The 115,343-nt window shown below is 41.2% G+C and carries 90 protein-coding genes, 3 tRNA genes, 2 pseudogenes, 1 riboswitch and 1 other annotated feature (1 of these 97 running past the window's edge); of the genes and pseudogenes, 20 read left to right on the plus strand and 75 right to left on the minus strand.

The features are described 5' to 3' along the window. Positions 1 to 83: 83 nt before the first annotated feature. Together LKD48_RS00730 and LKD48_RS00735 are read right to left on the minus strand one after the other, a co-directional pair. A complete protein-coding gene (locus LKD48_RS00730) occupies positions 84 to 845 on the minus strand; it encodes an N-acetylmuramoyl-L-alanine amidase (RefSeq protein WP_308730860.1) in 762 nt (253 codons plus the stop codon). A 78-nt stretch (positions 846 to 923) separates the two neighbouring features. Beyond that, positions 924 to 2,798 (minus strand): glycosyl hydrolase family 18 protein, encoded by a 1,875-nt coding sequence (locus LKD48_RS00735; protein ID WP_308730861.1) that lies wholly within the window; start codon positions 2,796 to 2,798, stop codon positions 924 to 926. 765 nt (positions 2,799 to 3,563) lie between these two features. Here LKD48_RS00735 and LKD48_RS00740 point away from each other — a divergent pair. From LKD48_RS00740 to LKD48_RS00750, 3 genes are all read left to right on the plus strand, one after another. Next, entirely contained in the window at positions 3,564 to 4,301 is a 738-nt protein-coding gene (locus tag LKD48_RS00740; protein ID WP_308730862.1) for an adaptor protein MecA, read from the plus strand. Positions 4,302 to 4,438: 137 nt separating this feature from the next. Then, on the plus strand, positions 4,439 to 4,942 hold the full coding sequence (locus LKD48_RS00745; protein ID WP_118613661.1) for an SEC-C metal-binding domain-containing protein: 504 nt from the start codon (positions 4,439 to 4,441) through the stop codon (positions 4,940 to 4,942). A 142-nt stretch (positions 4,943 to 5,084) separates the two neighbouring features. After that, on the plus strand, positions 5,085 to 6,452 hold the full coding sequence (locus LKD48_RS00750; protein ID WP_118613663.1) for a citrate/2-methylcitrate synthase: 1,368 nt from the start codon (positions 5,085 to 5,087) through the stop codon (positions 6,450 to 6,452). Between the two features lie 100 nt (positions 6,453 to 6,552). On the opposite strand, the gene aroA is transcribed toward LKD48_RS00750, so the two are convergent. From aroA to LKD48_RS00820, 14 genes are all read right to left on the minus strand, one after another. Beyond that, positions 6,553 to 7,875: a 3-phosphoshikimate 1-carboxyvinyltransferase gene (aroA, locus tag LKD48_RS00755; protein WP_308730863.1), complete on the minus strand. Its 1,323-nt coding sequence runs from the start codon at positions 7,873 to 7,875 to the stop codon at positions 6,553 to 6,555. Between the two features lie 211 nt (positions 7,876 to 8,086). Next, positions 8,087 to 9,298: an LL-diaminopimelate aminotransferase gene (locus tag LKD48_RS00760; protein WP_118613665.1), complete on the minus strand. Its 1,212-nt coding sequence runs from the start codon at positions 9,296 to 9,298 to the stop codon at positions 8,087 to 8,089. 26 nt (positions 9,299 to 9,324) lie between these two features. Further along, positions 9,325 to 9,879 (minus strand): ANTAR domain-containing response regulator, encoded by a 555-nt coding sequence (locus LKD48_RS00765; RefSeq protein WP_308730864.1) that lies wholly within the window; start codon positions 9,877 to 9,879, stop codon positions 9,325 to 9,327. 66 nt (positions 9,880 to 9,945) lie between these two features. Further along, complete coding sequence (locus LKD48_RS00770) at positions 9,946 to 11,280, minus strand: glutamine synthetase family protein (protein WP_118613667.1); 1,335 nt, start codon at positions 11,278 to 11,280, stop codon at positions 9,946 to 9,948. Between the two features lie 313 nt (positions 11,281 to 11,593). Then, positions 11,594 to 13,030, minus strand: a complete 1,437-nt coding sequence (gene proS, locus LKD48_RS00775) for a proline--tRNA ligase (protein WP_118613669.1) — start codon at positions 13,028 to 13,030, stop codon at positions 11,594 to 11,596. Between the two features lie 62 nt (positions 13,031 to 13,092). Then, positions 13,093 to 13,300: a binding site (T-box leader), on the minus strand. A 58-nt stretch (positions 13,301 to 13,358) separates the two neighbouring features. Continuing rightward, entirely contained in the window at positions 13,359 to 14,678 is a 1,320-nt protein-coding gene (locus tag LKD48_RS00780; RefSeq protein WP_308730865.1) for an aspartate kinase, read from the minus strand. A gap of 44 nt (positions 14,679 to 14,722) precedes the next feature. Continuing rightward, on the minus strand, positions 14,723 to 15,466 hold the full coding sequence (locus LKD48_RS00785) for an RluA family pseudouridine synthase (protein WP_308730866.1): 744 nt from the start codon (positions 15,464 to 15,466) through the stop codon (positions 14,723 to 14,725). A 1-nt stretch (position 15,467) separates the two neighbouring features. Beyond that, positions 15,468 to 16,652 (minus strand): methionine adenosyltransferase, encoded by a 1,185-nt coding sequence (gene metK, locus LKD48_RS00790; protein ID WP_308730867.1) that lies wholly within the window; start codon positions 16,650 to 16,652, stop codon positions 15,468 to 15,470. A gap of 140 nt (positions 16,653 to 16,792) precedes the next feature. Continuing rightward, positions 16,793 to 16,905: riboswitch (SAM riboswitch) on the minus strand. 92 nt (positions 16,906 to 16,997) lie between these two features. After that, positions 16,998 to 18,302: a UDP-N-acetylglucosamine 1-carboxyvinyltransferase gene (locus tag LKD48_RS00795; RefSeq protein ID WP_066563527.1), complete on the minus strand. Its 1,305-nt coding sequence runs from the start codon at positions 18,300 to 18,302 to the stop codon at positions 16,998 to 17,000. A 408-nt stretch (positions 18,303 to 18,710) separates the two neighbouring features. Next, entirely contained in the window at positions 18,711 to 19,298 is a 588-nt protein-coding gene (locus tag LKD48_RS00800) for a flavin reductase family protein (RefSeq protein WP_118613677.1), read from the minus strand. Between the two features lie 67 nt (positions 19,299 to 19,365). Next, positions 19,366 to 21,030: a putative manganese-dependent inorganic diphosphatase gene (locus LKD48_RS00805; RefSeq protein ID WP_408628569.1), complete on the minus strand. Its 1,665-nt coding sequence runs from the start codon at positions 21,028 to 21,030 to the stop codon at positions 19,366 to 19,368. 312 nt (positions 21,031 to 21,342) lie between these two features. Beyond that, positions 21,343 to 21,771 (minus strand): hypothetical protein, encoded by a 429-nt coding sequence (locus LKD48_RS00810; RefSeq protein ID WP_118613679.1) that lies wholly within the window; start codon positions 21,769 to 21,771, stop codon positions 21,343 to 21,345. A gap of 143 nt (positions 21,772 to 21,914) precedes the next feature. Then, entirely contained in the window at positions 21,915 to 23,657 is a 1,743-nt protein-coding gene (locus LKD48_RS00815) for an ABC transporter ATP-binding protein (protein WP_118613681.1), read from the minus strand. An 84-nt stretch (positions 23,658 to 23,741) separates the two neighbouring features. Next, the gene (locus tag LKD48_RS00820; protein WP_118613683.1) at positions 23,742 to 24,683 is read right to left on the minus strand and encodes an ROK family glucokinase; all 942 of its coding nucleotides are present in this window, start codon (positions 24,681 to 24,683) and stop codon (positions 23,742 to 23,744) included. 252 nt (positions 24,684 to 24,935) lie between these two features. Between LKD48_RS00820 and LKD48_RS00825 the strand changes: the two genes are divergently transcribed. Beyond that, positions 24,936 to 25,448, plus strand: coding sequence for an HD domain-containing protein (locus tag LKD48_RS00825; RefSeq protein WP_118613685.1), 513 nt, complete (start codon positions 24,936 to 24,938; stop codon positions 25,446 to 25,448). A 26-nt stretch (positions 25,449 to 25,474) separates the two neighbouring features. On the opposite strand, the gene LKD48_RS00830 is transcribed toward LKD48_RS00825, so the two are convergent. From LKD48_RS00830 to LKD48_RS00845, 4 genes are all read right to left on the minus strand, one after another. Then, a complete protein-coding gene (locus tag LKD48_RS00830; protein ID WP_308730869.1) occupies positions 25,475 to 26,374 on the minus strand; it encodes a DegV family protein in 900 nt (299 codons plus the stop codon). 175 nt (positions 26,375 to 26,549) lie between these two features. Then, the gene (locus tag LKD48_RS00835) at positions 26,550 to 27,470 is read right to left on the minus strand and encodes a BsuBI/PstI family type II restriction endonuclease (RefSeq protein WP_308730870.1); all 921 of its coding nucleotides are present in this window, start codon (positions 27,468 to 27,470) and stop codon (positions 26,550 to 26,552) included. Then, on the minus strand, positions 27,463 to 28,950 hold the full coding sequence (locus LKD48_RS00840; RefSeq protein WP_308730871.1) for an Eco57I restriction-modification methylase domain-containing protein: 1,488 nt from the start codon (positions 28,948 to 28,950) through the stop codon (positions 27,463 to 27,465). The genes LKD48_RS00835 and LKD48_RS00840 overlap by 8 nt, the downstream gene beginning before the upstream one ends. Positions 28,951 to 29,094: 144 nt before the next feature. After that, complete coding sequence (locus LKD48_RS00845; protein ID WP_308730872.1) at positions 29,095 to 29,907, minus strand: DUF8091 domain-containing protein; 813 nt, start codon at positions 29,905 to 29,907, stop codon at positions 29,095 to 29,097. 152 nt (positions 29,908 to 30,059) lie between these two features. Here LKD48_RS00845 and trhA point away from each other — a divergent pair, with 152 nt between their 5' ends. Further along, the gene (trhA, locus tag LKD48_RS00850) at positions 30,060 to 30,791 is read left to right on the plus strand and encodes a PAQR family membrane homeostasis protein TrhA (protein WP_082868720.1); all 732 of its coding nucleotides are present in this window, start codon (positions 30,060 to 30,062) and stop codon (positions 30,789 to 30,791) included. A gap of 32 nt (positions 30,792 to 30,823) precedes the next feature. Here trhA and LKD48_RS00855 read toward each other — a convergent pair whose 3' ends face one another. The 5 genes from LKD48_RS00855 to LKD48_RS00875 form a co-directional block, all read right to left on the minus strand. Beyond that, positions 30,824 to 31,984, minus strand: coding sequence for an FprA family A-type flavoprotein (locus tag LKD48_RS00855; protein WP_308730873.1), 1,161 nt, complete (start codon positions 31,982 to 31,984; stop codon positions 30,824 to 30,826). A gap of 81 nt (positions 31,985 to 32,065) precedes the next feature. After that, positions 32,066 to 33,277, minus strand: coding sequence for an aspartate kinase (locus LKD48_RS00860; RefSeq protein ID WP_066557073.1), 1,212 nt, complete (start codon positions 33,275 to 33,277; stop codon positions 32,066 to 32,068). A 144-nt stretch (positions 33,278 to 33,421) separates the two neighbouring features. Beyond that, complete coding sequence (locus LKD48_RS00865) at positions 33,422 to 35,452, minus strand: beta-galactosidase (RefSeq protein WP_066557075.1); 2,031 nt, start codon at positions 35,450 to 35,452, stop codon at positions 33,422 to 33,424. After that, the gene (locus tag LKD48_RS00870; RefSeq protein WP_308730874.1) at positions 35,449 to 36,918 is read right to left on the minus strand and encodes a DEAD/DEAH box helicase; all 1,470 of its coding nucleotides are present in this window, start codon (positions 36,916 to 36,918) and stop codon (positions 35,449 to 35,451) included. The genes LKD48_RS00865 and LKD48_RS00870 overlap by 4 nt, the downstream gene beginning before the upstream one ends. Positions 36,919 to 36,947: 29 nt before the next feature. Then, positions 36,948 to 38,141, minus strand: coding sequence for a phosphopentomutase (locus tag LKD48_RS00875; protein WP_308730875.1), 1,194 nt, complete (start codon positions 38,139 to 38,141; stop codon positions 36,948 to 36,950). A gap of 143 nt (positions 38,142 to 38,284) precedes the next feature. Here LKD48_RS00875 and LKD48_RS00880 point away from each other — a divergent pair, with 143 nt between their 5' ends. The 3 genes from LKD48_RS00880 (at position 38,285) to LKD48_RS00890 (ending at position 41,630) form a co-directional block, all read left to right on the plus strand. Continuing rightward, on the plus strand, positions 38,285 to 38,998 hold the full coding sequence (locus LKD48_RS00880) for a response regulator transcription factor (RefSeq protein WP_227100795.1): 714 nt from the start codon (positions 38,285 to 38,287) through the stop codon (positions 38,996 to 38,998). A gap of 778 nt (positions 38,999 to 39,776) precedes the next feature. Continuing rightward, positions 39,777 to 40,499, plus strand: coding sequence for a sensor histidine kinase (locus tag LKD48_RS00885; RefSeq protein ID WP_308730876.1), 723 nt, complete (start codon positions 39,777 to 39,779; stop codon positions 40,497 to 40,499). Between the two features lie 87 nt (positions 40,500 to 40,586). After that, positions 40,587 to 41,630: an acyltransferase gene (locus LKD48_RS00890; RefSeq protein WP_308730877.1), complete on the plus strand. Its 1,044-nt coding sequence runs from the start codon at positions 40,587 to 40,589 to the stop codon at positions 41,628 to 41,630. On the opposite strand, the gene LKD48_RS00895 is transcribed toward LKD48_RS00890, so the two are convergent. From LKD48_RS00895 to LKD48_RS00950, 12 genes and pseudogenes are all read right to left on the minus strand, one after another. Then, a complete protein-coding gene (locus tag LKD48_RS00895) occupies positions 41,614 to 43,158 on the minus strand; it encodes a sensor histidine kinase (protein ID WP_308730878.1) in 1,545 nt (514 codons plus the stop codon). The genes LKD48_RS00890 and LKD48_RS00895 overlap by 17 nt on opposite strands. Positions 43,159 to 43,199: 41 nt before the next feature. After that, a pseudogene (locus LKD48_RS00900) lies at positions 43,200 to 43,877 on the minus strand (ABC transporter ATP-binding protein). A gap of 12 nt (positions 43,878 to 43,889) precedes the next feature. After that, positions 43,890 to 45,041, minus strand: coding sequence for a hypothetical protein (locus LKD48_RS00905; protein WP_308730879.1), 1,152 nt, complete (start codon positions 45,039 to 45,041; stop codon positions 43,890 to 43,892). A 54-nt stretch (positions 45,042 to 45,095) separates the two neighbouring features. Continuing rightward, complete coding sequence (locus LKD48_RS00910; RefSeq protein ID WP_308730880.1) at positions 45,096 to 45,959, minus strand: hypothetical protein; 864 nt, start codon at positions 45,957 to 45,959, stop codon at positions 45,096 to 45,098. A gap of 101 nt (positions 45,960 to 46,060) precedes the next feature. Further along, positions 46,061 to 46,750 (minus strand): response regulator transcription factor, encoded by a 690-nt coding sequence (locus tag LKD48_RS00915; RefSeq protein ID WP_066558166.1) that lies wholly within the window; start codon positions 46,748 to 46,750, stop codon positions 46,061 to 46,063. Positions 46,751 to 46,993: 243 nt separating this feature from the next. After that, a complete protein-coding gene (locus tag LKD48_RS00920) occupies positions 46,994 to 48,385 on the minus strand; it encodes an MATE family efflux transporter (protein WP_066557984.1) in 1,392 nt (463 codons plus the stop codon). Then, entirely contained in the window at positions 48,382 to 49,581 is a 1,200-nt protein-coding gene (locus tag LKD48_RS00925) for an Mbeg1-like protein (RefSeq protein ID WP_066557986.1), read from the minus strand. Before LKD48_RS00925 ends, LKD48_RS00920 begins: the two co-directional genes overlap by 4 nt. Positions 49,582 to 49,684: 103 nt before the next feature. Next, positions 49,685 to 51,781, minus strand: a pseudogene (ppk1, locus tag LKD48_RS00930) (polyphosphate kinase 1); the annotation flags it as partial. A 153-nt stretch (positions 51,782 to 51,934) separates the two neighbouring features. Next, positions 51,935 to 52,495, minus strand: coding sequence for a Gx transporter family protein (locus LKD48_RS00935; RefSeq protein ID WP_308730881.1), 561 nt, complete (start codon positions 52,493 to 52,495; stop codon positions 51,935 to 51,937). 83 nt (positions 52,496 to 52,578) lie between these two features. Continuing rightward, positions 52,579 to 52,959 carry a NusG domain II-containing protein gene (locus tag LKD48_RS00940; protein ID WP_066557991.1) on the minus strand — a complete coding sequence of 127 codons (381 nt, stop codon included), beginning with the start codon at positions 52,957 to 52,959 and terminating at the stop codon, positions 52,579 to 52,581. After that, complete coding sequence (locus LKD48_RS00945; protein ID WP_308730882.1) at positions 52,956 to 53,999, minus strand: FAD:protein FMN transferase; 1,044 nt, start codon at positions 53,997 to 53,999, stop codon at positions 52,956 to 52,958. Before LKD48_RS00945 ends, LKD48_RS00940 begins: the two co-directional genes overlap by 4 nt. 112 nt (positions 54,000 to 54,111) lie before the next feature. After that, positions 54,112 to 55,629, minus strand: coding sequence for a hemoblobin-interacting domain-containing protein (locus LKD48_RS00950; protein ID WP_308730883.1), 1,518 nt, complete (start codon positions 55,627 to 55,629; stop codon positions 54,112 to 54,114). A gap of 361 nt (positions 55,630 to 55,990) precedes the next feature. Between LKD48_RS00950 and LKD48_RS00955 the strand changes: the two genes are divergently transcribed. Further along, entirely contained in the window at positions 55,991 to 57,130 is a 1,140-nt protein-coding gene (locus LKD48_RS00955) for an FMN-binding protein (protein WP_308730884.1), read from the plus strand. Positions 57,131 to 57,145: 15 nt separating this feature from the next. Here the strand turns inward: LKD48_RS00955 and LKD48_RS00960 are convergent, their stop codons facing one another. The 5 genes from LKD48_RS00960 to LKD48_RS00980 form a co-directional block, all read right to left on the minus strand. Continuing rightward, on the minus strand, positions 57,146 to 59,155 hold the full coding sequence (locus LKD48_RS00960; RefSeq protein ID WP_308730885.1) for a glycoside hydrolase family 2 protein: 2,010 nt from the start codon (positions 59,153 to 59,155) through the stop codon (positions 57,146 to 57,148). Between the two features lie 123 nt (positions 59,156 to 59,278). After that, positions 59,279 to 60,580, minus strand: coding sequence for an O-acetylhomoserine aminocarboxypropyltransferase/cysteine synthase family protein (locus LKD48_RS00965; RefSeq protein ID WP_408628567.1), 1,302 nt, complete (start codon positions 60,578 to 60,580; stop codon positions 59,279 to 59,281). 73 nt (positions 60,581 to 60,653) lie between these two features. Continuing rightward, positions 60,654 to 61,130, minus strand: a complete 477-nt coding sequence (locus tag LKD48_RS00970; RefSeq protein ID WP_066558009.1) for a hypothetical protein — start codon at positions 61,128 to 61,130, stop codon at positions 60,654 to 60,656. Between the two features lie 33 nt (positions 61,131 to 61,163). Beyond that, positions 61,164 to 64,010 carry a DUF8487 domain-containing protein gene (locus LKD48_RS00975; protein WP_308730887.1) on the minus strand — a complete coding sequence of 949 codons (2,847 nt, stop codon included), beginning with the start codon at positions 64,008 to 64,010 and terminating at the stop codon, positions 61,164 to 61,166. A 26-nt stretch (positions 64,011 to 64,036) separates the two neighbouring features. Next, entirely contained in the window at positions 64,037 to 67,339 is a 3,303-nt protein-coding gene (locus LKD48_RS00980) for a DUF5107 domain-containing protein (RefSeq protein WP_308730888.1), read from the minus strand. Positions 67,340 to 67,617: 278 nt separating this feature from the next. On the opposite strand from LKD48_RS00980, the gene LKD48_RS00985 reads away from it, so the two are divergent. The 6 genes from LKD48_RS00985 to LKD48_RS01010 all read left to right on the plus strand — a co-directional run bounded on the left by LKD48_RS00985 (position 67,618) and on the right by LKD48_RS01010 (position 71,692). Continuing rightward, the gene (locus LKD48_RS00985) at positions 67,618 to 68,457 is read left to right on the plus strand and encodes a helix-turn-helix domain-containing protein (RefSeq protein ID WP_118613729.1); all 840 of its coding nucleotides are present in this window, start codon (positions 67,618 to 67,620) and stop codon (positions 68,455 to 68,457) included. 100 nt (positions 68,458 to 68,557) lie between these two features. Continuing rightward, positions 68,558 to 69,844 (plus strand): chloride channel protein, encoded by a 1,287-nt coding sequence (locus tag LKD48_RS00990; protein ID WP_308730889.1) that lies wholly within the window; start codon positions 68,558 to 68,560, stop codon positions 69,842 to 69,844. Between the two features lie 196 nt (positions 69,845 to 70,040). Further along, positions 70,041 to 70,113 (plus strand) — tRNA-Phe (locus LKD48_RS00995). Positions 70,114 to 70,117: 4 nt separating this feature from the next. Next, positions 70,118 to 70,188 (plus strand) — tRNA-Gly (locus LKD48_RS01000). 27 nt (positions 70,189 to 70,215) lie between these two features. After that, positions 70,216 to 70,287 (plus strand) — tRNA-Gly (locus LKD48_RS01005). 133 nt (positions 70,288 to 70,420) lie between these two features. Further along, entirely contained in the window at positions 70,421 to 71,692 is a 1,272-nt protein-coding gene (locus LKD48_RS01010; RefSeq protein ID WP_308730890.1) for a transglutaminase domain-containing protein, read from the plus strand. Between the two features lie 124 nt (positions 71,693 to 71,816). Here the strand turns inward: LKD48_RS01010 and dnaB are convergent, their stop codons facing one another. The 20 genes from dnaB to LKD48_RS01110 all read right to left on the minus strand — a co-directional run bounded on the left by dnaB (position 71,817) and on the right by LKD48_RS01110 (position 97,854). Next, positions 71,817 to 73,160 (minus strand): replicative DNA helicase, encoded by a 1,344-nt coding sequence (dnaB, locus tag LKD48_RS01015; protein ID WP_227100285.1) that lies wholly within the window; start codon positions 73,158 to 73,160, stop codon positions 71,817 to 71,819. 5 nt (positions 73,161 to 73,165) lie between these two features. Then, positions 73,166 to 73,612: a 50S ribosomal protein L9 gene (gene rplI, locus LKD48_RS01020; protein WP_308730891.1), complete on the minus strand. Its 447-nt coding sequence runs from the start codon at positions 73,610 to 73,612 to the stop codon at positions 73,166 to 73,168. A 29-nt stretch (positions 73,613 to 73,641) separates the two neighbouring features. Next, positions 73,642 to 75,654: a DHH family phosphoesterase gene (locus tag LKD48_RS01025; protein WP_227100296.1), complete on the minus strand. Its 2,013-nt coding sequence runs from the start codon at positions 75,652 to 75,654 to the stop codon at positions 73,642 to 73,644. 389 nt (positions 75,655 to 76,043) lie between these two features. Then, entirely contained in the window at positions 76,044 to 76,445 is a 402-nt protein-coding gene (locus LKD48_RS01030; RefSeq protein ID WP_308730892.1) for a hypothetical protein, read from the minus strand. A 144-nt stretch (positions 76,446 to 76,589) separates the two neighbouring features. Continuing rightward, complete coding sequence (gene pckA, locus LKD48_RS01035) at positions 76,590 to 78,197, minus strand: phosphoenolpyruvate carboxykinase (ATP) (protein ID WP_308730893.1); 1,608 nt, start codon at positions 78,195 to 78,197, stop codon at positions 76,590 to 76,592. A 185-nt stretch (positions 78,198 to 78,382) separates the two neighbouring features. Further along, positions 78,383 to 79,306, minus strand: a complete 924-nt coding sequence (locus LKD48_RS01040) for an AEC family transporter (RefSeq protein WP_308730894.1) — start codon at positions 79,304 to 79,306, stop codon at positions 78,383 to 78,385. Between the two features lie 140 nt (positions 79,307 to 79,446). Then, positions 79,447 to 80,568 (minus strand): DnaJ C-terminal domain-containing protein, encoded by a 1,122-nt coding sequence (locus LKD48_RS01045; protein WP_331466766.1) that lies wholly within the window; start codon positions 80,566 to 80,568, stop codon positions 79,447 to 79,449. Between the two features lie 233 nt (positions 80,569 to 80,801). Further along, positions 80,802 to 81,683, minus strand: coding sequence for an N-carbamoylputrescine amidase (gene aguB / locus LKD48_RS01050; RefSeq protein WP_308730895.1), 882 nt, complete (start codon positions 81,681 to 81,683; stop codon positions 80,802 to 80,804). Between the two features lie 83 nt (positions 81,684 to 81,766). Then, complete coding sequence (gene aguA / locus LKD48_RS01055; protein WP_308730896.1) at positions 81,767 to 82,963, minus strand: agmatine deiminase; 1,197 nt, start codon at positions 82,961 to 82,963, stop codon at positions 81,767 to 81,769. A 92-nt stretch (positions 82,964 to 83,055) separates the two neighbouring features. Continuing rightward, entirely contained in the window at positions 83,056 to 84,207 is a 1,152-nt protein-coding gene (gene nspC, locus LKD48_RS01060; RefSeq protein ID WP_308730897.1) for a carboxynorspermidine decarboxylase, read from the minus strand. Between the two features lie 7 nt (positions 84,208 to 84,214). Beyond that, the gene (locus LKD48_RS01065; RefSeq protein WP_308730898.1) at positions 84,215 to 85,474 is read right to left on the minus strand and encodes a saccharopine dehydrogenase family protein; all 1,260 of its coding nucleotides are present in this window, start codon (positions 85,472 to 85,474) and stop codon (positions 84,215 to 84,217) included. A 22-nt stretch (positions 85,475 to 85,496) separates the two neighbouring features. After that, on the minus strand, positions 85,497 to 86,351 hold the full coding sequence (speE, locus tag LKD48_RS01070; protein WP_227100250.1) for a polyamine aminopropyltransferase: 855 nt from the start codon (positions 86,349 to 86,351) through the stop codon (positions 85,497 to 85,499). A 38-nt stretch (positions 86,352 to 86,389) separates the two neighbouring features. Then, positions 86,390 to 87,832: an aminotransferase class I/II-fold pyridoxal phosphate-dependent enzyme gene (locus tag LKD48_RS01075; RefSeq protein ID WP_227100249.1), complete on the minus strand. Its 1,443-nt coding sequence runs from the start codon at positions 87,830 to 87,832 to the stop codon at positions 86,390 to 86,392. 405 nt (positions 87,833 to 88,237) lie between these two features. Then, on the minus strand, positions 88,238 to 88,972 hold the full coding sequence (locus LKD48_RS01080; RefSeq protein WP_308730899.1) for a hypothetical protein: 735 nt from the start codon (positions 88,970 to 88,972) through the stop codon (positions 88,238 to 88,240). A 191-nt stretch (positions 88,973 to 89,163) separates the two neighbouring features. Next, entirely contained in the window at positions 89,164 to 91,932 is a 2,769-nt protein-coding gene (locus tag LKD48_RS01085) for a family 78 glycoside hydrolase catalytic domain (protein WP_308730900.1), read from the minus strand. A gap of 17 nt (positions 91,933 to 91,949) precedes the next feature. Beyond that, on the minus strand, positions 91,950 to 92,828 hold the full coding sequence (locus LKD48_RS01090; protein WP_227100247.1) for a carbohydrate ABC transporter permease: 879 nt from the start codon (positions 92,826 to 92,828) through the stop codon (positions 91,950 to 91,952). 11 nt (positions 92,829 to 92,839) lie between these two features. Next, positions 92,840 to 93,781, minus strand: a complete 942-nt coding sequence (locus LKD48_RS01095) for an ABC transporter permease (RefSeq protein ID WP_262537744.1) — start codon at positions 93,779 to 93,781, stop codon at positions 92,840 to 92,842. 116 nt (positions 93,782 to 93,897) lie between these two features. Next, positions 93,898 to 95,511 (minus strand): extracellular solute-binding protein, encoded by a 1,614-nt coding sequence (locus LKD48_RS01100; protein WP_308730901.1) that lies wholly within the window; start codon positions 95,509 to 95,511, stop codon positions 93,898 to 93,900. Positions 95,512 to 95,689: 178 nt separating this feature from the next. Continuing rightward, positions 95,690 to 96,727, minus strand: a complete 1,038-nt coding sequence (locus tag LKD48_RS01105; protein WP_262537743.1) for an AraC family transcriptional regulator — start codon at positions 96,725 to 96,727, stop codon at positions 95,690 to 95,692. Further along, positions 96,706 to 97,854 (minus strand): AraC family transcriptional regulator, encoded by a 1,149-nt coding sequence (locus LKD48_RS01110; RefSeq protein WP_308730903.1) that lies wholly within the window; start codon positions 97,852 to 97,854, stop codon positions 96,706 to 96,708. The genes LKD48_RS01105 and LKD48_RS01110 overlap by 22 nt, the downstream gene beginning before the upstream one ends. A 120-nt stretch (positions 97,855 to 97,974) precedes the next feature. On the opposite strand from LKD48_RS01110, the gene LKD48_RS01115 reads away from it, so the two are divergent. The 4 genes from LKD48_RS01115 to LKD48_RS01130 all read left to right on the plus strand — a co-directional run bounded on the left by LKD48_RS01115 (position 97,975) and on the right by LKD48_RS01130 (position 101,447). Beyond that, positions 97,975 to 98,514 carry a TetR/AcrR family transcriptional regulator gene (locus LKD48_RS01115; RefSeq protein ID WP_066558093.1) on the plus strand — a complete coding sequence of 180 codons (540 nt, stop codon included), beginning with the start codon at positions 97,975 to 97,977 and terminating at the stop codon, positions 98,512 to 98,514. A gap of 114 nt (positions 98,515 to 98,628) precedes the next feature. After that, entirely contained in the window at positions 98,629 to 99,042 is a 414-nt protein-coding gene (locus LKD48_RS01120) for a hypothetical protein (RefSeq protein WP_066558094.1), read from the plus strand. Positions 99,043 to 99,063: 21 nt separating this feature from the next. Next, entirely contained in the window at positions 99,064 to 100,908 is a 1,845-nt protein-coding gene (gene ftsH / locus LKD48_RS01125; protein ID WP_227100239.1) for an ATP-dependent zinc metalloprotease FtsH, read from the plus strand. Beyond that, on the plus strand, positions 100,905 to 101,447 hold the full coding sequence (locus LKD48_RS01130; RefSeq protein WP_308730905.1) for an HdeD family acid-resistance protein: 543 nt from the start codon (positions 100,905 to 100,907) through the stop codon (positions 101,445 to 101,447). Before ftsH ends, LKD48_RS01130 begins: the two co-directional genes overlap by 4 nt. Here LKD48_RS01130 and LKD48_RS01135 read toward each other — a convergent pair. The 12 genes from LKD48_RS01135 to LKD48_RS01190 form a co-directional block, all read right to left on the minus strand. Next, positions 101,394 to 101,894 carry a TetR/AcrR family transcriptional regulator gene (locus LKD48_RS01135; RefSeq protein ID WP_227100237.1) on the minus strand — a complete coding sequence of 167 codons (501 nt, stop codon included), beginning with the start codon at positions 101,892 to 101,894 and terminating at the stop codon, positions 101,394 to 101,396. The genes LKD48_RS01130 and LKD48_RS01135 overlap by 54 nt on opposite strands. A gap of 154 nt (positions 101,895 to 102,048) precedes the next feature. Then, positions 102,049 to 103,122 carry an NAD(P)H-dependent flavin oxidoreductase gene (locus LKD48_RS01140; protein WP_308730906.1) on the minus strand — a complete coding sequence of 358 codons (1,074 nt, stop codon included), beginning with the start codon at positions 103,120 to 103,122 and terminating at the stop codon, positions 102,049 to 102,051. A 19-nt stretch (positions 103,123 to 103,141) separates the two neighbouring features. Next, positions 103,142 to 104,824 carry an acetyl-CoA carboxylase, carboxyltransferase subunit beta gene (accD, locus tag LKD48_RS01145; protein ID WP_308730907.1) on the minus strand — a complete coding sequence of 561 codons (1,683 nt, stop codon included), beginning with the start codon at positions 104,822 to 104,824 and terminating at the stop codon, positions 103,142 to 103,144. A 5-nt stretch (positions 104,825 to 104,829) separates the two neighbouring features. Continuing rightward, a complete protein-coding gene (locus tag LKD48_RS01150) occupies positions 104,830 to 106,176 on the minus strand; it encodes an acetyl-CoA carboxylase biotin carboxylase subunit (protein ID WP_308730908.1) in 1,347 nt (448 codons plus the stop codon). 8 nt (positions 106,177 to 106,184) lie between these two features. Beyond that, complete coding sequence (gene fabZ, locus LKD48_RS01155) at positions 106,185 to 106,613, minus strand: 3-hydroxyacyl-ACP dehydratase FabZ (RefSeq protein WP_118612705.1); 429 nt, start codon at positions 106,611 to 106,613, stop codon at positions 106,185 to 106,187. Positions 106,614 to 106,636: 23 nt separating this feature from the next. After that, positions 106,637 to 107,107, minus strand: coding sequence for an acetyl-CoA carboxylase biotin carboxyl carrier protein (gene accB, locus LKD48_RS01160; protein WP_227100233.1), 471 nt, complete (start codon positions 107,105 to 107,107; stop codon positions 106,637 to 106,639). A gap of 16 nt (positions 107,108 to 107,123) precedes the next feature. Continuing rightward, the gene (fabF, locus tag LKD48_RS01165) at positions 107,124 to 108,365 is read right to left on the minus strand and encodes a beta-ketoacyl-ACP synthase II (protein ID WP_308730909.1); all 1,242 of its coding nucleotides are present in this window, start codon (positions 108,363 to 108,365) and stop codon (positions 107,124 to 107,126) included. 35 nt (positions 108,366 to 108,400) lie between these two features. Then, positions 108,401 to 109,135: a 3-oxoacyl-[acyl-carrier-protein] reductase gene (gene fabG / locus LKD48_RS01170; RefSeq protein WP_308730910.1), complete on the minus strand. Its 735-nt coding sequence runs from the start codon at positions 109,133 to 109,135 to the stop codon at positions 108,401 to 108,403. Positions 109,136 to 109,143: 8 nt separating this feature from the next. Further along, a complete protein-coding gene (gene fabD / locus LKD48_RS01175) occupies positions 109,144 to 110,070 on the minus strand; it encodes an ACP S-malonyltransferase (protein ID WP_308730911.1) in 927 nt (308 codons plus the stop codon). Next, positions 110,063 to 111,001 (minus strand): enoyl-[acyl-carrier-protein] reductase FabK, encoded by a 939-nt coding sequence (fabK, locus tag LKD48_RS01180; protein ID WP_066563734.1) that lies wholly within the window; start codon positions 110,999 to 111,001, stop codon positions 110,063 to 110,065. Before fabK ends, fabD begins: the two co-directional genes overlap by 8 nt. A gap of 280 nt (positions 111,002 to 111,281) precedes the next feature. Further along, the gene (acpP, locus tag LKD48_RS01185) at positions 111,282 to 111,509 is read right to left on the minus strand and encodes an acyl carrier protein (RefSeq protein WP_066563736.1); all 228 of its coding nucleotides are present in this window, start codon (positions 111,507 to 111,509) and stop codon (positions 111,282 to 111,284) included. A 65-nt stretch (positions 111,510 to 111,574) separates the two neighbouring features. Beyond that, a complete protein-coding gene (locus tag LKD48_RS01190) occupies positions 111,575 to 112,561 on the minus strand; it encodes a beta-ketoacyl-ACP synthase III (RefSeq protein ID WP_308730958.1) in 987 nt (328 codons plus the stop codon). A gap of 273 nt (positions 112,562 to 112,834) precedes the next feature. On the opposite strand from LKD48_RS01190, the gene LKD48_RS01195 reads away from it, so the two are divergent. Further along, positions 112,835 to 114,133 (plus strand): glycosyltransferase family 2 protein, encoded by a 1,299-nt coding sequence (locus tag LKD48_RS01195; protein ID WP_308730912.1) that lies wholly within the window; start codon positions 112,835 to 112,837, stop codon positions 114,131 to 114,133. 60 nt (positions 114,134 to 114,193) lie between these two features. Here LKD48_RS01195 and LKD48_RS01200 read toward each other — a convergent pair whose 3' ends face one another. Beyond that, on the minus strand, positions 114,194 to 115,343 hold the 3' portion of the coding sequence (locus LKD48_RS01200; RefSeq protein WP_308730913.1) for a hypothetical protein. It continues 2,096 nt past the right edge of the window; only the last 1,150 of its 3,246 coding nucleotides appear in the window; its start codon lies off the right edge, out of view — the gene reads right to left on this strand; its stop codon occupies positions 114,194 to 114,196.

Below are 115,343 nucleotides of genomic sequence, written 5' to 3' on the forward strand. Positions count from 1 at the left end.
ATGTTTTTGCGGGTCCCAAGCTCAAAAACCTAATCGTGCAAGCACGAACGGCTTTTGGAGCTTTTGACCCTGGTATCATATTATCATAATATCTTTTCATTCGCAAGGTATTCTAATATTCCCTGCCCTATTGCTTTTGCTATTGACTTTTGATAGGCTGGCGTTGCAAGAAGCTTTGCTTCCTCCCAATTGCTTAAAAAGCCACACTCACATATCACAAGAGGCATTGGCGAATGGACAAGCAGATAATATTCTCCGTTTGGCTTTATTGTTCTTGTATTTTCATCTCCAATTACAAGATCAAAAGCTTCCTGTATACTTGCAGCAAGCTTTTTTCCTTCTGCTGAATCTTTATAATAAAACACCTGTGGTCCTTTGACTGATTCCTGTGTATAACTATTCTGGTGAATGCTCACTGCTATATCTGCATCACAGTCAACCATGATCTGAATACGCTTTTTCATATCTGCAAGTTTTTTATTGCGTTCTGATGACTGATACAGTGGACTGTCATCTTCCCTTGTCATGACTACATTAATTCCTTCATTTTCAAGAAACTCTTTTACATACTTTGCAATCTCCAAATTAATATCTTTTTCAAGCACCTGGTTTATTCCAACCTTACCTGAATCATCTGCCCCATGTCCGGCATCAAGAATCACCGTTACTGTTTTTTGTGGGACTGTAGATACCTGCTGTATCTTTTTTGTGGTGGCTGCCGGCATTACATATGCCAGCGAAAGAATCAAAAGCATCATTATAAATTTTGCTGTCTGTTTCACACTGACCTCATATTTTATCATTCTCTTTTCTAGTATATTGACATTACCCATATACTTATCCATATTTTGCAATGCTTCTTAAGACAAAAACGTTCAGGTCATATATTGCTGACCTGAACGTTTTATCTTATGGCTTATTCATCACTTATCTGTATATTTTCGAATAATGCTCCACGTTTCCTTATTTTCCATATTTAATTTAAAGAATGCAACGCCTCCCGGCTCATATGAGCATGCCGCCTGCATCTTTAAATCCATGGAATTTTCATCTTCGACCCAAAGGCGATACCACGAACCATTCTCCTCATACTCAGTGTAAAACTGACCGACATCATCAAGCCATGTCAGACTCAGATCATGCTCACGAATTATGTTATTCTCGCCCTCCATGCTGACACCTTTGCTGCTTAACAGATATTTGTTGTTCTTAGAATCATATGCACCATCGCTGTTATCAACAAAAACCTGCGAATTATCAGTCTTATCAGACTCACTCTCCGCTGGTGTCTCACACCACAGTCTGCTGTAAAATGGAAGACCTACAATCACCTTTTCCTTTGGTACCTCGGCTATAGTGCGCTCTGCCGACTGCTTTACAAATGCAAGAGAAGATGTGCTTCCTGCTTCTGGTCCTTTTACATAATGCTCATCATATGCCATGACAACAACATAATCGACAACCTGCCCCTGCTGTGTTCTGTCATAAAATGCTGTGTGCGGCATTGGTGAATAATTATCTACCGAAAGAACAAGCTTTTCCTTACGACAGGCAGCAGACAGTTCACGGATAAACTGTATGTAAGAAGGTCCCACATCAGATTTAATGGTTTCCACATCCAGATTAATGCCATCCGCTCCAAGCTCCTTCACCGCGTCAATCACAGCTGTAATCAATGTTTTCCTGTGTGAAGTTGTTCCAAAAACCTGAAGGCCATCTGTTGAAATATTAATATCATCAAGCATAACCCATACCTGAAGGCCTGCCTTATGCGCTTTTGTTACATATTTCTTTTCACCCAGATTTTGAATATTTCCATCATTATCCTTAATAGTAAACCAGGTTGGACAAATTACATTCATGCCCTTTGCTGTCGAGATTATATCATCAAGCTGACTATATCCCGATTCACTAAATACTTGATGCCATCCCATCACAACCATCTCATCCATTGCGATATTCGTATACTTTGGCAGAGGTCTTCCATCTGGAACAGCCTTTGCCTCCTCCTTAATCTCACCAAGCATCTTATTCTGCACATATCCAACCAGACCAGTCTGTGTCTGTACGCGACTCCAGGATGCTCCCTGCTCTAATACAGTAACAACATCGTCAGTAGCCAGTGAAGCCACAATATCATTCTTGATACCGGCCTGTGTACGCGCCTTTGTATCTTTCAGTAAAGATGCGCGCGGCTGCTCGCTCCAGTCATTAAATACCCAGATGGACTTCATCGTATCGTCAACTGTATAATAAGAGTAGTCCATCAGCTTAAGATAATCAAGCGCAATACATAAGCTTCCATCTTTAAAATAGCACGGCTGATATGTCAGTGTATACTTAATTCCATCTGAATCAGTATAAAAGCTTTCTCCCGGTGCTGCAGAATATGTTTGGAGCGGATCTGTATATAATAATGCCAGACCGTCATAATAAAAGGCATCGCTAATCTCATAGTAAAGCGTAGAAAACGGAAGATACCATACACCATTTTCCTCAAACGGTGCACCATTCGTAATATCAACAATCTCGGAATTTACAATAAGTCCATACTGATTGTCATCCTCAAGACCAAAATATTGATTATGGCTTACTCGATTCTTTGACGGAATCAAAAGATACACACCTGCTCCAATCACTGCCAATAAAATCAGAAGTATAAATAAAAATCCTGCTTTTCCTTTTTTCTTCCTTTTTTTCGGTTTTGGCGCCTTTTTCGTCTGTTTTTCTGGTTCCTTTTCTATTTTTTTCTTTTTTTCCTTCTCAAAATCCTTTTCAGAATTTTTTTCATCACCCATAAGTTTTTCCTTTTCTGTTTGTGGCAAAGGCAGATAAGAGGTTCGGTGCTGCAGCTGCCTGCTGTTTATTTCCTATCTGCCTTTCTCGTTTCTTTTGTTATTTTAACATGGCTTACGTTCTCTTTTGTCTGCTGAAGTGGACAACACGCCAGAAAACTGTCTCTCATCCAGCTTTTCCTGATGTGTATGATTCTTATACGAATCTGTGTGATGTAATTCATATACCGTGTTCGCCGTCATGTGCTGAGTCTTATGCGTAATTGCCTCCCTTTCAAGGGCTTTGTCACTCTGCCAGTCTGTGCGTTCCATTTTTCAGCAAACAGCAGGTACTCGCTTTCCTGCCGTTACTCTCAGCTTATACTAAAATTCGAAATAAATCAATTATCTTCACGCTTTTTTAAGAAAAAACTACATATTGTAAATATTCCTTAAAAATTACGTACAGTTCGCGCGTAATTTTACGAAAGCCCTACGGTGCAATGGTTTCGTCGGCGGACCAAACTCCGCAGGTTCCTTTTATGTTCTTTCTTATTATACATTACTTTGAAAGACCTGCTTCAAGTGTCCGCCTCGTGAAATCCATTCACCTTCGGGCTTGGCTGTAAATATTTGACTGGCGTGAACTGCAACTTGCTCCCTAGATAAAGTCTACCGTGCGATAAATTTTTCTTGAATTATGTGCAAAATAGGTGTATCATGTTAATGAGGTGTCGCAAAAAATCACGCATGACACCTTTTATTTTGAATTAGGAAGGATGTGAGTGAATGCGCATTGAAAAAATAAGTGACAAGCAGATTCGCTGCACGTTAACACAGGCTGATCTGCAAAACCATCATATAAATATTGGCGAACTTGCCTATGGCTCTGAAAAGGCACGTTCTCTATTTCAGGAAATGCTTTCTCAGGCTTCAAGAGAATTTAATTTCCATGCGGAAAACATGCCGCTTATGATTGAGGCCGTTCCTATGTCTGGCGATAACCTCGTTCTTGTCATAACGAAGGTTGAAGATCCAGATGAAATTGATACTCGTTTTTCCAAATTTTCACCAGCAATTGATGACGACGATTTCTCTGGTGACTTTGCAGACATTGAGGCAGCCTTTGGAGACACCAAGGCAGATGAAATTATTGAGGAATTTAAACGCCTATGTGAACAACAGGCTCAGCTCGATGATGAACCTACTGATCCAGCCTATATAAGTGAGCCAGATTTCTTCCGTGTTTATGCATTCTTGTCTATTGATGATGTCTGCCGCGCATCCCGTGCACTGCAGAGTGCATATGATGCTGACAATTCTTTATATAAGGATCCACAGCATAACCGCTACTATCTTGTCCTGCACAAGGGTGATCACTCTCCTCAAACATTCAATAAAGTATGCAATATTTTGTCAGAACATGCAGAAAGCATCCACTGTAATGCAGGCACTGAGAGTTACTATAAAGAGCACTTTACTCTGATTCTCGCAAAACATGCACTGCAGTCTCTCAAACAGCTTTAATAAAAGGCGTCAAAATGCTTTTGTTTGGCTTGTGAATTGTAAACAAACCCCTTGCAAAATCTACGTTTTCTGCTATACTGACTGTGTGTGCCCTTTTTGGTGCACCTGTGCAATACGGTAAAAATTGGAGGATTATTATGACATTACTTGAGCAGTGGAGAGGCAGTGCCTACAACGAGAACATGACTCAGGAACAGTACAATCAGTTCTGGAATCATTATTTTGTAATTGAGAAGGGATTTTATGAGTCTCTTCTTGCCGATAACGAAGTCGTAACCGGAACCATCCCGCAGCTGGCTGAAAAATACGGCATTGACAAGATGGTTATGGTTGGTATTTTAGATGGCATCAATGACAGTTTGAAGCAGCCAAACCCAATCGAAACAATGGATGAGACAACTGAGCTCTCTTTAGATTATGATAAAGAAAAGCTGTACTACAACATGGTTGGTGCAAAGGCTGAATGGCTTTATACCCTTCCTCAGTGGGATGCACTTCTTACTCCAGAGCGCCGCAAGGAGCTTTACAAAGAACAGAAGTCTTCTACTACCATCGTAAAGGATAAGAAGATCGGCCGTAACGATCCGTGTCCTTGTGGAAGCGGTAAAAAATATAAGTACTGCTGCGGAAGAAATAAATAAAAAAAATTAAAAAATCATTTAAATGATGTAAAATTAACATAAAAAGACACTTATCTGGGACAATTCCTTTGACAAGTGTCTTTTTTATCGTTATAATAATCGCATACGCGCCGCCGCCGCGGCAGAAAGGCAGGTCTCACCTATGAATGCATTAACAAAACAAGCAGCTTCTTTTTCTGAATCTATGATTCCACAGTGTCTGGAAAATGCCGCAATGGATCCCACTCTTTTTGATACTTATGGTGTAAAACGTGGACTTCGTGATAAGGCTGGCAACGGTGTTGTCGCTGGACTTACTAATATTTCAGACGTATCTGCTTACTGGTTTGACGAACAAGGCAACAAGCATCCTCAGGAAGGAAAACTTTCCTACCGTGGTTATAATATCAACGATCTTGTCAATGGCTTTGTACGAGAAAAACGTTTTGGCTTTGAAGAAACCACCTATCTCCTTCTATTCTCCAAACTTCCTGATGAAAAAGAACTGGCAGAATTTACTGAGCTTCTCGCTTCCTTACGCAGACTCCCAACTAATTTTGTGCGCGATGTTATTATGAAAGCTTCTGGAAAGGATATTATGAATTCCATGACGCGAAGTGTTCTTACACTTGGAAGCTATGACGATACACTTAATGACACCAGTCTCTCCAATGTACTTCGTCAGTGTTTGATGCTGATCAGTGAATTTCCAATGCTAGCTGTCTACGGCTATCGTGCGTATTCTCATTATGAAAGAAATAAGAGTCTTTACATCCACAGACCTGACATGTCCTTGTCTACGGCTGAAAATATTCTTCGCATGCTTCGTCCTGATAAGAAATTTACAAAATTGGAAGCACTTGTTCTTGATATTGCACTTGTCCTTCACATGGAGCATGGCGGCGGAAATAACTCCACCTTTACCACACGCGTTGTCACTTCTTCTGGCTCCGACACATACTCCGTTATGGCTGCTGCACTTTGTTCTCTTAAAGGTCCAAAGCATGGTGGTGCCAACATCAAGGTTCAGCAGATGATGAAAGATCTTAAAAAGCATGTAAAAGATACATCAGATGTAGATGAAATCGTATTCTATTTAAGTCAGCTTTTAAACAAAGAAGCCTTTGATAAGAAGGGTCTGATCTATGGTATGGGACATGCTGTCTACTCTGTTTCTGACCCAAGAGCACAGATTTTTAAGGGTTTTGTCAAGGATCTTGCAGAAGAAAAAGGACTCATGGATGATTATCAGCTTTATTCCAATGTAGAGCAGCTTGCTGTTGATTTAATTTCAAAGCGCCGCACAATCTACAAAGGCGTATGCGCAAATGTAGACTTCTACAGTGGCTTTGTTTATAGTATGCTCGGCATCCCAGAGGAGCTGTTTACACCGCTTTTTGCAATGGCACGTATTGTTGGTTGGAGTGCACACCGCATGGAAGAGCTGATCACTGGAGATAAGATCATACGTCCTGCTTACAAGCCACTTAGCACACAAAAGGAATATATTGATCTTCATAACAGACCATAATCTACTTTCTAAAAAAATTTACCGCCCATAGAATCAACTATGGGCGGTTTTTGTTACAGTTCGCGGATAAACTAATTAACTTTTTTCATATCAATGTGTTTCACATCTGTATTTTTTCAACAATCTCATCAAGCACATCAAAATAATGCTCGAATGTCTTTTTACAGCACATCGGATCGTTGATGACTATTCCCTCTGCGCGCAGTCCTACAAGGCTAAAGCCCATTGCCATGCGGTGATCGTCATAAGTCTGGATCAGTGCCGGCTTTGGCGTTCCTGGCCATATCGTGATACTATCTTCGCCTTCCTCGCAGCGAATATCCATGCGTGTTAGCTCTGTACATATTGCCGCTATGCGATTGCTTTCCTGTAAGCGGATATGCGCGATTCCACGTATGGTAGTCGGTGTATCAGCAAATGGTGCAATTGCCGCCAATGTAATAGCCTGATCTGAGCAGCTGTGCATATTTACATCCACACCTTTTAAGATACCGTTTGCTGGTTTGCTCACACAGATTCCCTCTGGTGTATCTTCACAGATACAGCCCATTTTTTCAAGAATATGAACAAATTCAACATCTCCCTGCAGTGATTCTTCATGCACACCAGAAACTGTAACTGATATGCCAAGAAGTGCTGCCATGGCATAAAAATAACATGCAGCAGATACATCTGGCTCTATATCATACTTCTTTGCCTGATAACCGCCCTGCTTAGCAATTTTGTACACACCATTCTCAGACTGTACCTTTATTCCAAACTGCTCCATCATACGCACCGTCATGTCGATATAAGCCATGCCATGAGTTCCCTCTACCCTAATTACAGACTCTCCTGCATATGCGCCAAGTGAGATAAGCAGTGCACTTAAAAACTGGCTGCTGTCATTAATATTAACGCTGACATCAATACGCTTTTTCTCATTGTCACTATCATCAATAAGCAGCCCTGCACCTGTCACTTCAAACGGAAAATGACCATCCTGTCCCTCAAACAAAAATGATGCTCCGATGCCAGTCAGCGTCTTTAAAAGGGGTCCCATAGGGCGCTTTCTCATCTGTGCAGATGCATCCATATAGTGAGTTCCCTCTGACAGCCCCAGAAATGCTGCTAAAAAGCGCGCTGCTGTTCCGGCGCTTCCGACATATATAGCGGCATCTTTTGCCGGTACCTGTCCTCCATGACCATTTACAGTAACATTACAGTTATCCTCTTCTACCTTTGTTTCTATTCCAAGCTTTTGCACACAGTCCAAAAAATGTCTCGAATCATCAGAAAAGAGCACGCCCGAAAGCGCACTCTCTCCTTTTGCGAGCGCTGCTAAAAGCAGCGCCCTGTTTGTAATACTTTTTGATCCGGGCACATGAACTGTAATGCTTGTCTGTTTGATTTCGTTTACTTTTTTTACACGATATTCTTCCATACAAAGCAGCCCTTCCTCTTTCTAATTTTTAACAGTCCACGGACGCCATTCACAAAACCGCACATTCTGTGCGCCGCTGCAAAGCGCGAACAAAGTACGCGCGCAGCTTTGTTTTGTTCATGAACGGGCGTCCACCTCGTCATGTTGATTCACAAAATCCTCATGCAAGCATGGGATTTCATGAATCTGCCATGACGTGTGAACTGTTAAATCACATCTTTACAATTCTCTCAATTGCCTCTTTAGTATTCTCGGCACTTCCAAATGCAGTCAGACGGAAGTATCCCTCTCCGCTTGGTCCAAAGCCTGATCCTGGTGTACCTACGATATTGACAGTCTCAAGCAGGTAATCAAAGAACTGCCAGCTTGTCATGCCGTCTGGTGTCTTTAACCAAATGTATGGTGCATTTACGCCTCCTGATACGCTGTAGCCTGCGCTCTTTAAACCTGTTAAGATCATTTTTGCGTTATTCATGTAATAATCAATCTGTGCCTTAAGCTCAGCCTGTCCCTGAGGAGTGTAAACTGCCTCTCCTGCACGCTGAATGATATACGGAGCACCGTTGTACTTAGTTCCATGACGTCTTGCCCACAATGGATTAAGTGCAACACCATCACACATCAATTCCTTCGGGATTACAGTAAAGCCAAGACGCATTCCTGTAAATCCGGCATTCTTAGAAAAGCTTCTAAGCTCAATTGCACATGTTCTTGCACCTTCACACTCATAGATGGAATGTGGAATATTTTCTTCTGAAATGTAAGCTTCATAGGCTGCGTCGTAGATGATAACTGAACCCTTCTCATTTGCATAGTCAACCCACTTCTGAAGCTCATCCTTTGTGATAACACTTCCTGTTGGGTTATTCGGATAGCAAAGATAAATCAGATCTGGTGTCTTTTCTGGCAGTGCCGGCGTGAAATTGTTTTCCTGTGTACACGGCATGTAAATAACATTGCTCCATGTCTCGGTCTTTGGATCGTAAACGCCAGTGCGTCCTGCCATAACATTACTGTCAACATATACAGGGTAAACAGGGTCACATACAGCAATAACACTGTCTGCCGCAAAGATTTCCTGAATATTTCCGCAATCACACTTCGCACCGTCAGAAACAAATACTTCGTCGATGTCTACATGGCAGCCTCTGTCCTTATATTCCTTTGCAATGGCGCTGCGAAGAAACTCATATCCAAGATCTGGTGCATAGCCGTGAAAAGTCTCTGCATGACCCATCTCCTCTACTGCCTTATGTGTAGCTTCGATAATAGATGGTGCAATTGGCTGTGTTACATCACCAATTCCTAAACGGATAATCTTCTTATCTGGATTTGCTGCACTGTAAGCAGCTACTTTCTTTCCAATTTTTGAAAACAGATAGCTTCCCGGAAGCTTCAGATAATTTTCATTTACTCTTGCCATTCTTCTCCTCTTTCCGCCGTTACGGCTTATACATTTTTCCCCAATATGGAAAGTACCATCTGGGCTGTCTCTATCATATTTACCCCGTTTGCCATACTGCTTTTTTGCAGATAACGATGTGCTTCTTCCTCTGTCATGCCCTTTTGCTTCATCAAAAGATCCTTTGCAAGCATAATCTGCTGCTTATCAAACACATTTCGCTGTTTTGGCTGCTGACGTGCTTTTTTCTTTCGCAGCTCACTTTCTTCTACAGCCGCATCAACACTTGCAAGCAGCTCATGCACCTTAAGCGGCATAGCTACGCATCTAATCCTTTTATCATCTACCTCACTTGTAAACCGCCTTGAAGCAAGAAGCAGCATATCAAATTGTTCCGACAAATCCTCCCTAAGCTGACTATAGATCATGTCGGTCAATCGGTATCCGCACACAACTACTCCATTATGCAGATCATCGGCATATTGAAGTGTCTGAGCACCCGAGGTACAGACAGCAACAACGGGGAATCCATTTTTCACTAAAATATTTCGGATACTTTTTGCATCCTCCGGCTTGGGAAATGCCACTATCACATTTGTCACTGAGATTCCCCCTTTTACACATAACATTTTCGTGCTGCAGTATCTGTTACATCAAAATATTTACACTTAATACTTGTTTAGATACTGCCGGGTTTCCCAATCAGTTACATAAGCCTGATACTGACTTACCTCACGCCTTTTTGCACGAACATATTTGCCGGAAATATACTCGCCAAGCGTCTTCATAACAAGAGGATCATTTTCCATTTCCTCCACTGCCTCTGATAAACTCTTTGGCAGACGCTTTAAATTCAGCTTCTCACACTCTTCTTCACTGAGGCGATAAATATTTAATTCTGTTGCTGCCTGTGGCATTAAGCCCTTTTTAATTCCTTCAAGACCTGCTGCAATGATACCAGCAAATGCCAGATAGGAATTTACACAAGGGTCAGGGTTTCTAAGCTCAATATGCATATCCTTTGCAGATGTTCTTGGAACGCTGATTAATGGTGAGCGATTGCCTGATGACCATACAATATAGGCCGGTGCTTCATTTCCCGGAACAATGCGCTTATAGGAATTTACAAGCGGATTTGTTACTGCTGTCAATCCTCTTACATGTGCCATGATACCTGCCATAAAATGATAGCCAAGCTCACTAAGTCCATATGAATCAGCTGGATCGGACAAAATGTTATTGCCTTCTAAATCCATAAGCGTCATCTTAAGATGCATACCGCAGCCATCTGAGTCATTCATCGGCTTTGGCATAAATGTTGCATGCAGTCCATGACGGCTGGCAATAGTTTTGCATGTCATGCGAAATGTCACTATATTATCGGCTGCTGCAAGCGCATTCACTGGCTGCAAATCAATCTCATGCTGATAAGGTGAATGCTCATGATAGGAACTTCTGACATCAATTCCCATATCCTCAAGTGCAAGAATAATATCTCTTCTGACATTCTCACCTGTATCAAGCGGTGCAACATCAAAATAAGATCCATGTCCCTGCGTCTGCAGCATCACCTCTCCGTCTGTATCATATGGAAACAGACAAAATTCACATTCTGGGGCAATATAAGGATAAATTCCCATCTTGGCTGCCTCACGTATAACCCGCTTTAATATATAACGGCTATCCCCCTCAAATGGCGTTCCATCACACTTATGGATATCACAAATCAGACGGGCAACCTTGCCTGTCTGAGGTCTCCATGGAAAGATCTCAAACGAATCCAAATCTGGATACAAGTACATGTCATCCTCTTCGATTCGCACAAATCCGTCAATGCCAGAGCCATCAAATGAACATTCATTATTAAGTGCCTGCTCTAGCTGTCCTGCTGTAACTGCAATATTCTTTACGGTTCCAAACACATCTGTAAACTGCAGACGTATAAATCCAACGTCCTCCTCATCTACCATGCGTAAAATATCTTCCTTTGAATATTTCGACATACTGATGTTTCCTTTCCAACTGATTACTCTGCTATCTGGCGGCTAACTCATGTTTTAGTTTACTAACCTACTATTTTGACAGTGGGGGCAAACTTGTTGCCCCCGTTGGCATGATACTATAGTAACACATCTTTACTGTATCTTCTATATTTTTTTTCACAATTAAAGTAACTACTCAGAACCCCATTCGCAAAATCGCATCTTCGATGCTTCTATTTTGCTCATGTGGTTACCTCGCCATATAAAATTGCTATTCTGTCTGAATGCAAGCATTCACAGAAAGCAATTTTGCATGGCTCTGAATAGTTGCAAATTAATATGCTTTGCCCCATACAACCATTTTCTTTGCTTTCTTTCCGCAGCATACACATACGTCAGAAAGCTCTTCCTGCTCAAACGGCATGCAGCGGCTTGTTGCTGACAGCTCTTCCTTTACCTTATCCTCACATGCGCGGTCACCGCACCACATAGCCTTTACAAAACCTGGCTTATTTGCAAGAATATCCTTAAACTCTTCATAATTTGTTGCTGTATAGGTGTGAGCATCTCTATGTGCTCTTGCTCTCTCAAGCATTTCCTTTTGCATAGTCTCAAGAATCTCACCTACCTTCGCTGACAGTTCCTCAAAGCTTACGGTGATCTTTTCTCTTGTGTCACGGCGAACAATTACTGCCTGTCCTGCCTCGATATCCTTCGGACCTACCTCGATACGAACCGGAATACCACGCATCTCTGCCTCTGCAAATTTAAAGCCTGGTCCCTTATCAGAATCATCGATAGTTGTTCTGAAGTTCTTTGCTAACTCTTCCTTAAGTGCATATGCCTTATCCATAACACCTTCCTTATGAGCTGCAATCGGAATAACTGTTACCTGAGTCGGAGCAATTCTTGGTGGAAGAACAAGACCGCTGTCATCTCCGTGAACCATGATTAACGCACCGATGATACGTGTTGTCATACCCCATGAAGTCTGGTAAACATGCTTAATCTTATTATCCTTATCTGCAAAGGTTACATCAAATGCCTTTGCAAAGCCGTCTCCAAAGTTGTGGCTCGTTCCAGACTGTAAAGCCTTTCCATCATGCATAAGAGCCTCGATGGTATAAGTAGATACAGCACCTGCAAACTTCTCCTTATCAGTCTTAACACCCTTAAGAACAGGAATAGCCAGTATTTCCTCACAGAAATCAGCGTAAACATTTAACATCTGGATTGTTCTTTCCTCAGCCTCCTCTGCAGTTGCATGAGCAGTATGACCCTCCTGCCATAAGAACTCTCTTGTTCTTAAAAATGGACGAGTCTCCTTCTCCCAACGAACAACTGAACACCACTGATTATATACGCGCGGCAGATCACGATAAGAATGAATGTCTCTGGAATAAAAATCACAGAATAATGTCTCAGAAGTCGGACGTACACACATACGCTCTGGCAGCTCGGTCAGTCCACCATGAGTAACCCAGGCTACCTCTGGTGCAAAGCCTTCTACATGATCCTTTTCCTTGTCAAGAAGACTCTCTGGAATAAACATTGGCATTGCCACGTTCTGTACACCAGTTGCCTTAAAACGTCTGTCAAGTTCATGCTGGATATTCTCCCAGATTGCATAACCATATGGCTTGATTGCCATAAATCCCTTTACGCTTGTATAATCACACAGCTCAGCTTTCTTTACAACGTCTGTATACCACTGTGCAAAATCTTCATTCATTGAAGTGATTGCTTCTACTAATTTCTTTTCCTTTGCCATGTTAACCTCCATTTTTGATTCGGGTGGATAATAGGAAAGTCCCCTGTCAGCAATTTTTACTGACAAGGGACCAAATCATTCTTTGCTTCGGCGGTACCACCCTTATTAAAACCATGCGGTTTTCTCTTTTTTATGCCTGTAACGCTTGGCTGCGTCCAGTTTCCTGGAATGCTCCAAAGTAGGTTCGTTCCCGCGCATTTGTATGCTCTCACCAACCGCATACTCTCTGTGAAACCGCCTGAAAGTACTATTCTTCTTCATTGCACCATGCAGATTTATAATCTGAATGGTTCTATCTTACAAAACAAAATTTGATTTGTCAACCAATTTAGAGCTGAGAAACTACAAAAATATCATAAATTGCTTTGATTGCTGTCTCAAACTCGGAATTTTTTACACCAACGATGATGTTGATCTCGCTAGAACCCTGATCAATCATCTTTACATTTACCTTTGCATGAGCTAACGCTGAGAAGATGCGTCCTGCTGTTCCTCTTGCCTCTCTCATACCACGTCCTACAATTGCAATAAGAGCGATATCCGGTTCAAGGTCAAGCACATCCGGGTGAACCAGATGCTTGATTTCTGTCAATACCTTCTGCTCTTTCTCCTCAAACTCGCTCTGATGTACAATAACAGTCATGGTATCAACACCACTTGGCATATGCTCGAAGGAAATACCATATTTTTCAAAAGCTTCCAGTACCTTTCTTCCAAAGCCGATCTCTGCATTCATCATATCTTTCTCGATATTGATTGCCACAAAGTCCTTCTTTCCTGCAATACCAGTAATTGTATACTTCGGCACATGGCAGGTCTTTTCTACAATCATAGTTCCTCTGTCTTCCGGTGAATTTGTATTTTTGATATTGATCGGAATACCTGCTTGACGTACTGGGAATATTGCATCCTCATGAAGAACGGAAGCTCCCATGTAAGAAAGCTCACGAAGCTCCTTATAAGTGATTGTTGTAATTGGCTCCGGATTTCTAATGATACGCGGATCTGCTACCATACAGCCTGAAACATCTGTCCAGTTCTCATACAGATTAGCATTTACGGCTCTTGCAACGATAGAACCAGTTATATCAGAACCGCCTCTTGAGAATGTTCTAATGGTGCCATCCTCCTCTGCACCAAAAAATCCTGGAATTACGGCACGCTCTACTTTCTCAAGACGCTTAGACATAATCTTGTTTGTGACAGCTGCATTAAAGGAACCATCATGATTAAAACGAATAACCTCTGCTGCATCTACAAACTCATATCCAAGATAGTTTGCCATAATAATACCATTTAAGTATTCACCACGGGAGGCTGCGTATTCCTTTCCAGCTTTTGCTGCAAACTTTGACGCAATCTCCTCAAACTGCGTGTCAAGTGAAAGGGTTAGTCCAAGACCGTTAATGATTTCATTGTATCTTGCCTGAATTTTAGCAAGCTTATCAGAAAAATCTTCGTCCTGCTCTGCAGCTGCATAACATGTATAGAGCATATCAGTTACTTTAGTGTCACCAGAAAAACGCTTTCCCGGTGCAGATGGAACCACATAACGTCTGTCGATGTCGCTGCAAATGATGTCTTTTACCTTTGTGAACTGTTCTGCGCTGGCCAGAGAGCTTCCGCCAAACTTTACAACCTTCTTCATAATCGTATCTCCTCAACAATTAGTCTGACCGCAGTTATGTCTGATCACCTTCCATTAACTGCTGTTATATTGGTATCATCATTCCAGGAAAATGTCAAGTATTTTCCTGTTATCGGATGCCGAAATGACAATTGTGCTGCACATAAAGCGATTGCACCGCGTGGTCCATACACCTTTGCACCGCCATAACGCACATCTGCTGCTATAGGCATCCCCGCATGAGAAAGCTGTGCACGAATCTGGTGATGACGCCCCGTCTCAAGCACAATAGACAAAAAATGCCACCCACCCTCTGGTGAGGGACTGCTTGCATATGGCAATAATATCTCACCTGATTTTACTTCTTCTCTTGCAATCTCTTTCCATGTTAAAACGGCTTTTTTTGCCAATGGATCTGCCTTACTTGATACTGATGTTGTACCTGTTCGCTTGTCTGCCGTTAAATAATCCTCCAGCCTGCCCTCACATGCTGGTACTATTCCACTTACGACAGCTTCATATTTTTTTGAAAAATTTTCTGTCTGCAGCTGTGCACTTAGATCTGCCGCAGCTTTTTTTGTCTTTGCGTAGACCATCACACCGGCTACAGGACGATCTAATCTGTGTACGACAGCCAGATATGGATTATCTGTCTTTGTTTTTGAGGACAAATAACCGCGAAGAAGACTTTCTTGATCCATTGCAAAGCTTTTTCCACGCTGTGATTCAATGCCAAAAGGCTTTTTTACTACGAGAAGGTGTTCATCCTCGTACAGAATGAACACCTTCTGATTGCTGTATCCTGCCATCTTATGCCAGATACTTCTTCAGCGCTTCTGCCTTATCAGTCTTCTCCCACGGAAGATCAATATCAGTTCTGCCGAAGTGACCATATGCTGCTGTCTGAGCGTAGATCGGACGTCTCAGATCAAGCATCTTAATGATTCCAGCCGGACGAAGATCAAAGTTTTCACGGATAATCTCAACAAGCTTTGAATCCTCTACTGCACCTGTTCCAAATGTATTTACCATGATAGATGTCGGATGTGCAACACCAATTGCATAGGAAACCTGGATCTCACAACGCTGTGCAAGACCTGCTGCTACAATATTCTTTGCAACATAACGTGCTGCGTATGATGCTGAACGGTCTACCTTTGTGCAGTCCTTTCCTGAGAAAGCACCGCCGCCGTGTCTTGCCATACCGCCATATGTATCAACGATCAGCTTTCTTCCTGTCAGACCGCTGTCACCCTGTGGTCCGCCGATAACAAAACGACCTGTTGGATTTACGAAAAACTTAGTCTTCTCATCTACCAACTCTGCTGGAATTACCTCGTCAAATACATACTTTTTGATATCCTCACGGATCTGCTCCTGTGTTACATCCGGATCATGCTGAGTAGAAAGAACAACAGCATCAAGACGTACCGGCTTATCATTCTCATCATACTCAACAGTAACCTGAGTCTTGCCGTCTGGTCTTAAATAAGACAATGTTCCATTCTTACGAACCTCTGTCAGTCTGCGTGCCAGCTTATGTGCCAGAGAAATCGGATATGGCATAAGCTCTGGTGTTTCGTTGCTTGCATAACCAAACATCATACCCTGATCACCAGCTCCTGTATCCAAATCGTCCTTATCCTCACCATTTTTTGCCTCAAGAGACTTATCAACACCCATTGCGATATCAGTAGACTGCTCGTCAAGAACTGTCATAACCGCACAGCTGTCTGCGCTAAAGCCATATTCAGCATCGGTATAACCAATCTTTCTGATAGTATCTCTTGCTACCTTCTGGATATCAACATATGCATTTGTGGTGATCTCACCCATAATCATAACAAGACCAGTTGTAGTACATGTTTCGCATGCAACACGGCTCATCGGATCCTGCTCGAGCATTGCGTCTAATACTGCATCAGAGATCTGATCGCAGACCTTGTCTGGATGTCCTTCTGTTACAGATTCAGATGTAAATAAATAATGTGCCATAAATTTTCCTCTCTTTCGTATCTTATATATGCGCAATTCACGGATGCACATTTTCAAAACTAACGTGACGTGTGAATTGCTTGCGCTAAAAAAGTCCGCCCTTAAGGGGCGGACCGACAACATTCTATTTATCCGTTCACCTCTTATTGTTCGACTGCAGGCAATGCCTGCTCGCTCAGGTTGGCACCTTCCTTTTGCAAGGGGTTGCCGTGACTTCACTGATCCTATGTATCTCCATCACTCTGAATAAGGGGGTATTCTTTTTTGCAAATGGGATTATAACCCTGTTTGCATCAAAAAGCAAGTGTTTTTTTTATTTTTTCTTTGTTGTTTATAAATCAACGATCACCAATTAGTTGTGCCATTTTTCAGGCGAAAACGCTGGATATCCTTCTCTGTCTCCACTTCCTCGATGATACCGCCAAGGCTAGTGAGCTTTTCTGCAAAATCTTCATAGCCTCTTTTAATGTATACGATGTCCTCAAGCACACTTACACCCTGTGCTGCCAAGCCTGCAATAACAAGCGCTGCACCGGCACGAAGATCTGGCACTGTAACTGATGTACCTGAAAACTGCTCGATTCCATTTATGATTGCGATGTTGCTCTCCACCTGAATGCTTGCACCCATGCGAATAAGCTCATCCACATAGCGGAAACGATTATCAAAAATACTCTCTGTCACAACGCTAGTACCGCGAGCAAGTGCCAGTACAACTGACATCTGCGGCTGCATATCTGTCGGGAAACCTGGATATGGCAGTGTATTTACTGATGTTGCATGAAGTCTCTCTTTACAGACAACACGTACAGCATCATCAAACTCAGAAACCTCACAGCCTATCTCACGAAGCTTAGAGCTTAAGCAGTCTAAATGCTTTGGAATAACGTTTTTAACAGTTATATCACCTCTTGTAGCTGCTGCAGCCATCATAAATGTTCCTGCCTCGATCTGATCAGGAATAACGCTGTACTCAGCTCCATGAAGCTTCTTCACACCTTCAATACGAATCACATCAGTACCGGCACCCTTAATATTAGCCCCCATACTGTTCAACATATTCGCAACATCTACAATATGAGGTTCCTTGGCAACATTTTCAAGAACTGTACGCCCCTCTGCCAACGTAGCAGCCAGCATAACATTAATCGTCGCACCTACTGATACCTTATCGAAATAAATACGCGCACCAACCAACTTTTTTGCGTCAACAATAATCATACCATTGCTGATCTTTCCAGTTGCGCCAAGAGCACGAAATCCCTTTAAATGCTGATCAATCGGACGGCTTCCGATATTGCATCCACCCGGAAGGGCAACCTCTGCATGGTGATACTTTCCTAAAAGCGCACCAAGAAGGTAATATGATGCTCTCATCTTCTTTACATAGCTGTTATCTACAACACAGCTTCCGATTGTTTTTCCATTTAATCTGACGGTATGGCGTTCATCGCGTACTACTGCCGCACCTGTCTCACTGATTGCCTCCAGAAGGATATTTACATCCTTTACATCCGGAAGGTTTGTAACTGTTACAAACTCATCTGCCATGATCGCTGCAGCCAGTATGCCAAGCGCTGCATTTTTGGCACCGCCAATAACAACGTCGCCCACCAACGGATTCCCGCCTTTTATTACATATTGTTCCATATATTTCTATCTCCCGTTCCAATCAATAATCGGTATGTTTGGAGTCTGACAGGCTGAAAATACCGGCATGAAGCAAAAACCTCATGACAGACATCAAACTAATATTGTCTGTTCTGCCACTTGGTTTTATTGGCAATTCAGCTTATCTTTGTCTTTGATTTTTAGTTACATTTATTTTAAGCTATAAGCGTTTCGTGCATTATGACGAATTAAACCTGATTATGACTTGCCTATTTTATCAAGTCTGTTTCATTATAACATACTTTTCGCCTTTGTAAACCTCTTCTAAATAACTTTATGACTTTTATTGCAAAAGGGACATATTCATGTAACAATTTTGTAATATTTTTCTAAAACATGCGTTTGGAATTAGTAACTGACAGCTATTGTCACTCGAACTTTTTTTCGTCAGTGCTTCTTTTTTTCCTTTTTGTCTTTCTTCTTCACGCTATAGCCAAAGGTTCCAAGGATGTTGTCAAATGTCTGATACTCTCCATGTGAATATGCGACAAGGTGTGCCTTATTTAAATCAAGCTTTCCCTTTTCGTCAAGCAGTGACTCATCAACCTGCACAGCCGTAACCTTTGCCAGAAACATATCATGGCTGCCAAGCTCAAGCACCTGCGTCACCTTGCACTCAATATTAACAGGACTTTCCTTTACAAGAGGAACATTAACTGTAGAAGCCTTTTCTCTTGTCAAACCTGTCGCCTCAAACTTGTCCAGATCACAGCCAGAGCGCACACCACAAAAATCTGCTGCCCGGCAAATTTCCTTTGACACGAGATTTATTACAAATTCCTTGTTTTCCTTTAACATATGATGTGAATAACGCTCTTTTCTAACGGAAATATAAGTCATTGCCGGATCAGAACACACTGTTCCAGTCCATGCAATCGTAATTAAATTATCATTTCCTGCACTGTCTGCAACACTTACAAGAACGGCAGGTACCGGATAAAGCATATTGCCAGGTCTCCAAATTTGTTTGCTCATTATTTTCTCACTTTCTTTTTTGTCTGTCTATTTTTCTTAATAAAGTTTATAAAAATCATGATCATATTTACTGCATCATCATCTGAATGCCTGTCATTAAAGCTGGTACAAGCTGCTTCTTTCTTGATACAACGCCCGGCAGTTCAACCTTTCCATCTGTCAGCTGTTTTGTAAATGCATATTGAACGATCTTTTCGCAATTTTTTCCATAGCACAGAAGTATTGTGCTTTCATCTATAATGCTAGTCAGCATCATAAAGATCATATCCACCTTTTGCTGTTCTGCTGCCTTCTCAAGATAGGCTGGCATGCGTGTGCACAGTTCTGACAGCTCATCTGGATTCATTGAACTAATCTGGGCAACTCCAACCTCTAATGATTCCATTGTAAAGCGCTTGTAATCCTGGAAGAAAATCTGCTCCTCTGTCTTATTCTTTAAATTGCTTCCGGCTGCAAACATTTCCTTTGCAAAACTTTCCAGATCAATTTTTGCAATCATTCCAAGCTTCTCTGCTACCATGCGATCAATCGCTGTACATGTCGGAGAACGAAACAGCAGAGTATCAGAAATGATGGCACCACAAAGAAGTCCTGCAATTTCTCTTGTAAGCTCAACCCCCTGTTCCTGATACATCTGGTAAATAATCGTTGCTGTACAGCCAAGCGGCTGATTTCTGAAATATACTGGTGTCATCGTCTCAATCGTACCAAGACGATGATGGTCAATGATCTCTAGAATCTGTGCATCCTGAATACCACGCACAGCCTGACCGCTCTCGTTATGATCTACAAGAATTACCTGCTTTTTCTTGGCACCGAGAAGATTTCTACGGGAAATGGTGCCTAGATACTGTCCCTGGCTATTAATGATTGGAAAATCACGATGACGAACAGATGCCATTGTATCGCGAATATCGTCTATAAACTCATCCTCTTCAAATGTAATAAGATGATCACGCCTCATAAAATAACTGATTGGCATACTCTGATTAATAAAACGTGCTGCAGTAAAGGTATCAAATGGTGTGCTTATAACTGTACATCCACGCTCCTGAGCAAGCTTTCTAATTGTTAAAGATACTGGTGCACCCTCGCAGACAACAATGCAGTCTGCTTCCATTTCAATTGCACAAAGCTGCGACTCGTAGCGATTTCCAAGAATAACTAAGTCGTGCTTACTGATATAACTTTCCATCAAATCTGGGTTTGCCGCCGCAACAAGAACCTTTCCCTTTGTGTAGTAAGCTTTCTCATCTCCAATAAGAAGCGTACCCTCAAGTGTATCTACGATATTACAGTAGCGCGTATGTGCCGTTGATAAAATCTCACTGTCATATGCTTCCATAAATGAGTCCGTAATATCACTTACTGTTAAAACACCCTCAAGACGCTTTCTGTTTACAACTGGAACTGTTACAACACGCTCATCCTTCATGATGCGCCATGCCGTCTTTAATGAAATATTTCTCTGAACGCCAGGTGTTCTTCTAAAATCAATGTCTCTGACCTGTGTTCTCACATCCTCAACCAGCTCTGGCTCCTGTATGCCAAAATAATTAAGCACATATTTTGTCTCCTCATTTACACGTCCTGCCCTGCAGGCAACATATTGCTTGCCGTCATCTGACGTATTTTTTAAATTAGCATACGAAATTGCTGAGCAAATTGAATCTGTATCTGGATTTCTGTGACCTACTACAAAAACCTTTGCCATTTCTTCTTTTTCTTCCATCATTTCGCCTCCATTGTTCACAATTTGTTTACATTATATTCATATTAGAGTCATATATAATTTTTATACTTTATACATAAAGAAAAAGAAATTTTCTTCTTTTCTTTATCCATTTTGCATATAGTGTTTTTCATAATCGCCCCGGTTATCTCCCTCAAGATACCGGGGCCTCCTCTTTGTCCGGTTTTCTTTTTTGTATATTTCGTCTAAATTCTATTTTGTCATCAAAGATCACATTTTTCTTTCATCTGTTCACATTTTACGTGAAAAGCAAAAAGGCTTCGCATATGCATGCAAAGCCCTTTTTTGTGATTATTTTTCTGCACTCTCGGACTCTGTCTCTTCGTTTTCTGTCTGGGTGAGTGTCTCCTTATTTGATGCTTCCTCAGAAGCTGCTGCTTCATCAGATGCACTTTCAGACTCAGAAGACTCAAAAGAGGAAGCCTCTTCGGACTCATTCTCTGTCTCGCTTTGTGTCTTGTCTTCTGTATCATCTTTCTGAATGCCTGCCATATCAGAAAGAATAAAACTTGTGGAACCGTAAGTTGGAAGTGCCGCCTGCTTTGCCTGATACTTGTTGTAGATAGAAACGCCCATCGCACCTCCTACACATGCGATAAACACTACAACTGCGCCCCACATGGCTGCCATAGTCAGACGCTCCTTGCGTTTTTCCTTTTTGATATTCTCACGGCGGTTTTTCTTATAATTCTTATACTCGTCTACTTTTTTCTGACTCATCGTATACCACCTTTCCTTTGCAGACTTATCAGCCTTGCAAGAACTATTTAAAAGTTTATCATACCTTTACAAAAAAATCCAGTTGTTTTTTCTGGTTTACGGATTCAGATTACTAAAGCCCTTCGGTGTAATGGTTTCGCAATTTACGCGGTCACACCCTGGATATGGTAGAAGTTTGCGTATACTCCGTTCTTTGCCATGAGTTCATCGTGGGTTCCCTCTTCTGCTATGCCATCTTCTGTTAATACAAGGATGCGCTTTGCATTTCTGATTGTTGAGAGACGGTGTGCAATTACAAGTGTGGTACGATTTTTTGCCAGATGTTCAAGAGAATCCTGTACGATTTTCTCGCTTTCGTTATCGAGTGCTGATGTTGCCTCATCAAAGATCAAAATTGGCGGATTTTTCAAGAATACGCGCGCCAATGACAAACGCTGTTTTTGACCGCCTGAAAGCTTCACGCCTCGCTGTCCGATATCAGTATTATAACCATCTGGAAGCTGCATAATAAATTCATGCGCATTGGCATTTTTTGCAGCTGCAATTATTTCTTCATCTGTTGCATCCGGCTTTCCATAACGTATATTGTCTTTTACTGTACCTGCAAACAAATAGACATCCTGCTGTACAATTCCTATGTTTCTTCGAAGACTCTTTTGCGTCATCTTTCGAATATCCATACCATCAATATCAATTTCTCCTGATGTTACATCATAAAAACGAGGAATAAGGCTGCACATTGTTGTCTTTCCTGCACCGGAGGAACCCACAAGTGCCACGTATTCTCCTGCCTTAATATCAAGTGTCAAGTTTGACAATACATTTGTATCAGTATCAACATAATGGAACATGACATTCTTAAAAGAGATATCTCCCTGAAGTGTTCCAACATCTACAGCGTGCTTATCATCAACTATATCTGGCTCTACATTCATAATCTCAAGGAAACGCTCATATCCTGAAGCTCCATTTTGAAACTGCTCCGTAAAGCTTACAAGACGCTTAATCGGATCGGTGAAGTTATTGATATACAGCATAAAGGTTACAAGATCAGCAACTTCTAAAGTCTTATTTGTCAAAAATACAGCGCCGGCAACTACTACCACTATGGTAACTAATGTTGTAAAAACACCCATACCAGAGTTATAAATACCCATTATTTTATACGCTGACTTTTTACTCTCCAAAAAGGCATTATTTCCACTCTGGAACTTACCCATCTCAGCGTCTTCATTTCCGAAGCTTTTGACAACACGTACACCTGAAAGGCTGTCCTCAAGCTGTGCATTAATATCAGCAATACGATCACGATTTCTCTTGAATGCTCTTTTTAATTTTCCATTATATACATAAGCAAACACAAGCATAAACGGAAGGCTCGCTGCCGCACAAAGCGCCAAACCACTATGAATATTTAATAAAATCACCATGGTTCCAATAAATTTGATAAGTGAAATCACTACATCCTCTGGTCCATGATGAAACAGTTCACTAATGTCAAACAAATCGTTTGTTACTCTTGACATCAATTGTCCAACCTTTTGATTATCAAAAAAGCTAAAAGACAATTTCTGGTAATGGTCAAAGATTTCTGTTCTCATATCTGTTTCCATCTTTGCACCCATGTTGTGGCCTACTGTTGCAATAAAATAGTTACAGACAAATTCGACTGCAACTAAAGCAATCATAACGACTGCTAGCACAGCAATATCCTTCATCGCCTTATCTGGCTCTTCATAGATAACTGTGCCCGTGATATAGCGCACTACCATCGGGATAATAAGCGTTACAGCTGCTCCCAGAATAGCAAAAAACATATCTGCTGCAAAGCTGCCCAAATATGGCTTATAGTAGCGTGCAAATTTTTTCCATTTGTTTTCTTTCATGTTTTTCTCTTTCAATTCTCCTCAAACTTTTATATAGCCATGAGGATGAAAAAACATTCGTCCCCATGGCTTTTTAATTGCTGTTTATTTTAAAACCATTCTCGCAGCACCGTAGATTCCAGCATCATTTCCAAGCTTTGCCAAAACAACCTTTGCTTTGTTGTCTCCTATAATTTTTGCAAACTTGTGATAATACTTTGTTATCACATCAATCAGTACCTGACCTGCTTTTGACACACCGCCGCCGATAACAAATACATCTGGGTCAACTGTCAGTGCCACATTTGCTACAACTAGTCCAAGATACTTTCCAAGTACCTCAACTGCCTCAACTGCCAGATGATCTCCTGCCTTTGCAGCATCAAACACATCCTTTGCCGTAACTGTTTCAAGTGTGCGAAGTGAAGATTCCTCCTTACTTGCAGCGAGAAGCTTCTTTGCGATACGTACAACGCCTGTTGCTGATGCATACTGCTCAAGACATCCGTGATTTCCACAATTACAGGTAGCTTCCTCATCTGGATTTACCGTAATATGACCAAGCTCTCCGCCAACTCCTCTGTGGCTCGGTGCGATCTCTCCATTTATGATGATACCGCCGCCAACGCCAGTTCCAAGTGTCAGCAGTACAACATCAAGATAGCCTTCGCCGCCGCCCTTCCACATCTCGCCAAGAGCTGCAACATTGGCATCGTTTCCTGCCTTTACAGGAATTGATAATAACTCTGACAACTCATTTGCCGGATTCTTATCCTTCCAACCTAAGTTTACACAGATGGATACATATCCAGTATCAAGTGTCGGTCCTGGAACACCGATTCCTGCTCCAGCAACATCTTCCTTTGCGATATTCTTTTCAGCTAACTTTGCTTCTACAGATGCTGCTACATCGTTAAGAATATAAGCGCCTCCATCTTCTTTTCTTGTTGGGATTTCCCACTTATCAAGAAGTTCTCCCTCAGTAGTAAAAAGTCCCATCTTTACGGTTGTTCCGCCTACATCAATTCCAAAACAATATTTTTTCATTTTTATCCTCCATCTCATTTCGTTGCAGAAAAATTTTTTCACTGCTTCTATTGTTTGTTAAAAGTATATCATAGTAATTTTTTCTTTTCAATGGATTATTTGATTATAGTTCGGTTTTGCGAATGGGTGTCCAGTGAACTATAACGAAACTGGTTTCAGGCTTTGCTGCAAATATTAGTTGCATTTTTCCTTGACCTTAGCTATAATAGCGACAGCTAATAAATTTTGACCTCATCAAAGAAAGGATATGACATGCACAGCAGACTTGCCAGAGACCGTTACTTCAATGATTTCTTTCGCTATATCAGCAATTCAGGACAGTTTTCTAAAACAAGACAATTTATCCAGCACGGTGATACTAGCGTTTACAGTCACTGCGTTGCCGTTGCCTATGTAAGTTTATGGTTTTCGTATCGTCTTCATATTTCTGTTTCCAAGCAAAGCCTGCTTATGGGCGCTTTTTTACATGACTATTTTCTTTATGACTGGCATGAGAATGATCCCAGCCATCGTCTGCATGGTTTTACCCATCCAAAGCGTGCTCTAATCAATGCCACTGCTGACTGGAATTTAAGTGACCGCACTCAAAATATCATTCTGCGCCACATGTTTCCGCTGACACCTGTTCCGCCAGCATGTCGTGAAGCATGGCTTGTATGCCTGGCTGATAAGGTCTGCGCACTTGCAGAGACATTTCATATGACCGAACAATTTTTTGCAAGCATTAAGTATCCATATGACATAAAAAATCCCAGACCGTGGTAAAACACGGCTGGGACTTTTTTATTTTATTAACAAAGCGTCTGCTTTCTAATAAATCCAACGCCAATCGGATACGGACCTGTATGAACTGAAATTGTTGCTCCAATCTGAAAACAAGGGCATTCTGCCTCTGTTATTATGCCGCCAAGTGCTGACAAAAGCTGCTTTTGAAATGCAGCAGCTTCTTCACGGTCATAACCAAATCCAATACATAGCTGCCACTTTTTCATGTCGATCTTTCGCTCTTCTATATACTGCTTTAAAAGCTCAATTACCTTAGCCATAGAAGCTTTTCTGCTTCTGCTAACGCCAGAGTTATAAATCTCGCCATCCTTCAAGGTAATTAACGGTTTAATTCCAAGCACTGATGCTGCCAAGCCAGAAAGCTTTCCAATACGTCCACCATGCTTTAAATAATCAATGCTTCCAATTGTAAAGAAGATTCTTCCGCTCTCACGCATATCAAGAAGCTCATTCACACAAGCTTCCATCGGCACGCCTGCTTTGCACATTTTTGCAGCTTCAAGTACAAATAATCCCTGCAAAACAGTATTAACCATCGAATCAATCACTTCAATTTTGGCATCTGGATATGTTTCAAGAAGAATATTTTTTGCATTAGTTGCTGACTGTAAAGAACCGCTGAACTTCGATGTGATACAGATACAAACGATTCCCTTTCCCTGCTTTATAATAGGCTCAAAAACTTCCATATAATCCTGCACAGATGGAAGAGATGATTTTGGAAATACACCTTTATTATCTACCATTTTCTGATAGAAATCGCGTACACCAATATCCACGCCTTCCTTCATATAATTTTTCTCATCAAATGATACATAAAACGGTACAACCGTGATATTTTCTTTGGCAGCCAGATCCTTTGGCAGATCACAGGAGCCATCACTGATAATGCAATACTCTGACATAAAACTGCACCTTTCTATTTTTTTCACAAGCTCTCGCTTAGTTTTTATCTTCCTTGAATCATGGTATCACTAATTTTTTATTGTGTCAATAATAAAACGAGAACTAGTTTTGAAAACTACTTGTCAGTAAATTATAATTGTCGTAGCCTTAGCCTAGTTTGCAAATTTTGCAAAATCACCTTGGTCCCATAAACCGATCCCCATTCAGATGTATCATATGCTCTGGCATTTCAGCGATCCAGACTTCTGTTTCCCACGCAAGATCCTCTGCAAACTTTTTATATGTCTTAAAGTCCAGAAAAGCGGTTACAAATATCTTTCCAGCTGTAACATCTTTTGTCATTTCTGTTATTTCCAATATTCGGTTCGGATCCATCGGACCGACTGATGTTACCGATTCCACAAAATAAATCCAGTCCTTATCTTTCCGGTACAGCACAATGTCTGGCATTTTATCATGCAACGTAATTTCAAATCCCAACTCTTTCAGTTTTTCTACATTTTTTACTAGATCTTTTTCTATTGTATCTCCAACATATAGGCATTCAGAATTGGGGGCAAATCTTGGTGCGAATTCCTCAATGATAGCTTTTTGCAGTTCATTATGCTTACCCGTAGAGAATTTAAAGCTTTCACCATTTATATTCACCGGCATTATTGTCATTTTCTTTTTTGAAACATACAAATCAATTAATTTCTCATGGTAGTAAAGGAAGCGTTTTACAGATGTCTTCCACGCTGGCGTTCCCATAGTTCTTAACATTTCGACTGTTTCTTCCGTCAATCTGTACCGATAATTCGGACTATTGGTTGCTTTTCCATTATCCTCTATCAAAGCGGCTGTCCGGAATCTGTGCAGAGCCTGTTTTCTAAACGTTTCTCTGCTGTTTTCCGCATAGCTCATATCATAAAATGTATTAACAAACTGAATTATATCATGAATACGAATCCATTCATTTGTTGTTTCACTCCATGACATATCTGGTTTTACTCCTGCCATTGCCAGTATCACATAGCAACATATATCCGCTTGCTGTGCCTTCGGCATACCTATCATTTGCAGAAATTCCCTTGTTTCTTCTATTTTTTTATCCATAGTATCCCTCCAATATTAAATTGCAATTTGCCTCTGAATAATCCTTACTTTTAAGTAGTTTTCTTCCCATTTCCCGAACAACTTCCACGTCTGGCACAGGCATTGCGTTGATCTCTGTTGAATTAACCTGCGTAGATCCATTCAAAATGCGGTAATATTCATCATAAAGTGTTGAATTAAACAATACATACAACCCATATACCAGACATTCCGACATTTCCGTTAATACACCATCCACAAAATTAATTTTATTCTGTGTACTTATCTTTTTGTATTGCGGAAATCTTTTTGCTAGGTATACTCCACACTGTAATCTTCGTGGTTCTTCCTTTGCTGTAAATCTCTTCACAAATAAATAATTCTTGTTATCCTGCATCAATCCTTTTTGTTCTGTCACCACATATTCATGTTCTTTCTGTATCGGGAACTCTACCTTTCCCTGTTTTATATGCTGAGAATAAAATAAAGGGATTGCTCCTTCCTCCTCCTTATCACGTAAAATTTCACGATTACGAAAGTCCACCGTTAATCCAGTTTTCATTTTTACACCAATTGCTGGTAGCGTTTTATCAAATTTGTGAAGTTTTCTCAAAACTTCTACTTCGTTTTCATCTGTCACAAGGTAAACATAATAATCCTCTCCAGCTACAACCAAATCATACGGAACAGTCAATGAAGTAATTTCTCCAAAGTCACTATTTGATTTCGAGGATGTAATGGTAACTGTTTCTGGCATTTTATCCGTTTTTCTTACCTTAATAATGATTGTTTCTTGCAATACACTCTCTTTGTCAAATACCTTACTACGACTAACAAAAAGATGAATATGTTCCAGTTTGCCTACCGTCAAGAAATACTCTCTAAACCGTTTAAAATATGCTCCGGATGTCCATGAGCGAGGAATGATATATACCATTTCTCCATTCTCACATAAATTAAACAGTCCCATGGAAGCAAAAATAAAATACAAATTTGGTGCCCCGTAGCATACCTTTGGCATTGCTGTTGCCTCTGGAGCATCTTTAGAAATTTTCATATATGGAGGATTGCCAATTACAAAATCATATTTCTTAGGATCATCATTTCCCCCTATCATATGATTAAAATCAAGATACTGACTAAGAATATAATTGTCTTCGATTATATTAATATCAATTTTTTTTCCAGATTTTTCTTTACAGTATTCCAAATTTTGTTTTAACAATGGCAATACATTATTATCATTCTCATAACAAGTAAGCTCAATTTCTTGAATAGAATCTATCATTTCTAATCTTTCAATGAAGGCACATGACAATATGCCTGAACCTGCTCCTGCATCAAGCACACTTACCCTACTCTTCTTTTCATCTATATTATATAAAGCTGCCATAAAACGAGCAGTCTCCATACTTGTAAAAAACTGTCCATACTTTTTACGCTCTTTTTTCGGCATACTCTCTATATATTCGTTTGTAAGTTCTATCATTTTTTCCAGCATATTCCACCTACCTACAAGCCTTTTATTTCTTGCTATTATACTATAACTCGGTCTAGTTTTCAATATTCTTTTTTAAACATATGTTCTTTTTATTTTTCATATTTCCTTTGTACCATTCTTTAAGAAAAAAGTTCAAATTGAAATTTAGGATGATGCACTATCTTTAGTATCTGAAGCATTGGCTGCCACTCTGTACAAATATCGATTTCCCACCTTTCCGACTCTCTCAACAAGCCCTAACTGCCAGAGAACCAATAACACCGTACCTGCCAATTGTCTTGGGATTTTCACAAGCTTTGCAAAGTCTGCGCTTGTGAATTCCTCGGCTAACTCAAGTGGAAGAAGTTGAAGATAATCTCTTGCACTGTCTAAAACAACTTCGTCCTCTAATCGAAGCGGAAGGCGGTCGAAGCGCTCTCCACCACGCTTTTTATCTTTGCTCCATCCATTTAAAATGCGATACTCTTCCATATCCATTAAAACAAGACGCACATGAAAATTAGGATCCTGTAAAAAGTCGCGAATTGTGTAAAGCTCTTTAAAGGCAAGATAGGGGGTTCCTTTTTTAGGTGATTTTCGTTTCTGCGTTATTTCACCTGTTTCTTCATTGATCCAGCAAACCCACTTATCATAAGGAATCGGATATACTACTGTTACAGGATAGAGCGGCAAAAATTTTTCAAGCTTTGGTTTCAGGCGATATAATGCGCGTGTCTGAATCTCTATCACTTCACTTCCCGTAAAAATATCGGCAACACTTTTTTCAAGAATAATTTCATGGTGTGACTGATCCTGTTCATAATAATATTTTAAAACTGCATGAACTGTCTTTTCTGAGAGTGTTCCTATTCCATCCCTCACATGATCCTTTCCCACAACCTGTTCTAATGCATACGCAAAGCGTTCCCGCTGATTCTTCGTTGTACGTATCATTTCTGGCTGTATATTATTTGCCATCTTTAGTTTCTCTTTTCTCTACATTTTATCTTGATTTTTTTAATCTTTCGTGTATAATATGTGTATACTGATATGTGGTTTCAAAAACTACATGTAGTAATATTCATATAAAACTATTAAGAACTATTTTATCAGGAAAGGCAGGTATGATTATGAATACATCTACAGCATATTACAGCGGCGCTGAATCTATTTCAAATAAAAAACTTGCAAACAATCAGGCCAGGCGCCATACCCTATATATTAAAGACCCAGCAAGTGCAATAACACATTTTATCGGTGCTATTTTTTCACTCGGTGCATCTTCACCGCTTTTAATAAAAGCTGCCCAGACTCATCAGCCTGTAAATATCATTGCAATGATCATTTACTCAATCAGTCTTGTTGCTCTTTATTCTGCAAGTACAGCTTACCACACTATTCCAGCAGGACACCCATATGAAGAAACGCTCAAAAAGCTTGACCATATGATGATTTTTGTGCTGATTGCCGGAAGCTACACTCCTGTATGCCTCTTAGCAATTCCTGGCATGACAGGATATATTCTGTTGGCAGTCGTGTGGATTATTGCACTTCTTGGCATGGGCTTTAAATATTTCTGGGTTTACTGTCCAAAGTGGATCTCTTCTGTTTTGTATATTGCACTTGGCTGGGCATGTGTCTTTGCATTTCCTCAGCTTCTAAACACACTAAGCACTGGATGCTTCTTATGGCTTCTCGCCGGCGGTCTTATTTACACTGCAGGCGGTGTCATCTATGCGCTGAAGCTGTCTGCTTTTGAAAATCGCCACATCAACTTTGGATGTCATGAGATTTTTCATCTGTTTGTAATGGTTGGCAGCTTTTGCCATTATATCGTAATGTATGTATACCTGCTCAAATAATAAAAAGCCCCTTGATGGGGGGCTTTTTTATTTTACTTTAACTCTGCTGCCAGCGCGCTCATCTGCTCCTTGACCTGTGGCTTTGCCAATTCAGTAACAGCACCGCGCACAGTCACAACGTTCTCTGCGAATGTCAGTTTCTTGCAGCCTTCCAGCATCTTTTGCATCACCTTTGCCGCCATTGGTGCCCAGCTTCCATTTTCGATAAAGCCAACAATGCGGTTTTGATAATTATGCTCAACAAGCTGATTAATAAATGTCTTCATACACGGATAACAGTCTGCATTGTAGGTAATTGATGCTAACACTAAACTGCTGCAGCAAAATGCGTCAGCTACAGCCTGTGCCATATCGCATCTTGCCAGATCATGCACTATTACTTCCTGTCCTTTTTTACGAAGCTCTTCTGCCATCATAAGCGCTACTTCTTTTGTATTTCCGTATACAGAAGCATATGCGATCACAACTGCCTTTTTCTCTGGTGTGTAAGTTGACCACAGCTGATAAAGATTTACATAGTGAGACAGATCACTTGTCAGTACCGGGCCGTGAAGCGGACAGATTACCGCAATGTCAAGTGCTGCTGCCTTCTTTAAAAGCGCCTGCACCTGAACACCATATTTTCCTACAATACCAATATAGTAGCGTCTTGCTTCATCATCCCACGGCTCATCACAGTCTAGTGCACCAAACTTTCCAAAGCCATCAGCTGAAAACAGTACTTTCTCACTGCTCTCATATGTAACCATAACCTCTGGCCAATGCACCATCGGTGCCATCACAAAGTGAAGTGTGTGTGCACCTAATGAAAGCTCACTCATCTCAGAAGCAACAATTCTTCTGTCTGCATAATCATTTCCAAAGAACTGCTTCATCATAACAAATGCCTTTGCAGTTGCTACTACTGTTGCCTGCGGATATTCCTCTAAAAAGCGGCTGATATTTGCAGAGTGATCTGGCTCCATATGCTGAACGATAAGATAATCTGGCGTACGTCCTGCAAGCACTGCCTTTACATTTGCCATCCATTCCTCTCCAAAATGAATATCTACAGTATCCATAACTGCGACTTTCTCATCAAGAATCACATAGGAATTATATGACATGCCATTCGGCACATGATACTGTCCCTCAAATAAATCAACCTGATGATCATTCACTCCTACATAGCGGATTGTTTCTGTCACTTGCATTTTTCTCCTGTCCTTTCTCATGTGATAAATCTTTTTTACTTCGCTGACCACACTATAACCTGTCAGGTTAACTAGCTCACATTACTCTGCCAGCCCAAATGCATCATGAACTGCATTCATTGCACGCAGCGCATCCTTTTCTGGGATCAATACTGTTATACGGATCTCAGATGTTGCAATCATGTTAATATTGATATTTTCATTATACAGACACTCAAACATCTTTGCTGCAACACCTGGATGAGACATCATACCTGATCCAACTACTGAAAGCTTTACAACATCACAATTGTATTCGATATGATCAAATCCAAGCTGATCTTTACAGTTGTTTAACAGCTCGACTGCTTCATCTAAGTTATTGTGCGGCACAGTAAAAGAAATATCTTTTGTTCCATCACGTCCTACAGACTGAATGATAATATCGACATTTATATTATTCTTTGCAAGCGTATGGAACAGCTTAAATGCGCTTCCTGGCACATCTGCAATTCCTATTACTGAGATACGGTCTGCCTCCCTGTCAAGTGCTACACCACTGATCAACATTCTTTCCATTTTCTTTCCAACTCCCTTCACAATTGTTCCTTCGGACTCATTTAAACTAGAGCGCACAACAAGCTGTACGCCGTATTTTTTTGCAAGCTCAACACTGCGGCTGTGCAGCACTCCTGCACCAAGCGCAGCCAAATCAAGCATCTCATCATAAGAAATAGACTCAAGCTTTCGTGCAGTCGGCACAAGTCTTGGATCTGCCGTATAAACACCATCCACATCGGTATAGATTTCACAAGCATCAGCATGAAGCACAGCTGCAAGTGCAACTGCTGTTGTATCTGAACCTCCGCGTCCAAGTGTTGTGTAATCATCATATTTATTGACACCCTGAAAACCTGTCACGATAACAATCTTTCTGTCATCTAACTCACGGCGAATACGCTCAGTGTCAATTTTTTTCAGGCGGGCATTTCCATACGCACTTGTTGTTCTCATTGGTACCTGAAATGCGTTTAATGATACAGCGCGAACACCAAGCTGTGCCATTGCCATTGCCATTAATGACACAGACATCTGTTCTCCGATTGTAAAGAGCATATCCATCTCTCTTTTTGGTGGATTTGGGTTGATATCCTTTGCTTTTGCAATAAGTTCATCTGTATATTTTCCCATCGCGGAAAGTACGACTACCACGTCATTTCCAGCCTCGTAATCGCGAATACAGCGCTTTGCTACATTAAATATTCTGTCTTTGTCGGCAACTGAAGTTCCGCCGAATTTTTTTACTATCAGCATGTTCACTCATTTCTCCGCAAAAAGCGGTCTTTCTTATATTATATAATAATGATATTGTGCACAAAAGGTCTTTTGTCCACAACTGATACATACGAAAAGCTCTAGTGCAAGCACTATTGGCTTTTGAGCTTTTGACCCTGTGTATCATAATAATACCAGTACCCCATATGGTGCTACCTCATATGTACCTTCAATCTCGTTTCCTGTCAAACGATCTGTTACTTTTTTCTTTAACGTAATCTCGCACGATTGTGCCTTATAATTTAACACAAAGTACTGATCACCGCGCTTTGCAAGCTCACATCCTTCTGGAAGCACAAGCCATGGCGCCGGTGTCTGAATACTAAGTGCCTCCAAAAAGGCATCTGCTGTCTCTTCTGCAAAACAGCCGCCAAAGTAAATGGCTAGTCCCTTGCCCGTATTCTTTGTCACAAGCGCTGGCTTTCCATCATAATAGTTGCCCTCGAAAAATCCCTCTGCCTTACCGCCAAATGCCGGCTCTAACACATCATTAAATACAGGTGCCGGAATGCGTTTTCCATTCCAATTGACATATTCCATTGGCTCCCCTGGTGCCAGGAATGTAAAATCTTCTACTGTGACACCGCAAAGCTCTGCTGCTTCGCCTGGCATTGGCTGCATCGGGCAGCGTCCGTATATATCCTTATATCCAGTGCGGCATCCCATGACAAGCTTTCCGCCATTTGCCACATACTGAGTTAAAATTTCAGCGCGCTCTTTCGTGAGGATTGTAGCATGAGGATATACAAGCAGTTCATATTTCTCCAGATCCTTAAGATTTGTTTCTTCCCTGAAATCCACAAAATCAAATGGTATATGTTTCTTCTGAAGAGAACGAAACCATCCATCTGTGCTGAAGTTTCTAAGCGGACCATGCCATACATCCTTTTGTCCATCCCACTCATTGTCGTAGTCGCATAAAATGCCTACAGCTGCCTCATATGGATGACCAGCTATGTCCTTAATTGCCTCAAAATCTGCTTTTACCAAAGACAATTCTTCAAGACGGCGATTCGGGCGATTACTGTAATCATTTAATCCATGCCAATATATTTCAGTTCCAAATGAGCAAGTTCTCCAACGGAAGAAGCTTACAAAATCTGCTCCGTGCGCAACAGACTGCATAGTCCAAAGACGCAGCTGTCCCGGCTTCGGGCTTGCCTGATGAATCCTAAAATTCCAGCCGCCAGGTCCTGCCTGTTGCTCCATAATGCCAAACAACGGTGAAATAGCTCTTGTTCTTGCCAGATTGAAAGAAAAATTTCTATCCTTCAAATCACCTTCACCACCATCAGGACGATCCATAGCATAGGCAAAGTTTGGATAGCTGTCATACATGATAAAGTCTACACCCGACTCCATCAGCTTTTGATAGTCAAGATTTTCAAAAATACCATTTGTTGTGATAAAGCGATCCCCTGCTGTCTCTCTTACAATCGATGCCTGCAGTGCCAGATAGTGGACTGCACTGTGAGAAATAAAACGAACCTGCTCAAGCTGCATATGCGGATTTGCAAGGCCTGTGCCCGCTGTACTTCTTCTTGCCAGATGAATCTGATCCCAATCTGTGTAAGTCTGACTCCAGAATATCGTCCCCATCTTCTCGTTAAGATTATCAAGAGTACCAAAACGCTCCTTTAAAAAGGCGCGAAATGCCTCATGATCACTCTTGGAATAATACTCATTTGCCTCACAGTTAACTTCATTATCAAGCTGCCATCCAATAATGCAGTCATACTTATTAAAATGCTCTGCCATATGTCTTGTAATCTTCTCGCAGAACTCTAAATATTTTGGTGAAGTTAAATTATGCTGGCCTCTCATACCATGGTACATAAGATTTCCATCACCATCTGCATTTAATGTTTCAGGATACTTCTCAGACAGCCATGCCGGCGGTGTTGCTGTAGGCGTGCAAAAAACAACCTTCATATTTTCTTCGGCAGCAAGCGCCAGAAATTCATCCCAGAATGAAAAATCATATTTTCCTTCTTCTGGCTCCATAAGTGCCCATGAAAACTCAGCTAGACGAATTACTTCAATGCCATACTGCTTCATGCGCTGCAAATCGTCTTTCCACAGCGCACGATCCCAGTGCTCCGGATAATAACATACACCAAGCGTCAATTTTTCCATCTCAATTGAATGTCTCATTTTATTATTGTACCTATCCTTTCTCTTGTCTGATGAACCTTTCTGTATTTTCCCTTCATGGTGCGCTTAGGAAGTTCCTCTAATACAAGCGCACCCTTTCCATTTAAAATCTCCACATATGTGATACTCTCGCGAATGTCAATCGCTCCAATATCAGTCTTTCCATCTACGCCATCAATACTACTTATCGCGCCAACAACATCACCGCTTCTTAGCTTCGATTTTTTTCCACCGCCGATTGTAAGATTCATAATCTGCCCGCCAAACACATCCTGCTTCTTCTTTTTGCGCGGACGCTTCTGACGCTGACGCTTTAAAAAGGCACTGCGAGCATTTTCAACATCCTCAGCTGCCGGCGGCTTTAAAATTGCCAGTCCTACTCCAGTAAAAGACTCAATCGAATTAAGCATTTTTTGCTCGTCTTCGCGGATCAGACTTACAGCACGGCCTGTCTCTCCTGCACGTCCTGTTCTGCCAATCCGATGAACATACACCTCCTTGTTAGTCGGAAGATCGTAATTAAACACATGTGTAATATTTTGAAAATCTACACCTCTTGCCGCCACATCTGTTGCGATAAGAATACGAAAGCCCTGTGCCCTAAAATCTTCAATTGTTCTTGTGCGCACCTTCTGATCAATCATACCATGAAGCATACCACATGCAATGCCTTCTTTTCTCAAACGGTAATATAGTACCTCGACCATCTCTCTTGTACCGCAAAAAACCATGGCATTGTCTGGATTTTCCATAGTAAGAATATCAAGAAAAAGAGGAAGCTTCTTCTCATCCTCGTCAACAAAATAGCCAACCTGCTCAATTGTATCTGCTGTCTCTGTATCATTTTCAATTTTAACTTCAAGCGGTTCATGCATAAACTGCGCGGCAAGCGCTTCAAGACGTTCTCCCATAGTTGCAGAAAACAGCATAAACACTGGCTTTCCCTCAAGATGCATCAAAATATTTCTGACATCTTCAATAAAGCCCATATCCAGCATCAAATCAGCCTCATCAATCACGACATAACGCACCTTCGACAGATCAAGCGTGCCTCTCTTACAATGATCAAGCACACGTCCCGGCGTACCAACTACGATATGTGTCTTTTGCTTTAGAGTTAAAATCTGCTTTTCCATTGGGAAGCCGCCGTACAGCACCGGAACCTTCAAACGCTTAAAACGGCCAATAGCGTAGAGTTCGTCCTTCACCTGAAAGGCAAGCTCTCTTGTCGGCTCTAAGACAAGTGCCTGCGCAGTATTCTGCTCCCAATCGGCAAAATTGCAGATCGGAATCGCAAATGCTGCCGTTTTTCCGCTTCCTGTCTTTGACTTTGCAATGATATCGCGTCCATTTAAAATGGACGGAATCACAGCAGCCTGAATTTCTGTCGGCTGTGTATAGCCAAGCGCATCAAGTGCGCCTAAAATATCCTCCTCTAGCGGATACTGTCGAAACTGATTTTCCATATTTTCCTATGTTTTCCTTACTTTTTTAATTAATCAAGCTGTTTTAGAATGGATGTGCCGATTGTTCCCTCTGGCATAGCTACACCAAAGTTATCTGCAATCGTAGCTCCAATCACAGCAAAACAATTCTGATCGTCGATTCTTCCACTAGTCTTCATAGATGGTGAATAAGCTAAAAATGGTACACGCTCCTTTGTGTGGTCAGTTCCCTTAAAGGTCGGATCATTTCCATGATCTGCTGTCACAATAACAAGATCTTCTTCCTTCATCTTCTCTAAAAACTGTCCTAACAGTACATCAAACTTTTCAAGCTCCTCTGCATAGCCCTGCGGATTTCTTCTGTGTCCCCAAAGCGCATCAAAATCAACAAGATTAGTAAAGCAAAGTCCTGTAAAGTCCTGATCAAGACATTCAATAGTCTGCTCCATTCCCTGCACACTGCTCTTTGAGCGAATCGCCTGCGTAATTCCCTCTCCATCAAATATATCGCGAATCTTTCCAATACTGATAACATCAAAGCCAGCTTCCTTTAATGCGTCCATTGCTGTTTTTCCATATGGCTTAAGCGCATAGTCGTGACGATTTGCTGTTCTTTTAAACTCGCCCTTTTTCTTTCCCACATAAGGTCTTGCAATGACACGTCCTACCTTCCACTCTGGCTTCATAGTCAACTCTCTGGCAATCTTACAGCAGCGATACAGCTCATCTAATCCAAATGTCTCCTCATTTCCACAAATCTGAAGAACAGAATCAGATGAGGTATACACGATCATGGCACCTGTCTTTATTTCTTCTTCTGCAAGTTCATCTAAAATCTCTGTTCCGCTAGCTGCCTTATTTCCAATCACACGATGACCAGTTTCCTTTTCTAGTGCCTCAATTAATTCTTTAGGAAATCCAGTATCGGTAAAGGTCTGAAATGGTGTCTTAATCTCAAGACCCATCATCTCCCAGTGACCAGTCATGGTGTCCTTGCCGTTGCTTTTTTCATTTAATCTCGCATATTTTCCAATGCGGTCTGACGGCTGCGGGCTTGTCAAAACAGGGGCTGGATGAAGCTGTGTCAATCCCATACGAATAAGATTCGGGATCTTAATCTCTGGCACCTTATCTGCGATATGACCAAAAGTATCACATCCAACATCTCCATAATCAGCTGCGTTATCCATGGCACCGATTCCAAATGAATCAATCACAATCGTAAAAATGCGACGATACTTCATATATAAAACCTCCTGAAACTTCTTTCTTTTTCTGGCCTTTAGTATACCAAAAAGCAATTTTTATGTAAAGTAGCTCGGTCATTGTCAAGCAATTTCTTTTGTGATACAATGCAAATCAGAAACAACTATTGGAGGAAACTTTTTTGAATCAGCTGCAAAATACAAACTCGCCTGTCATTTTAATTGCAGACGATGACCGTGATATTTTATCTATTATAGAAACAATTCTTCAGGAAGATGGCTATCAGACACTTACTGCTTCTGACGGTGAGCAGGCTGTTATGCTTGTTCAAACACATGCAGTACAGCTTTTGATTCTTGATATTATGATGCCAAAAATGAATGGTCTTCAGGCTGCCACACAAATTCGCAGACTGACAAATGCACCGATTTTAATGCTGTCTGCAAAAGGTGAGCAAAGTGACCGCGTGATTGGTCTGAATATGGGAGCCGATGATTATCTTGTAAAGCCATTTTTCCGTGATGAGCTTCTCGCACGCGTCCATTCTCTGCTTCGCCGCTATTTGTCACTTGGCTCTGCTTCGGATAATTCCGGCAGTCTTTTGCAATATTATGAGCTGACGCTGAATACGGAGCTGAAAAAATTATATGTGCGCGGCGATGAGGTGCGCCTGACTGCCACGGAATATAAAATCATGTCTCTTTTATTATCCAGACCAGGGCGCATTTTTCCCGCAGAGGAAATCTATGAACGCGTCTGGGAACAGGACAGCTATTCAGTAGAAAATACTGTTATGATACATATCAACCGGCTGCGCAAGAAAATTGAGCTGAATCCAAAAAAGCCGGAATACTTAAAGGTGGTGTGGGGAATTGGTTACAAAATTGAGAAATAATAAAATCTTATGTATTCTATGGGTGCTTTTTTGTTCCTTCTTTTTCATTGCGGCAATCAGGCAATATTCTGTTGATTCTTTAGATGGATATTTTTGCCGTCATTCTATCGACTATACAAATCAGTATTCACTAACGCCTCCTACAACACCTGCTTATACCACAGAAGATATTTCTGCAAGCTACACTGTTGTCTCCTACTTAGATAATGTTACTATGCCTACAGCTTCTGACTATACCGGCTATACAGCTTTTATATTCTATATGACTATGGCTGGCTTTCTTCTATGCATAATTGGAGGCTTCTTTTTTAATGGCTTTCATCCAAGACTTTATCAGGAAGTATTTCTTTTTTTATTTTTCTTTTGTCTGTTTCAGCTTCTAGGAGACAGCCTTCCTGTTTTGATTTACCAAAATTTTGGTAAGCTTGTTTGGCCTTTTCTATTTCTTTGCATTGTTCTAGGCATAATCTGTGCTGTCAGCCTGCTTTGCTTTTTATGGAGTTGGAACAGCAAAGGCTTTCACGGCAGTTTGTTTGGTGAATGGCTTTTTAAAAAAATCTCTGCCAAAAAGCTTTCATCTCAGATTTTCTATGTTATTCTTACATCTTTTATTTTATCTGCAGCTGCCTGCGCCGTACTCATTAGAATTGCCCGAACTTATTTTTACAATTTTCAATCCTCAAAATTTTTTGTACCATTTTTTGTTTTTGCTTCACTGATTATCTTTATTAGCATTCTTTTTTTCTTTTTAATAGGACGTCACTCACTGACAGCAGATATGGACTTAATTATCCAAAAAAGCATTCGCACGACTTTGGAACAGGAACGGTTAAAGGTTGACTTAATAGCAAACATTTCTCATGACTTAAAGACACCGCTTACTTCCATTATCGGCTATGGTGAACAGCTTTCCAGACAGATGCTGTCACCAGAGGCAGACGCGCTTGTTTCTAAGCTTAATCATAAAAGCTTATATCTTCTTGATATGGTGGAGGAAGTTTTTGAACTCTCCAAAGCCTCAAGCGGTCATTTGCCGATGAAACGCGAAACTATTGATATTGGACGTCTTTTAGAACAAACGCTTGGTGAGATGGACGAAGAGCTTTGTGCATCTGGCTTTCAATTAAAAAAAGATTATCCTCTGACTGGTATGCATGTCTTATGTGATGGTCTTCATATGCACCGCGTTTTTCAAAATTTATTTGATAATGCATTAAAATATGCCTGCCCACAGACACGAATTTTCATTCATGCCATTCAACGTAGTGATCAGTTTTGTGAAATTCGCATTCGAAACACATCGCGTGTTCCACTTGATTTTGATCCTGAAGAAATTACAAAACGGTTTGTTCGCGGTGAAAAAGCCAGAACTGGAGAAGGAAGCGGTCTTGGTCTTGCCATTGCAAAAACTTACACAGAAAGCTGCGGCGGTCAATTTCATATTGTGATAGAGGATGACTGCTTTATTGCCGTAGTATGTCTGCCATCAATCACATCATGAAAGAGTTTTGAAAGAGTTTTATCGCCTTCGATGAAAGATTTTTCCAATACAATACACCTGTAAATCAATTAAACGGCAGGTGATATTATGAACGAGAAAAAACATGAAAAAAATTATGGAATTGAATGGCTTCGCATTTTATCTATGTATATGGTGGCAGTTCTTCATACTCTGGGGCAAGGCGGTATTTTAGGCTCTTTTAAACAAGGTGATCTTAGTTTTTCTATTGCATGGTTTTTAGAAACAGCGGCTTTTGGCGCTGTTGACTGCTTTGCACTAATCAGCGGCTATGTTGGATATCACTCACATTTTCGCTATAAAAAGGGAATGCGCCTTTGGTTTCAGACATTTTTTTACACGCTTGGTATCACTATTTTATTTGCCATATTTATGCCTGAAGCTGTCACAAAGGATCAATGGATTGCTGCCTTCTTTCCTATCATGAAAAAGCAATATTGGTATATGACAGCATACGCCGGATTATTTATTTTAATCCCAATTTTAAATCGTGCAATTGTCAATCTTTCTGGAAAAGAGCTTCTTAAGATTTGTATTGCTATTTTTCTTGTATTTTCGCTTCTTCCCACGCTTTTAAATGAAACTGTTTTCGGTCTTGGAGGCGGCTACAGCGCAATCTGGCTTTTGCTTCTCTACATTTGCGGAGGCTTCTGGGGAAAATACCACGAAATTTGCCTGACACACTTGCCAGATTTTTGTTTTCGTCATCGTCTTTTTCTGCCATTTTTATTTTACCTGTTCTTCACAACTATAAGCTTTCTGTTAAAAATGTTTGGCTTTTCCCAATATGTCAGCTACACCTCGCCAACTATTTTCCTTGGCTCTTGTGCCTTGTTCTTTCTTTTTTCTCTTATGCCCTGCAGCAAAAAGAGCAGACATGTGGCTTCATTTCTCGCCCCTTCTGCTCTTAGCGTATATCTGATTCATGTGCATCCTCTGATATGGAATCATCTGATGCTTTATTTTGCCATCGGTCATTTTCCTTCTGGTCCTATGCTTTTTGTCTGGGTTATAACTGCCGCTCTTTGCATTTACCTGCTATGCACAATTATTGATCTTCCAAGAAGATTACTATGGTACATAGCAACACGTTTTTTTATAAAGCCGAACTAGGCTCTGTTTTATTAAGCGCTACTACTGCCTTGAAAAGATCACCGTCCGTTACAAGATGAAGTGATCCATTCTGCAGTCTCATCAGGCTCTGTGCAATTGAAAGTCCAAGACCGTTTCCGCTTGTGCTTCTGGAATTATCGCCTCTTTTAAATCGCTCAAATAACTCATCTTCTGATAGATTGAGCTGATTTTTTGAAATGTTTTTCAGCGTAATCTCTACCTGATCGTGCTCTTTCACAGCCACGTCCATGTAGACGCGTGTATTTTCAAGTGCATATTTACAAATATTGCCAAGCAAATTATCGAAAACACGCCACAGCTGGCTTCCATCTGCCAGAACAAAAATATCATCTGTTAGTGGTGAGGCAATGAGTGTCAAATTTTGTTCAGCCAGGCGCTGCTCATACTCACCTGATATCTGCGCCAAAAGCACATTTAAATTACATGGCTTTATTTCAACATGAATATTTCCTGTAGATGCCTTTGATGCCTCTATCAAATTTTCAATAAGACGCTTCAATTTCTGCGACTGCTTTCCAAGCACCTCTGCATATTCTTGTATATTTGGATTATCTGTCTTTTCCTTAGTGATTAAATCAGCATAGTTTATAATGGAAGTCAACGGTGTTTTAATATCATGCGAAACATTTGTGATTAGCTCCGTGCGAAGACGCTCACTTTTTAATCTCTCCTCAACAGCCTTGTTAACTCCCTCACCAATTCGATTTAAATCTTCTCCATGTTCCTTTAAAGAACCGCACATATGGCTTGTATCTACGCGGTAGCCGTCCTGTCCGTCCCTAAGCGCTTCTCCTGCAATCTTTAGCTTATAAAAGCACAGGCAAAGATACCAGAATGCACTTGGAATTAAAATCACAAGCACAGCACAAAACAAAAAACGAAGCGTAGAACCGACTGTTCCATTATAATTGCGTACACTGGCAAAAAGACTTGCCAAAAATAAAAATAGAAGTACACTTACAATGCTGCAGCTGACCATAAAAGGGATCACGATTCCTGCTCTTCGTGCTGCACTATTTATCTTTTCATAGAGAGAACCGCTTGTAAGAAGTCCTCTGTCCTTTCTTTGAACAATATTTTCACAAAAATGCATCAGCACAGCTGAACCGAGCATTCCAATATATGTGTACTCTCCCGAACTGATTGACATACAAAGAAGGATTACTTCTGCTGCAAAATAAATAGCTGCGCAGCATTCAATTGGCATGCCATAAAGCCCATTTGGATGCTTTAATTCTTTCTGAGCCTTTTTATGAGCACGACAAATAATAATCTTTGCACCATGATAAAAGAAAAATGCACATACAAGAGCAAACAATAAAGCTGATGCTACATTTCCAAGCTCTCCCAAACCATAACGCTGCAGTATACCAATCTGATATCTAAGCTCACGTAAAAACATGATCATACAAAAACCAGTCATCATGCACATAAAATAAGCTAGTATGTATGCTGGAAATGTGGCAGACAGTTTTTCTGGTTTTAATTTTTCTTTTAATTTTCCCATAAATACTCCTTTCAAATTCACAACAATTTGCAAATTGCTACTCATATCTTTCCATCTTTCATACACAAGATTCGATCACACTGTCGTGCAATTTTTTCATCATGCGTTACGATTACAATTGTTTTGCCTTTGTTACAGATCTCTCGAAGAATATTCATGACTTCCTGACCCGTCTTGGAATCAAGCGCTCCTGTTGGCTCATCTGCCAGTAAAATTTCCGGATCATTTACTAAAGCCCTAGCAATCGCAGTTCGCTGTTGCTCTCCGCCTGAAAGTAGGCTCACACGCATTTTTTGCAGCTTTTTCAGCCCTAATGATTTTAACAATTGATCAATTCGAAGCTTGTCAATTTTCTTTTTACTGTAATCCAGTGGTATCCGAATATTTTAGAGTACTGTATCGTCTCGAATCAATGCAAAATCCTGAATGACATAACCAAATATTTCATTTCGAATCCTGGCCATTTCTTTTTGGCTTTTTCCCGTTACTTTTTTTCCTTTTAGCCAATACTCTCCCGATTCTGCAACATCCAAACATCCTATAATATTTAGCAGTGTTGATTTTCCGCATCCACTAGCTCCCATAATAGCTGTCATTTCACCGTTATTGATAGACAAATCAATTCCTTTTAACACCTTTGCTGTTCTTTTTCCAACTGAAAATGATTTGCAGATTCCTTGCAGCTCAATAATTGCTTTTTTTTCATTATTCAAATCCATACGATTTCACCTTCATTCATAAGTTTTAAAAATCTGACTGATTTCCATTCGATTCCATTTCAACAATGGTATAAATAAAATGACACCTAACAATACAATTCCAAACAGCACTCCTGCTATTACTGCAAAAGCTGTTTTAAAAATAATTGCAGAAAACACAAGTCCAATCAAAATTGGCACCAGTATTTGGATCATCATTTGCAAACCAATTTCGTGTTGTGTTGCACCACATAGCATATATATTGAATTTTGTTTCATATGAGTATTAATGTACTGAAGCAGCATCGTTATACTTCCTATGACACAATATAGAAGCAATGCACCTAACATTGCACAATCTCTGCTATATACATTCTGATAATAAGTATTCACCACTTCAATCTGCTCTCGAAACGATACAAAATCAAAATCAAATAAACCAAGCTCTTTTGATTTTGCAGAAATATCATTCAGCACTTCAACTGAATTTGTTTCCAATTGTAATACATGAAACAAATTTACATTTCGATAGCCATTATTGAAAGATTCTCTTGGAATCCACGGAATAATAAACGCGGAATTGAGTGAAATTATCCGATTTCCCACAACTGGTTCTAAATAAAAAGCATCCTTATCCAGTACTCCTACAATTTCAAATAGACTCTTATCTGATACCTCATTTGTGAATCTTGTTCCGATTGGATACGTTGCTGCTACCTCAGACCCCACCAAAACAGGTATCGGCTCATCTTCATTGATTTGTCCATTCCATTCGCTATCATAAAAGATACGCCCTTGCTGCAAATTGATCTGATACAGATCAAAAAAGTTTTTATTGATCTGTAAAACTTCGATGTCTTTTCCGTTCCAACGCACCTTGTCTTTCATATGAATATACATTTCAACATTCTTAGCTGTATATTCGTATAACTCTTTGCATTTTTCTTCTGCACCTTCTGCCACCAATGTATTCATAATAGTAGGTACATCAGTTTTATCAACAACTGCATACATATTTTTATGCTCACTATATTCATACATTTTTGCAGAAAACACACGCGCCTGATCAAATGTTACAGCAATGAAGGCAAATAATAGGACGGAAGTGATGATCTGTGCATAAATTGGAAGATACCTTCCAAAATACTTTCGCACCTCTCGTAATGCATATTTTATAGTTGTCATTTTACTCAGCTCCATTTCAAAATTAGTGATAGTTGATAGTTTCTCTTTTACCTTTCAACTTTGTTTTCGAAGCTCCATTATATTTTTTCTCACATATCTGTGGATTGATAATCCGCCAAATAGAATCAATATCAACCATTGAATTAGACAATTGATGATACCAAAAAGCAATGCAATACTCGTGATTTCCATATGATTTTTCGCAATTAGGATCCCAATCATCATTCCACTTAAAATAAATAGCCCTGTTGCCGCACCAAATAAAATCATTATTTTTCGAAATATTGTTCCATCTGTTCCGCCAACCATTTTTCTTACTGCAATCTCTGTTATTCTGTAATTAGCCCAGCAACTCGCAACGTTTCCAAAGTTTAACAAATTCAGCAATACCAATAACCCCATCTGCAATAAATAATATGTGGCATCTTGTGAATTTTTCAATCGTTCCAATAGATATCCCTTTGAAGAATCTTCTAACACAACAATCTGCGCATATTGATTTTTTGTTAAAATTTGATTTTGTAATTCCTGAAATATCAAATTCGTATTCTGCCCACCATCTAGATAGTAAACTCCCGTTACTGCGGTATCTGGCGCTTGCTCAAGTGCGTTGCTTTGCATTGATTCAAACTCATTTGAATAAAGCAACTCTCCATTTTGGCTATTTGCTTTTAACACATTTATGGTTTCGATTTGTGCTTTTTCCTGCAAAAATAAAAGGAACTCTTTTTGCCGAAATGCTTCCTGTGAATCTGCCTGCAGAATCGAAATTTTCATTGTATAATCTGAAAATTCCGTTGCCAATCCCCGTTCCTTATCAGTAAATGCAATGGCAAAAATTGAATCCACCATAATGATTCCACCCATCATTGCACAAAAGAAAAAGAGAATACCATACTTTTGCAAAAATTTACCCATAATCTGAACTCCTATTCGCCTCTTTGCTTGTCTACTTACCTATTTGCTTGTCTACTTACCTCTCTGCTTCTCTATTATTTAGCCACTTTCATCATAATCATTCACTCAAACTTATAGCCCTGTCCCCAGACAACCTTAAAGTGTCTCGGATCTGATGGCTCTATCTCAAGCTTTTCTCGCAAGTGGCGAATATGTACAGCTACGGTTCCCTCGCTTCCTATCGGCGTATCCTTCCAAACCTCGCTGTAAATTTGTCTTGGTGAAAAGACTTGCTTGGGATGAGACATTAAAAATTTTAAGATCTCGTATTCAGTTGGCGTGAGTGATACTTCTTCGCCGTCCATTGTGACCTGCTTTGTGCGATCATCAAGCGTTACACCTCCACAGCTAAGCACTTCTTTTTTGTTGCTGTCTTCGCTGCCTCCCAACTTATTATATCTGCGAAGCTGAGAACGCACTCTCGCTAACACCTCGATTGGATTAAATGGTTTTGTAATATAATCATCTGCACCTACATCAAGGCCTAGCACCTTATCAGCGTCTTCGCTTTTTGCAGTTATTAAGATAACTGGAACATTACTCTTTTCGCGTATCGCGCGAAGCGCCGTGATTCCATCCATCTCTGGCATCATGATATCAAGAAGAACAAGCGATACATCACCTTTTTTTACAAAATCAAGTGCCTCTCTTCCCGTATATGCACATAGAAGCTCATAGTTTCTGTTCGACAAGTAAATCTGAAGTGCCCTGACAATATCCTTATCGTCATCGCATATTACGATCTTGTCGATTTTTTCAGCAGAGGCTGCTGTTTCTTTTTTCTCTATATTAACGTTATTATTCATACTCATTTTTTCAGTGCCCTTTCTCTTTTCTGTCCATAGTATACAATCTTTTAGTTTAAGAATAAACAGGGAAAATCTTTAAATTTTGTTTAAGAAGGGCGTTGCGCGAACTGTAATTAAAAAATGAATTTAGGGCAGGCTGTAAAATAAATCAGCCTGCCCTAAATTCATTTTTTGTTTGACAAACATTTAAACAATACTGTGTTCTCGTGCTGCCTCGATTTTTCCTGTTTTATTCAGGTAAATATAATAAATAATAAATAAGATTGATGTCACTACCCATGACAATGGATAGCTAAATAAAATATTTGTGATTGTTCGATTCCGCGGAACTGCAATAAACAGCCATAAAAGACGAAGCACACATACACCGCCGCATGTCATAAGCATTGGTGTGAACACAAAGCCCATGGAACGCACTGTTCCTGAAACTACCTCAATTGTGACATATGTGAAGTAAATTGGTGTTAAGAAATATAAAATCTGCATTCCAATCTCGATAACCTGTGCATCTGTTGTGAATAGCATATAGACATATCGTCCAAAGAAATGAAGAATTACACTTAATCCGATGCTTGCGCCAAGTGCCATGCCTAAGCAAATCTTCATACTCTTACGAACACGGTCTAACTTTCCTGCACCGAAGTTTTGACCGGCAAATGTGGATACTGACACACCAAATGCATTCATGATCATCCAGAATACTGCATCGATCTTAGAATATGCTGTGTATGCCGCCATTGTATTACTTCCAAGCAGATTTACATTGGACTGAATAATGATATTAGCTATGTTATACATAACTGACTGTAAACCTGCTGGTACACCGATCTGAATGATACGAATGAGCAGCATCTTATGGAAGCGAACCTTACTCCACTTCAGGCGATAGCACTCATTTGTTCTCATCAGACAGAATGTGATTAGTACTGCACTGATAAATTGGGAAAGAATCGTTGCAATTCCTACTCCCTGAACAGACATGCGAAGCACTACAACAAATACAAGGTCAAGCACAATATTTACAAGACAAGAGAAAATCAAAATGTAGAGTGGCCGCTTTGAATCTCCGACAGCTCGCAGGATTGCTGCACATATATTGTAATACAGATTCGGGATCATACCGATAAAATAAATCTTGATATATGTTTCCGCAAGATCAATCACTGTATCTGGTGTCTGCATCCACTCAAGTGCTGTCCTTGCAAAAATAAATCCAATTGCACTTAAAATCGCGCCGCCTGCAATGGAAAGCGCAATCGCTGTATGTACGCTTCGGCTTACCATTTCCTTATCGCCTGCTCCGTAAAACTGCGCAATTATAACAGTCGCACCAGAAGAAAGTCCAATAAAGAAACCAAATAAAAGATTAATAATCGTTCCAGTTGAACCGCCTACGGCTGCCAGCTCAAGCGAGCCCGTAAAACGACCCACCACAACTGCGTCAACTGTATTATACAGCTGTTGAAAAAATGCTCCGAACAAAATCGGAAAGAAAAAGACAAGCAGCTGCTCCCATATCACACCATCTGTGATTCCCCCTGCCCTAGCTGATGAAGCAGCCTGTTTTTTCTGACTCATTTTCTTTTTTCCTCCTGTTTCACATTGTTTTCATTATGATTTTTATTGCTTATGTGTGCAGCTCTATGGCTTGTCACTGCGCGCGGTATATTTTGTCTGTCCACTGTCTTTTGTCTTCCCATAATCAGAAAACCTGAAAATGGCAAAACTGCCTTCAGCAGATTTTCCAGCTCTGACCATGTTCCCGGTACAATCTGGTGAAGCTCACGAAGCATTGCAGCCGCATTTTTTAATCCACCTTCCTGCACCTGCGTCAATGTATCAACACCAGTCGATTCCAGTATTGAAAATAAATCATCGACAAACTGTGTCCTTGCATTCTCATCAATATTTTCAAGCCAGTTACGAAGCGTCTCATGGAGTGAAATCGCTGATTCACTTAAGCTTGCTGATACAAAATGCGGACCTTCTATTTGCCAGCTCATCGCATCGTGCTGAAGGATTCCCTTAGCTGTACTTTTTATGACTTGCGGTTCTACAGGATTTTCAAGAAGCATTCCTATGATGGATGAATCTGGAATATAGCGATGGATTCGATTTTGAATTTTCTTATATGAATCACTCGTCACAAACTCATGCACAAATCCAGGACCATCATTACTATATACATCTGTAATGCGTTCCTGCACCTCTATTTTACAGGCTGCAGCTGCATATACTGCCAAATTGCCGCCTTTTGAATGACCGCTTACGCGAATAGGGGATGTACCAACACCAAATCTGTTCAAATATTCTGATGCTAACTTTTGGGCTGGCACTTCGCCAAGGCCTAGATTAAAGTCCTCTTTCCATGCCACAATATTGTCATCCGTTCCCCTGAAGCAAAAATTTTTTGAGCCATCCATAAGATCAAGCTGTACGGCAGAAAATTGAAGCTCCAGCTGTGGATTAACCATATTGACATAATTTGAAATGAGCGATGTGCGGTAGCGGTTCGACTGTGCCATCATTTTTACTATATATGGCGCCAGTCTCGTAAACGACTTGTCTGCTGCAAGTTCTTCTTCGCTATGAAGCACAAAAAAGCGTCTTGAAAGCTCCTCAAGTGCCACTCGCTCTTCACCAGCACCAACAGACAATCCCTCAAGATTCACATATGCCACAAATGACAAAAGCAAGTTATCTACCTCGTTGAAGGCATCCTGTGAAAATGTCAGATCACCCCGCCATTTCAAATAGTCCATAATATTTCCCATTGTTTCACCCGCTTTCCAAAATAGGTTTACAACAAAAAAACAAACCGCTGCGATATAAGAGAAGTATACCTCAGCGGTCTTGTAAAATCAATGGATTATTCTATTATACTCTGATGTTGTTTTTCTCTGCAGCCTCATATGCCTTTTCGTAAAAATATTCCTGTGCATTAATCGGTGGATCATTTTGAAGCTCTAGCGCAGAAGCCATCGCATATGTTGTATCTGGCAATTCGACTCTTGCCTTCTGATTATCACGAAGCATCACATCAAACATATCAAGTAGAAGCTTTTTTAGTTTTTCATTTTCAATTGGAGCTGCTACCTCTACACGGCGAAGCGTGTTTCTTGTCATGAAATCTGCTGATGCTATATATACACGTGCATTTTCTTTTACACCAAAAATATAAATTCTTGAATGCTCAAGGAAACGACCTACAATGCTTCTGACACTAATATTTTCTGTATATCCCTTTACTCCCGGAATCAGACAGCATATTCCGCGAATGACCATATCAATCTTCACTCCTGCCTGTGATGCTTCTACCAGCTTATCCATAATCTTCTTATCTGTCAGAGAATTCATCTTAAGACCAATATAAGAAGGCTGTCCGCTCTTTGCAAGCTCAATCTGGCCATCAATCATCTCTATTACGCGATTTTGCAGACAATTCGGTGCTGCAAGCAAATGCTTCAGTTCATCTGGTGTCTGTCCCATTGCAAGCGCCTGGAAAATCCTTGCTGCTTCCATTCCAATCTGCACATTTGATGTCATAAATGACAAATCAGTATACAAACGTGAGGTCTTCTCATTATAATTTCCAGTTCCTACCTGCGTATAATATTCAATTCTGTCTTCGCTTCTCTTTGTAATCAGGCAAAGCTTTGAATGCACCTTATAGCCGTCTAATCCATAAATAACGCGGCAGCCTGCATCTTCGAGAAGACGCGACCACTCAATATTATTTTCCTCGTCAAAACGCGCTTTTAATTCAACAAGTACAAATACTTCCTTGCCATTTTCTGCAGCCTCTATCAGATATTCTACCACCTTACTCTGCCTTGCCATACGATAAAGAGTCATCTTAATTGAAATCACATCTGGATCATTTGCCGCCTCATGAAGCATCTGCAAAAATGGCTTAATGCTTTCATATGGATAAGACAGTAATTTATCCTCTTTTCTGATTTGATCAAGGATTGGCTGACCCTGACTAAACATAGGAGACTTCTGCGGTACGCGCTTTTCAAAAAATAACTGTGTATTTTTTCGAAGCAGATCCTGAATTTCATAGGCAAAGGACAGATCAAGCGGTGACTTTGCATAATACACATAGCAGGAATTTAAATCAAGATGACCACAAAGCGTCTTTACTGTTTCACCGCTTAAATCACCTTCAATTTCAAGACGAAGCGGCGCCAGCTTCTTTCTTTTCTTAATCAGCTTCTCCATAAAATCGCGGTAATCAAGATCCTCATCATATAATGCATCTGCATCAATATCTGCATTTCTTGTAATTCGTATAATAGCCTTTTCCTTTACCTGATAACCTTTAAAAATCCTTGGCATATAATGAAGAATAAGATCCTCTGAGAGCATATACATATCGCTTCCCTTGACGTTAATTAGTCTTGGAAAAATTTTCCCTGATCCCGTATTAACACACGGAATAATGCCAAGACGCTTTTTCCCGCTCTTATTCTCAAGCGCTGCCACCGCATAAAGCTCGCGATTTCTTAAAAATGGAAAGGTCTGTCGTTTTCCAATCATGGATGGAGATAATAGCGGCTCTATTTCTGCCTGAAAATATGCTCTGAGTCGTGTACTTTCCTGTTGAGTGATCTTATGAAAATCTACCAGACGCACTCCCTGCTTTTCCAGGCTGTGCATAATCTGTGTGTACACGATATCCTTTCTCGCATTTAATTCCTGAACACGCGGCAAAATTGCACGGATCTGCTCCTGCGCCGTCATCTGTGTCTTATTTTCACGCTCTCCTTTTCCTAGCAGTTCCTGATCAATCAGTGATCCTACACGAACCATGAAAAATTCATCCAAGTTACTCTGATAAATTGCCGCGAATGAAAGACGCTCGCATAGCGGCACCTTTATATTCTCTGCCTCCTCCAGTACACGCTCGTTAAATTTAAGCCATGAAAGCTCTCTGTTCATAAAAATTTCTTTTTGCATCTTTGCGCCTTTTCCCTTCTGTGCCTTGCTACATTTTTATTTGATATTCTGCCTATCGCAAAGCAGTGTAACAGCACTCGGTCAAGTCTGCGACGCATTTATGTAAATTTTAGGTAAAATAAAAAAAACTGACCTGCCAACTTTCCTGACAAATCAGTTTTTTTCTTATTCAAAATAGATTTTTAAAATTTTTTGCAGTCTCTTTGAGCACACATGGGCTGCCAATCCTGTAAAGCAGCCTGTAATCATTGCGCTGAGCATTAAAACAGGCAAATATGCCACTACGCTTATAGACTGTGTAATCACAATTGCTGCCAAAATTTGTCCGATATTATGGGCGGCAGCTCCGCACATACTTATCAGCACTAGAAATTTTTTCTTAAGGAGCGCACTAATAAGGCTCATGACAAGCCAACACAAAACACCGCCAGACAAACTATAAAAAAATGAAATCATCTGTCCGCCAAACATACTTCCAAGAAGGATTCGCACGATCAGCACAAAGAGTGCTTCCTTTGGTCCATATAAAACCAGTACAAGAAGTGTTACGATATTGGCTAGTCCAAGCTTAATTCCTGGAATCGGTACAATCGGACCGATCATGGATTCTGCCGTAAAGATTGTAAGCGCAATCACTGAAAACATTGCAAGCGCTGTCATCTTTTTGATATCCATTTTATTTGCTTTCTCTGCTGTATTCCTTTTATCTTTTTTCTTTGTTTCCATTTTTGTTTATTCTTTCTTTCTCAAAAAATCAGACAGCTGCCATATATATACAAGTTACGTACCGCATGGTGACTCTATTGCCTCTAGTATGTCAGCACATCAAATTCATCATCCGTTTCTTCTGGTGCCGCCGTGATCACAAGATGATTTGGCAGACACACAATCGGAAGAGAACCTTTTCCTTTCCACACGGTATGCATACAAATCTTATCCGGGCAGCTCGCACCGCTCACATGAATCCCGTCTTTGTCTACAGTAATCTCATTCCAGTTTTCGCCATCTTCAATGCGAAATGTCTCTTCGTGATCATTCGAAATAATTTTAATTAATGTTCCATTCTGATAAATTGCTGCGCTTGCCGATTCTTTTTTTGCCAGAAATTGGTGCGCAGTCCAGACCGCAGACAATATAAATATCAAACTTAGTATTGAAGCGATTATAATTGCTCGTTTCTTTTCGCTCATTCTTCCACCTGTTCATACGAGGAATCTGTCAATGTAAACATATCTTTTAATCCATCTGTTACAATCACCTCTTTATCCTCAGTTACAAACACAGCCTCTGCCTGATAAGTCTCTAGCAGCGACAGGCTGTCTTCATAACCAAGCACAAAGCATGCAGTAGACAGGCCATCGCTTAGCCATCCGTCATCACAGACAATTGTGACGGAGATTAGTCCGCTCTCTGCCGGATATCCTGTCTTCGTATCTAAAATATGATGATAGCGAACACCATCTTCAATCACATATTTTTCGTAATCTCCAGATGTAGATATACTGCATGTTCCATCAATCGTTAGTGAACCGAGATATGATTCGCCATCTTCATTGCGTGGATTTGCAATGCCGATCTTCCACGGTTTTCCATCTGGCTTTTTTCCATACGTCAAAATACTTCCGCCAACAGATACCACCGCTGCGTCAGCACCTGTCTCTTCTAACATTTTTCGTGCTTCATCACATCCGATTCCTTTTCCGACTGCTCCAAGATCAATCTGCACACCATCTTTTAAAAACACTTCACCGTCACCCAGACTTATTTTTTCCCAGCCAGTCTCTAAAAGAAGCTCTGTCAGCTCGCTTTTTGATGGAATATATGGATTGTCACTTTCCAGATTCCAAAGCTGCGACACACGGCCTAATGTCGGATCAAATGCACCGCTGCTTTCTCTTGCAAGATCAAGCACATTTTCCAGATAGCCATATGTCCACTTTGATGGCATAACAGGCTTGTTCTCTGATGCATTTTCATTGATATTGGCAATATCGCTGCCTTCAATGCGCCATGATAAATATTTGTTTTCAATATCAGAAAGCATGTCCATAATATCTTTTGCAGTTCTATCCGAACCATAAACACGGACGCTGCAGTCTGTTCCCATTGCAGTATCTGTTATGCTCTCGCTGTCAGTCTTATCAGCCCAAACAAACTGTGTGCCAATGCATGAACAGACCATAACACAAGTTATTTTCAAAAGGCTGGCAAAGCTTTTCTTTCGATTCATGAAAATCTTCCTTTCTCTCATTTGTTGCTGTTCTATATTCTGCAAAAAGGCTGGCTACTAGTCATATGGCAGCCAGCCTTTTGCTTACTATCTACTATTTCAAATTGTTTTATTACTGTGCTGTTACAGTTCCCTTTACTGCTGGATATCCAGTTGCTTCTAACTCGATCTCATAGGAATCGCTTCCGTCAAATACCTTAACGTTTCCATCCTGACCTTCAATTTCAGCATCCAGATTTATGCTTCCATCCTCATTGAATAAGATACCTGCAATGCCCTTGGCCTTTACTGGCTCGCCATTTACAATAACACTTGTTACCTGTGCCGCATAGTCAGCACCAGTCAGTCCCTGCTCATTATCTGCGATTACAACAGCATTATTTTCAATAGAAACACTGCCTTCTTCTAAGCCAGATTCAACAAGTGTGCTTGACTTCTTGCTTGCATACTTGTCATCTGAGAAGGTAACTGTATAGCTGCCCGGCTTTAAATCACCGCTCAGAGTAATTACGTTGTCCTCTACGCTGTAAAGTCCATCTTCTACGGCAGTACGTCCTGCTGCGACAGCCTCTACACTATAATCACTGTCATCTGGTGTTGTATATGTGATGTTGATTGCAGTGCCATCCTTCTGGTAAATAACACTCTCATCTGTTGTAATGGAATATTCTTCTCCAAGAAGCTCCTTGCAGTACAGATCAGTCTCAATAGAGATATCATCCTGGTCTGCCAACATGTAAGTTACCTTTGTGATTGTCTTTCCCTGAATATCAGCAAAACGCTGCCATGACGGTGTATTTCCATGTGGCTCAGTCATCTCTTCTGCCGCAAATGCAATCTCATTTGCACGCAGCCATAAATTGTCCAAATGCTCAAGTCCATAAATTTCTCCATCAGATGTTTCAAGAAGTGCACCCTGAATATCAGCAGATTCAATCTCAAGACCGTCAAAGTCGATTTGATAATTTCCCCATGTCGAAACTGTTGCAAAGGAAACTGTTACATTTTCTGCCTCTTTAGTTGTTCCAATTGTCTGGCTTAAGGTACCATCAGAATTGATTACCTTATACTCAGCCGGAACTTCTTCTGATACTTCTTCAAGTGATGATACGAACTCAACAAGTGGATTGCTGCACTCAGTACCAGCTTCGATTGCTGCCTTTACATCATCATACAATGTCTTTGGAATTGCCACATTTACACTGGATGGTCCTAAAATATCGGTTCCATCGCCATTCTGCTCAAAATAGCTTTTTTCAAAACGCTGAGATTTCTGGCTTGTCGCAGAAGTAACAGAATCATAAATGCCTTCCTCACGAAGACCTGCAGCCGTTACCTTATCCTCTGCATCATACTGACCTGCAGCTGCATCCTCAAGTGCCTCTGGCTGTACATGATTGATCTCTCCATAATAAAAATCTGCATATGGAACATTAATCTTACCAAAGTAATATTCACTTGCCTCAATGCTTACTGTCTGTGCCTCATCCTCTGCACCAGAAGCTTCCTCTGTCTGTGCCTCGCTTGTTGCCGGTGTGCTCTCACTCTTTAAAACTCCTCCAAAAGCACTCATATTTCCTGCTGCTATTGTACTTGCCGCCAACACAGCTAATGCCATTTTTGTTCTCATAAATGATATCTCCTTTAACTTTATATTGCCGATGGCAGTTAGTATATTCTAACATGATCATAAAAATCAACACCCTTATTGAGAAAAAAAGGTTATTTATATAAAAACAGCAATTTGACGTTTTCCATATGTTTTATTGTGAGTCCGAGTTAGTTATTTCTAACAATTTTCAATTATACTTTTCCTCTTATATGAACTGCCATTCTTTATTTTTGTCTATTTCTTGTTAGTTTATGCTAACTTTATGTCTTTTTTTCGTCTTTTTTGTGTTTCCTGTTTGCTTGTGATGTATTTTTCCTTATGTTACACTACATTTATTCCTTATAATATAAATCGTATACACGGAGGTAATCAAATATCTATGTTATTTATTTTTTCACTGATAATCGCATCAATCTTTGCACTGACTGCAAAATCCACGATCAAACGTCATCCGTATCCGTGGTACATCGGTGCACTTGTGCTTACACTTTTCGTATCGCTATTTCCTTTTTCACGGAATTTGCCAGAGGCTGTCACTTTTCTTCTTGATCTATTTCGCCGCGGTGCCCTTTCATGCGCACTCTGGTGTATTGTCATGTGGACAGGTGCCTTCTCTAACGGTTCTTGGCTGATTAAGCGCTTAATGCCGGTGCGCGGTGAGCTTTCCATCTTTGCCGCAATGCTGACGCTTGGTCACAACATTGGCTATGGAAGAACTTATTTCGTGCGTTTCTTTACTGATGCATCCGCACTTCCTGCCAATCAATTTGCTGCCTGCATAATTACTATTATTCTTCTTATCATTATGATTCCGCTTACTATCCTTTCTTTTCCAAAGATTCGTAAGCGCATGAAAGCAAAAAAGTGGAAGCAGATCCAGCGCTTTGCTTACCTGTTTTACGCGCTGCTCTACCTCCACATTATGCTGTTATTTATTCCGCTTGCCAAAGATGGCAAGGATGGCTACTACTTTTCTGTAATTGTTTACACGGCAATTTTCCTTGGATATGCAATCTGCAGAATACGCAAATGGTATTTCCTAAAGAAAAAGCCGGAACACCGCCGTGAATTTACATCCATTTGCTTTGGGTTATTTCTTGCTGTTATGGTTATTATCTGCGCCGTTTCAAGCCCAAAAGATACTATAGCTGATGGCAATTTGAATGCAGAAATGACTAAAAATACAACTATCGAATCTGAGATTGTTTCCACAGAGGTTTCTCAATCTTTTGATGATACGACTCTCACCGATGGCGTTTATGAGGGAAAAGCCTACGGCTATGATGGCGCTGTAAAGGCAACAGTCACAATCAAGGATGGCAAAATCACTGATATCTCCTGCAGCAGTGCCGAGAGCGACCTATGGTACTTCGATAAATGCAAAGACAAGGTTGTTTCTGAAATTCTTGAAGCACAAAATACCAATGTTGATGCAGTTTCCGGTGCAACCTACAGCTCAAATGGAATCAAAAAAGCTGTGCTTGATGCATTAAAACAGGCTGGATTCCCAGCAAACTAATTAGGCGCACATAAATCAAATGAAATATGAAATACTCTCAGCTCCATTTGGTCTTTGAATTGCGATACGTGCCAATTGTGACTGCGCATCGGCAAGAAAGATTTTCTGCGTTTCACCCGGCTTAAGTGGGGTCAGTGCGGTATAGCTTATTAAGCAGCCTGTCCCATCAAAGCCTGCCAGATGATATCCTTTGGCCTCATAGCATGGAAGTGCATTTTTGTTTGCAATCACAATTTCCACGCCTGATGTTTTCTCATCTGTATTTACCGCGTTGATCGATGAAATATATAGTGGTGCACATTCACGCTTTACAGTCTCATAGGATGGCTTTGGATTTCCATATAGATCTGCAGAACCGTGAACTCTGCGGCGAAGACGTCCCTCACCTTCTTCGCCCATCTGAGTACGGTAATCATTTAAGCAAAACCATATGATTCCACTTATACCAAACTCACGATAAATCTTCATTTTCTCCATGAAAATCTGCTCACGTCTCGGATCACCGCCTGCGAAGGCTGGCTCGCAAAGACCAAACTCTGAAATTACCATCGGCATTTCTCTATGTGCATCCCAGAAGCGTTTAATTTCTGCCCTTGTATCTTTGTTTCCATGCCATGTGCCAATGTAATCATTTGCCATGATAATATCACCGAGCGCAGTGGCATCTTGCGGCGTATTCCAAATGGTATTGGAAACATAGGACATCAGGCGATTGTGATCCTGCTCCAATATATATGACTTCATATTCTTTACATATTGTGCCGTTATCGCGCTCTGTCCGTCTAGCTCATTTCCAACACCCCATGCAATTATAGATGGATGATTAAAATGCGCCTCCAACATTTCATCAATCTGCGCTTTTACAAGAACTTCTTCATGTGTAACTGGCTCTTTTGGCTGTCCCCACAGAGGAACTTCTTCCTGAACAAGCATGCCATTTCGATCACACCAGTCAAATAAAGCGTCGTCCTGCTGCCAATGTACTCTGGTAAAAATGCAGTTGCATCCTTTTAAGATTGTCAGCCAGCGCGCAATATCTTCCTTTGTTTCTGCATTTCCGATACGCGGATCAGAACCTGGCATCCACTCTGTACCGACTAGCTGTACATTTTCTCCATTTAATACAAACTGACCGTCGTGAGCGATTAGGCTTCGAAATCCTACTGTACTTTCCACACAGTCCATTTCTTGTCCATCTGCGACACGTATCTGATGAATACAAAGTGTATATAGATGCGGATGATCAAAATGCCAAAGCTTTGCTTCATTGAATACAAAGGAAAACTTTGAATCAAATGGTGCTTCTCCTATATAAACTACGTTTCCTTTATTTTCGGATGCTCCCTCATACAGCTCATATTTCCATATAAATGAATCTGCTGTTCCTTTATTTGAATCACAAAGTTCACTTGTCTTATTCGTATTTCCCCACATGGACACTTCTGCCTCTATCATGACTGGTGCCTGATGAACACAAAAATTTTCTGTCTGCTCAATCATAACATTCTGATGGATATGAACAGCTCTAATTCCATTTTTTTCACATACATTTAAGTATACTGGTCTGAAAATTCCACCGTCATCTGCCCAGTCAAATTGACGATCCCACGGCAATGCCTGAGGAGAATACTCATTTGTTCCACGGACGATCAGCTTATTTGTACCACTTTTTATAAAATCTGTGACATCGAGCTTAAAACTGGTAAATCCTGCACCATTGTGTGATCCAACAGATTTTCCATTTACCCAAAACTGTGCGTCACGATAAATGCCATGGAAATCAAACCAAACTTGCTTATTCATCCACTCATCAGGAACCGTAAATGTATACTCATACCAGTAAACACCTCGATATTCTTCACTCTCGCTGTCTACATTAAATGTATGCGGAAGCATAACATTTTTTACTGTTTTATTTTGATTCTGTTCAAGACCAGTTATCTGCCAGCCCTGTTTAATCCCGATATTTTCAGGATCCAGACCAAACTTCCATCCTTCATTGACTGCAGTACATTTTCTTAACATGATTTTTCCCTCCAGTTATCTTTCTTTATGATAGTGTTACATTATCATACCTTTGAGAAAAAATCATTGTTATGCCTTGCCATCTTGTTATAAAAAATTGCGCTGCCCCACTATTTTTATTGCTTATTCAATTGCTGCCAATGCCTGTGCCAGATCTGCAATCAGATCTTTCTTATCTTCAAGTCCACAAGAAATACGAACCAGTCCTGCCGGAACACCAGCTGCTGCTAACTGCTCGTCATTCATCTGGCGATGTGTGGATGTTGCTGGGTTTAAGCAGCAGGTACGCGCATCTGCAACGTGTGTCTCGATTGCTGCAAGCTTTAAGTGCTTCATAAATGTCTCTGCTGCTGCACGGCCACCCTTTAACTCAAATGAAACAACACCGCATCCTCCGTTTGGAAGATACTTCTTTGCGCGCTCATAGTACTTGTCTGTAGGCAGTCCAGGATAATTTACATAAGCAACCTGCGGCTGTGCCTGTAAAAACTCTGCTACGGCCTGTCCATTTTCAACGTGACGCGGCATTCTTACATGAAGTGACTCCAGACCAAGATTTAAGATAAACGCATTCTGTGGAGACTGGATACATCCAAGGTCACGCATCAGCTGAGATGTACACTTTGTGATAAAAGCACCACCCATGCCAAATTTCTCTGCATATGTAACTCCATGATAAGATTCATCAGGTGTACACAGGCCTGGGAATTTCTCTGCATGAGCCATCCAGTCAAAATGACCGCCATCTACAATTGCACCGCCAAGTGCTGCACCATGTCCATCCATATATTTTGTTGTGGAATGTGTTACGATGTCTGCACCCCACTCGATTGGACGACAGTTTACCGGAGTCGGGAATGTGTTATCCACAATTAACGGAACGCCATGTGCATGAGCGGCCTTTGCAAACTTTTCAATATCAAGAACTGTCAGTGCCGGATTTGCGATAGTCTCACCAAATACAGCTCTGGTATCTTCTGTAAATGCTGCATTTAATTCTTCCTCTGTGCAGTCAGGGGAAACAAAAGTAGCACGAATACCCATCTTTGCCAGTGTTACAGCAATCAAGTTATATGTTCCGCCATAAATAGATGAAGAAGCTACGATATGACTGCCGCACTCACAAATATTAAACAGAGCAAAAAAGTTTGCTGCCTGTCCTGATGAAGTCAGCATCGCTGCTGTACCGCCTTCAAGTTCTGCAATCTTTGCTGCAACATAGTCATTTGTCGGATTCTGCAGACGGCTGTAAAAATAACCGGATGCTTCCAAATCAAATAACTTGCCCATGTCCTCACTCGTATCATACTTAAATGTCGTAGACTGAATAATCGGAATCTGACGCGGTTCTCCATTTCCCGGCGTATAGCCTGCCTGCACACATTTTGTATTTAATGTATAATCACTCACTGTTTTGCCCTCCATATAATGTCATTTTTTTGCAACTGTCCCTATAATACCATATATAAATGGAAAATTCTAGTATTATCTGTAGGATTCATCCAAGCATATCTCTAAACCAGGCATCTTCTAACATATTATAAACATGCTCATTTGGTGTGCCTGCCCAGAGCTTATCTGCCGAAAAATATGTTTGATTGCTCTTGCCCATCATTTTTTTTGCAAATGCTCCTATTGCACGCGATCTTGACTGTCCGGCATAACAGTGAATTAACAGAGTATCTACATCCATATGACTGCGAATAAATGCGATAACAGAATCTGCCATATTTTCATCAAACAATACAGCCCCTTCTGTTTCCTTCACCACATCATCAAAATATAAAGTAAGAACGCCTTTACAAAATTTATTTTCTGCAAAGGTAACACCAAAACCACCTGTGTGAGTATCCTGAATCGAAATGACTGCATATGTATCTTTTCTTTTTGCGTCCTCCTCACATCCTGCCGGATAATAATGATCCATCACAAAATCAAAAGCTTCATTTAATGACTTAACTAATATTCGTCTCATATGCACTCCTTTCGAAATTCAACTGGTTTAATGTCAGATACTTACTAACGTCTCCCACTCTATGCTCTGCTTTGGTGCAAATGCCTCGGAATCCAGATACTTGTAAATTGATCTAAGAAGCGCTTTTCCTTCTGGATACTGCTGCAAATCCTGAAGTCCTAGTGTGGAATAGAGAAGTTTTCCATTTCCGACGCGGCACTCAAACAGCTGCGCCATTGGTCTTAAAAATGCATAGCTGTCCATTTCTGTAATAATAGCATCAAATGGCTGTTTTACTGCATCTGGCAGTATGACAGCTCTTTGATTTGCCATCGGCCACCACTGCCAATTTGTATGGCTCTCTGTTGGAAACTCCTTAAACAATGGATGATCTTTTTGAATCAATTGTCCCATCGCACCTTCCTGTCTTCCAAACGTTCCAACAGACCAGAAATCTGTTGAGAATTGAGCACGAATTGAATTATGGAAGGAGCTTTCCTCTGACTTTGGCGAATAATACACTATACCGCCGTTATCAAGCACCTTCTTTGCCTGCAAATCCAACTTAGTTGTCTCATAAACGCTTTCTGGGCATTTGGGCATTTCATTCTTATAAATCCAAATCGGATATGAATTAACTGCATCTGCAATCTTAACAGTAAGATCACAGCGAACTGGTGCTGTAATTTTATTATTCAGTTCAATCTTTAATGTTCCTGCTTTGCTAAGTGTTCCCTTTGGGCATGAAACAGCGCTCATATGACCACTCTTTAAAGCGACCTTTCTCACATTATTTAATTCTTCATTAGGCATATATGCCCACAATGTCCACTCCAGATCTCCAGCACAGTCTATCTTTCCATAATTGGCTACCTGCACATCTGCACAAAATGTCTCACCTTCTTCATAAGTATACTTTTCAATACCAACTAATACAAGCTGTTCTTTAAAGAAAGCTCTAAAATTTTCTGGTTTTGCAAAATCAAATGGCTTTGGCTCTAAATGTGAATCAAGCATTCCCACAAGAGCAGTTCCCTGTCCCGGAAAATCCTGCAGTCCAAGAAGTGAAATACCAGACAGATCTTTTGTACGCATCGCAGCTTCGATCTCCTCTCGGTAACAAAGCCTTGAGAGTTCTCCAGTTGCCTCAACGTACTTCTTCCAAACAGGCTCTAATCCCTTTTCGCGAACCATACGCTGAATACGTCTATAATTTGCTGGATCAGAAATCCCCTTAAAATGTGCAAGCTCATCAAAATCAGGTAGAACTTCAAACTGACCAACTTCAAAGCTAAACACTGGCTTTTTATACTGCTCTCGAATCTTTCTTAAGGTTTCATCAAAATTTGTCTTCGCATTTGGATACTGATTATTGATATAGCCCTTAATGTTAACCTTTGCCAGCTTTCCATTTGCCTTTTCGTAAGCATCAACTTTAGCTGCTTCCTCCGGTGTCTCTGGATTTCCTGCAAGCGTTCCTCTTATTCTGTAATTATAGAAACTTTGTGATGCATAGAAATCACTTTCCTCATCGCATCCTTCATTTCCATAATGTGCATTTGACGCATTAGCATAAAGTCTTGTCGGATCCTGTTTTTTTGCATCCTGCAGCATCTTGTGCATTCTGCTTGTGCCAAGCGCTCCGCAATGAAGCTCATTTCCAAATGTAAGCATGACAAAGGATGGATGATTGGCAAGTGCTTTGATAATTTGGCGCAGTTCCTTTTGATAATATGAGAAACTTTCATCAAATTCAAATGCATGCTTTGGATCCCAGTGTGAAAGCTCTGGCTGCATCAGAATGCCCATCTCATCAGCTGCAAAAAATGCTGCCTCCGGCGGACAATGAGAATGAAAACGCACCATATTGATGCCATAATCCTTATATGTCTGTAAAATATTCTTCCACGCTTCCTTTTCCATTGGAATATAGCCCGTCTCTGGAAACTCTGCACAGTTTGCCTCACTCCTAAGGAAAATTCTTCTACCGTTTAATGACAGATGACCATATCCGTCATCACCAAATGTACGAATGCCGAAGCTAACTGTCTTTTCATCTGCTTTTTCACTTTCAGATGACTGTAAATCATTTTTATATAGTGCAGCTGTTAGTTCATATAACTTTCCATCATATTCATCCCAGTTTGCTGCTGATGATGAAATAAGTAAATCCTCTGCCACAATTGTTTTTCTGGAATTTGAAGTCGTTACTCTAATTTTTTGCTCATAGTCCTGCGCAAGTGCACTGCTTTTTAAAATAAGCACGCCTTCAAATGGTTCATCATATGTATCAAGATCTATCTCTGCGCAAAGCTTTCCTCCATCCTTAGGATATACGCGCACCTGCGATAAAAATGACTTACTTTCCTCACGAAGACGAATATAACCAAGAAGTCCGTTCCAATTTGTCTGTGTCTCATCTGTTGCTGCCGATGAATAGACAATCGCATCGTGCGGCAGACCCGGATAACTATTATCTGACTCAACGCGAAGTCTATGAATGCCTTCATGACCAGTAAGTTCAAATACATGCGGTGTGCTTATTGTCTGTTCCTCGTATGATGAAATTTCCTCACCGTCTAAATAAACACGCACACATCTGGCACGCTCAATCTCAAAGAAAGTGCGGCATTTTTCTGCTGGCGCAATCGTAATTTCCTGCTCAAAATATGCCGGACCTTCATACGTATGCTTTCTTGTAAATCGTGTTGCTATTACATCATCATCAAAACTCTGCGCAGTTGTCTCATCCGGATGACATGAGTTATCGAGCCGGTCTTCATGACCGACTCCAAACTCATCAAGTGTTCCTGGCAGATATACCATTTTATTTAGAGAAGCTTCATTCTCTCCCGGCAGCATAAGCTGCCAGGGTTTTGTTGTTAAATCTACTAGTCTCATGATTTTCCTCGCTTTTTGTTTAACATTTATTGTTTCTGATATAATGTTGCCATCATATGAGACGGCTCTATTTCAAGCGCCTCCTTTAAAAACTCTGCTGCCTTTTCGCGGTTCTGTAAGCCAATATTTCCAAGTGCCATCAGATAACAGCAGTGTGCACGATTTTTCTTTGTATAATCCTCATCAAAAATCAAAAAATCAGGAAGTGATACAGCAAAATATTCAATCTTGCCCTCATCATTTAAATGCTGCTCACCATAATCAATCAGGCGATAAAAACGTGATTTTGCCTCTCTTGTTTTGCCTAATTTCTCAAATGCAAGTCCCTGATAGAGAATCATATCGGCTGGCTGATCGTTGTAGTACATAGCACCTGCCGGTTCATCTGTTCCAATCGTAGCAGTCTCAAAGCATGTTTTTGCCTCATCATGCTTTCCCTGTGCTTCAAGCGCAAGTCCAAGATGATAAAACAGATGATTATCCTTTGTTCCCTCTAGCTTGCCTTCTCCAAGATTTTCTGGATATACAAGTGCTTTTTTAAGCAACTTCTCTGCCTGTTCATATTTTTCTGATGCCAAGCACTGTTTTGCCATCTCGAGTAAGGAAATAGTATACTGCGTTGTAATCTTTCCTTCGCCGCCCTCCCACGGATGGAAACGGCGCCCCATAATGCAGCGATAAGCACGTTCATACTCTCCGCACATATTCATAAGAGTAATATATTCAATATACAAATCATCGCGGCTCTCTGCAAGAGATGGATCTTCATCATATTTTGCTAAACGTTCTTTGAAGCTATATCCAAGCTTTTTGTACAGCTGATCTAATTCAAGGAAAATACGGGCATCCTTGCGGTTTAATGAAAATGCTTTCTCTAGCTCACGCTTAGCTGCCTTAGAATCACCCATCTTGTTGTAATAAGCCAGCGCAAGGTTTCTATGAACAATTGAAAATGTGTCATCTGCCTTCTCTGACATTTCCCACAATTCAACAGATTTCTTCCACTGCAATTTATCATAGAAAAGATTGCCCAAGTAATAAGGTGCCTTCTTTTTGCAGCCATTTTCAATTGCAAATGTAAGTACGGCAATATCATCAAGCTTATTCGGGAAGCAATAATCTGAAACACATCCTTCTGCCTTCTCAAGTGACTTCTTTGCTGCCTCATCTTCACCCATTTTTTCTTCATAATAAGCCGCATAATAATACAGCATCGGGTATTTCTTTGTGCACTGCTTTAAAACTAAAACGGCATCCTCATATGCACCCCACTGTGCAAAATCTCTTGCTGTCATCAAATAATTTTCCTGGAAATTACGCATCAGTCCATTCAAGTCGTCAAGCATTTTCTGCTTCTTTTCTGAATCATTCTCTGCCTTTATTGCCTCAAAACCAGATACAAAATCAAATGGATCAAGCTCTAAATTGTCCTCGATCATACGAGCTGCAGCCTTTTCTTTTCCAAGCTTTGCAAGAAGCCATGCACGTAATCCTCTCGCCTTAATGTTATGCACATTTTTAACAAGTGAGCGATCAATGTGCTCAAGTGCAGTTTCAAATTGACCTTTCTTTGCTGCAAGCGCTGCCATATAATAGAAGGACATTTCCTGCTGTTCATTGCTCCATGCTGCCTTATAAAAAGCATCATAAGCCTCATCTTCTCTTCCAAGGTAACACAAATCAAGTCCCAACAGATAATATGCTTCACTGTTGTATGGATTAGGATTCTTCCAGGTCAGACGTTTAATCGCTGTTCTAAAATAAGGTTCTGCCTCCTCAAATAAGCCTCTTCTCATCAAGAGCATACCATATGCATTGTTAATGCGAATATCATCTGGATCACGCTTTAATCCCTCTAAGTAATAAGGATCTGGTCTCCATGTTGCATGACGATACTGTTCAATATGCTGTCCTGTTAAATACAGTTCCTCATTTGTCATAATCTTTGATGGCTCATCTGCTGCCTTTGCCGGATCTGGAAGCTTTGGAATTTCTTCCTTCTCTGGCTGGTATGCAATTAAGCTTCTGCCATCTGCAAGAACTTCAACTTTCAGATCTTCTTCCTGCGTATCATCTGGCAGTACTACACTCTTTTCAAAAATGTCAACAGGAGAAATCATTGCGCTCTCATCACACAGCACACCGTCCTTTCCTGTCAGAATAATTCTTGCTTTTTCATATACAGCTGTTGCATAGACAATAATCTTTGCAGTCTTCTTTCCAGTTGCTGTATCAATTGCTTCCGAAAGTGAAACAGCAGCTTCCTTTGACGCGTTCTTTACCTGTCCAACTTCCTTGTATGGCATAAAATACTGTGTGAATGTTTTCTCCTCAAACGGCTTTAACCATGTAAAGTCAGGCTGATTATCTGTAAACATACCTGTCATCAGCTCTACATATGGGCCATCCTCATCAGTCAGGTTGCGATCCCATGCCTTTCCAAAATCACCGCAGCCCCAGGTCCACTGCTTCTTTCCTGGTGAAACATGATGGTCTGCCACATGCAAAATACCAGCATGTTTTCCATAGTCATATCCTCCGACAAAATCATACTTTGACTTTTCTGCCATGTAAGAAGTCGGGACTGGAATATTCTTGTAACGTGAAATATCTACGCCTTCGCTGTAATCCTTCTTATAATAAACACCCGTCGCAATTGGAAAACGAGAAACATCTCTCTTTCCATGATCCATAACAGCGTGAACATCCGGCGGGAAAATGGACTGTGTGTTGTCATTAACAGGAACTGCTGGATTTGCCCACCAAAGAAATGTCTGCGGAAGTGATGTGCGGTTATACAGCTGTCCCTTGATTTCAATATAAGCTTTTCCCGGGTATACGCTAATTCTCATAAGTCCCTTTGTTCCATACATCTGATCCACGTCATGACATAAAACAGAAACGCTTCCATCCTCATTTTCCTGAATTTCATAATCAACTGGAAGAAATGTTGTCGGACGATGATGCTGCGGCCAGTTAAATTCAATACCTCCTGAAATCCACGGTCCCGTCAAACCAACAAGTGCCGGCTTGATCACCTGGTTATAGTAAACAAAGTCATAATCATTTGTTTTATCATATGCCCTCTGGATTCGTCCGCCAAGCTCTGGAAGAACCATAACCCTAATGTACTCATTTTCTAGCCATACTGCCGTATATTCCTTATCCTTCTTCTCATCACTTATTTTTTCAATCGTCGGATACGGGTATACCTTTCCGCAGCTTCCCTGATACACACGTTTTTCCAGAAAAATCGGATTCTTCTCCGCCTCTCCAATCTCATATGTAGGAATCATGACTTTTTCTGCCCATACACTTGCCTTTTGCATAATTGCCTCCTGTTTCGCTATTATTTTCTGTTATTATTTATTTACTTGAATCTTTCTATCATTTTCAATATTGTTTTATTTACTTTCAATATTTGCTTTTACTATACTACTGTTTTGCTTGAAATACATTATCTTTCGTTGCGGTTGTGTTTTAAAATATTGCTCTGTTGTTTTTTCCTGCATTCTAAGTTAAAATGTAATTATTCAGAGCCATGCAAAACTATTTGCCGCAATATTGGCTTATCCATGAACTGTAAGTATAAAAAAAGGAGATTTTTATGAAATCGCACGAACCCTTTATTGAACCTGAATCAACATATTATGTCTACTCGCCAAGTCTCTTGGGACGAAGCATGTTTTTTTATCCGCTTATATGCGGTCATTTTTTCTATGCACCAGGCTATCATCTGCACCGCGCTTCTTTTGACAGCTTTCTTCTTGTTTATGTTAAAAAAGGAAGCATGTATGTACAAACAAAAAACGAAAGTTTTAATGCAAAAGCTGATGAATTTATTTTAATTAATTGCTATGAACCGCACAGCTATGGCACAAAAACAGGAAGCGAATGTCTCTGGTGCCATTTTGACGGACCTCTTGCCAAAAACTTTTTTGAATCTATCGTCTCACATCTTGGCACTGTATTTTCTATTGGAAATCCTGCGCCAACCACAAACAAGCTTGAAGCTATCATTGACAGTTTTTGTCGTTCTTCGATTAAGGAAGCTCTTCTTTCTAAATATATTAATGATATTTTGACAAGCTTTCTGCTCTACAGTACTGCCGATAAAAAAAATGACAGCACAGATATGATTGAGACTGTCATTTCCTATATCAATGAACATTTTAAAGAAGATCTGCCAGACAAAGTGCTCGCATCAGCTGCCGGATTAAGCTCTTATCACTTTATTCGTGTATTCAAACGAGAGACTGGCTTTACTCCACATGAGTATGTCATAAATACGAGGCTAAGTAATGCACGTTACTTGCTTCGCAACACTACCATGTCTGTCAAGGATATCTGCTTTTCATGTGGCTTTTCAAGTGAAAGTGCCTTTTGCATCACTTTTAAAAAAAGAGCTAAAATGACACCGGCTCAGTACAGGCAAAATGGAACATGATCTTTTTGTTTCGTTGACTTTCCCTGCTGTTTCTGCTAGGATTGGAACGGTACAGCATCTTTGCTGCTTCCTATAAACAGTTTCTTTGGAGGTCATGCCTATGTTTTCCCCTAAGCTGCGGGAATTTGCCCGCAAATGCTATCTGACCAACATCGGCCAGAATCTTCTGGTTCTTCTTAAATGGACTGGATTTTCACTTTTGTCAGGTCTTCTGATCGGCGGCGTATCAACACTATTTGCTACTTTGCTTGGAAAAGCTATACAGCTTCGCGCTGCATACAGCTGGCTTTTATTTCTGCTTCCTGTTGCTGGTCTGGCAATCACTGCTCTTTATCATTTTTGCGGACAGTCAAATGACCGCGGTACAAATTTTGTTATTGCCTCAATTCATGCAAATGAAGAGACACCAGCGCGTGTTGCACCTCTTATTTTTATCTCTACGATTCTGACACAGCTGTGCGGCGGATCTGCCGGACGCGAGGGTGCTGCACTTCAGATCGGCGGCAGCCTTGGAAATCTTCTCGGTAAAATAGTTCATCTTGATGATGAAGATCGCCATGTTCTAATCATGTGCGGCATGAGTGCTGCTTTTGCTGCTCTGTTTGGTACACCGATGGCTGCTGCTGTCTTTTCAATGGAAATGGTCAGTGTCGGTATCATGTATTATTCCGCATTAGTCCCTTGTGTAATGTCTGCGCTGATTGGTGCTCACCTTGCTTCTACGTTTGGTGTTCATGCCGAAAAATTTACAATTGTAAGTATTCCTTCGTTTTCCATTGACGGTGCTGCAAAAACAGTTCTTCTTGGAATCTTATGTGCCGCTGTCAGCATACTTTTATGTATTATCCTTCACAAAGTTGGAGGTCTTTTAAAAACATACATAAAAAATGTTTACCTACGCGCAACTGTCTCTGCACTGATTGTTATCATATTTGCATTTCTTCTGCCAGACGGCAAAAGCTATCTTGGTTCCGGAAGCAATCTGATTGAGCAGTCTATTCAAGAAGAAACTATATTCCCAGCAGCCTTTCTTATTAAAATGCTCTTTACAGCAGTCACACTTGGCGGCGGCTTTAAGGGAGGCGAAATTGTTCCTTCCTTCTGCGTAGGTGCATCCTTTGGATGTTTCTTTGGAAGCCTTGCTGGATTTGCCCCATCCCTTTGTGCTGCAATGGGCATGGTTGCTGTTTTCTGCGGTGTCACTAATTGCCCTATTACATCTATTTTGATTGCTTTTGAATTATTTGGCTTTGACTCTGCCCACTACATGATTTTAGCAATTGCAGTAAGCTATGCAATGTCTGGTTATTATGGTCTTTATGCCGATCAAACAATTGTATATTCAAAGTATCGAACAAAGTTCATCAACCGCAAGACAAACCATTAAATGTAAAGCAGACATTCGCAATCCGCTTTCGCTGCTGAATTCAAATTGTATGAATTGGAGCAAAAAACACGCCTTCAAAAAAAAGTTAAGTTTTTTTTGAAAAAGTGCTTGACTTTTCTCTTGTCTTGTTGTAGAATAACTATCGTCGACAGCGAGTAAGAAACAAACGAAACAAAAACTTCGATGTTGATGAGATGCCCAGATAGCTCAGTTGGTAGAGCAGAGGACTGAAAATCCTCGTGTCGCTGGTTCGATTCCAGCTTTGGGCACTGCGCGGGTGTAGTTCAATGGTAGAACACTAGCCTTCCAAGCTAGATACGTGGGTTCGATTCCCATCACCCGCTTTACAGAAGCGATTCTGTATCATATATGCGCGAGTGGCTCAGTGGTGGAGTATCGCCTTGCCAAGGCGAGGGTCGCGGGTTCGAATCCCGTCTCGCGCTCTTATCTAAAGAAGGTCGTAAAGATCTTCTTTTTTTGTGCTTTCTTCCACTTGCTTCTAATTTCTTTTGTGATATAATAACTGATGCAAAAAATGTCTTACATTTTGTCTTATATTGACACTGAGAGGTTTTTATGAAACGCTTATTTCATTTTTTATCACTTAGCTTTATTTTTATGCTGTCTTCTATGGCAGTCTGTGGATGTGTCCCTGCCCAGACACCGCTCTACTACTTTCATGCAGGTCTTAGCACCTACCATGAGCTTCTTGACGATGTCTTAGGTAAAAGAAGCGAGGTTGATCTTTTCTCTTCAGCAGCAGATTCATCTGCACCTGTATCATCTGTTACAGAAACGATCTCTTGTGCCCCACTTTATGCAGATTATAGCTACTACCTGCCTTCTCTTGCAGATGATGAAGCAGCAAACTTTCAGGCTCTTTACACTGGCATACAAGGTTTTCAGAGCACTATTTCACTCCCTGTTGCCGTCAGTTCTGATAATGTCAGCGATTTGATGCATCTTCTGACAAATGAATGTCCTGAGCTGATGCAGCTGTCATCACGATGGGTTGAACATTCAAATCTGCTTGGTCTTGTTGTATCTGTATCACCTGAGTACACAATATCAAAGGAAACTTTTGATGCGCAGACAGCAGCTGTTAATACACTTATTCAAAGCTGGCAGACAACACTGTCGGGACAAAGTGCTTATCAGGCTGAGCTTACTATTTACAATTATATCATTGAAAACTGTGTATATTCTACTCAGACAGACAATTGCCAGAGTGCCTATGGTGCTCTGATTGATGGGCAGGCTAAATGTGACGGCCGCGCCAAGGCGCTCGTCTGGGGACTTCGAAGTCTCGGCATCAAAAGCTCTGTTATAACAGGAAATACACATGCCTGGGTCATCGCCCACATCGGAGACTATGACTACAATGTCGATCCGACTTATGATGACAATGAAAATGACGGCATTCAGCAGCCTTTATGTTACGCATATTTTAATATTCCAGAATCAGCTATCTCATCTGATCCATACCCGGCAGATGATTTTTACCAAAGACGAGGCTACCCTTCCACTGTGCGCTGGGACTTTAATTTTCATGTTCAGGCCGGTCTATGGATTTATGCTGATGACCCTTCGTCAAGTGACCCTGCTTCTGGTACCGCACTTGACCGTGCAAGAGCACTCTTTGTCGCGCAGGCAGAAAGCATCTGGGAAGGCGGCGGTGAAGGTCTTGTAATGATTCGTTTTGAAAATGCATCTGACTACGCTGATGCTGCTGCATCATATAATGACTGGATCCAATCCTTCATTAACATGCACGCTGCCGGCTGCAACATTGTAAACTATGATTTTTCCAATCAGCAGCTCTTAGCAGTGCGACTTTCATTTTATTAAGAACATATCTAATAGTTAAAAAAAGGTAATTATTCAGAACCCCATTCGCAAAAAAGATCAGTGACAATGGAAGTAAACTCCATTTTCACTGATCTTTTCTATTGCCATCTTAAATCCCAGAATATCACTGTGATGTATACTCTTTGTTTCCAAAGCGACACAAATCTCCCATCCAGACAAGCTCAACAGTTCCAATAGGGCCGTTACGCTGCTTGGCTATGATAACCTCTGTGATTCCCTTTGACGGCGAATCCTTATTATAATATTCATCTCGGTATAAAAACATTACAATATCTGCATCCTGCTCAATTGCTCCTGACTCACGAAGGTCAGAAAGCATAGGACGATGATCCGTTCTTGACTCACAGGCACGTGAAAGCTGTGACAGTGCGATGACTGGTACATTTAGCTCTCTTGCAAGTGCCTTTAGAGAACGTGAAATATCTGAGATTTCCTGCTGTCTGCTGTCTCCCTTTCTTGCTCCGCTTCCGCTCATAAGCTGAAGATAGTCGATCATGACACAATCAAGACCATGCTCAAGCTTAAACTTACGGCATTTAGAACGAAGCTCTGCCACCGTTATACCTGGCGTATCATCAAGCAAAAGCTTTGTGTTTGCAATGATACCAGAACTCTCAACAACCTGATCCCAATCACTGTCGGAAAGATTTCCTGTACGAAGTGTCTGAGAATCCACACGCGACTCCATGGCCAACAGACGGTTTACTAACTGCTCCTTTGACATCTCAAGAGAAAAAATTGCAACTGTCTTCTTGTCTTTTATGGTCATATTGTGTGCTAAATTTAGTACAAATGCCGTCTTTCCCATGGACGGACGAGCCGCAATCAAAATAAGATCTGACGGCTGCATACCCGAGGTCTGACGATCCAAATCAGTATATCCAGTAGAAAGGCCAGTTACCATGCTGTGATTTCGCGATGCAATCTCAATCTTATTTACAACATTTATAACTACATCACGTATCGGCACATAGTCACTTGTTGCTCTTGTTTCCAGAAGACCAAAAATACGCTTTTCCGTAGATTCCAAGATGGTATTTACGTCTTCTTTTTCCATGTAGCAATCATTTGCAATCTCTTCATTGATACGGATCAGGCGGCGAAGCAATGCCTTCTCATACACCAGATTGGCATAATAGCGAATATTAACGGAAGTCGGCACCATATTAAGCAGCTCACGGAATGCAGCAATGCTGTAGCTTTCCGGCGGCACATCCTTGGTCTTTAGCTGCTCTTGAACGGCTACTAGATCTGTTGGCTTTCCCTCATTGTAAAGCTCCATTATAGCCTCAAACATGGCACCGTACTGCCGTCCGTAAAAATCATCCGAATGGATAATCTCACTGGCTGCCGATATGGCTTCCTTGTCCATGAGCATACAGCCGATTACTAACTGTTCGGCCTCCGTGTTGTGCGGGAGTACTCGTTTTATTAATGCCTCTTCCATGTTTTTTATGCTTCCTGAACTTTAACGGTCAGCTTTGCAGTTACTTCTCTGTGAAGCTTAACCGGAACAATCGTAGTTCCACATGCCTTAATAGGCTCTGGCAGAACCATCTTCTTCTTATCAATCTCAAGACCTAACTGCTTCTCGCATGCAGCAGCGATTTCCTTTGTGGATACAGAGCCGAACAGCTTGCCGCCCTCACCTGTCTTAACATTCAGTACAACTGACTTTTCCTCAATCTTTGCTGCCAACTGCTTTGCTTCCTCTAACTTCTGTGCTGCAATTCTATCCTCATTTGCCTTCTGTAGCTTCAGATCATTTAAATTCTTTGCTGTTGCTTCAATTCCAAGCTTCTTTGGAAGCACAAAATTTCTTGCATAACCATCGTTAATCTTTACGCGCTCACCCTTTTTTCCAAGTGATTTTACATCCTGTAATAAAATTATTTCCATTTTTTTCTCCTCCAATTCTAATATCTATATCAGCCCTTCACTTCGTCACCTTTTTCTTCCTGAGCCATAAGCACATCCTTCAACATACTTCTGGCCTCTCCAAGTGTGACATTGCGAAGCTGGGCACCTGCGACGTTCATATGACCGCCTCCGCCAAGCTTTTCCATTATGGTCTGTACATTTACCTCATCAATAGAACGGGCACTAATATAAATCTGATTTTCATATTCTGTCATCACAAATGATGCACGAATGCCGCGAATACCCAAAAGCTCATTTGCTGCCTGCGCTGCAATAACTGTCGGATTTCCAGTCATGTCACTTGGACATACACTGATTGCATAGCGCTCATGGAACATCTCCACCTCACGCACGGCCTCTGCCTTTGCCTTGTAATCCTCCATATCATCACGAAAGAGCTTTCGCACTTTTGTAATGTCGGCACCATTTCGACGTAAGAAAGCCGCCGCCTCAAACGTTCTGACACCTGTATTATTCATGAAATTATTTGTATCTACAACAATTCCAGAATACATTGCATCTGCATCAGTCGGACGAATCTTGATTGAATCTGAATAATACTGCAATATCTCTGCCACCATCTCACTGGCAGATGATGCATAAGGCTCCACATAGCTAAGCACTGCACCCTCAATACAGTCACGCGACTGACGATGATGGTCAAGCACTACCACATGCTGTGCTAACTGCAAAAGCTGCGGACACTCTGTTCGGCTTGGTCTGTTATTATCCACCACAATCAGAAGTGTTCCTTCTGTTATCCTCTGAATTGCAGTCTCATTATCAATAAACAGCTTCTTTCCATATTCTTCATCCTCGGCAAGACGATTTAGAAGAGGTTTTATGCTGTTTGCAATAGTATTCAGCACAATATGAACATCCTTACCAGATGTTCTGGCTGCGCGATAAATACCAACTGAAGCACCAATACAATCTGCATCGCTGATTGAATGACCCATGATCAGCACATCAGAAGATGCCTCTATAAGCTCCTTTAACGCCTGTGCCTTGACACGCGCCTTAACACGCGTATTCTTGCCCTGGCTCTGTGTACGACCGCCATAATAGGTGATCTCATCCTGATTTTTAAGAACAACCTGATCACCGCCGCGTCCAAGTGCCATGTCAATTGCCATGCGCGCGTAGTCATAATTTTTCGAATACGTTCCGCCGTTTATGCCAAGTCCGATACTGATCGTAACATTTATCGTGTTTCCGATACTGATCGTCTTCACATCCTCAAGAAGTGAAAAATCATTTGCCTGCATCTCTTTTAAATGCTCGTTGCTGACGATGGCAAAATATTTATCATTCTCTAGCTTTTTAATAACACCATGATAGGCACTGATATACTTTGTAATCTGACGGTCAATCAGCGCTATCAGCAAAGGTCGTCTCGTCTCCTCTATGGAGTCTAGGACTTCATCATAGTTATCAAGATAAATCAGCGCCGCAACAAGCTTTTCATCCTCAACCTTCTGCTTCCACTCAAGCATCTGTGTCTCGTCTGACAAATACACTGCATACATCATTGGTGCCTTTTTTCCCTGATCCTCTTCATCAACAACCGTCTCCACAATATCACGAATCGACACAGCCTTAATCGTGATCTGATATTTTCTTCCCAGATACTCCGAATGGACCTGTGATGTTCTTTGATTCTTTGGAAACTGTCTGTCGATTCCCGGAAACAGCGTACCCAAGTTTTTATGTGCATTGTTATTTAGCTGAACAATTCGCTGAAATGACTGATTCATCCATATTAGACGGCCAATCTCATCTGCCACACCATATGGAAATTCCATTTCCTGTAGCAGCTGCTTTTGAATCTGGGCATAACCTGCGCCAAAGCCAACCATGTCACTGTTAATTCTGCGGTGATAATAGATTGAAAGCGCCATAAGACCTATGATCAGAACAATTGAGCAGGCGCTTGCCGCCACACCAGCCATCCAGTCAATCATAGTGATAATGATGCTTAGAATCAAAAGCGAAATACATACAAGCAGCGGCCAGTTCATATACGCACTTAAGCTTCCATGTACTTTCACAGCCTCCTGCTTTTGCGTCTGACGAAGCTTTTCCTTCTCCTCGCGCTTTCTGTCTATATCCTGCAAAGCAGCTTTTCTCTCTGCCGATATTCTCTCAGATTCACCCGGCTCCGGTACCGTTTCACCCGGCTTATTTTTTTCCTCCATATCCATCTCTCCCCTGCCTGTCATGCAGGCAACGTTGTTTCAATCCACACCTACGAGATGTGGGAGATTTTTGTGTCAGGTTCGTAAAAAGTTTGTCAGGAATTTGTCCTGAGTTTTTTACAAAGCTATACAGGGTATAGTATAACACATTTGGGTAGAAATAGGAAGTAGGAAATTATAGGGAGGCATGCATGTGCATGCCTCCCTATAAGTTATCTCGCACAAAGACTATTGATGAAGACAATATAACAACCAAAATCACCTATCGTTTTTCTATAATATTTATCGTCTTCTTCATATCCTAGTGCATCTCTCCACTCAGTATTTTTTCCCTGCGTCTTTAAATAGCGCGCCATCATATTAAAATGAGTGATGACACTGTTGTGGCAGGCTGTGCGAAAAGAGTCCTGCTCCATCTTCTGGCTGCGATCTAAGCTCAGCCATTTTGCACGGATTTCAGCATATGTTGTTGCTTCTCCTATCAATTCATCATACAATTCCTGACCAACTGGATCATTTTCGATTTCCTTAAGTAATTTCTGATGCAGATCTCTCATCTGATCAAATGTCAGACTCTTTGGTGTTTCTAAATAGTTTTCGTATGTGCTAGCCATGTTTTACCTCCTTTTTCTTCTACTGCCTCTCAAAATACTCTATCCCATTTTCTCCTTCGAAAAAAACGGGCCATGCTTTCGCATGACCCGCTCTCACTTAGTCAATCAGTTGCCTAATTAACATGCATATTAAATTTGCTTGAATTACTCAGCCTTCGGACCTGCAGCTACTAAAGCCTTACCTGCCTCGTTGCCCTCATATTTCTTGAAGTTCTTTACGAAACGGCTAGCAAGATCCTTTGCCTTTGCCTCCCACTCAGAAGCATCAGCGTAGGTATCGCGAGGATCAAGGATCTTCGGATCTACACCTGGAAGCTCAGTCGGAACCTCGAAGTTGAACATCGGGATCTTCTTGGTAGGTGCAGTTGTGATGGAACCATCCAGGATTGCATCGATGATACCACGAGTATCCTTAATGGAGATACGCTTTCCAGTACCATTCCATCCGGTATTTACCAGATATGCCTTTGCACCGCTCTTCTCCATCTTCTTAACCAGCTCTTCTGCATACTTGGTCGGATGCAGCTCAAGGAATGCCTGTCCGAAGCAAGCGGAGAAGGTTGGAGTCGGCTCAGTGATACCACGCTCGGTACCTGCTAACTTAGCTGTGAAACCAGACAGGAAGTAGTACTTAGTCTGCTCTGGAGTCAGAATAGATACTGGCGGCAGTACGCCGAAAGCATCTGCAGACAGGAAGATTACGTTCTTTGCAGCCGGAGCAGCAGAGATCGGACGAACGATCTTCTCGATGTGCTCGATCGGATAAGATACACGAGTATTCTCGGTTACGCTCTTATCTGTGAAATCGATCTTGCCATTCTCATCAACAGTAACGTTCTCAAGAAGAGCGTTTCTCTTGATTGCATTGTAGATATCCGGCTCAGAATCCTTATCAAGGTTGATAACCTTTGCATAGCATCCACCCTCGAAGTTGAATACGCCGTTGTCATCCCAGCCGTGCTCGTCATCACCAATCAGAAGACGCTTCGGATCAGTAGACAGAGTGGTCTTACCTGTTCCAGACAGACCAAAGAAGATAGCGGTGTTCTCACCGTTCATATCGGTGTTAGCGGAGCAGTGCATGGAAGCCATACCCTTTAATGGAAGGAAGTAGTTCATCATAGAGAACATACCCTTCTTCATCTCGCCGCCGTACCAAGTATTGATGATAACCTGCTCATGGCTGGTGATGTTGAATACTACTGCAGTCTCAGAGTTCAGACCTAATTCCTTGTAGTTCTCAACCTTAGCCTTAGATGCGTTGTAAACAACGAAATCTGGCTTGAAGTTCTCCAGTTCCTCAGCTGTTGGGCGGATAAACATGTTAGTTACAAAGTGAGCCTGCCAAGCAACCTCTACGATGAAACGAACTGCCATTCTGGTGTCCTTGTTTGCACCACAGAATGCATCTACAACATACAGCTTCTTGTTAGAAAGCTCTTCCTGAGCGATCTTCTTTACTGCTGCCCATGCTTCTTCGCTTGCCGGATGATTATCGTTCTTATACTCGTCAGAGGTCCACCATACTGTGTCCTTAGAGTTCTCATCCATAACGATGAACTTATCCTTAGGAGAACGTCCGGTGTAGATACCAGTCATGACATTAACAGCACCCAGCTCGGTAACCTGTCCCTTCTCATAGCCTTCCAGTTCCGGCTTTGTCTCCTCTGCAAACAGATCTTCATAAGAAGGATTGTATACAACTTCTGTAGTTCCAGTAATACCATACTGGCTTAAATCCACTTTTGCCATTTTACATTAACCTCTCTTTTCTTAAATATCTGTATATAATTGGTGTCTTTGGGGCAAACCAAAAAGCATCCCAATCTATCTATATTATTCCAGAATTTTCACTAAAAGTCAATTGCTTTTTTTACCAATTGGGCACATCTTTTTGCCAGTTTTTAGGCTTTTTTGTTAAAAAATTAACATTGTGTTTAAACGCCATATACAAGCTGTCCAAGCCAGATGATAAATGGGATTGTTGCAGCAAATAAAATCGTAGATAGAAGCGTTGCCCTCGCACAAAGAGCTGGTTCCATATCATGCTGAATCGCATATACGCTTGTCAGATTTGCTACCGGACACGCCACATAAATCAACACTGCCATTCTTAAATTCGGATCTAACGGAAGAAGTGCCATCACTACTAACATTATAAGCGGGCAAATCAAATTTCTGATTAATGAGATCACATACGCTCTTTTTTCTGTCACAATCTGAATAAGATTTCCATCCGCAAGCATAACGCCGACGATGATCAGCGCCATAGGTGTTGTGATTCCTCCGATATTGGAGCAAACTGTCTGAAGCGGTCTTGGAAAATGCACATGAAAAATCAACATCAAAATGAGTGCAAGTGTACTTATATTAAGCGGTGTTAAGAAAATCTTTGGATGAAATTTCTGTCTTGTAAAAAGAGAAATCTGAAGTGTGAAAAATAACAAATTAAATGCAATAATTCCTGCTGCACCGTAAAGTGTTCCCCAATCTCCCATTAACGCAATACATAGAGGCATTCCAATAAAGGTGCAATTAGGATATGTACACAGTCCCGTGTAGGCTGCACGCTTTTTTTCTGGCACCTGTTTTATTTTTGCATACAGCATACACCCAGCTGATGTAAGTGCCATACAGGAAAAAAGAAGCGCCACGGCAATGGCAACATTTACTATATCTTGTCCACTTGCCTCCATGCTACTTGCTGACAGCACTGTAAATGGAAGAATGAGTGATGAAACAAGTTTTGAAAGATAGCGCTGCTGCTCTTTTGTGATCAGATTCTTCTTTCCAGCCACGTAGCCGACGATTACATAGCCAAAGATTATAAGAATCTGCTCAAACACAATTTGCATTGACATAAAATAGTCCCCCTTGTTTTTTTGCAAATCCATTATACCGAAAGGATTCCCACAGCGCAATAAAAAACTCCCACCATTCCTTTCGGATGATGAGAGTCTTTTTTTCTATCAATCAATTTTAAAAAATCTTTTGCAGGCAATTATGCTGCATGTGTTCCGTTTGACGTGCCTGATGTCTTTGCGCACTCTGCTTCAAATTCACGCAGCTTTCTTGCTGCCTGTGGTGTAAGTGTCGTTGGTACCTGGATCTCGACAACCGCATACTGATCGCCGAAGACTTTGGAATCCTTCATTGATACAATACCTTTGCCTCTTAAACGGATCTTGCTGCCTGACTGAGTACCTGGTTTTATCTTGCAGATGACATCACCGTGAATAGTCTGAATGCGAGCCTCGCCGCCAAATACAGCTGTTGTAAATGGAATCTGCACTGTCGTGTATACATCCATTCCTTCACGACGAAATCCTAGCTTATCCTGTACAGTTACTTTAAGTAACAGATCACCTGTACGGCCGTTTCTTCCGACATTGCCTTTTCCTTTAAGACGAATTGTCTTTCCTGTATCTATACCTGCTGGAATCTTGATTTCAAGTGTCTGAACCTTTCCATCAGAACCCTGCAGACGAACTCTCTTGTTTGCACCAAAGGCTGCTTCATCAAAGCTAACTGTAACTTCTGCTTTGACATCAAGGGAATTTGCTTCATCTGCACCAGTTCCAAAGCCTGAACCATAATCGGATCCAAAGTCTGAATAACTACTGTAGCCATCTGCGCCCTGACCAAAACCAGAACCAAAGCCACTATACGAATAGCTTCTTCTGCCTGAACTTCCAGTACCGCCAAAACCACCCTTAAAATGACCGCCGCCGAACAAATTTTTTAATATATCATCCATGTCGGCTTCATTTCCATTAAAATGATACTCCTGATAACCGCCGTTTTGGCCGGCATTCTTAAATCCACCAAAACCACCAAAGCCGCCTGCTCCACCGGAATAGCTACCTGAGTAACCATTTGCACCCTGACCAAAGCCTTCCTCAAATGCGGCATGGCCATACTGGTCATAAAGCTTACGCTTCTTCTCGTCACCGAGTACATCGTAAGCCTCATTTACCTCTTTAAAATGCTCTGCCGCTGATGCATCTCCTACATTACTGTCTGGATGATACTTCTTGGCTAATTTTCTATATGCTTTCTTTATTGCAGATGCGTCTGCACTGCGGCTGACGCCTAATACTTCATAGTAATCTCTTTTCATCACAGTTCTCACTCCTTTTTTATGAAACGCTCCAAATAAAGAGCTTCGTGCTTAACTGTTTCCAAATGGCAGAACGATATTGTTGTTCTGCTCTACATGTACTATAACACTTATTATTCTATCTGTCAATAAAATTCATAATTTATTTTGTGAAAGTTTTGCGATACCTACAGTTCACGCATCTATATTACGAAAGCCATTCGGTGTAAATATTGGCTTATCAGTGAACTATAATATCACTTCTTCCCCGCGATAATTCCATACATCTCTGGTCTTCTGTCGCGGAATAGTCCCCACTCGAGGCGCTTTTGTGCTAGCTCTGCCAAATCAAATTCGCTATAAAGAATTTCTTCCTGATCGCGTGATGCTTCGCTTATAAGCTCTCCTGTTTCGTCTGCAATGAATGATGAACCATAAAAATTCAATGCAGATGTCTGGCCACCATTTCCTTCGCATGGCTCTACTGTTTCTGTTCCAATTCGGTTTGCTGCTATGACTGGCATCAGATTTGCTGCCGCATGACCCTGCATGACGCGTCTCCAGTGCGGCATGCTGTCGCACTCTAGGATTGGCTCGGAGCCGATGGCTGTCGGGTAGAGCAAAATTTCTGCACCTAAAAGTGCCATGCTGCGTGCTGTCTCTGGAAACCACTGATCCCAGCAGATGCCAATTCCGATTGTTCCATAGCGTGTTTTAAATGCCTTGAAGCCTGTATCGCCTGGTGTGAAATAAAATTTTTCCTGATAATAATGATCATCCGGGATGTGCGTTTTTCGATATACGCCAAGCAGTGTTCCGTCTGCGTCTATACATGCTACGGAATTATACAGATTGTTGACATCCTTCTCATAAAAACTGATTGGAAGAACAACCTGAAGCTCTTTTGCAAGGCGCTTGCCCATCTGAACTGCCTTATTTTCTTCTACTGTCTTAGCATACTGATAGAAATCGTAGCGGCGCTGCTGACAGAAATATTCGCGTTCAAACAGCTCTGGCAAAAGAATGACATTGGCGCCGTTTGCTGCGGCTTCTCTAACCATTTCTTCTGCATGCGAAAGACTCTCTTTGGAATTTGTGCTGCATTTCATCTGAATTGCTGCTACTTTTATTTTACTCATGAATTTTCCTCTCTTCTCCACAAATATCGCGTACAGCGTCCGATTTCGCTATAAGGATATCATGCGCTGCTATTTCGTTTCAATCATCTTGGAATCTGCTGTGTTATGCAGTGAATATTTCCGCCTCCTGTCAAAATATCTCTCGCAAAAACAGGTATTACCTTTCGGTCTGGATTCCACTGCTGCATAAGCTGTACAGCTCGCTCATCGCTTTCCTTATTTTCACCGCCAAACACCGGCAAAATGATCGCATCATTTGAAAAATAAAAATTGACATAAGATGCTGCAAGACGCTCTCCAACTTCTCGCATATCCTCGCCTTCCTCAAATGTATAGCCGTCAAGATCCTCTTTTGTGATGCATATCGGATGATCTGGAATTGGAAGCTTATGAATAACAAGCTTGCGGCCTTTTGCATCTCGCACGTTTTCAAGATACGATAAGCTTTGATGTGACAGCTCATACTGAGGATCATCTTTATTGTCTGTCCACGCAAGCACTACCTCACCTGGGTGAAGAAAGGCACACACATTGTCTACATGCTCATTTGTCTCATCCTGATAAATTCCTCGCGGAAGCCATAATACCTTCTTGATTCCAAGAAAACGTGACAGCTGTTCTTCAATCTGTTCTCTCGAAAGATTTGGATTTCGTCCGGCACTTAACAGACAGCTTTCTGTCGTTAAAAGTGTACCCTCTCCATCGCTGTGAATGGAACCACCTTCTAATACAAATGGCGCAGCATCGTACCAGTCAAATCCAAACTGATCTGCAAATGCACTGGCAAATGCATTGTCTTTTTCCCAGGAAGCATACAAACCATCGACATTTCCGCCCCACGCATTAAATTCCCAATTTACGGCTCGAATAACAGAATCACTAGCAGAACTTGAACTTTGATCTGAACCTTCTTTATTTGAATTTGCAGTATTGTGTTCATTTAATTTAACAAAAGTAGGTGCCACATCTCTTGCCCATGCATCATCGGTATCTGCAAAGAAAAGCTCAATATTGTCCTGCTGCATTATGTCCGCGTTTTTATTTTCTCCAAACAACTTTTCTTGTGCAATTGGAAGTGTTTTTTTCGTGACTGCAACGTAGACCTTCTCGCTCTGTGCTATTGCTTTGATCACTGCTGCAAATGCATTCCCTGCCGCTTTTGCCTCATATCCCCACGAACCTGGGCGCTTTGGCCATATTAGAATGCAGCCCTGATGCGGCTCAAACTCGCCTGGCATATAAAAGCCGTCCTCGCGCGGAATTTGCTTTATCAATTTCATATAAATTTCTGATTCCTTCCTCTTTCTTAGATGAATTCTATACGCGTCAATGTTTGACGAAACCATTACACCGATGTCGTTTCGTAACACCACTAAGAAAGTCTATTTTTGAAATCTTCATATCCAAAGCGCTTTACTGTCTCGATGGCGCCATCTTCATGAAGCAAGCAAATATCTGGCAGACCAATTCCATTAAATGTATTGTTTTTTACCATGGAATAAATTGCCATATCTTCAAATACAAGACGGTCTCCCACATGAATTTCATGGTCAAAGCTATAATCACCAATCACATCTCCAGCCAGACATGTCATGGATGAGAGGCGATATGTATAAGGCTTCTTACCAGTTTCATCGCCGCCTTTAAGCGGTGGGCGGTACGGCATCTCTAATACATCCGGCATATGACATGCTGCAGATGCATCCAATATCAGAATAGAAAGGTCATTGTCCACAATATCCTGAACCTCTGTTATCAGATAACCCGCGTTTAATGCAATTGCTTCACCAGGCTCCAGATATACTTCCAGATGATAGGTATCCTTTATTCGCTTTATAAGGCGAATCAGACGTTCAATATCATAGCCTGGTCTTGTGATGTGGTGACCGCCTCCGAGATTAAGCCATTTGATCTTCTTTAAATATGGTTCAAAAGACTTTTCAAAAGCGTTGAAGGTTGCCTCCAAATCATCAGAATCCTGCTCGCAGAGCGTATGCATATGAAGTCCTTCTATTTCTTTTGGAAGTGTTTCTGGAAATTTTGCGCGCACTACACCAAGACGTGAACCTGGTGCACACGGATCATATATTGCATGACCCTCCTGTGTGGAAAACTCTGGATTGACACGCATTCCGATACTTACACGATTCCCGTTTTCTCTCTGACTGTTATTATATTCAGAAATGATTTCTTTGTGCTTTTCAAACTGCGCAAATGAATTGAAAATGATATGATCACAGATCGTTACAAGCTCCTTCATATCCTCTGTCTTGTAAGCTGGTGCAAAGACATGGTTTTCTTTTTTCATCTCTTCATATCCAAGCCTTGCCTCATAAAGACCGCTGGCGGTCGTACCACTTAAGTACGACCCGATCAGCGGATATACGCGAAACATTGAAAAAGCTTTCTGTGCCAAAAGGATATGACAGCCCGTCTCTTCTTCGACACGATGCAGACATTCCAGATTTTCTCTTAGCTTTTTTTCATCAACCACATAGGCTGGTGTTTTGATTGTTTCCCACATAGCTTCATTACTCCACGATCTGCGGATTTTCATCTACTACCCACGGCAGACCATAGCGGTTTAACATATCCATGTATGAATCTGGATCAAACTCTTCCACATTGAATACACCTGGCTTTTTCCATACCTTATCCATGACAAGTGCTGTTCCAATCATTGCCGGAACACCTGTTGTATAAGAGATTGCCTGGGAACCTACCTCGCGGTAGCACTCCTGATGATCACATACATTGTAGATATAGATGGTCTTCTTCTTTCCGTCCTTAGTTCCTGTATAAATACAGCCAATATTTGTCTTTCCTACTGTTCTTGGTCCTAAGGAAGCCGGATCTGGCAGCAATGCCTTTAAGAACTGAATCGGAACGATCTCTTTTCCTTCAAAGTTAATAGGTGATGTGGAAAGCATACCAACATTTTCAAGGCACTTCATATGAGTCAGATAACTCTGACCAAATGTCATAAAGAAGCGAATGCGCTTTACGCCTGGAATATTCTTTGCAAGAGATTCGATTTCCTCATGATGAAGCAGATACATATCCTTCTCACCAACCTGTGGGAAATCATATACACGCTTGATCTCCATCGGCTTTGTCTCTACCCAGTGACCATTCTCCCAGTAGGAGCCATTTGCAGAAACCTCTCTTAAGTTGATTTCCGGATTGAAGTTTGTTGCAAACGGATAGCCATGATCGCCACCGTTGCAGTCTAAGATATCAATTGTCTCGATCTCATCAAAATAGTGCTTTAATGCATATGCACTGAAAACACTTGTTACGCCTGGGTCAAAGCCAGTTCCAAGAAGTGCAGTCAGACCTGCCTTTTCAAAACGCTCCTTATATGCCCACTGCCATGAATAATCAAAGTAAGCAGTGAAACCTTCATCCTTGCAGCGCTTTTCATAAATAGCTCTCCACTCTGGATCATCTGTATCCTCTGGCTCATAGTTTGCAGTATCAATATAGTCAACACCACATGCAAGACATGCATCCATAATGGTCAAATCCTGATAAGGAAGTGCAACATTCAAAACAGCCTGTGGCTTATAGGAATTGATTAATGCCTTTAACTCTTCTACGTTGTCTGCATCTACCTGTGCTGTTGTGATTACAGTCTTTGTGGTACCCTCAAGCTTTTCCTTTAATGCATCACACTTTGATTTTGTACGGCTTGCAATGCAGATCTCTGTAAAGGTGTCGCTGTTCTGGCAGCACTTATGAATTGCTACACTTGCTACTCCACCACATCCAATAATTAAAAGTCTTCCCATCGTTTTGTCCTCCTGTTTTGTATTAGTTTTCCTCTTCTTCCAGCATATCCTCAACATATCGAGGAAGCATAAATGCACCCTTGTGCAGATTCGTGGTGTAATACCACGTTTTTATATTGCGCTCCTTCCAGCGTTCCACATTTAAATCTGTCAACGGATGATATTTTTTTGACGTAAATCCAAACAGCCAATAACCTGATGCACATGTTGGAATATGTGCCTGATATACTCTGCTTATTGGAAAGCTGTGGCTTGCTTTTCGGTGCATTGCGCGGCATGTATCCTCATCTTCATCATAGAATGGACTTCCATGCTGATAAACCATGATGCCATCCTCTTTTAAAGCGCGATAGCAATTTCCATAAAATTCCTTCGTAAACAATCCTGCCGTATGACCTAACGGATCAATTGCATCATTTATAATCAAATCATATTGATCATTCTTTGAACGAAGAAAACGAAGACCATCTGCGTAAAAGACGCGCACACGCGGATCATCCAGACCTCTTGCATTGTCTGGGAAAAACTTCTTGCATACATCTACAAATACCTCATCTGGCTCAACAACATCAATCTCTTCAATCTCTTTATAATAAGAAAGCTCTCTTGCTACGCCTCCATCTCCGCCTCCAATTACAAGCACACGGCGCACATTTGGATGAACTGCCATAGGCACATGAACGATCATCTCGTCATATACAAACTCATCCTTCTCGGAAAATACAATGCTTCCATCGGAGCTGATAAACCGTCCAAATTCCTTTGAATCAAACACGTCTATTCGCTGGAAATCGGTCTGCTCGCCGAACAGCTGCTTTTCCACTTTCACTGACATTTTTACCTTGTCAGTATGATAATCTGAAAACCAAAGCTCCATTTTTTATCCTTTCAGCTGCCACATTTTATTCTGCAGCCTTATAATACATTTAAATACTCTACTGCTGGGTCTTCCGTTCCCTGCATAGAACAGCCCTTTTCCTTTGCATAAAGTACATATTCAATAATTTCGTCTGTAATAAGCTCGCCTGGTGCCAAAATCGGGATTCCCGGCGGATAACACATGACAAATTCGGCACAAATGCGGCCAGATGTCTCTCTAATTGGAAGGCGTGTCTTTTCTGAATAAAATGCTGTCTGCGGTGATACAAGTACCTTCGGATTAATGTACTCTGTATTTAACATACTAGCCGGGTCCTTGGAATACAAACGCTTTATATCGGCAAGTGCACCAACAAGACGCTCTATATCCTGAATGCGGTCTCCGATAGAAATATAAGCTAAAATATTTGCTATATCACCAAGCTCAATCTGAATATCATACTCATCACGAAGCAAATCATAGACTTCGATTCCCGCAAGACCAATATCTCTTGTGTAAACAGAAAGCTTTGTGACATCAAAATCATAAACGCTTCCTCCATTGATTAAATCCTTGCCGTAGGCATAATAACCGCCAATCGCATTGATTTCATCACGGGCATACTCTGCCATTTTTGCGACCTTTGCGAAGGATTCTTTTCCGCGAAGTGCCAGATTTCTTCTGGAAATGTCAAGGCTTGACATCAACAGATATGATGCACTTGTTGTCTGTGTCAGGTTAATGATCTGACTGACATACTCCCAATTTACGTTCTTTCCTGTTAAAAGGATGGAGCTTTGCGTCAGGCTTCCGCCTGATTTGTGCATGGAGACTGAGGCCATATCTGCTCCTGCATCCATCGCACAAACTGGAAGATTTTCTCCAAAATAAAGATGCGTTCCATGTGCCTCATCTACAAGCACCTTCATGCCATGTGCATGTGCCACCTTTACAATAGAACGAAGATCCGAACAAATTCCATAGTATGTCGGATTATTGACAAGGACAGCTACTGCCTTTGGATGTTCAAGAATCGCCTTTTCTACCTCGCTTACCTGCATACCAAGCGAGATTCCCAGACGATTATCCATCTCCGGATTTACATATACTGGAATTGCACCGCAAAGCACAAGTGCATTTATTACACTCTTATGAACATTTCTCGGTAAAATGATTTCATCTCCTGCCTTGCAGACAGAAAGCACCATACCCTGAACAGAGGACGTTGTTCCTCCAACCATAAAAAATGCATGATCGGCACGAAATGCCTCTGCCGCTAACTCTTCTGCCTCCTTAATTACTGAAACCGGATGACACAGATTATCAAGCGGCTTCATGGAATTGACATCAAGACTGACGCATTTTTCACCAAGAAGCTCGACTAATTCCGGGTTTCCACGTCCTCTCTTATGTCCTGGCACATCAAACGGAACCACTCTTCGTTTCTTTAGCTTTTCAAGCGCCTCATAAACTGGTGCGCGCATTTGTCCTTTTTCCATTTGCCTACAGTCCTCTCAATTTGATGACCTGTTTCTTTTATAAAAAAAGGAACAGGCTGCATCACCTGTTCCGTAAAGTCCTATGTATCGTTTTTTCGCACGCATGCTTTTGCCCAGATGTGCATCCGATTATTATTGACCGTTTCACAAGTGATGTTTCGACCGGATGAGCACACTACTGTGCCATGTCCCGTCAACTTATAAAATTTGAGCTTCTAACTCAATCAATAACGCGGTTTAAAAACCGCAATCGGCAGCTGCCCCGCCTGTCCGTATGGGCTTAATCCTCATCATTAGATGCGGATAGGCATGCGCAATAAAACGCGCTATTTGTAATATAACACGTTTGCCTGAAAAATGCAATTGTTTTTTTTACATTTTCAGTTTTTGTGAATAGACGTTTCTTTATTCTTGTTCCTCCTTCCACAAATCAATAAACTCCAGAAGTGCTTTCGCCTGTTTTTCTTTTGTTTTTTTAGACGTTTTTTTCAGAATACAGTCAATTTGATCTATTCCTTTTTGATCCATTCGCGCTAACCATTGCCCGTCTCCATATACGCGCCCCTTTGTTATCTCCACAATCTGAAATGGATCGTAGCTGTCTAGCCCCATATGTTCCAGTTCCTTTTTTATTCCGTATCGTGTTCTAGGCATACAGCGATCCTCTAAAAATTGCTCATATTCTTGCCACGAAGGTTTTTCGCGGCTGCCAAATGCCCGACTAATCAGATCATCTGTGAAGTTCCAGATTTCCAGTCTGTTTATTGCTGGATAAATGTCCAACAATGTTGCTGGTTTTTTACGATCCATATATACATAGACAATTCTTGAAGACTTTTTTGCCTCATCTATAACATTGCTTACTGTACCAAGCGACACTCCTGCCTTTTGCGCAGTCTGGCGCATGGAATTTCCCTGCTGATAAAGTGTGCAAATTTGTGCCTTCTTCTCTGTACTTAGTCCTGGTCTTCCCTTCTTTCTTTTTGCAACATTAATCGCTGCCCTTAGTTCATCTCTTTCTTTTGCACACTTCGCATATTCTTCCATCACTCGCTTTAATTTGCGGTTAAGGCGCTCGATTTCCCGTTCATTTTGTGTTTTATTTATATCCTTATCTTTCTTTTCACTTTCAATCTCCATTTGCAGCCTCCTTTCCCTTAAAAATAGTGTATCCGTATATGTTCAAAAAATCAATCTTTTTATGAACATATACGGATTTTCAAATACATTTATGAATAAATTGTCACTCTACAAATTTTAGTTAAAAAACTTGTATACTTTTTAACTGCGAATAATGATAAATGACTTTCTCATGGGCAATAATTTTAGATCTAATTTTCTACCTTAGCCTCAAACTTCCACTCGCCACTTCCAACCTCAAGCTGTGAACCACCGTATTCTTTTGGCATACATACAGTAGCAATAATTCCTAGCGGAATGTATGCCGCAAGAAAAAAGCTTTCATTCTCCTTTTTCCATGACACCTTTACAATTCCCCACGGGGTCATAACACTCCCCTTCGCATACGTCAACTCTGCTACGGCATACGGTGCCACTAACATTTTTGTCCATCCTGGTGACTGCGGACGAAGCCCTAACACAAAGCTTGTCATCCATTCGCGCACATGACCCATCATCGCATGATTACGGGAGCGCACCATACTACCAAGCCAAAGTTCCTCATAATTCCAATACTCCGGCAATGTGGTAAGTCCATTATCGGCAAATACACGATAGCTCGGCGCAGTTGGATTCATGACCATCTGATAGACAACATCACTATAGCCTGCCTCTGCCAGTGCAGTAAATACCTGTTTTAAACCAACTTCTCCTGACGTCAAATGATAACCATTTTTCTTTACAGCTTCTACGAGTGCTTTCACTGCCTGCTCTTCATGCTCCTCTGCCATACCGCTAAACAATGCAATCGCATAGCTTGCCTGACTGCCTGTTCCAAACTGTTCAGTTGCCTCATCGTAACACTCTGGATGGTGATAAAATGCGTCTCTTACGGCTTGTGCTTTTGCCTCGTATAATTTTGCTTTCTTATCTAGCTTATTTTCTTTCTGTTTTTTCTGCCCTTTTAAAATTTCACAAATCTGCTTTGTAATCACGAGCATTCTGTAATATGCACAAGTAGCGACCAGCACATTTGGTGTATGCTCCCCATACTCACCCCATTCGCCCATCTGCGCATAATTTTCCAAGACACCATTTGTCGTCTGGCGATCCAAATAGGCTAGGTAACGCTCTATTACTGGAAATGCCTGACGCAATACAGCTTCATCGCCATAATATTGATAATATGCCCACGGTGTGAAAACACATGCACCATTCCAGTTTGGATCCTTGTAAAGTCCTCCGATACGATAAAACGCAGGAATGATACCTGGCACAAACCCCTCCTCATTATTTCCTGCAAGCGAAGCCTGCTCGTTATCGAGCTGCGAATCGCAGATATCATGAATAATCTTTTTCATCCATGCGCGAATGTCATACACATCTGCAACAGATGCAAACATCAGATGTGAAGTTTCAATCCAGCCGAGTTTTTCAATCTGCGGACAATCGGTAAAGCTCCAGTACATGTTGCTTGAAATTGAGCGGTCTGTAATTTCGCAGATACGATTTAAAGTTTGATTTGAAGTTTCAAAAGTGCCATGCTTCTCATTTGCTACTGCAAGACGACAGCAGATGATCTGATCTGACGTAAGCTCACCTGGGAAGCCGACGACCTCCACATACTGAAAGCCATGATAGCAAAAGGACGGATGCCAACGCTCCTCACCAGTTCCTGCCATTCGATAGGAATCGCGAATCACACAGTCAAACTTCTCACTCCAACTCTGAGTGCACGACCTCTGGTCTACACCATTGTCAGTCTCATTTATCATTTCCGCTGGGTACATAGAAATCCAATTTCCACGATTTTCTTTTGTTGTTCCATGTAGCACAAGCTCCACAAAACCAGCTCCATTTTTTCCCACATCTACCATGAAATGACCTTCTCCCAGCTTTTTTACGCTCTTTGCGGTAAAGCGTTCCTCGATCCTAATTGGCGGACACTCGCGCGCCATAAGCACTCCCTTTGGCGACTGCATTTTCTTTGCTTTGGCCCAGCCATTTTCCTCTGATGGCATCTTTCCTATAAGTTCTTCTGCCAAGCAGGCATCGTAATCCTCGCCGCCATACCAGTTCTGAAAAACAGTCGGTCCATTGACCCACAGCCAGTTTTCATTGGATGTGCAAACAATCTTTCTTGTTCCATCCTTTAAGATCAGCTCTACTTGAGCGATCAACTTCTTTCTGCCACAGATTCCCGGCTTAACAAAACAACTGTCATTTTTCTGATAACGGCCAAATTTTGTCTTTGTTCCATCTTGATATACCATAACCGGATTGATTGTGTACCCAGTGTACTGACCATTTCCCAGCGTTATCGTAAGAAAATTGGTGCCTGAAACAAGTTGATTTGTGATGTCATAAGTCACATAATAAACAGTCTTTGTCGCATCAGACTCGCCAGGCTCAAAAAAAGCATCTGATAACTTCTGTCCATTCATATCAGCCAGAAACACACCAAGTCCACTGATATACGCTCGTGCACATACTACTTGTTCAAGATCTGCCACTTCAAATTCACCTACAAAAACCGGCGCTAACTCCTGATTTTCATAGTCTTCACCCTGTCCAATCCAAATGCCTTTCCAATCCTCGCGCTCAAGTAATCCTGTCTCAAAGGATGCCGTCTCACTCCACACGGATGCCTGATTTTCTCCATCCCACACCATCACCTTCCAATACGCTTTCTGTGCAGAATGTAGCTTTTTGCCCTGATACAAAATTCCAAAACAGCGGCTTTCCTTTACAACACCGCTGTCCCAGAGCATCCCTGTCTCATTTATAAGCGATGCCTCACTCTCTGATACCAGAATTCGATATGCAGTCTGTCTTTCATTTTTTTCGTCTTTTTTATCCGATACCAGTTGCCAGGAAAACACCGGATTTTCGTTGATTCCCAGCGGATTTTTCAGTGCCTGTACCCTCAGATCCTCAGTTCTCATTCCAATTAAGCCTCCGTCATCGTTCATCTTTGTCATTTTGTCATTTCATCTTTTTATCCCTTTACAGAACCTACAGTCATACCCTTTACAAAATATTTCTGTGCAAATGGATAAATCAAAATGATCGGTATAATTCCAACAAAGATCTGTGCACACCTCACGGTACGATCTGAAATCATCGACATGGACTGCCAGTCCTCTAAACTAAGCAATGTCATATCACGCTGTACAACAACGGTCTGCAAAAACGATGCTAATGGATAGCTTGATGGGAAATTAGAGTAAATTAATCCATCAAACCAGCTGTTCCAGTGACTAATAAAGGAAAACAGCATCAGAGTCGCGATTGACGGCTTTGCACATGGTACAAAGATCTGGAAACAGATACGCCACTGTCCTGCTCCGTCGATCTCGGCTGCCTCCTCTAATTCGTGTGGAATTCCTCTAAAGAAATTTAACATCAAAATTACGTTGTAAACAGGAACTGCTGCTGGAAGCACCAACGCCCAGATCGTATCCATCATTTTCAGATTCTGAATTAGCAAATAGCCCGGAATCAGGCCACCTGAAAACAGCATTGTAAAGAAGAAAATCCATACATACACAGTTCTCATGCGAAATGAAGTCGATTCCTTTGACAGTGGGTACGCAAGCATAATTGTTAAAATCATATTTAATGGAAGTCCGATTGCGACACGCTCCACCGAGCGAAGCAGTGATTTCCAGAAATCAGCCTTCCCTACTACATAATCATACGCATACAGATTAAATTCAACAGGAAAAATAGAAACTTTTCCAGCTGCAACTGCTGTACTGCTCGAAAATGACATTGCCAGAATATTTAACAACGGAAACAGGCAGGCAAATGACAGCAATGACAGCACAATTACATTAATTACCTCAAAAACAATACGCCCTTTTGATTTCTTCATAACAGTTCCTCCTAAAAGATACGATAATCGGCCAGCTTATACGCCAGGAAATACGATATTGAAATAAAAAGTGTGGAGATAACGGATTTAAACAAACCCACAGCTGTTGCTGGTCCATATTGCGCATCCAAAAGACCAAGACGGTATACAAACGTATCAATGATATCTCCTGTCTGGTATACAGAAGTGCTGTACATATTGAAAATCTGATCAAAACCTGCATTTAATACATTTCCAAGACTAAGTACCATCATCAGCACGATGATCATCTTCATACCTGGAAGTGTAACATGCCATGTCTGCTGCCAGCGATTTGCGCCGTCAATCTGTGCAGCCTCATACAGTTGCGTGTCAATGCCCAAAATAGCAGCCAGATACACAATTGCTCCGTATCCAAAATTTTTCCAGATATCGGTCACAATCATCGTACCTCTAAAATATTGATTGTCGCCTAAAAAGAAAATGGATTTTCCACCAAATGCGGTTATGATCTGATTAATGATTCCTTCTCCCGGTGAAAGCATATCACGGAAAATTCCACCGAGAATAACCCAAGACATGAAGTAAGGCAGATACACAATTGTCTGCACGACTTTCTTAAAACGGCGTCCCTTTACTTCATTTAAAAGAAGCGCAAACACGATTGGAACAACTAATCCCAGCACAATCTTCCATGCTGCTATAATAATCGTATTCATCATCGCTCGCGTGAAACCTGGAAGGGAAAATACATAGGAAAAATTGTCAAATCCGATCCACTTCTGGTTTCCAAACATTCCCTTACTCGGGATAAACTTCTGAAATGCAATGATCAATCCGCCCATCGGAACATAGGAAAAAATAAGAACAAGAATCAATCCCGGAAGAATCATCAGATGCAATGGCAACTCTTTTTTAAACTTTGCTTTCGTATATTTCGTTTTTACTTTTTTTACTGTATTTATATTTGGCATTTCAAATCCCTCATTTTCATCGCTGTATTCCAACTGTACTTCAATAAACCAATGAAAAAGCTGCCATGCTGTGCCACACCATACGCTGCATGACAGCCTTTTTTATCTCTGACCAATTACTGTTGTGCCTGATACCACTCGTTCACTTCATCCGTCATATCCTGACCACCTGCAGAATACCAAGATTCTACAACGTTATCAAACTCATCGGCAGTTGTCTGTCCAGTGATGATCTTAATGAACGCTTCGTCGAGCACGGTGTCCAACGTTGTTTTTCTCATACTCATGGTCTCGGTTGCAACTCCGTAGAACTGATCTCTTACTAATTTCACGTTTTCATCGTTCTCATAATCGATCAGAAGCATCTGAGAACCACCTTCACCGAATACACGATTCCATCCCCAAAGTGTTGTATCACCATCCTGCGCTGCCTTGCTATACTCATACATGCTAAGCTGCTCTCCGTAAAGATCTCCCGGATCGCCAGTCTTTAACGGCTCTGCGATTGCCTTAGCGGTCTGCTGATTTTTATCTGGGCTGTTTAATGATACCGGTGAAAGTCTCCATACACCCTCTAATCCATCACCTGGGTTTGCATAGTAGCTATACTCATTTAATTCTGGATCGAATACCTTCTCACAATAGAGATTTAGCAATTCAACTAATGCCTCTGGATGCTCACACTCAGAGCTTACTGCATACCAGCTGCTTGTCATCATGTTGATACCCGGTGTCACCTCTGCACTTTCCTCGCTGGTTACGATCTGATATGGTCTCCAGTCTGCATCTGGATTCTGGTTCAAATTATCCTGCAGTGGCCACAAAGCAGTTGCATGCCATCCATACAATACACCACACTTATCGTTTACCAGATCCTCTGCTGCCTTTGTTCCATCATTTACATGGAACTCTTCATCCAGATAACCATTCTGATACAGATCAGCCAATGCTTCCAGTGTCTGCTTCATCTCTGGTGTCGTGCTGCCGTATACGAGTGTTCCGTCATCCTGCTGTACCCAGTAACGCGGGTATGCACCATATGCATTTGCAAAGCCCTTAATATCCATCAAGTTTCCATACAAATCGTTGCAAAGAGCCATGCCAACTGCACCATCTCCTACCTTTTCCATAAAGGCATCCATGATTCCCTTTAAATCATCAATTGTCTTTGGTGCTTCCAGCCCCAACTCATCCATCCAGTCCTGACGAAGCCAAAGCATCTGTGCGGTCTCAATATCACAATCAACATATGGGATTCCGTACTGTACTCCATCAAAAGTACATGCCTGCACACACTGCTCTCCTGCAGATTCGATCATGGACTTGAGCAGATCACTCGCATACTCCTCAAAATATGATCCCATATCAACAACCAGATCTGCTTCTACCAGATTTTTCAGTGTCAATTTATCGACACAAACGATATCTGGTATCGTTCCTGCTGCAACGGCTGCATTAAACTTCTGTGTCTGCTGCTCTTCATTCGGTGCAATCCACAGATACTTCACATTGATTCCAAGACGATCAGCAATCAGTCTAGTCCAACGGTTATCCTCATAGGACTCATCCTTTAAAATAGAAAAAATATCACTCTCCATTGTGGAGTCCTGTGTTCTACAGAATGTCACAGTGTATTCCTCTGTGTTTTCTGCTGCCTGTGCCATCGTTGGTGCTACACTTGAAAGTGCTGTCAATGTGCCGAGAAGTGCTGCTAACGTTCTTTTTTTCATGTTTTTCCTCCTAATAAAAATGTGCTTTTATACAACAAACCGCTGATTTTCGTTCTTAGTTTTGTTGCTTTTTGTTGTACTCATCATATCTTTTTTACTAGTATTTTTCAACATGCTTAAAATTTGCTTTTTATGACCTTTTTTCTGAATTTTTTCTAATTTTTCTATAACCGTTTCCTTATCCTCGCTGGATTCGGTATGTCTGCGGTGTCACACCATATCGTCTCTTAAAATTCCGGTAAAATGCAGCAGAATCGCCACAGCCGACTTCCTCCATAATCTCTTCCACACTTTTATTTGTCCTACACAGCAAATCTGCCGCCGTCTGAAGGCGAATATCACTAAGAAGCTGCGAAAAAGAATATCCAGTTTCCATCTTCAATTCGTGTCGCAGCGTATCCTCTCTTCGATTCCACCTTAACGCTAGCTCTTTTAACGTAATATCCTGTAAATGCTGCTTCATATCCTGCAAAATTTCTGGTATCTGCCACACGCTTCCATCAAAACCCTCCAGAATCTTCATATTCTGTCTATGTCTGCGTATTCCCTCACCGAGCAGAATACAGACATAGCTTTCCTGTACTAGATTACTCTTTTTTGTCTCTAACTGCGCCTGCTCATACAATCGAAGCACCGTCTGTTTCATCCGATCATCTGGTGTTGCTGAAAAAAATAATACGCGATTGCAATAATTGGTGTACGCCATTTTCCAGAAAAAATCGCCTAAAATTCCCTGCTCATACAAAAGTGTGGAAAAGGTTCTGGTAAAAGTCGATGCTCGCATCAAAATATTCACGGCAATTCCGTTTGAATCTGCTGTAAAAAGTGCCTGCTCAACTCCCGGTGCCACAATGCAAAAATTTCCCTCCGACATGTCATACTGCTTATCGCCAAGATAAAAAACAGCGGTTCCTTCCATTATGTAAACAATCTTAATAAATTCCAGTTTATGCAAAAAAGGTGGACAAAATCTTACATTTTTAAAACAGTGTACCTGCACATCCTCATTGGGAAAAATTTCCTTTTCCGACAAAAAACCTTTTATTGGCGTCGGTGCTTCCTTTGCTATTTCAGTTGAAAAACGCTCACGAAATTCCTTCCAGCTTCGAATTGGACTATCATACGCCGCTGGATTTTTCTGGTATAAATTCCTGTATTCTTTCTGACCATGTTCTTCTTGTCTCAATATTTCTTCTAATTGCTTGGATACGGACATAATTCTCCCCTTCCTTTGCGGTATTTCACAGGTGACACACAATACATTGCCTTAAAATTTCGATAGAAACGACTCTTATCGGTATACCCTACTGTCTCCACAATCTTCTCAATCGAAAAATCGGTGTGAAGAAGCATTTTCTCTGCACGTCTCATACGAAATTCACACAAAAGCTGTGCAAACGTTTTTCCAGTCTCTTTTCGAAAATATCGGCTCAAATACCCTTCACTTAAGTTAAATGTACCTGCCAACTCTGGCAAGCTACATGTAAGATGATTTTCCATATAAAATAGCATATCTGCCAACTGATAACCACCTGCACGTCCCTCTCTTCCCAGTACAATCAATTCTTTTTCGTGAAGACGCAGAACATTCCCATAAAAAATCAGCAGCATGCTTTTTCGAATCAAGCTACTTGGATTTTGCGTTTCAAAAAGAATCTCCTCACACAGATTCTTTACATTTTCGGTCACGATTTTTTCCTCTTTTCCATCGTACATCAGACAGCCATTGTCCGTTCTGCTGTACAGCATTCGCCAGAGAAATTCCGACATAATCCCTTGTTCCCGCATCAATCCCAAAAAGGATTCTGCAAATGAAGAAAAGCGCATAATTAAATTCACAACAATATCCTCATCATTGCAGCTATACACAGCCTGCTCTACATTTGGTCCAACAAGACAAAACGATCCTTTTTTCATTAAAATTCTTTCACCGCCAATAAAGAAAAAGCAGCTTCCTCGGAGCACATACACGATTTTAACAAATGCTAGACGGTGCAAAAATGGTGGACAATATCCGCAATTGACAACTAACGCGACCTCATCCTTTGGATTCGGAAAGAAATAGGCACTCTCCTCCAAAAATGGATTCATGTAAGTAGGTGCTTCTTTCGGCATATGAGCGGCAAATTCAGTGCGAAAACGCCCTCGAAATTCCTCCCAACTGCGAATCGGGCTATCATATGCTTTAGGATTTTCAAAATAATAGGGTCGATATGGATTTTTCTCCATATCTCCTGATAGATTTTCCAGCCGTCCCAGCTCGCTGATTCCCTGCCCGTTTACCTCCTGCTCATTCATTCCCTGCTCGTACATATCTTGCTCACATATTCCTAACTCATTCATCCCCTCAGAACACCTCCAAATTATTTTTCTTCTTGCAAACGTCCTCTTTTCTCCCTTATAATAGCAGAAACAGGAAGAAAATAATATAATTTTCAGCAAAAATTTACCAAGGAGGGTATTATGCCAATCGATATGAAAGCGGCGATTTGCCGTTCTGCTTCCGAACTTTTAACAAAAAAGCGTACTAAAAAACTTACAGTTAAGGATATCGTTGAGGAGTGCGGCATCACACGCCAAACCTTTTATTATCATTTTCAGGATATTCCAGATCTTATCTGCTACATGATGGAGCAGGGTTCTAAGGAGCTTTTGGAAAATTGTCTTGCCCAGCCAACGCTTGAAGATAAAATTCGTTACCTGTTAAGCGTTGCGCTTAATGCCCATCCACTGATTCAGCGCACCATTTCTACCAGCTATCAAAGTGAGCTTGAGCCACTCTTACTTGAGCAATTTTATTCTTTTTTCGATCAGCTGACTAACGAATCTGCTTCTTCCTCTCTTGTTTCAGACAGCTTAACAGCATCACAAAGAAAGCTTCTCCTTCGCTATCACAGTCTGGCTTTTCTAGGTCTTGTCCGCACCTGGTCTAAAGATGATTCTGCTCACATGGATGAAATCGTGCATGATCTGGCTCAATTCTTTAAAAACAAAACACACTAATAAATCTTTTTACACTTTTTAAATTCTGTCCATACACAATACAAATTGTGACTATTGTTTTGACGTGCCTTTCTTTCTATAATAAAACTAGCAAAGAAAAGGAGGCACGATGCTATGTTTGCTGCAAAAATGATTGAACTTGACGAAAAACTCCGTCATCTCCATGAACGAATTGACGATGGTGAACACGAAGATATCACCGCACTGATGGGCGAATTAAATGCTCTAACAGAAGAATATAATCTGGAGCAGGATGCAATACGCTATCGTCTGAAGGAATGTAAAGTACCCAAAATTCAGGCACTGATTTCCATGTACAATGACGTCCAGGAACGAATGCACAATGCCGCCGAGAGCGACCCCGAAGCTACGTGGAATGAAAATGCTGAAAACACTGCGCTGCTTGCGGAATATGCTCTTGATTTTGCAATTCTCGCTGCTGACCGCGCACTGCTTCTCTCCTTAAAGGCCATTCAGGAGCAGAAAGAAGCTAGCAAAATCGAACTCCAGCAAAATAATCTTGTTTAAAACTAAGAAAGGGGTACTACCATGAAAGAGGTCAAATCACCAAAGAAACCGTTGATTTACTATTACGTGATTGTCCTGCTTGTACTGGCTGCATTCAACTTCTTCGTCTCCCCGCTTTTATTATCGCGTCAGGTGACTGAGGTTGACTACGGAACTTTTATGAGCATGACGGAAAAGAAAAACATCGGACGCGTTGAGGTTGAGGATTCTCAGATCATCTTTACCGATAAAAATAATGACAACATATACAAAACAGGTGTCATGGATGATCCAAATCTTACAGAACGTCTTTATCAGTCTGGTGCTACATTCTCAAAGGATATCGAACAGACGATGTCTCCTATCATGAGCTTTCTATTAACCTTTATTCTTCCGATGGTTATCTTCGTTGTTCTTGGACAATACCTTGGAAGAAAGCTTTTAGAACAGGCTGGTGGAAAAAATTCCATGGCCTTTGGCATGGGAAAGAGCAACGCCAGAGTTTATGTTCAGTCTACTGAAGGCATCCATTTTGATGATGTTGCCGGTGAAGATGAGGCAAAGGAAAATCTTGCTGAGATTGTTGATTATCTTCATAATCCAAAAAAATATACTGATGCCGGTGCCTCTATGCCTAAAGGTCTGTTGCTTGTAGGCCCTCCTGGAACTGGTAAAACAATGCTTGCAAAGGCTGTTGCCGGTGAATCTGGTGTTCCTTTCTTCTCAATTTCCGGTTCGGAATTTGTTGAAATGTTCGTTGGTATGGGTGCTTCTAAAGTCCGCGATCTTTTTAAACAGGCAAAGGAAAAAGCGCCTTGTATTGTCTTTATTGATGAGATTGATGCTATTGGTAAAAAACGTGATGGTCAAGTAGGCGGAAATGATGAGCGCGAGCAGACATTGAATCAGCTGCTGACAGAAATGGATGGTTTTGAAGGAAATAATGGTGTCATAATTCTGGCTGCCACAAACCGCCCTGAATCTCTTGATCCGGCTCTGACACGTCCTGGACGTTTTGACCGCCGTGTTCCTGTAGAACTTCCTGATTTAAAGGGACGTGAAGCAATCCTTAAGGTTCATGCAAAGAAAATCAAGCCGGCAGATGATGTTGACTTTCATACAATTGCAAGAATGGCATCTGGTGCTTCCGGTGCTGAACTTGCAAATATAGTAAATGAAGCTGCTCTTCGCGCTGTACGTCAGGGACGAACTATTGTCCATGAAGCCGACCTTGAGGAAAGTGTTGAGGTTGTTATTGCTGGTTATCAAAAGAAAAATGCCGTTCTCTCTGATCAGGAGAAAAAGGTAGTTGCTTACCATGAAATCGGTCACGCACTTGTCGCTGCACTGCAGTCTCACTCTGCACCAGTTCAAAAAATCACGATCATTCCACGTACCTCTGGTGCTCTTGGATACACTATGCAGGTTGAGCAGGGTGACAAATATTTGATGACAAAAGAAGAAATTGAAAATAAAATCGCAACCTTTACAGGCGGCCGTGCCGCTGAGGAAGTAGTTTTCAATCAGATTACTACTGGTGCTTCTAATGATATTGAGCAGGCAACAAAGCTTGCACGTGCCATGATTACACGCTATGGTATGAGTGATGAATTTGATATGGTTGCCCTTGAGACTGTAACAAATCAGTACCTTGGCGGTGACGCTTCTCTTGCATGCTCTGCTGATACACAAAAGGAAATTGACCGTCAGGTAACTGAACTTGTGAAGAAACAGCATCAAAAGGCAAAGAAGCTTCTTCTTGATAATCGCGACAAACTTGATGAATTATCAAATTATCTATATGAGAAAGAAACGATTACAGGAGAAGAATTTATGGAAATTTTAAACAGAGATTCAAATACTGCTTCAGGAGGTGAATTAAAATGAGAAATCGTTCCCGTTTCGGTTGGATTGAGCTGATCGAAGGAATACTTTTGATTATTCTTGGAATTTTCTCTTTTCTTCGTCCAGACAGTATGTTATCCGGCTTTGTCATGTTCTTTGGACTTATTGCACTTTGTATCGGAATCCTCGACATTATCTTTTATGTCAGAACAGAGGAACATGTCGGCTTTGCGCCAACTATTGCTCTTATGTCCGGATGCTTAAGCGTTCTTGCTGGTCTGATGCTTCTTGTATATCCTGGTGCTGTGAAATGGGCTTTTTCACTTTTCTTCCCGATGTGGTTTATCGCACATTGCATTTCACGACTGTCACAGCTGCCAATGATACGCATTTGGACAGTAAAATGGCATTATTACTTTATTATGATTGCAAACATCGTTGGTCTTTTTCTTGGCATTTTCATGCTGATTCGCCCTGTTGCTGCACTCATATCACTTAGCTATCTAATTGGAATTGATTTAATTTTACTAGGCATTGATTCCATCATCCTCGCATTTAGTAGGATGGGAAGTGACTGGTAATCCCATACTTTTTATAATGGAGTCTGCAATTTGTTCTGCGGACTCTTTTTTTTGATCCTTCTGCCACTTTAAAAAGACATTTAATAATGCACCGCCATAAAAATAAAGCTCATACTCTGGAATTTTATACTTTGGCATAATTCTCTTGCTCATGTAATCATTCATCGCATCCCACAGAATATATTGCAGCTTTGCATCTACCAGCTTTCCAATAAACATCTCATACTGATCGAAATATTTCAATGCATGAACGATGCTGCTTCTATTATGAAAGCGTCCTATCTTTTCTGTTCTGCACTCACGTATATATCCAGCAACTATCTCGTGAAAATAATCAGACAGCGCATCTTCCTTTGTCTCATAATAATGATAAAATGTCATTCTTGATACGCCAGCCGTCTTTACAATATCTGAGATTTTAATTTTCTCATATTCTTTTTTATCCATCAAAACGAACACGGCTTCCCCGATACACATCCGGGTAAACCGTGTTCGTTTATTATGTTCTCTAGAAAATAAATTGACCACTATACTATACCTCCAAAATAAGTATTCCCTCTGTTCACCCTATTTTTATTTCAGTATAGCACATTTTTCTTAATCATGAAAGTAAAGATTCTATTACATCTTCTGCATATTCAAGATGATCACATCTCCACGCATCTGCTCCGCAGAAAACAAGACCATTTTTTGCATCGCCCGTGACTGAGGTAATCAGCGCATCTGTAATACAATATGGAATCTTATCTGGACGGCAATTTTTCAGACAGCCTCTGCAGCGCACTGGCGCTATGCGTCCTCCAGACATAATGGTATCACTAAATTTATTTCTGACAGCTCGTCCCGGAAGACCAACAGGACTGTCAATCAAAATAATATCTTCCTTTGATGCATCAAGATAAGCCTTCTTAAAAGCATCTGATGCATCACATTCATATGTTGTAACGAAACGAGTAGCTGCCTGAATAGCGTCTGCGCCTAACGAAAAAGCATGATCTGCTGCTTCCTTTGTGCTGATGCCTCCTGCCAAAACGACTGGAATTTCTTTGTTAAAACGCGCCGCATACTCACGGCAGACTTTAATAATATTACGCACCTCTTTTTCATAGACATCAAAGGTATAATAGGAGAGCTGATCTTTTGCAAAGCCAAGATGACCACCAGCAAGCGGTCCTTCAATAATCACAAAATCTGGTGCGCAGTGATGCTTTTTCTCCCAATAGCGAAAGATTACACGCGCCGATTTTTCAGTTGAAACGACTGGTGCAAGTGCTGGTGCCTCCACAGATTGATCCATCTCTTCCATGGCATTTGCAACAATTTTAGGAAGATCAACTGGAAGACCTGCTCCGCATACAAGAAAATCTGTTCCTGCCTTAACAGCAGCCCTAACATACTCTTCGTAATGCTGCATGGCAACCATAATATTAAAACCGATTATACCATCCTTGCTTATTTTTCTTGCTTTATCAAATTCACTTTTGATTGCACGAAGATTTGCCTCAAACGGATCTTTGTCAAATTCAGGATCTAAAAATCCAATCTGCGCTGCTGATATCGTGCCGGCTCCTCCTGCCTTTGCGACTGCACCAGCCAGTCCAGAAAGACTTACACCGACACCCATACCGCCCTGAAAGATCGGCTTTTTCAGCTCTTTATTTTTTATTTTTATCATATTTTATTCCCTGCCATAATCAATATTTACGAAATCTCTGATAGCGGTGTTCGCACAGCTCTATGCTGTCCATACTGCCATATTTTAATAAAAACTGATCAATCTGGCTGCGAAGTGCCTCTGCTACATCTTCCATCTGATCCTTTGAAAAATGTGCCGGCTCCTCAAATACACGCTCGACAATTCCTGCCTTTTTCAAGTCGGCAGCTGTAAGCTTCATACTGTCAGCAGCCTCCTTTGCACGCTTGCTGTCCTTCCAAAGAATACTTGAAAATCCTTCAGGAGAAAGGATGGAATATACTGCATTTTCCATCATCCATACCTCATCTGCTACTGCAAGCGCAAGTGCACCGCCGCTTCCGCCCTCTCCAATCAAAATGGAAAGAATTGGTGTCTTTAAAGATGACATTTCAAAAAGATTTCTTGCGATTGCCTCTCCCTGTCCATGCTCCTCTGCTTCAATTCCACAGGCAGCGCCTGGCGTATCGACAAAGCAAAGAATTGGACGATGAAATTTTTCAGCCTGCCTCATCAAACGAAGTGCCTTTCGATAGCCCTGTGGAGAACACATGCCAAAATTTTCATTTTTCTCCTGCGCAATCACAGTGACAGGCAGACCATTAAAAAAGCCAATTCCTGCCGTAACAGCTTTATCATCTGTCATCATTCGATCACCATGAAATTCATAAAACTGATCAATTAGTGCATTAATATAATCATAACCTATAGGGCGTTTTTTATCACGTGAAAAGCAAACGCGGTCCCATGCCGAATATTTTTTCTGAATATTTTCTTCTGCAGCTTTGACATTTTCAATTTCAGTTTTTTCTGCGAAAGAACTTATCTTCAATTCAGCCGATACACTATGAAGATGCAAAAGATCTGTCAGCACTTTCTTTTGCTCATGACGCTCAACAATGCGATCCACAAAGCCATGCTCAAGCAAAAATTCTGCTCGCTGAAAGCCTGCCGGGAGGCGCTGTCCTGTCGTCTGCTCTATAACACGAGGTCCCGCAAAACCAATAAGTGCCTTTGGCTCTGCCAAAATAATATCAGCCTCCATAGCAAAGCTTGCCGTCACACCACCTGTTGTTGGGTCAGTAAGCACACTTATATATAAAAGTCCTTCATCACTGTGACGCTTAAGCGCAGCTGATGTCTTTGCCATCTGCATAAGAGATATAATTCCCTCCTGCATTCTTGCACCGCCAGAGCATGTAAAAATGATAATAGGCAGCTTCTTTTTTGTTGCCTCTTCTGCTGCACGCGTAATTTTTTCGCCTACTGCCTCTCCCATGCTTGCCATCATAAAGCGGCCATCCATCACGCAAAGCACACACGGCTCACCGCCTATTGTACATTGTCCTGTTACAACGGCTTCTTTTAATCGTGTCTTTAACCTCGCAGCAGCAATTTTTTCCTCGTACCCTTCAAACTCCATGGGATTTTTGCCCACAAGATCCTGATCCCATTCAAGAAAGCTTCCCTCATCTGCAATTCGCGCAATACGCTCCTGTGCACGGACACGAAAATAGCCATTGCAGCTTGGGCAGACATAGAAATTTTTTCTGACATCCTCTGCTACTATCGCCTTTTTGCACATGCTGCATTTGCAAAGAAGACCTTCTGGCACCTCTGGTTTCTTGCGGATTCCGGCAAATGGCCGCACCAATGTCTTTTTAAATACATGATCGAGATTCATAATCTTTATGCCTCCTGCTGAATACGGTCAATAAATTCAATGTCAATATTTCCTGCCAGAAAATCCGGATGATTAAGCAGCGCATACTGATAATTGACATTGGTATCAACGCCCTCTATGATTACCTCACCGAGCGCACTTTGCATTTTTTGAATTGCCTCACGTCTGTTTTTTGCCCACACACTTATCTTTGCTATCATTGAGTCATAATATGGCGGAATCGTATAGCCACTATAAATTGCAGAGTCAATGCGCACTCCCTTGCCTCCTGGCAGATGAAGTCCTGTAATAGTTCCTGGACATGGCAAAAAATTCTCCTCTGGACGCTCTGCATTTATTCGTACCTCAATTGCATGGCCACTAATCTTTACCTGATCCTGTGTATAAGAAAGCCTCTTTCCATCAGCGATTCGAATCTGCTCTTTAATCAGATCTATTCCTGTGATCCACTCCGTAATGGGATGCTCTACCTGGATTCTTGTATTCATCTCCATAAAATAGAAGCTGCCATCTTGCTCAAGCAAAAATTCAATTGTTCCAGCATTAACATAACCTGCTGCCTTGGCTGCACGCACTGCTGTCTCTCCCATTTTTTGACGAAGCTCTGGCGATAATGCTGCACTTGGTGCCTCCTCGATCATCTTCTGATGATTTCTTTGAATAGAACAGTCACGCTCACCGAGGTGAATTACATTCCCATAAGAATCTGCAAGAATTTGAAATTCAATATGACGCGGTCTTGTAATAAAATGCTCAATATACATAGCATCATCGCCAAATGACTGCTTTGCTTCTGCCTGTGCTATTGCAAAATTTTTTACAAACTCTTCTTCATCCTTTGCCGTGCGCATTCCCTTGCCGCCTCCGCCAAGGACTGCCTTAATCATAACTGGATAACCAACCTTTTTTGCAGTCTCTTTCGCATCCTTTTCATCATACACTGCATGATCACCGCCAGGTATAACTGGCACACCGGCACTAATCATAGTCTCTCTGGCAGCCTGCTTGTCACCAAGTTTAGCAATCACATTAGAATCTGGCCCGATAAAAATAATGTTGCATTCTTCACACAGTTTTGCAAAGCGGCTGTTTTCCGACAATAATCCAAAGCCTGGATGAATGGCCTCTGCACCTGACACAATTGTTGCACTTATGATACGCTCCATTGACAGGTAGCTCTCGCTAAGCTTTGCCGGTCCGATACAAATTGCCTCATCTGCGAGCTTCGCATGAAGCGCATCCTTATCGGCCTCTGAATAGACTGCTACCGTTTCAATCCCCATCTCTCGGCAGGCACGAATAATGCGCACTGCAATCTCTCCCCGGTTTGCTACAAGAACTTTCCTGATCATGTTATCTCCTATCCTATCATAAATGTTAACTCAGCACGGACAACTACCTTGCCATCCACGCTTGCAACTGCCTCTCCAATACCTACAGGTCCTTTTGTCTTGATGATCTTTGTCTCAAGACGTACCTTATCACCAGGCACTATTTTTCCGCGAAAACGGCACTTGTCAATTCCGCCAAAGTAAGCTGTTTTTCCCTTATTTTCTGGAAGTGAAAGAATTGCAACTGCACCCGTCTGCGCCAGTGCCTCGATTGTCAAAACACCTGGCATAACTGGTTCCTGCGGAAAATGACCGGCAAAAAACTCCTCACGGTATGATACACATTTATATCCAACAGCATACTCACCCGGTACATAATCCTCTATGTAATCAATTAATAAGAACGGATGGCGATGCGGAATAATATCTTTAATCTGGTTAATATCTAAATGATTCATATTCTGATTCTCCAATTTTTAGCTTAAGCTTCTTCTATAATAAACAGCTTCTGACCGTACTCGACAGCATCACCGTTTTGTGCACAGATTTCTTTTACAATACCATTTTGTTCGCAGGTAATCTCATGCATCAGCTTCATTGCCTCTACAATGCCAAGCGTCTGACCCTTCTTTACGCGGTCACCTACTGATACAAACGGTGCTTCTCCTTCTCCCGGTGCCGTATAAAAGATACCAACAAGAGGAGAATCAATATATTTGTCAGATGATGCTTCATCTGATTTTTTTGAGGTATCTGCACCCACAGCATCTTCGCAATTTTGAACAATGGCAAATTCTGACGCTGCGTTTTTTACTTCTTTCTGCTGCACAACGATTTCCTTTGCTGCATTTTTCTTTAGGCGAAGCTTTATCTCTCCTGTCTCGTAGCAAAAATCATCCAGCTTTGACTTTGATACGTGATCGATCAGCTTTAAAAGATCGTCCAATTCCATATGACTTTTACCACCTTTACGCATTTTCGTATTTCTTTATTAAAATTGAAGCATTATGGCCGCCAAATCCAAGTGAATTGCTCATCGCATAGACAACATCTTTTTCCTTAGGCGCCCCAATTGTGTAGTCAAGATCACATTCCTCGTCAGTCTCTTTTGTGCCCATCGTCTGATGAATGTAGCCTTCCTCAACAGACTTTGCACATACAACAAACTCGACGCCTCCTGCTGCTCCAAGCAAATGACCTGTCATGGATTTTGTTGAATTGATGCAGACATTTTTTGCTGCCTCTCCAAATGCCAACTTAATTGCACGCGTCTCAAAAAGATCATTGTGATGCGTTCCAGTTCCATGTGCATTGATATATGTGATTTCTTCTGGAGCAGCCTTTGCCTCTGTCATGGCAAGCTCCATTGCCTTAGCTGCACCGCTTCCATCTTCGCATGGTGAAGTGATATGGAATGCGTCTGCTGTAGCTCCATAGCCTACTACCTCTGCATAGATATGAGCACCGCGCGCTTTAGCATGTTCAAGCTCCTCAAGAACAACTATACCTGCACCCTCTCCTAAAACAAAGCCTTTTCTGTTTTTATCAAACGGAATTGATGCGTACAGCGGATCATCTGATGTTGAAAGAGCAGTCAGTGACTGAAATCCTGCAATTCCTGTCGGACAGATACTGCTCTCTGCACCGCCTGCAAACATAATATCAGCATCATCATACTGAATTGCACGAAATGCATCTCCAATGCAGTGTGTACCAGATGCACAAGCTGTTACGACATTCGTGCACTTTCCGCGAAGTCCAAGCTGAATTGAAACATTTCCTGCTGCCATGTTTGAAATCATTCTAGGAACCATAAGCGGATTGACACGGTTCACCTGTCCCTTTAAAATCTTTTCATGCTCTGATTCCATCATCTCAAGAGAACCAATTCCTGAACCTATCACAACGCCTGCGCGAAATGCATCCTCTTTTGACAGATCAAGACCTGAATCCTCAAGTGCTTCTTTTGATGCTGCCACAGCATAGTGTGAAAAGCGATCCATTCTCTTTGCTGCCTTAAAATCCATACGATCTGCTGCCTTAAAATCCTTTACCTCGGCAGCAAGCGTAACTTTATAACCAGTCGTATCAAAACGAGTGATAGGTCCGATTCCTACCTTTCCATCGCGGATTCCCTTCCAGAACTCCTCTACTGTATTTCCAATTGGAGTCACAGCGCCCAAGCCTGTCACAACTACTCTTCTTTTCATCAATTATCCTTGCCTTTCTGCTATGTTATTATAGATTACATTCCGCCATCGACCTGAATGATCTGACCGGTAATGTATGACGCATCATCTGACGCCAGAAAGGCCACTGTTTTTGCCACATGCTCTGGCTTTCCAAATGTGCCTGCCGGAATCTGGCTAAGAATCTGATTTCTTACCTGCTCGCTTAATTTCTGCGTCATATCAGTTTCAATAAAACCTGGTGCTACAGCATTTACGGTGATGCCGCGCGATGCAAGTTCCTTTGATGCTGATTTCGTAAGACCTATAACACCTGCCTTTGATGCCGCATAATTTGCCTGTCCTGCATTTCCAAAAATACCAACCACTGAAGAAATATTAATAATTCTTCCGCTTCTTTGGCGAAGCATTGGACGCGCCACGAGACGCATCGTATGAAAAGTTCCCTTTAAGTTTGTATCAATGACTGCGTCAAAATCCTTCTCTGATATACGCATCAAAAGATTGTCACGCACGATTCCTGCATTGTTGACTAAAATATCAATTCGACCATATTCGCTAATGATATTATTTATAAAAGCTTCGCACTCGGCTGCATCTGCCACATTGCACTGCACACCTACAGCCTTGCCGCCTGCCTGTGTAATCTCATTTACTGTCTCATCAGCTGCCTGTTTTGAGCCATTGTAATTAACAATTACAAATGCTCCTTTAAGCGCAAGCTCCTTTGCAATGGCTCTTCCGATTCCGCGGGATGCCCCTGTTACGACTGCAATTTTTTCTTCTAACATACTTCACCTCACGCCTTTGACAGACATTTTTCAAGTGCTATGGCATCCTCGAAAGAGGATACATTATATACAGTTGCCTTTGGTGCAATCTTTCTCATAAAACCTGCAAGTGTCTTTCCAGGTCCTATCTCAACAAAAGTATCCACACCGTTTTCAAGCATTGTTTCGATACTTTGCTGCCAGCGAACAGAAGAATAAATTCCTTTTGCAAAAAATGTACTGATCTTTTTACTGTCTGTCACTATTTCGGCAGTCGCATTTGCAACATAAGGAACCTGCAACGGTGAAAATGACATTGATTCCATCTCCTTAAGCAGCGCTTCTCCTGCTGGTTTTAAAAGCAGGGAATGAAATGGTCCACTGACTTTAAGCTCCACAACACGCTTTGCACCTGCCTCTTTTAATGCTAAAGATGCCTGCTGCACCTCATTAGTCAGACCAGTTATTACTATCTGACCAGGACAGTTATAATTTGCGATCCATACATTTTCAAAGCTTTCAAGAATTTCTTCTATTTTTTTTGCATCTAATCCTAAAACAGCTGCCATTGCGCCTTCACCGGTTGGAACAGTGCTCTGCATCAAAATTCCTCTGCGTCGCACTAACTTTATAGCATCTAGCTCGTTCATGCCGCCTGCTGCTGCAACTGCTGCATACTCTCCAAGGCTTAAGCCTGCTGTGATGTCAGGATTAATGCCGCGTTTTTTTAGTTCCTGCACAATTGCAAGGCAAACGCTTACCATACATGGCTGTGTGTACTCTGTCAAGTTAAGTTCTTCGTGCTCACCAAAACACATTTCCTTCAAATCGAAGTCAAGAATTTTTTGTGCTTGATCAAAAAATGATCTTGCAGCTTCACTGTTTTCATAGAAATCTTTTCCCATTCCAGCTTTCTGCGCACCCTGTCCTGGAAAAATAAATGCAAGCTTACTCATAACATGCCCCTTTCTCAAGAAGCTTTGCCGCCTCAGCCACAATGTTTTCAATGACCTCCCTGCAAGTTAACTCCTCTTTGATCATTCCTGCAATCTGACCAGACATGACACTTCCATTTTTCACATCGCCTTCTACAACAGCCTTTCTAAGACCACCTAACGTCAGATACTCAAGTTCCTCTAATGTTGCACCTTTCTTTTCCAGATCAAGATACTGCTTTGTCATTTCATTTCTAAGTGCTCTGACTGGATGACCAGTGCTTCTGCCTGTTACTTTCGTATCAATATCCTTTGCTTTTAAAATCTTATCCTTATAATTTTGATGTGCCCAGCACTCCTTTGTCGCAACAAAACGAGTTCCCATCTGTACACCGCATGCCCCAAGCATAAAAGCTGCTGCAAGGCCTCTGCCGTCTGCTATTCCGCCTGCCGCAATAACTGGAATATTCAATGCGTCAACTACCTGCGGAACAAGTGTCATTGTCGTACTCTCACCAATATGACCACCTGATTCACATCCTTCTGCAACAACAGCATCGGCTCCTGCTCGCTCCATTCTTTTTGCTAAAGCAACGGATGCAACGACTGGAATCACCTTAATGCCCTTTGATTTCCAAAGTGCCATATAACTCTCTGGATTTCCTGCACCTGTCGTAACAACACTTACGCCCTCCTCTGCAACTACCTGTGCAATCTCTGGCGCATAAGGACTCATCAGCATGACATTGACGCCAAACGGCTTATCTGTCAGCTGCTTTGTCAGGCGAATCTGTTCTCTGACCCACTCAGCCGGTGCATTTGCGGCACCGATAATACCAAGTCCGCCTGCATTTGATACTGCTGCTGCAAGCGTATGTTCCGCCACCCATGCCATTCCGCCTTGAATGATTGGTGCCTGGATTCCAAGCAATCTGGTTAATTCTGTCTGCATCCTTTTTTCCTGCCTTTTCTCGTTTCTCATTTATAATCATGAATATGCTCTTGTTTCATGATCGTAGTTATGATACCAAGGTCAAAAGCTCCAAAAGCCGTTCGTGCTTGCACGATTAGGTTTTTGAGCTTGGGACCTACAAAAACATGAGGATACAGCGATTTTCAAGGAAAATCAGCGAATCCGAATGCTTTTAGAATTGCGAAAGTTGCATAGCAACGGAGCAATTCGTTGGTATCAGTTGGGGGCAAAATACCTTTTGACCCTGGTATCATATTATTTACTCTTTATGACTCTGAATATAATCGATTACATCAGCAACAGTCTCAAGCTGACCCAGATCATCAGTTGGAATTTCAATTCCATAGTTTTCCTCAAGTGCCATTACCATCTCAAATAAATCAAGAGAATCTGCCTTTAAATCATCCTTGAAAGAGGACTCCATTGTAATGCTGTCTTCCTCTACACCTAAGTTTTCTGCTACGATAGTCTTAATTTCTTCAAACATTTTCATTTCTCCTTTATAATAAATTATTGTTTTACCGTTTTTTGCGGTTTCTGCTTTGATCGTTCTTACTTCTTTCTCCAAGTAATCACATCTGCTCCCCAGGTTAAGCCTCCGCCAAAGCCTGCAATGATAATTTTATCACCGTCATGAAGCAGCTTTTTTTGATTCATTTCATCAAGAAGAATCGGGATTGATGCTGATGAGGTATTTCCATATTCATCCAAATTCATTGGAAATTTTTCAATTGGCTGATCCATACGCTTTGCCACTGCCTCTACAATGCGGCGATTTGCCTGATGAAGAAGATAATATGCAATCTCTTCTTTTTTCAGATTGTTGTTCTCTAGAAGTTCGTCAATTACTTCTGGCACCTTGCGCACGGCAAACTGAAAAATAGCTCTGCCATCCATGCTTATAAAGTAGTCGCGCTTAAACAAGTCTGGATGCTCCTTTTCAAACAGCCAATTTGCATCATGACGACTCTTTAAGGTAAGTGCCTGTGACTGTCTTCCATCAGCATGAAGAACAGGAACCCATGAATCATTTTTTGATGCTTCTAATATAACTGCACCGGCGCCATCACCGAATAATATACAGCTTCCCCTGTCTTGCCAATCCACTACATTGGAAAGCACCTCGCTTCCGATGACAAGTGCATAGCGTACAATTTTGCTTTCAAGATATGTACGCGCCGTGACAAATGCACTCACAAAACCGCTGCATGCTGCGTTCAGATCAAAACATAATGCATTAGAAGCACCTATTGCTGCCTGCACAAGACATGCTGTACTTGGCATGATACTCTCTGGTGTCATAGTGGACACAATGATCAGACCAATCTCATCAGCTAAAATTTCTGCATCCAAAAGTGCCCTTTTTGCTGCACAAACTGCTAAAGAGGAAACCGTCTCATTTTCTGCAATATGACGTCTTTTTATTCCGGTGCGCTCTGTGATCCATGCATCGCTTGTATCAACAAACTGTGCCAGATCATCATTTTCCATTACATGTGATGCAGCGCATGCACCTGTTCCTATGATTGTTCCTGTCATATCCATCCTCTGCTCTTTCTTTCCATTGCAGTTCACAAGTTCAGCTCTCTGCAAGAATATCTCAAAGCAGATGCTTTTTACTCATGAGCTGTTACCAGTTTACCAAATTGCCAGTTAATTACAATTTACAAAAAAGCGTAAAATGTAAGAAATTTAAGAAAATCATCATAGCATTTCAAAAATAGTTCTGGTAAAATAAGAATATAAAAAGTTGATTTGTACACGCAAACCAAATACTTATTTTTCAGGAAATAGAAAGGATGGATTAGCTTTATGTCTGTTAAAGTTAGTATTATCGTGCCTGTATACAACTCTGCAAAGACACTTCGACGCTGCGCAGACAGCATTTTAAATCAAGATTTTACTGATTATGAACTTTTTCTTGTTGACGATGGAAGCACCGATGATTCTGGTGCGATATGTGATGAATATGCCGCCCTTGATAACCGTGTCCACGTCATTCACAAAAATAACAGCGGCGTATCTGATACAAGAAATACAGCTCTTGATCTGGCTCACGGAAAATACATACAATTTTTAGACAGTGACGACTGGATTACACCAGATGCTACAAAGCTTCTTGTGCGCACTGCTGAGAAAAACAACTGCGATCTTGTAATCGCAGATTTTTATCGTGTCAATGGGGAGCGTGTTTCTCAAAAAGGTGATATTGATGAGGATGCCGTACTTTCAAAAGAAGAATTTTCCCACCATATGATGGAAAATCCTGCCGACTTTTATTATGGTGTGATTTGGAATAAGCTGTATCGCCGCGACATTATTGAAAAGCATGAGCTTCGCATGAACGCACAGATTAACTGGTGTGAAGATTTTATGTTTAATCTGGAGTATATAAGATATGCTGAGCGTTTTATTGCATTGAAGGTTCCGATCTATTACTATGTCAAAACAAAGGGTTCTCTTGTGAGTCAGAGTGTAACGATCTCCAATACTGTTAAGATGAAGCTTGAAATTTTTGAGTATTATAATAATTTTTATAAACACACATTTGATGAAGCATATTATGAGAAAAACCGACTGAGAATCTACCATTTTTTGATTGACTCAGCAAAGGATGGATTTGTAATGCCTTCAATTCTTCCTGGATCAAAAAAATTAGGAAGTGAACGCACAAGTGTATCTCCACAGGCATTAAACGGACATGGCATTTTTATTGATGCCTACCGCAGCAAAATGCTTTTGTATCGTTATCTTGAATCTGCTGCTATTAAGCATGATTTGACACTAAATGATGCCTGCCTTTTACTTGCTTTGGAAAATCCAATTCCATTTACAACAAAAAAAGAGCTCGCCAATTATGCACAGCTCCCACTCCATATTCTTTCTTTGTCGCTCTCTCATCTTTCGATGCGTGGTTTTATTCAGCCTCTTCCGATACAGCATTTTTCAGTTTGCTTGCTTGAGACAGCAACGCCAGTGCTTGATGATCTGAAAGCTGCAATTAATGATTTTGAATGCACCTGCATGCGCGACTTTACAAAAGAAGAGAGCTGCCTTTATAGACAGCTCTCAGAACGGATTCACGAAAATGTATTAGAAAGTCTTCGCTGATCCAAATGTATTATTTTTTTCAGACACCATGTGCTCATTACAGTACATGGTGTTTTTTAATTATTCAATCTCGTCAGTCTCAATGATGAATTTAACAGAACCATTCATGCTGTCGCTTCTGCCGCTGTAGGTATCATATGAAATCTCATCTGAGGTCAGAGCCTTTAAGCGGTCAAGAATTACTGTCAGATTCTCATCAGCCAGATCCTTGATCTTGCTGATTCCTTCATCATAAAACTCCTGCATACCGTCCTTTAAATCCTCTGCGCCATCCTTAAGATCGCTGATTCCATCTACTACATCATCACTTGCATCTGATAATGTGTCTGCACCATCCTTAAGATCACTAACGCCATCTGCTAACGTCTGTGCACCACTCTTTAAGTCAAGTGTTCCCTTTCTCAAATCATTAGTTCCAGACTTCAATGTATCAGCACCACTGCTAAGTGCACTTGTACCAGACTTTAATGTGTTAATTCCATTTTGTAACGTACCAGCACCACTCTTTAAGGTATCTGCACCTGTCTTTAAGGTATCGGTTCCGCCCTTTAAAGTGTCAGTTCCGCTCTTTAAGGTGTCAATTCCGTTCTTTGCACTGTCGATGCCGCCCTTTAAGGTTGCTGCACCATCACGTAATGTCTGACTGTTTGCTGCAAGCTGTCCTGCTCCTGCCATCATCTGTGTGCTTAACTGATTTAATCCTTCGATCAGCTGTCCTGCTCCAGTCTGGAGTGCTGCTGCGCCGCTTGTAAGAGATGCACTGTTTGCCTTTAACTGTGCTGCACCACCTGTAAGTGTGTCGTTGTTTGCATCAAGCTGTGCAAAACCATCTAATAGCTGTTTGATACCTGCCGAAGCCTGCGTGTTTAATGTAGCAACTTGTGTTGAAAGATTACCCATTGCTGCATTGAAATCTTGCATATTAGAGTCAAGTAAATCAACACCCGTGCTAAGCGCAGTGACATCTGCTGCCGGAATCTGATCCTTCATAGAAGTAATACTGTCGATCTTTGTCTGTACATCTGTAAGTGAGGTAATTAAACCTGTAACAGTTGTCTGAAGAGTATCAAAGGTATTCTTAATGCTCTCTACCTTCGCTGCCATACCTTCCAAATCCGCATTCAATGTTGGAAGCGTTATTCCATCAATTCCTTGTACTGGAGTATATGCTGGTGCGTCAACATTTACCGCCTCTACTCCACTTACATTT

The sequence above is a fragment of the Anthropogastromicrobium aceti genome (genome assembly GCF_020687335.1).
Taxonomy (GTDB): domain Bacteria; phylum Bacillota; class Clostridia; order Lachnospirales; family Lachnospiraceae; genus Anthropogastromicrobium; species Anthropogastromicrobium aceti.

Bases quoted from the DNA above. Each gene is read 5' to 3' on its own strand.
- LKD48_RS00970 (WP_066558009.1), bottom strand. From the start codon at position 61,130: ATGAGACGAATATTAGTTAAGTCATTAAATGAAGCTTTTGATTTTGTG.
- LKD48_RS00870 (WP_308730874.1), bottom strand. From the start codon at position 36,918: ATGGAAAATCAGTTTCGACAGTATCCGCTAGAGGAGGATATTTTAGGC.
- LKD48_RS01135 (WP_227100237.1), bottom strand. From the start codon at position 101,894: ATGGATAAAAAAGAATATGAGAAAATTAAAATCTCAGATATTGTAAAG.
- LKD48_RS00905 (WP_308730879.1), bottom strand. From the start codon at position 45,041: ATGACAACTATAAAATATGCATTACGAGAGGTGCGAAAGTATTTTGGA.
- fabF (WP_308730909.1), bottom strand. From the start codon at position 108,365: ATGAAAAGAAGAGTAGTTGTGACAGGCTTGGGCGCTGTGACTCCAATT.
- metK (WP_308730867.1), bottom strand. From the start codon at position 16,652: ATGGCACATTATTTATTTACATCTGAATCTGTAACAGAAGGACATCCA.
- LKD48_RS01090 (WP_227100247.1), bottom strand. From the start codon at position 92,828: ATGAAGAAATCAAAAGGGCGTATTGTTTTTGAGGTAATTAATGTAATT.
- LKD48_RS00740 (WP_308730862.1), top strand. From the start codon at position 3,564: ATGCGCATTGAAAAAATAAGTGACAAGCAGATTCGCTGCACGTTAACA.
- nspC (WP_308730897.1), bottom strand. From the start codon at position 84,207: ATGTGGGAAACAATCAAAACACCAGCCTATGTGGTTGATGAAAAAAAG.
- fabG (WP_308730910.1), bottom strand. From the start codon at position 109,135: ATGTTAGAAGAAAAAATTGCAGTCGTAACAGGGGCATCCCGCGGAATC.
- aroA (WP_308730863.1), bottom strand. From the start codon at position 7,875: ATGGAAGAATATCGTGTAAAAAAAGTAAACGAAATCAAACAGACAAGC.
- LKD48_RS01150 (WP_308730908.1), bottom strand. From the start codon at position 106,176: ATGATCAGGAAAGTTCTTGTAGCAAACCGGGGAGAGATTGCAGTGCGC.
- LKD48_RS00760 (WP_118613665.1), bottom strand. From the start codon at position 9,298: ATGGCAAGAGTAAATGAAAATTATCTGAAGCTTCCGGGAAGCTATCTG.
- LKD48_RS00830 (WP_308730869.1), bottom strand. From the start codon at position 26,374: ATGTCAGAGTATTGCATTATCAGTGATGGCTCCTGTGATCTGCCAAAG.
- LKD48_RS01085 (WP_308730900.1), bottom strand. From the start codon at position 91,932: ATGACAAAGATGAACGATGACGGAGGCTTAATTGGAATGAGAACTGAG.
- LKD48_RS00800 (WP_118613677.1), bottom strand. From the start codon at position 19,298: ATGAGCAAACAAATTTGGAGACCTGGCAATATGCTTTATCCGGTACCT.
- LKD48_RS00815 (WP_118613681.1), bottom strand. From the start codon at position 23,657: ATGAAAGAAAACAAATGGAAAAAATTTGCACGCTACTATAAGCCATAT.
- LKD48_RS00770 (WP_118613667.1), bottom strand. From the start codon at position 11,280: ATGTCGAAATATTCAAAGGAAGATATTTTACGCATGGTAGATGAGGAG.
- fabZ (WP_118612705.1), bottom strand. From the start codon at position 106,613: ATGAATCATTTAGATATTAACCAGATTAAAGATATTATTCCGCATCGC.
- fabD (WP_308730911.1), bottom strand. From the start codon at position 110,070: ATGAGTAAGCTTGCATTTATTTTTCCAGGACAGGGTGCGCAGAAAGCT.
- LKD48_RS00810 (WP_118613679.1), bottom strand. From the start codon at position 21,771: ATGAGTCAGAAAAAAGTAGACGAGTATAAGAATTATAAGAAAAACCGC.
- LKD48_RS00820 (WP_118613683.1), bottom strand. From the start codon at position 24,683: ATGAAAAAATATTGTTTTGGAATTGATGTAGGCGGAACAACCGTAAAG.
- LKD48_RS01190 (WP_308730958.1), bottom strand. From the start codon at position 112,561: ATGACAGGAACAATCATAGGAACAGGTGCATGCGCTGCATCACATGTA.
- LKD48_RS00855 (WP_308730873.1), bottom strand. From the start codon at position 31,984: ATGCAAGTGACAGAAACAATCCGCTATGTAGGAGTGAATGATCATCAG.
- LKD48_RS00750 (WP_118613663.1), top strand. From the start codon at position 5,085: ATGAATGCATTAACAAAACAAGCAGCTTCTTTTTCTGAATCTATGATT.
- LKD48_RS01140 (WP_308730906.1), bottom strand. From the start codon at position 103,122: ATGATAAAAATAAAAAATAAAGAGCTGAAAAAGCCGATCTTTCAGGGC.
- proS (WP_118613669.1), bottom strand. From the start codon at position 13,030: ATGGCAAAGGAAAAGAAATTAGTAGAAGCAATCACTTCAATGAATGAA.
- LKD48_RS01110 (WP_308730903.1), bottom strand. From the start codon at position 97,854: ATGAATGAGTTAGGAATATGTGAGCAAGATATGTACGAGCAGGGAATG.
- LKD48_RS01120 (WP_066558094.1), top strand. From the start codon at position 98,629: ATGTTTGCTGCAAAAATGATTGAACTTGACGAAAAACTCCGTCATCTC.
- LKD48_RS01080 (WP_308730899.1), bottom strand. From the start codon at position 88,972: ATGGAGATTGAAAGTGAAAAGAAAGATAAGGATATAAATAAAACACAA.
- aguA (WP_308730896.1), bottom strand. From the start codon at position 82,963: ATGAAATTGATAAAGCAAATTCCGCGCGAGGACGGCTTTTATATGCCA.
- pckA (WP_308730893.1), bottom strand. From the start codon at position 78,197: ATGGCAAAAGTGGATTTAAGCCAGTATGGTATTACTGGAACTACAGAA.
- dnaB (WP_227100285.1), bottom strand. From the start codon at position 73,160: ATGGAAGAGGCATTAATAAAACGAGTACTCCCGCACAACACGGAGGCC.
- LKD48_RS00960 (WP_308730885.1), bottom strand. From the start codon at position 59,155: ATGTTAAGAAAATGTACTGCAGTCAATGAAGGATGGAAGTTTGGTCTG.
- LKD48_RS01105 (WP_262537743.1), bottom strand. From the start codon at position 96,727: ATGTCCGTATCCAAGCAATTAGAAGAAATATTGAGACAAGAAGAACAT.
- LKD48_RS00840 (WP_308730871.1), bottom strand. From the start codon at position 28,950: ATGCTGGAAAAAATGATAGAACTTACAAACGAATATATAGAGAGTATG.
- LKD48_RS00875 (WP_308730875.1), bottom strand. From the start codon at position 38,141: ATGAAGTATCGTCGCATTTTTACGATTGTGATTGATTCATTTGGAATC.
- LKD48_RS00965 (WP_408628567.1), bottom strand. From the start codon at position 60,580: ATGGAGGGCAAAACAGTGAGTGATTATACATTAAATACAAAATGTGTG.
- LKD48_RS00735 (WP_308730861.1), bottom strand. From the start codon at position 2,798: ATGGGTGATGAAAAAAATTCTGAAAAGGATTTTGAGAAGGAAAAAAAG.
- LKD48_RS00835 (WP_308730870.1), bottom strand. From the start codon at position 27,470: ATGGATAAAAAAATAGAAGAAACAAGGGAATTTCTGCAAATGATAGGT.
- acpP (WP_066563736.1), bottom strand. From the start codon at position 111,509: ATGTTTGAAGAAATTAAGACTATCGTAGCAGAAAACTTAGGTGTAGAG.
- LKD48_RS00945 (WP_308730882.1), bottom strand. From the start codon at position 53,999: ATGAATCGAAAGAAAAGCTTTGCCAGCCTTTTGAAAATAACTTGTGTT.
- rplI (WP_308730891.1), bottom strand. From the start codon at position 73,612: ATGGAAATAATTTTATTACAGGATGTAAAATCACTTGGAAAAAAGGGT.
- LKD48_RS00940 (WP_066557991.1), bottom strand. From the start codon at position 52,959: ATGAGCGAAAAGAAACGAGCAATTATAATCGCTTCAATACTAAGTTTG.
- LKD48_RS00890 (WP_308730877.1), top strand. From the start codon at position 40,587: ATGAACGAGAAAAAACATGAAAAAAATTATGGAATTGAATGGCTTCGC.
- LKD48_RS00860 (WP_066557073.1), bottom strand. From the start codon at position 33,277: ATGCTGATAGTAAAAAAATTCGGCGGAACTTCAGTTGCCGACAAAGAC.
- LKD48_RS01030 (WP_308730892.1), bottom strand. From the start codon at position 76,445: ATGGCTAGCACATACGAAAACTATTTAGAAACACCAAAGAGTCTGACA.
- LKD48_RS00845 (WP_308730872.1), bottom strand. From the start codon at position 29,907: ATGGCAAATAATATACAGCCAGAAATGATACGTACAACGAAGAATCAG.
- LKD48_RS00955 (WP_308730884.1), top strand. From the start codon at position 55,991: ATGTTATTTATTTTTTCACTGATAATCGCATCAATCTTTGCACTGACT.
- LKD48_RS01065 (WP_308730898.1), bottom strand. From the start codon at position 85,474: ATGGGAAGACTTTTAATTATTGGATGTGGTGGAGTAGCAAGTGTAGCA.
- accB (WP_227100233.1), bottom strand. From the start codon at position 107,107: ATGGAATTGGACGATCTTTTAAAGCTGATCGATCACGTATCAAAGTCA.
- LKD48_RS00920 (WP_066557984.1), bottom strand. From the start codon at position 48,385: ATGAGTCAGAAAAAACAGGCTGCTTCATCAGCTAGGGCAGGGGGAATC.
- LKD48_RS00975 (WP_308730887.1), bottom strand. From the start codon at position 64,010: ATGAGACTAGTAGATTTAACAACAAAACCCTGGCAGCTTATGCTGCCG.
- LKD48_RS01095 (WP_262537744.1), bottom strand. From the start codon at position 93,781: ATGCCAAATATAAATACAGTAAAAAAAGTAAAAACGAAATATACGAAA.
- LKD48_RS00985 (WP_118613729.1), top strand. From the start codon at position 67,618: ATGAAATCGCACGAACCCTTTATTGAACCTGAATCAACATATTATGTC.
- aguB (WP_308730895.1), bottom strand. From the start codon at position 81,683: ATGAGTAAAATAAAAGTAGCAGCAATTCAGATGAAATGCAGCACAAAT.
- LKD48_RS00990 (WP_308730889.1), top strand. From the start codon at position 68,558: ATGTTTTCCCCTAAGCTGCGGGAATTTGCCCGCAAATGCTATCTGACC.
- LKD48_RS01075 (WP_227100249.1), bottom strand. From the start codon at position 87,832: ATGGAAAAAGGACAAATGCGCGCACCAGTTTATGAGGCGCTTGAAAAG.
- LKD48_RS00780 (WP_308730865.1), bottom strand. From the start codon at position 14,678: ATGAAGAAGGTTGTAAAGTTTGGCGGAAGCTCTCTGGCCAGCGCAGAA.
- speE (WP_227100250.1), bottom strand. From the start codon at position 86,351: ATGGAGCTTTGGTTTTCAGATTATCATACTGACAAGGTAAAAATGTCA.
- LKD48_RS01130 (WP_308730905.1), top strand. From the start codon at position 100,905: ATGAGAAATCGTTCCCGTTTCGGTTGGATTGAGCTGATCGAAGGAATA.
- LKD48_RS00745 (WP_118613661.1), top strand. From the start codon at position 4,439: ATGACATTACTTGAGCAGTGGAGAGGCAGTGCCTACAACGAGAACATG.
- LKD48_RS01115 (WP_066558093.1), top strand. From the start codon at position 97,975: ATGCCAATCGATATGAAAGCGGCGATTTGCCGTTCTGCTTCCGAACTT.
- LKD48_RS00925 (WP_066557986.1), bottom strand. From the start codon at position 49,581: ATGGGAAATATTATGGACTATTTGAAATGGCGGGGTGATCTGACATTT.
- LKD48_RS00865 (WP_066557075.1), bottom strand. From the start codon at position 35,452: ATGAGACATTCAATTGAGATGGAAAAATTGACGCTTGGTGTATGTTAT.
- ftsH (WP_227100239.1), top strand. From the start codon at position 99,064: ATGAAAGAGGTCAAATCACCAAAGAAACCGTTGATTTACTATTACGTG.
- LKD48_RS00980 (WP_308730888.1), bottom strand. From the start codon at position 67,339: ATGCAAAAGGCAAGTGTATGGGCAGAAAAAGTCATGATTCCTACATAT.
- LKD48_RS00825 (WP_118613685.1), top strand. From the start codon at position 24,936: ATGCACAGCAGACTTGCCAGAGACCGTTACTTCAATGATTTCTTTCGC.
- LKD48_RS00785 (WP_308730866.1), bottom strand. From the start codon at position 15,466: ATGGCAGGATACAGCAATCAGAAGGTGTTCATTCTGTACGAGGATGAA.
- fabK (WP_066563734.1), bottom strand. From the start codon at position 111,001: ATGCAGACAGAATTAACCAGATTGCTTGGAATCCAGGCACCAATCATT.
- LKD48_RS01100 (WP_308730901.1), bottom strand. From the start codon at position 95,511: ATGAAAAAAAGAACGTTAGCAGCACTTCTCGGCACATTGACAGCACTT.
- LKD48_RS00935 (WP_308730881.1), bottom strand. From the start codon at position 52,495: ATGGAAACAAAGAAAAAAGATAAAAGGAATACAGCAGAGAAAGCAAAT.
- LKD48_RS01040 (WP_308730894.1), bottom strand. From the start codon at position 79,306: ATGTCAATGCAAATTGTGTTTGAGCAGATTCTTATAATCTTTGGCTAT.
- LKD48_RS00805 (WP_408628569.1), bottom strand. From the start codon at position 21,030: ATGGAAGAAAAAGAAGAAATGGCAAAGGTTTTTGTAGTAGGTCACAGA.
- LKD48_RS00730 (WP_308730860.1), bottom strand. From the start codon at position 845: ATGGATAAGTATATGGGTAATGTCAATATACTAGAAAAGAGAATGATA.
- LKD48_RS00950 (WP_308730883.1), bottom strand. From the start codon at position 55,629: ATGAGAACAAAAATGGCATTAGCTGTGTTGGCGGCAAGTACAATAGCA.
- trhA (WP_082868720.1), top strand. From the start codon at position 30,060: ATGAATACATCTACAGCATATTACAGCGGCGCTGAATCTATTTCAAAT.
- LKD48_RS01195 (WP_308730912.1), top strand. From the start codon at position 112,835: ATGTCTGTTAAAGTTAGTATTATCGTGCCTGTATACAACTCTGCAAAG.
- LKD48_RS00885 (WP_308730876.1), top strand. From the start codon at position 39,777: ATGGACTTAATTATCCAAAAAAGCATTCGCACGACTTTGGAACAGGAA.
- LKD48_RS00910 (WP_308730880.1), bottom strand. From the start codon at position 45,959: ATGGGTAAATTTTTGCAAAAGTATGGTATTCTCTTTTTCTTTTGTGCA.
- LKD48_RS01010 (WP_308730890.1), top strand. From the start codon at position 70,421: ATGAAACGCTTATTTCATTTTTTATCACTTAGCTTTATTTTTATGCTG.
- LKD48_RS00795 (WP_066563527.1), bottom strand. From the start codon at position 18,302: ATGGAACAATATGTAATAAAAGGCGGGAATCCGTTGGTGGGCGACGTT.
- accD (WP_308730907.1), bottom strand. From the start codon at position 104,824: ATGAATCTCGATCATGTATTTAAAAAGACATTGGTGCGGCCATTTGCC.
- LKD48_RS00895 (WP_308730878.1), bottom strand. From the start codon at position 43,158: ATGGGAAAATTAAAAGAAAAATTAAAACCAGAAAAACTGTCTGCCACA.
- LKD48_RS01025 (WP_227100296.1), bottom strand. From the start codon at position 75,654: ATGAACTGGCCGCTGCTTGTATGTATTTCGCTTTTGATTCTAAGCATC.